Source organism: Streptomyces sp. NPDC056296, from assembly GCF_042268605.1.
In the GTDB taxonomy this organism is placed as follows: domain Bacteria; phylum Actinomycetota; class Actinomycetes; order Streptomycetales; family Streptomycetaceae; genus Streptomyces.
Genome location: NZ_JBHJRX010000007.1, coordinates 1 through 115,343 on the forward strand (window position 1 = coordinate 1; position 115,343 = coordinate 115,343).

Below are 115,343 nucleotides of genomic sequence, written 5' to 3' on the forward strand. Positions count from 1 at the left end.
CCGTCGCCCTCGTCTTCTCCCAGCTCTTCGGCCGGGACTTCGGCATCGTCAACTGGGCCCTGGAAGGCATCGGAGTCATCGACGACCCGGTCGACTGGACGGCGGACACATGGAGTTCGCATCTCGCCATCAGCTTCATGGTGATGTGGCGGTGGACCGGCTACAACGCGCTCATCTTCCTGGCCGCCATGCAGGCGGTGCCGCGCGACCTGTACGAGTCCGCCCAGATCGACGGTGCCTCCCGCTTCCTGACGTTCCGCAAGGTCACCCTCCCGGCGATCCGGCCGACCATCGTCTTCACCGTGGTGATCTCCACCATCGGCGGCCTCCAACTCTTCGCCGAACCCTTCCTGTTCGACCAGCAGGGCAACGCCGAAGGCGGGGCCGAGCACCAGTTCCAGACGCTCACGCTGATGCTCTACAAGTACGGCTTCATCAACAACGACGCCGGTTACGCGTCAGCCGTCTCCTGGGTGCTCTTCCTGGTCATCGCGGTCGTCGCGGCGGTGAACTTCCTGCTCGCACGCCGTGCCGAGCGCCGCTGACACCCGACCGACGCCCCCTTCGCCCACAGAGGAACCGACATGGCCGTCACCGCACCCACCCGGCCTCCCGCCGCTCGCGAGGAGCGCAAGCGCTTGGGGCTCCGCACCGTCCCGCGCCGCGGACCCGGAAGGCTCGACAAGGCGGGCCCCTTCGCCTACGCCCTGCTCGCGGCGATCACCGCCGCGTCCGTCTTCCCGCTGTACTGGAGTTTCGTCGTCGCCTCGCACGACGACAACTCCGTCCTCGCCGGATCGACACCTCCACTGGTCCCCGGCGGGCACCTGATCGAGAACATCCAGCGCGTCTTCGAACTCTCCGCCTTCTGGCAGGCTCTCGGAAACTCGCTGATCGTGGCCTCCACCACAGCCGTGTCCAACGTGCTGCTGTCCTCACTCGCGGGTTTCGCCTTCGCCAAACTCCGCTTCCGAGGGCGCAACCCGCTGCTCGTCTGCGTCGTGATCACGGTGATGGTGCCCACCCAGCTCGGCATCATCCCCCTCTACATGCTCGTCACGGACATGGGCATGTACGGCAAACTCTCCGCGCTGATCGTGCCCGCGCTGGTCTCCGCCATCGGGGTGTTCTGGATGCGGCAGGCCGTCGAGGAGAACATCCCCGACGAACTCATCGAAGCCGCCCGCATGGACGGAGCCGGGCTGCTGCGCACCTACTGGCACGTCGTCGTCCCCGGTGTGCGCACCACGGCGACGGTGCTCGGCATGTTCACCTTCATGTTCGCCTGGAACGACTACTTCTGGCCGCTGATCGCCCTGCCGCCGGAGAACGGCACCGTGCAGATCGCCCTCAACCAGCTCGCCGCCGGCTACTACACGGACTACACCCTCATGCTGGCCGGCGTCGTGGTGTCGGTGCTGCCCGTTCTCGTCGTCTTCACCGTCCTGGCCCGCCGGATCGTCTCCGGTGTGATGGCCGGCGCAGTCAAGGGCTGACCGCCCCCACGTTACGGAGTCCCATGACCACCCTGCCCTCCGTCCACGACCAGGACCGGCCCGGCCGCCGGGAGCCCGCGTCCACCGACACGACGCATGCGGCGACCATCGTCAACCCGGTTCTGCCCGGATTCCACCCGGACCCCTCCATCCTGCGCGTCGGTGACGACTACTACATCGCCACCTCCACCTTCGAATGGCTACCGGGCGTCTCCGTCCACCACTCGCGCGACCTCGTCCACTGGAATCCGCTCGGCGGCGTACTGCGCGAGCAACGCCTCATCGAGCTCAGTGGCCGGCCCGACTCGGGAGGCGTCTGGGCACCCTGTCTGTCATACACCGACGGACTGTTCCACCTGGTCTACAGCGATGTCACCAACCTCTCCGGGGCCTTCAAGGACGTACACAACCGGGTCACCACCGCGCCCGCGCTGGACGGACCCTGGTCCGACCCCGCCCCCTTCCCCTCCCACGGGTTCGACCCCTCCCTCTTCCACGACGACGGGCCCGACGGCGACGGACGCAGCTGGGCCCTGTGGATGCAGTGGGACCACCGGCCCGGCCGGCATCCCTTCGCCGGAATCCTGCTCCAGGAATGGGACCGCACCGAGCGCCGCGTCACCGGCCCGGCCCACCGGATATTCGGGGGGACCCGCCTCGCGCACACGGAAGGCCCTCACCTCTACCGGCGCAACGGCTGGTACTACCTGGTGACGGCGGAGGGCGGTACCTCCTGGGGACACGCCGTCACCGTCGCGCGCTCCAGAAAGATCATCGGGCCCTACGAGGCGGACCCGACCGGCCCGCTTCTCACCTCGGCGGGTCACGAGAGACTGCCACTGCAGAAGGCCGGCCACGGCAGCCTGGTGGAGACGCCGGCCGGCGAGTGGTACCTCGCCCACCTCATGGCCCGCCCCCTCAGCCCCCTCGGACCCTGCGTACTGGGCAGGGAAACCGCACTCCAGCGCGTCGAGTGGACCCCGGACGACTGGCCCAGGCTCGGGGGAGAGCCGCTCACCGGGAACCAGGACAACGCCGTGCCGAGAACGACCGTGCCCGGCCCCCGCCTTCCGCCCGCACCGATCGTCCACTCACCCGCTCGTGACGACTTCGACGAGCCGGCCCTCGCCACGCCCTGGTCGACCCTGCGCCGGCATCCGGACCCCTCCTGGCTCAGTCTCGGCGAGCGACCGGGACACCTGCGACTGCGCGGAGGCCAGTCACTGGGCTCCACACACGGGCAGAGCCTCGTGGCCCGCAGGCAGCAGTCCCTGCGCTTCGACTTCGCCGCACACCTCACCGCCGAGGCGCGTTCCCCGCTCCAGATGGCCGGCATCGTCCACTACTACAACTCCGGCCTCTGGCACTACCTGCACCTGACATGGGACGAGGACCTGGGCCGAGTACTGCGAGTCGGCGTCTGCGCGCACGGTGAGTACTTCGAACCGACCGCGCCGGTCACCGTCCCCAGCGGTCCGCTCGAACTGCGGCTCACGGTCCGGGAGGCCCAGGGCAACTTCTGCTGGCGCGCCGGGCATGACGCCGGGCATGACGCCGCGTGGCAGCGGATCGGCCCGGACCTCGACGTCACCCGCCTCTCCGACGAGAGCGCCACGAAGGGCGATCCGGCGACCGGCCACTTCACGTCATGGGGCTTCACCGGAGCCTTCGCCGGACTGTGCGCCCAGGACCTCACCGGCGCGGGCATGACGGCCGACTTCGACTGGGCCGAGTACCGGGAAACGGCGCCCGATCCCGGTGAACGGCCATGAGTGCGGGGCGCGGGGCACACGGCGGCCGACCGTTAGTCTTCCCAGTGAGGCACAGCACCCGCCACTCGACGGAACGGACGGCACGGATGACAGCGGAGAACCCGGAGGACACCGGCAGAGTCACCCTGAGTACGATCGCGTCCGCGGCCGGCGTTTCCGTCTCCACCGTCTCCAAGGTCCTCAACGGACGCTCCGACGTGTCCACGGACACCAAGGACCGCGTCGAGTCGGTCATGGACCGACTCGGATATCAGCGCCGCCCGGCACGGCGCCGCGGAGCCGTCATCGACCTGGTCCTCAACGAACTCGACAGCCTCTGGTCGATCGAGATCATCCGTGGCGTCGACGAGGTGCTGCACGCCGCGGGTGCCAGCGTGGTCCTCTCCGCGGTGCACGGACGCAGCTCCGACACCCGCGAGTGGATCGACCAGATGGCGGCGCGTCGTAGCAACGGAGCCATTCTGGTCGTCTCCGACCTCACCCCCCAGCAGCGGCGGCGACTGACCGCCATGGACGTCCCCTTCGTCCTCGTGGACCCGGTCGGAAGCGTCGACGCGCTCGTGCCGACCGTGGGAGCCACCAACTGGGCCGGTGCGGTCAGCGCCACCGAGCACCTCATCGAACTGGGCCACACCCGCATCGCGCACCTCGCGGGACCGCGCCAGGTGCTGTGCAGCAGAGCCCGCGCAGACGGCTTCCGGGCGACGATGGAACAGGCTGAACTCCCCGTGCCGGAGGGCTGGACACCCAACGGGGAGTTCAACGACGACTCCGGGAGAAGGGAGATGACCAGACTCCTCGACCTGGCGCACCAGCAGGGACAGCAGCCGCCCACCGCGGTCTTCGCCGCCAGCGACCTCCAGGCCCTGGGCGCCTTCGAAGTCCTGCGCGCCCGCGGCTACGCCATTCCGGAGGAGGTCAGCGTCGTCGGCTTCGACGACCTGCCGGTCGCACGATGGACCCACCCCCCTCTCACCACCGTCCGACAGCCGCTTCTCGACATGGCGGCCATGGCCGCGAACACACTTCTGCGCATCATCGACGGTGAACCCGCCGAGCACCTACGCCTCGAACTGGCGACCCAGTTGATCGTCCGAGGCAGTACGGCACCGCACGCACCGCCCGCAGGGCGCGCATGACGACGCACGAAGAACGCCTCCCAGCCCTCCGGTGAGGCGTTCTTCGAACGTGGACGGCATCATGCGTGCTCTACCGTCCTCCACGTCCAGACACTGGCGGCTGGATCCGGCAATCAGCCGGTAGCAGCCGCGGCCGACGTTCTCCAGCCGCCAGTCCTGGGCCGACTGCCCGTTTCCCTCAGACCATGCGGATGTCATGGCCGGTGCGGTTGACGGGTTCTCCTTCACCAGGCGGCATCGGTGAGTGGGCCTTCCGGCCCTAGCCGGTCCGCAGAGCCAGCCAGTCGACCTCGGCGTACCCCTGGCCCTTCGCCAGACGAATGCGGTTGGCGCCTGCGTACAGAGTGAGCCGGACGGTGGCCGTGCCCAGGACGGCGTCCTGCTTCGGCGTGCTCAGCCATGCTCCGGTCGACTGATAGCGCACCGTACCGACGGCGGTCCCGTCGACGGAGACCACGTGATCCGCCTCCTGGGCCAGTCCGTTGGCGTAGCCGATGTCGACCAGGTACGAGCCCGCACGCGGGGCGTCCACGGTGAACTCGACGGAGCTGGTGCCCCGGTCGACGCCGCCGACGTAGTCGGGGAACTCGTTCCAGTGGTAGTGGCGGATCGCCGCGTCGTTCACGTCGGCCGACTCGGCCTCGTAGCGGTGTGTGTCCGGTCGTACGTCGATGTAGTCCAGCTCGGTGTAGCCGGCGCCCTTTGCGATAGGAGGTGTCGCCGTCCCGGCTCTGGTGCTGGGCGAGCAGCACCTGGGACCCGTCGGTGAGACCGACTGGGGTGTCCGGAGTGGTGGTCACGCCGAACAGGATGCCGAGCCCGGCCTTCGACAGGGGGGCGGCCATCAGAGTGGTGGTGGCGAGCACGGTCGTGGTGGGGGCGGCCTGTCCAAGGGGCATGGGTGTCGCGCTCCCCGTAGTGACAGTGGCACGGTCGGACGGGGCCGGGAAGTGCCCCCGGGCGGATCGCTCGATTCCCGACACATGCGGCGGGAAGAACAGCCGCCGGTTTCGGGACAGCGCCCTGACTGGAAGTCGCCCGAAGTCAACTGGTCCAACCAGTTGACCAGTTCGTCGACGTGCCCGATCCTGAGCCGCATGACTGATCAACCCATCCGGCGTGAGGCGGTCTCCGACCAGCTCTACTCCGTGTTGCGCGACAGAATCATCGGCGGATCACTGCCGGCCGGCAGCGCCCTGACCGCCGAACGTGATCTGGCTGCCGAGTTCGGAGTGAACCGGCACGCCGTTCGTGAAGCCGTCAAACGACTGCAGCAGGCCAGGCTCATCGAGGTCAGCCACGGAGGCCGGACCCTGGTTCTCGACTGGCGGCACACGGCCGGGCTCGATCTCGCCGTGGGCATCGCCGGGGCCGGAGACGGTCCCGCCCTGCCGGGGCTCGCACGCGACGCTCTGGAGATGCGGGCGTGCGTCGGCGCCGACGCCGCCAGGCTGTGCGCCTCGCGCCGCACCCCGCAGGCGGCCGACGCCATCGTGGAGGGTGCGGGAAACTACGCGCAGGCCGGGCCCGACCTGGCCGCGCTGGGCGCCGCGGACATCGCCTGGTGGCGCCTGATCGTCGAGGGCTCGGGCAATCTGGCCTACCTCCTGGCGTTCAACAGCCTGGTGTGCGGCACCCTCGCGGTCGCCGACGTGCCCATGGACCTGCGCACGGCCGAACTCCTCGACGTCGACTCCCACCACCGACTCGCGGCCCACATCGCCGCTCGCGAGCCGGAAGCCGCCGAGCGCCTGGCACGGGAGCTGCTCTCGCGCAGCGTTCCGGCGCCGGCGCAGAGAACGGGGCGCTGACATGATTCCCGCCGTGGTCTACGCGATACCGGCTTTCGTGCTGCTGGTGGTCGTCGAAGCGCTCTCCTACCGGTTCCTGCCCGACGACGACGAACAGGGCTACGAGATACGCGACACGGTGACCAGCATGTCGATGGGCGCCGGGAGCCAGGTCGTCGGGCTTCCGTGGAAGGCGTTCACCGTCGTCGCCTACGCCGCCCTCTACACCGCCTCGCCGTGGCAGCTGTCGTCGTCCTCGGTGTGGACGTGGGTCCTACTGTTCTTCGCGGACGACCTGGCGTACTACGTCTTCCACCGAGCCCATCACCGGATACGGGTCCTGTGGGCGGGTCACGTGGTGCACCACTCCAGCGTCCGTTTCAACCTGTCCACGGCCCTGCGGCAGAGCTGGACGCCGATGACGACCCTGCCGTTTTGGCTGCCGCTGGCACTGCTGGGGGTCCCGCCGTGGATGATCCTGCTCCAGCAGTCGATCAGCCTCGTCTACCAGTTCTTCCTGCACACCGAACGGGTGGACCGACTGTGGAAACCCGTCGAGTGGGTCTTCAACACCCCCTCCCACCACCGTGTGCACCACGGCTCCAACAACGTGTACCTGGACCGCAACTACGGCGGCATCCTGATCATCTGGGATCGGCTGTTCGGCACCTTCGAGCCGGAGGGGGAACGCGTGGTCTACGGCCTGACGAAGAACATCGCCACGTACAACCCCGTGCGGGTCGCCTTCCACGAGTACGCGGCCACCTGGCGCGACGTACGCCGCGCGCGGTGCTGGCGCGACCGGATCGGGTATCTCTTCGGGCCGCCGGGCTGGTCGCCGCGAGTGGAGGTGTGACATGCCGCCACTGATCGCGGTGTTCGCCGGGCTCGCCGCCGTCGACATCACCGCCGTCGCGGCGGGGTGGCCGGTGCTGGAGTGGCTGAGCAAGCCGCTGCTCGCTCCCGTGCTCGCCCTGCACCTGTGGTTCACGACCGGCCGGCGGCACGCCGCGGTGCTCGCGGGGCTCGGCTTCGCCGCGGCCGGTGACATCGCGCTGCTGCTGCCCGGAGCCGGAGCGTTCGCCGTCGGGCTCGGCTTCTTCCTCGGCGCGCAGATCTGCTGGACCGCGGCCTTCGTCCGCGCGGGCGCGGTAGCCCATCTGCGGTCACGCCGGTCGCTGTGCGTCGGCTACCTCGCCGCGTGGAGCGCCGCTGTCGTCGTCTTGGCGCCGGCACTCGGCCCCGGGATGGCACTCGCCCTCACGCTGTACAGCCTGGCCCTGGTGGTGATGGCGGGCACCGCCCACGCCATGGGCCGGCGGGCAGCGTGGGGCGGAACCGTGTTCGTCGCCTCCGACCTGTTGATCGGTCTCGGCGCGGCAGGGGTCGACTTCGCGGGCCGGTCGCTGCTGGTGATGCCGACCTACACGATCGCCCTGTTCCTGCTCGTGACCGCGTTCACGGCCGACGCGGCGCGGACTGTGCAGGCCGGTGGCCGTGCCGCGGTCCCGTCCAGTGCGGCCGTCCCTATCGTCTCCTCGGCCGACCGACGGGCCGGCCGGGCCGAGTGACGGACGGGCTCCGGTGCACGGACGGACCCCGGTGCCCGCTAGCGCACCGGAGCCCGTCGTGCGCACGGGTCAGCTGCCGTAGACCCGCAGCTCGTAGAGCGAGATGCCGTACGGGGTCGCGCGCGTCTGCCCGAGGATCCGGACGTAGCGACCGCTGCCGTTCACGTTCAGGGTGTCGGTGCCTCCGTCACCGGTGGCGGTGTGGTGGAGGTCGGTCCACGTGCCGAAGTCGGGGTCGCCGGAGACCTGCACCCGGTACCCCTTGGCGTAGGCGGCCTCCCAGTCGAGGACGATCCTGGAGATCGTCTTCTCCGTGCCCAGGTCGACGTTGATCCACTGGTTGTCCCGGAACGTACTGCTCCAGCGCGTGGAGCCGTTTCCGTCCACCGCCTTGTCCGGCGAGTTGCCGCCGTTCTCGCTGGACGAAGCCCAGGCACGCTTGCCCTGGGACAGCAGGGTGCCGTCGTTTCCGTCGGGGGAGGTGGTCACGGCGAGCGGGGTGGAGGCGGCGGAGGCGTTGCCGGCCTTGTCGCGGGCCTTGACGGTGTAGCTGTAGGCCGTCGAGGCCGTGAGACCTGTGTCGGTGTACGAGGTTCCCCTCACCGTCGCCACCTGGACTCCGTCCCGTAGCACGGCGTATCCGGCGACGCCGCTGCCCCCGCTGTTGTCGGTGGAAGTGTTCCATTTGAGGGCGGCGGAGGTTGCGGTCTTCCCGGTACTGGTGAGTCCCGACGGCACGCTGGGCGCTGTGGTGTCCCCGGCCTCGGTCCGCGTGGTGACGGCGACCGCGGCCGAGGCGGCCGAGACGTTGCCCGCCGCGTCCTTGGCGCGGACGGTGTAGGAGTACGCCGTACCCGGCGTCAGCCCGGCGTCGGTGAAGGTGGGAGTGGCGGCGGTGCCCACCTTGGTCGAGCCGCGGTAGACGTCGTAGCCGGATACGGCCACGTTGTCGGTGGCCGCGTCCCAGGCGAGGGTGACACTGGTGGAGGTCTTGGCGGTGGACTTGAGCCCCGTCGGGACGGAGGGGGCCTGCTCGTCGTCGGCCGGGGGCTCGCCGCCGTAGAGATCCGCCAAGCTGATGCCGGTGGTGCTGTCGGCACCGCCGAGCCTGACCTGGTGGTCGAGGCTGACGAACTTGCCGCCGCTCTGCCACAGGGTCGGCTTCAACAGCGCGTACTTCGCCTCGTCCCAGGTCTCCCAGTCGTTGAGGAGGAGACCCCCTGTGTCACCGGAGTTGGGGTTGAGGCACCAGAAGGTCTGGTGGAGGCCGTTCTCGGCGATGAGGTCGCGCAGCGCCGTCATCCACTTCTGGTTGGGACCGTTGTCGAGAAAGCCGCCCCACTCGCCGATGAGCAGTGGCGAGATGTTCTCCTTGTGCAGGTAGAGCCAGTTGGGGTCCCAGACGTCGCGTTCGAGCGTGGTGCGGTTCCAGTCGCCCTGGAACCAGGGCTGCTGGTGGACCAGCGGACCGTAGTCGTGCGGGGAATAGACGAGCTGGTCGTTGTTCCGGCCCAGGTCGACGGGGTGTTCCTTGGCGCCCCGGAGGTTTCCGCCCCACCAGTTGAAGTGGTAGTCAGCCTCGATCCTGGACGACCAGGACTTGCCGGCCTTGGGGTAGATCTCGATGCCCTCGCACAGCACCAGGACATGGGGGTTGATGGCCAGGATGCGCTTGCCCGCGGTCTCACAGGCGTACTTGAAGTTGTCCTGGTCGGTCGAGCTGTCCCACTTGGCGCGCGGACTCTCGGTGTGCTTGCCGTGCGGCTCGTTCTTGATGTCCATCGCGACGAGCGTGTCGTTGTCCTTGTAGCGGGCGGTGACCCACTCCCAGGCGGTGTAGAACTGCTCGGTGGTGATCGCACCCTTCCACCACACCGGGTAGATGTGGCCGGAGTTGTCCGCCTCGGCGCTGTGCACGTCCAGCATCACCTTGATGCCGTATCGCTCGCACAGGTCCAGCCAATGGTCGAAGACCTCCAGGGTGGTGAGGTCCTTCAGCTCCGGGTTGGCGTAGGTGTTGACGCCGCTGGGGACGGCTGCCTGGCCGTTCTTCCACTCCAGCAGCAACTGCGTGGAGATCGGCACACGGACGATGTTGATGCCGCGGTCGGCCATGGCCTTGGTGATGTCGGTGACGTTGCCGGACCACAGGCCGTGGAAGACCCGCTCGGTCGCGTTGAACCCGAACCAGTTGGTGCCGGTGAGCCAGACCTTGTTGCCGTCCTCGTCGACGATCTGGTTGCCCTCGGTGTGCAGCCAGTCCTTCCCGGTGCCGGCCGCGGTCGCCTTCGTGCGGGCCGAGACGGCCGAGGAGGCGGGTGAGGTGTTGCCCGCGGCGTCCCGAGCTCTGACGGTGTAGGCGTAGGCGGTGTCGGCGCTCAGACCGGAGTCGGTGTACGTGGTGCCGGTGACAGGAGCGGTATTGATCCTGGTGTTGCCCCGGTACACGTCGTAGCCGGTGACCCCGGTGTCGTCGGACGAAGCCGACCAGGACAGGGACACCGAGGTGGTCGTCGTGGCGGTGACCCGCACCGCACCGGGGGTCGTGGGCGCGTGTGTGTCGTCGCCACCCGAGGCGGCGTCGGTGGTGACGTTCAACGCTCCCGACGGGCTGGAGGTGTTGCCGGCCGCGTCACGTGCTCGGACGGTGTACGTGTACGCGGTCGACGCGTCCAGACCGGAGTCGGTGTAGACGGTGCCGGTGACGGGAGTGGAGTTGACCTTTGTGGTTCCCCGGTAGACGTCGTAGCTCGTCACGCCGATGTTGTCGGTGGCCGCGCTCCAGGACAGGGACACGCCGCCGGAGGTCTTTCCGGTGCTCTTCAGCCCGGTCGGCGCGGTGGGCGCCTCACGGTCACCGGCTCCGCTCTCCGGGATGACGGGGTAGGCGTTCCTGACCAGCATCTCGAACTGCTTGTCGAACCAGTGTCCGGCCAGCGGGGCGTCCGGGAGTGCGCCGGTCTTGTTGCCGCCCGCATTGGGCGCCGTGTAGGCCGGGTCGCACATCGGGTCCTGGCGCTTGCCCTCGTCGTTCGGGATGTCCTCGCTGGCACCGTCGGACTCACCCGGCGGCTTGACCCATACGAAAGCGTCGATGTGCGAGTCCGGATAGCCCTGCGGCGCGGCCTGCGGCGGGGCGCCGATGCCCGCACCCGACGTGTTGCACCACAGCCCCCGGTGGGCCCTTCGGTCGACCTTCGACTCGTTGACGTAGGTGTCGAGCACGGAGCTCGTGGACTGTGACCCGGGACGGTCGGCTCCTCCCCAGCCATTGCGCGAGGTGTCGACCAGCATGCCCGTGGAGGCGGGCCAGCCCTGGTCCACGAGCGCGTCGTGGACCGCCGCGGTGAAGTCGGACTCGTCGAACTGGGCGTTCCACTCGTAGTACTTGCCGCCCTTGACCGGCTGGCCGCTCACGGTCTTTGCCGGGTCGGGCAGGTAGGGCTCGGCGACGGGCGTGTAGTTGGAGACGTTGGTGATGAGCCCGTCGACGCTCGCCAGACCCTTCTCCGTGCCCTTCACCACGTCCGTGTACAGCTGCACGGTCTCGGTGAGGTTGTCGTCCCACCCCAGCCAGCCCGAGTGGGCGAAGTCCATGTAGGTGTAGACGTTCGGAATCGCGTGCAGTTCGTCGAGTGCGTACCGTACGGCGTCCACCTGGATGCCGCTGGCCTTCGCGGCCTGGCACTCGGGGTCACTCGCGACATTGGTCACCAGGTTGGGCAGCCCGTCCGGCTCTATCACGGTGGTGATGCGGATGCCCGCGTACTTCGGGTCGGCGAACACCTCCGTGATGGCGTCGATGTAATCGCTCTTGTACCGCTCCAGTCCTTCCTCGGTCAGCGGAAGTTCGCCGTTGGAGGCCAACGCCGCGCAGTCCCGGCCGGGCAGGTCGTAGACCACGACCGTCGCGGTGATGGGCTGCCCCGGCTTCTTCTGCCCCAGGGCGAGGTCGAGATGGTCGCGCAGACTCTTGCGCCCCGCGTTCGCCTCTCCGCCGTGGATGGCCGCGATCCGGTCCATCCACACCGCGGTGGGATACGACTTGACCGTCTCCATCTTCGCTTTGAGCGAGGAGTCGTCGGTACGGGAGATGGAGCCGTCGACCATCTCCGAGTAGTCGGGGTTGACGTAAGCGCCTGCGCCGGCGAAGGGGTTGTCGACGTGGGCCTCGGCAGCTGCGGCTGCGGCTGTCGGCGTAGTGGCCGGTGGCTCGACAGAGGCGGTAAGTACCGCTGCGGCGGCAGTGGCCGTGGCCGTGGCCGCCGCGAGGGCGGCTCCTGCGGTCCGGCGTCTTCTGTGGAATCTCACGGGGTGCCTTCCTGTGTCTTCCAGAGAGAACGGAGAGCTTGGGAGCGCTCCCACGAGACGGTGGCACGACAGGACTGCGAGGCGGAAGGCGTGTGTGTGAAACCGTCGATTCCCGAGGCGACTACCGGCAGCACGGTGCGGGTGTTTCGAGACACCGGGCGCCGCCGTGCGGCTGAATCATGGCGGTCACCGGCGCCGAGCAGCCACGTGGCTTCCAACGGCTCTGCGGCTTCGGTACGAAGCAGTTGGCGTCGCGACAGAATCGTCACCACAGGAGGCACTGCGTCGCGCACCAGCTGTGTCGACCGCAGCCAGCCAGGCACGTAGACGGACGGACGGCACCGTTCGATCGCGGCGACCAGTCGGCCGGGCAACTCGACGGCCCGTCCGTTCGCGTGACGAGTTCCGACGGAAAGCTCGCCGTTCGCTGTTGAGTCTCACCAACCGGTTGCCGGCGGGTGGTCGAGGAGCAGTAGCCAGTAGGGCCTCTCCACCGTTGCCGTGTCGTAAGACCGTTGGCTCTCGTTGGGACGCGGAGTCACTCGAAGAACTTGAGGCTCCAGCCGGTGTCGGTGTTCGCTCCGGGGACGTTGGTCCGGCTGTAGGTCGTGCTGCCCCACCAGCAGAACGTGCCGGTGTACCAGTAACGGTTCTCCCACGCGTACGGCGTCCCCTTCGGAACCGCGTGGAACATCAGCGGGAAGCGCGGGCCGGCCGGCGGGCTGGTGTTGATGTCGCCGTCCAGGAGGACGAAGCTGTGGTGGCCGGGGCCGTTGACGTGGAGAGTGGGGTCCCACCCGGGCATCATCGTGGCGCGGTTGGAGCCGAACAGGCAGCCGTTGGACTTGTACCAGTCCCATACGTGCGTCGGGTCGCCGCCGACCTTCAGCCTCAGGTCGGCGATGCAGTACTGGTCGCTCCAGCTGCCGTTGGCGGAGTACGCGATGTGCAGCTGCCCGCTGGGGTCCTTGATGGGTTCGGGTCCCTCGTTGATGAACGGGTTGCCGACCACCCGCTCCCACGGCTCGCGCGGCTGGGAGATGACGTACCGCGCGCCGGTGGGTGTGGTCGGGCTGCTCATTCGGGCGATGTAGAGGTTCTGCTCGACGTTGGTGTCGCCGGCCCAGCCGGACCAGACGAACCAGCGCTGGCCGTTGAAGGTGAACAGGGTCCCGTCGATGGCCCACTTGTCGTCCGGCAGGGCCATGCGCGTCTCGGCGGTGTACCCGTGGTCCGGAGCGGCGGAGCTGATCACGTACATCCGGTGGCCGGCCCCGCGGCCGGCCGAGAAGTAGATGTAGTAGCGGCCGCCGTCCCGCACGATCTCCGGGGCCCAGACCTCACCGAGTCCGCGGGAGTCCGACCAGACCTGCCGAGCGGGCGCCGAGGCGAGAGCGGCCGTCGACGGGGCCTGCCGCACGACGATGCCACCACCTGCCGACTGCACCGAGACATAGGTGCCACCGACCCGGATGACGCTCGGGTCCGCGGCCCGCAGGGCGGTCTGGTCAGCCTGGGCAGGCTCGGCGGACGTCAGGGACAGGCCGGCGGCGAGCACGCCGGACAGCGCGAAGGCGGCGGCGCCGGATAGACAACGAGCAAGCTTCATGGTCCCGTTTCCATGGTTGGTCTCCGCTTCGACGTCGCGCCGGCGAAGCGCCGGAGTGAGGACGACGTCCGGTCGGGATCGCGTCGGAGGAGGTTGTGGGGGCGACCCTGGCCGTCGAGTCTCTCGACTGTCATGCCGAGATTTACATCGATGAAAGAGTGTTCTCACAGCATTGCGACTAGCGCGGGACATGTCAATGAAAAGGGCGGTCCGTGGCTGGCGTCGACAACTGGCTGCGGTGCGGCGCGGAGGCCTCGAGTCGGGTGCCGGAACCTGATGGGCTGTTCGGCGATCGTCTACGACCTTGGGAGCGATTGAGGTTCGGGCGTGCTGCCTGACGGATCGGACGGTGAGTGATCAGCAGGCCGCCGGTCGGACGAGCACCAGTGCGGTGCTCGTGCGGCGTCGCGGCACCCTCTTGGCGGAACGGTCGGAGACGATGCCGGCGATGGCAAGGTGGGTTTGAGGGTTGGTCTCGCGCCGTCCGGTGAACCGCTGCGGCGGCCGCCACTGCTGGTACTCGGCATTGGTGTGCTCGACGTGGATCCGGGCCGAAGACTGGCGGCGATGCCGCTCGCGCGAGGCGATGTGCTCGCCCAGCGGGGCATCGTCCTTCGGCTTCTTCGGCGGGGCGTCTACCTGTTCGGGGAACTCGTTAGTCAGTCCGCGGTAGCCCTCGTCGACCTCGGCCTTGGCTTCGGAGTGCTGGCGGAACTGCTCGGCGATGCCCTCGTGCGCATCGCGGTCTGGTCGTGCATGCGGCCGGGACGGACCTCGCAGTTGAACAGAGTGCGGCATTGGCCGTCGCTGAAGGTGGTGGTTCTTGATCGTGTTCTGCTTCTACTTGCCGGAGATGAACGCCCTGCGGCCCGGGCGGCCCGTTTTCGGGCGGCGGACCTGGACCTCGGTACCGTCGAGCCGCAAGCAGACGCCCTCGGGATCCGCGTCGGCGAACACGTCCTCCAGTGTGCGGAGGACAATGCCGGGACGGTCGGGCACGGCGAAGCCACGGTCCGCCGGCGCAGCCCGGACCTCGCGTACCGCGTTCGAGACGATGGAGCGGGCCACCGCGTACAACTCGGCGAGCGCCGCGTGCGACAGACCAAGCCGCAGGTGCACCAGCGTGACCAGCAGCCGGTCGACGAGAACCAACCGCTGCTTCGGCCCGGCTCCCCCTGCCCGGCGCCCGTCCCCGCCGCGTCCCCGCCGCGTCCCCGCCGCGTCCCCGCCGCGTCGCCGGCGCGGCGCCGACCCGCGGGCAGCCTCCCAACGCGGGGCGAGTTCTTCGAGCGACTCGCCGAAGTGTGCGCGGGAGACCCCGGACAGGGCGGGATGGGAACGGGTCGTACGGGCCCGGGCAAGCGTCACAACTGGCCAAACCTGTACGGCCCTTCCCGCGTCACGGGCCGACCGCGATCACCGCAGCCCTCAAGGTCCCTACGACCGCGTCGGCCAGACCAACGCCTGGGCGACGATGACGTTCTCCCCGTTGAAGGTGACGGCAGGGCCCTCGTGCAGCTCGTAGCCAAGGCCCAACGCCTCGCTCACACGGTGGCAGAACGCGGCATCGTCCGGCCCGGTCAAGACCCGGTAGACGGGCAATCCGTCTGGCGGTGTACTCATGGGCGAAGGATCTCACGCAAGCCCAGGTGCCCATGAGCGGCCCAGCTCACTTGCTCCCGAGGTCGTAGGGCGTGGTCTCGCGGAAGACCGACGTTCGACGGCGTGGAGCGCCTCGGCGAGGAGGCGCCGCCGCGTACGTGGCCACCGCGCTGGACATGGCGACCTGGGGTCGCGTTCTTGGACCGGTGATGGAATTCTGCATAGCATTTCAGCCGGAGAGCCGTCACCGGCTGCCCTGTGGGGCAGCCGGGCAGCCGGGCAGCCCGGCAGAGCCGAGCGCCGTGTCCTGCCGTTCTGTCGCAGCCGATCTTCCGGGCGGACAGCGGCACTTGGCCGGTATTCCGGCGAGCGGTCGGATCACCCTCACTACGCGAATCCGGATCGACTCGGACCCCGCATCGACTTGGACGACCCGCGCAGGGCTCCCGCGACCCGCGTTCACGGCAGTACGAGAGGCAGCACGAGGGCCACTGCCCCAGCCATCACCATGCCGATGCCCATTGGCCGGACGGGTACCGCAGTGTGCCGGCGAAGCCGGAGTGGTCCACGGTCATCGGTCCTGTGTCTGGCGCACGTGGTCCATGTCCTCGCCGATGGCAGCCAGGACGCCGTCACTCGGCTCCCGACAGCAGTGCGGCGGCGAACCCCGTCAGGTGGTCGGCCAGTACGGCGGGGTCGTCGGTCATGCCGCGCTCCAGCCAGTCGATGATCACCTCGGTGACGCCTGCGACGAGAGCGAGCAGCAGCCGTTCGCGGCGGAGCCGGTCGCGGGGCCGTGGCACGGAGCGACGGACGAGCCGGCCCACCAGCTCGGCGTTCTTGCGCAGTACGCCACGGCGCCGCAGTTCCATGCGGGGGGCGTTGATGTAGATGACACGTGCGGAATCCGGGTGCTCGGCCAGCATGGTCACCAGGGCCGTCATCATCGGACGCAGTAGCGCGTCGAGGTTGTCGGGCTCCTTGGGAGCCGCGGCCGACATCCCTGCCAGCAGCCAGTCGTTCTCCTGCCGGTGCACGGAGAGCAGCAGGTCCTCGCGGTCGGTGAAGTGGTCGTAGAAGTAGCGCTTGGCCACCTTCGCGCGGGCGCAGACCTCGGCCACCGTGACGTCGTCGTACGAACGGGCGGCGAAGAGCTCCAGGGCTGCCCGGCTGATCCGTGCCCGCCTGTCAGCCGTCCGTTCCTCCCGTGACTGGCCCCCGTATGTCTCGCCCCGCGGGCGTGTGGCCCGTGCCGGCTCGATCACCCTGTTCCCCTTCTCCCACCACAGTGCCGCGTCCGCGCCACCATGGCGTGACCGTGCTCCTCCCCGTGAACTTCTCAGGTCCGACGACAGCGCTGCTCGCCTGACCGGATGCGATGACAAACAAGGACGCGAGCGTTCCAGAAAGCGTGTCGAACTACGACGCATCCCGTACTGCTTGCCGCGACACTTCCGGCAGGCGTGCGGGGGACCGGTCATGTCGTCCGCCGTCCAGTGAGGCGAAGTCCTCCGTGTCGGATCCACCCGTCGCTGTCTGGAACGTCTGCGTACCTGATCACATGGCAACCTACCACTGCTCGTGGAGGCTGCACAGAGATGTGAGCGGGGTGGGTGGGTGGACGGGTCGTGCGGACCGAGGTCACATGTCGATTACGTATTGACGTCGTGCATCAAATGGGCTGTAGGTGTGACTGAACCTCTAGGGGAACGCGTACGACTCAATCGGGAGTGCGGGCTACTCGGTAAAAGCCCTGCGTAGTGGACAGGTTGGCTGCCGACGCAATCGGGTTCGCCTGGTTCGTCGCACCGTGTCCTCGGTCTCCGCAGCACGCTCGCGGGTTGTGCGCAGGGGCTTTACAGCATCCTTGCAACGATGTAAAAACCTCCTTGCGGCGGACCGGACGAAGTCCAACGCCGGGGGAGAAGTGCTAATTCGCAACGTAGTTCAGCTCCCCAGTTCCCTTTCAGCGTCGCCCGGATCGGGGTCACCATGCAGCGCACCACTCACCGCCCTCACCTCCTCGCCCGTCCCGTGGTCGTGGCCCTGGCCGCCGCGGTGGCTCTGACCGCGACCGCCTGTGCGAAGTCGGAGGACGACGCGTCGGACAAGCCGAAGTCTTCGGCGGACGCCGCCGGTGCCGAGCAGAAGGTCGTCACGCCGAAGCCGGGCAGCAAGGGCTGCACCATCGACGCCTACGGCGCGGAGAAGATCGACCTGAAGGACGCCACCGTCGGGTTCTCCCAGTCGGAGAAGGAGGCCAACCCGTTCCGCATCGCGGAGACTCAGTCCATCAAGGACGAGGCCGAGAAGCGCGGTGTGAAGCTGTTGACGGCCAACGCCCAGTCGCAGTTCTCCAAGCAGATCAGCGACGTGCAGAACCTTCTGGCCAAGGGGGCCGACCTGCTGGTGATCGCCCCGCTCAACTCCGACGGCTGGGACCCGGTGCTGCAGGCAGCCGCGGCCAAGAAGGTGCCGATCATCACGATCGACCGCAAGATCAACGCGGAGCCCTGCAAGGACTACGTCTCCTTCATCGCCTCCGACTTCGTCGAGCAGGGCCGACGCGCCGCGGACCAGATGATCGAGGCGACGGGCGGCAAGGGCGAGGTCGCCATCCTGCTCGGCTCGGCCGGAAACAACGTCACCACCGAGCGCACCAAGGGCTTCAAGGAGCGGATCGCGGAGAAGGCCCCGGACCTGAAGGTCGTTTTCGAGCAGACCGGTGACTTCGCCCGCGAGAAGGGGCAGCAGGTCACCGAGCAGCTCATCCAGTCCAAGCCGGGCATCAAGGGGATCTACGCCGAGAACGACGAGATGGGCCTCGGCGCGGTGACCGCCCTCAAGGGCGCGGGCAAGAAGGCCGGCGACGTCAAGATCGTCACGGTGGACGGCACCCGCAACGCCGTCCAGGGCGTCGTGGACGGCTGGATCAGCGGCGTCATCGAGTCCAACCCGCGCTTCGGACCGCTGGCGTTCCAGACGCTGGACACCTTCACCAAGGGCGAGGAAGTCCCCCAGGACATCATCATCCAGGACAGCGCCTACAACGCCGACAACGCCAAGCAGGACATCGGCAAGGCCTACTGACCTCCCTGGAGGGCCCGGCTCCCACCGGGCCCTCCTTCGCTCCCTCACTCAATCTCTTCCTGGAGGCACAGGTGGCACCCCCCGCCGAGGTCCTCGCCGTCCGCGGGCTCAGCAAGACCTTCCCCGGTGTCCGGGCCCTGGACGGTGTGGACCTCACCCTGCACCCCGGTGAGGTGCACGCCCTCATCGGCGAGAACGGCGCCGGCAAGTCCACACTCATCAAGGTGTTGACCGGCGTGTACCGACCGGACGCCGGAGACATCACCTTCCAAGGGGAACAGGTCTCCTTCGGGACACCGCTGGAGGCTCAGAAGGCCGGTATCTCCACCATCTACCAAGAGGTCAACCTCATCCCGCTGCTGAGCGTGGCCCGCAACCTGTTTCTCGGCCGCGAACCCCGCAACCGCCTCGGCCTGCTGGACTCCGCCCGCATGAACCGGGAGGCCGAGGAAACGCTGCGGACCTTCGGTGTCCGGGTGGACGTGCGGCAGTCGCTGCGCACCCTCGGTGTCGGCGCCCAGCAGATGGTCGCCCTGGCCCGTGCCGTGGCGACGGACGCCCGGATCGTCATCATGGACGAGCCGACCTCCTCGCTCGAACCGCGCGAGGTGGAGACCCTGTTCTCGGTGATCCGGCGCCTGCGCGACGCGGGCATCGCCGTCGTCTACGTCAGTCACCGCCTGGACGAGCTGTACGCCATGTGCGAGACGGTCACCGTGCTGAGGGACGGACGCCGTGTGCACCATGGCCGGCTGGCCGACCTGGACCGCCTCGACCTGGTCTCCACGATGCTCGGCCGGGAGCTGGGCGAGGTCCGCGCCGAGGGCACGACCAAGTTCACCGGCGACCACCACGCCGCCGACGCTCAGCCGGTCCTGGAGGCGAGCGACCTCACCGTGCCCCACAAGCTTCACGGCGTCTCGGTCAGTATCCGCCCCGGCGAGGTCGTCGGTCTCGGTGGGCTGCTCGGTTCCGGACGCACCGAGACGGCGAAGGCCATCTCCGGTGCGCTGCCGCTCCGTTCCGGCCGCGTCATGGTCGCCGGGGCCCCGCTGCGTGGCGGTTCCACGCCGGGTGCCATCCGGGCGGGGATCAGCCTGTTGCCCGAGGACCGCAAGAGCGAGGGCATCGTCCCGGGTCTGTCGGTCCGCGAGAACATCGCGCTGGCCGCCCTGCCCCGGCTCTCCCGCTTCGGTCTGGTCTCCGAGGCACGCGTGGACAGCATCGTCGACACCTTCATGGAACGGCTGCGCATCAAGGCGTCCTCGCCGCACCAGAAGGTCGGCGAACTGTCCGGCGGCAACCAGCAGAAGGTGCTCCTCGCCCGCTGGCTGGCCATGAACCCCAAGGTGCTGCTCCTGGACGAGCCGACCCGCGGCATCGACGTCGGCGCCAAGGCCGAGGTCCAGAAACTCGTGGACGAACTGGCCGGGGACGGCCTGGGCGTCCTGCTCATCTCCTCCGACCTGGAGGAACTGATCGAAGGGTCCGACCGCGTGGTCGTACTGAAGGACGGTGCGGTCGTCGGCGAGCTGACCGGCGACGACGTCACCGAGGACAAGCTGATGCGCACCATCGCGGGCGGCGACCCGGCGTACGACGCGGTGAAGGAGGCGGCCACCGATGGCTGAAGCCACCCTCCGCACCACCCCGCTGGACAAGGCGCGTCTCCTGCAGTGGCTGCAGACCTACGGCGTCTACGCCGGCGTGGCCCTGCTCCTGGTCGTCAACATCGTCATCACCCCGCACTTCCTGTCCGCGGAGAACTTCCGCACCCAGGCCGTCCAGGTCGCACCCGTCATCATCGTCGCGCTGGGCATGGCCCTGGTCATCGGCACCGAGGGCGTGGACCTGTCGGTCGGCGCGGTGATGGCCCTGGCAGCCTCGGTGACGGCCCTCTACCTCGGCTACGGCCTGCTGCCGGCCCTGCTCGTGGTGGCACTGTTCGCCGCCGGTGTGGGCCTGGCCAACGGAGCACTGGTCGCCTTCATCGGCGTCCAGCCCATCGTGGCGACCCTCGCTCTCATGGTCGGCGGCCGGGGCCTGGCCCTCGTGTTGCTCCCGCAGCTGGAGGACCTGCACAACCCGGCGCTGGCCTCCCTCGGCTCCGGTGACATCGCCGGCATCCCGTACCTGATCCTGATCGCCGCCGCCCTGGCGCTGCTGGTCGCGTTCGTGGTCCGCCGCACCACCTTCGGCCGCCAGCTGCTGGCCATCGGCGACAGCCGTCCCGCCGCCCAGCTCGCGGGGCTGCCGGTGCGCCGCGTGCTGATCATCGTGTACATCGCCTGTGCGCTGCTCGCGGCGGTCGCGGGCGTGCTGGCCACCGCCCGGCTCCAGGCCAGCGACCCGACCTCGCTGGGCAACCTGATGGAACTGTCCGCCATCACCGCCGTCGTGGTCGGCGGCACCCCGCTGACCGGCGGCCGGGTCAACATCGCAGGCACCGTGGCCGGAGCGGTGCTCATCCAGTTGCTCACCGCCACCCTGATCAAGCATGATCTGCCGCCCTCGTGGACCCAGATCGCCCAGGCCATAGTGATCGTGTGCGCGGTCTACGCGGCACGGGGACGGGGGAAGCGATGAGCGCCACCAGGACGGACACGCCCGTGACCACCGCGAGCAACGAACCCACGGACGCCACCGGGCCGGTGGGCTCCGCGCGCTCCGAGCGGCTGAGCGCCCTGGTCCAGCAGCACGGCGCCCTGGCGGTGCTGGTGCTCGTCTCGATCATCGCCTCCTTCAGCTTCGACTCGTTCGCCACCGGCGACAACGTCTCGAACATGGCGACCAGTTCGGCGTTCCTCGCGATCGTCGCCCTCGGCATGACCTTCGTCATCATCACCGGCGGCATCGACCTGTCCGTCGGCTCCCTCTTCGCCCTAGGCGGCGTCCTGGCGGCCTGGGGATCCCGTCACGGCACGCTGGTGGCGCTGCTGCTGCCGCTCGTGGTCTGCGGCCTGATCGGCGTCGTCAACGGTCTGCTGGTCGCCCGCTCCCGCCTGGCACCCTTCATCGTCACGCTGGCCGCCATGCTGGGGGCGCGCGGACTGATGCTGGCCATCACGGACGAGGGCGCGAACACGTACCTGATCGGCAAGGGTTCGTTCCTCGCCGAACTCGGCCAGGGCACCACCCTGGGCATCGGTAACCCGGTGTGGATCATGCTGGCGCTGTTCGTGGCGGGTGCCGTCGTCCTGCGCCGTACCCGGTTCGGGCAGCATGTGTACGCGGTCGGCGGCAACGAGGACGCGGCCGCGCTGATGGGCGCGCCGGTGGCTCGCACCAAGATCGTCGTCTACACGCTGTCCGGGGTGCTGGCCGGACTGGCCGGCGCGCTCAACGCCGCCTGGCTCGCCTCCGGCGTGACCATCCTCGGCAACGGCATGGAACTGGACGCCATCTCCGCCGTCGTCATCGGCGGCACCCTGCTCACCGGTGGCCTCGGCTACGTCAGCGGTTCACTGGTCGGTGTCCTGCTCCTGAAGGTCATTCAGAACATCATCAACCAGATAGGATCCCTGGACTCCTCCTACCAACTCGTCGTCAGTGGCGCCTTCCTGGCCCTCGTCGTGGTCGCCCAGACCTGGCTGGGCCGCAGACGGCAACTGACGTGACCGAATCCCGGACGCGGCAGCCGTGCCTTTCACGCCCCGGCCGCCGCGTCCGGTCCAGCCGGCCGGCCGGGCCCACGACAGGAGTCGCGCCGCAAGGGGCGCGACGACACCTTGACGTGACTCGAACAGTCTGTGCAATCTCAGTGGAACGTGTTCGTTCCTGTTGCTTCAGTTGGCCCCCAACCCATCGGAGCTCCTCAGCCATGACTGCCAGAACGACCGGGCGGCTCGTCGCCAAGTCCTGTGCCTTACTGCTCGTCGGCGGCCTCGTCGCGATGCTCTCGCCCTCCGCCGCCGTCGCGGCGCCCGAGTACTCGACCTCCGAAGCCGGCAACCCCTTCGTCGACGGCTGGTACGCCGACCCCGACATAGAGGTGTACGACGGCCGCTACTGGGTTTTCCCCACGACTTCGAAGGGCTACTTCGAGCAGACCTATCTCGACGCGTTCTCCTCGACCGACCTGATCCACTGGACCAAGCACAGCAACGTCCTCACGACGGCGAACGTCTCCTGGGCGAAGTACGCGGTGTGGGCCCCGGCGCCGGTCGAACGCAACGGTAAGTACTACCTGTACTTCGCCGCCAACGACATCCAGAACAACTCCCAGCTCGGCGGCATCGGCGTGGCCGTCGCGGACCGTCCCGAGGGTCCGTACAAGGACGCCCTCGGCAAGCCGCTGATCTCGCAGTTCCACAACGGCGCCCAGCCCATCGACCAGGACGTCTTCATCGACGACGACGGTCAGGCGTACATGTACTACGGCGGCTGGCACCACGCCAACGTCGTCAAGCTCAATCCGGACATGACGAGCCTCGGCACCTTCGCCGACGGATCCACCTACAAGGAGATCACCCCGGACAACTACACCGAGGGCTCCTACATGTTCAAACGGAACGGCAAGTACTACCTGATGTGGTCCGAAGGTGCTTGGACCGGGCCGGACTACTCGGTGTCCTACGCCATGTCCGACTCGCCCACCGGCCCCTTCAGGAAGATCGACAAGGTCCTCGCCCAGGACCCGGCGGTCGCCAAGGGCTCCGGTCACAACTCCGTCGTCAACGTGCCGGGAACCGACACCTGGTACATCGTCTACCACCGCCGCCCGCTCAGCGAGACCGACGGCAACCACCGTCAACTCGCCTACGACCGAATGCACTTCAACCCGGACGGCACCATCCGGCGCATCGGGATGCAGGTGAAGGACAACTTCGCCGACGGCAACGCGCTGGGCTGGAAGACGTACGGCGGGTCCTGGTCGGCCGGCGAGGGGCGTTACCGGGTGGGTCACGACCTGGGCGGCAAGGCGCTGCTCGACACGAACTTCGCCGATTTCACGTACGAGGCCGATGTGGCGGTCACATCGGGGGGCGGGGATGCCGGCCTGACGTTCCGGGTGACCAGGCCTTCAGTCGGCTGGGACAGCTACTCCGGGTACTACGCCGGCATCAGCCCGAGCGGCAAGGTGGTGCTCGGTCGGGCGAACGACTCCTGGACGCAACTCGGGGCCACCCAGATGTCCATCACTCCGGGCTCCACCCACCGAATGCGCGTCACGGCCGTCGGCTCGTCGATCAAGGTGTTCGTCGACGACATGACGACACCGAAGATCGCTGTCACCGACGGTACCTACCGCAGCGGCGCGAACGGTGTCAGGGTCTTCGATGCCGCCGGTTCCTTCGACAACGTGGCGGTGAGTCCACCGCGGTGATCCGTGCATCACCTGCGCCCGGGCGCCCTTCTGAGGCTTCTGCCGGGGATCGACCGCGGCGCCGTGCCACCATCAGGGCGCAGCGGTCGGGCTGCCGTCGTCCGGCTTGGGGTGAGCGTTCTGCCGCGCCTCGTCCGACGACGACGGAGCGTCGATCCACTCGTGGGACCAGGCGATCACCGCGTCCAGTACCGGTTCCAGTTCCCGCCCCTTACGGGTGAGGTGGTACTCGGTGCGGGCTGGGGGACCGGGCGAGACGCGGCGGATCACGATGGATTCCGCTTCCAGCGTGCGCAGTCGCTGGGCGAGGAGTGTGTCGCTGAGCCCCGGAACGGCCTGCCGGATCTGCGTGTACTGATGGTGACCGGTGAACAGAGCCCGGAGAATCGCCCCGGTCCAGCGCGCGCCGATCAGCTCGATGGCGGCGTGGAACCGGGTGCACACCCGGTGGAGGGAGTCCACGGTCACCGCATCCGCAGTGGGCGCAGGACATGGGTCAGACGTACCAGCTCGTCGAGCATCGCCTTGGCGCCGGCCTCCATGGCCTCGTTGGCCTCGACACGGCCGTCGACGACGAACTGCTGCACGAAGGGAATGGAGACGGCCTCGGGGACGGGCGTCATCCTGAGAGCCGACACCACCTGCTTGACCATCTGCGCAGCCCTCGTCCCGGCGGAGACTCCGCCGTAGCTGACCAGACCGACCGGCTTGTGTGCCCACTCCTGGTGAAGGAAGTCCAAGGCGTTCTTGAGTTCCGCGTTGAAGCCGTAGTTGTACTCGGGCATGACGAAGACGAACGCGTCCGCCTCCGTGACCTTCGCGCTCCACGCACGGGTGTGGCCGTGTACGTATCGGCCCAGGCGCGGGTGGTTCGGCTCGTCCATGAACGGCAGGTTCACCTCCGCGAGGTCGACGAGTTCGACTTCCTCGAAGCCGCCGTGCCGTCGAGCGAACTCGTCCATCCACTTCCCGACGGGCAGGCCGACCCGTCCGGGCCGGGTGCTGGCGATCACGATCTCGAGTTTGGCCACGGCATCTCCTTCATGAGCCCGGCGATGCGGGCGGCAGGCAACTGTCGCCCGCCACTGTACTAAGGATTGCTTAGTTATCTGCCCGTGGCGTCAGCGCGCCTCCGTGGCATCGGTCACGCCCGCCCGACCCCGTTCACGCGCAGTCCCGGCGAGCGTCGAAGGCCCGTGTACATCGCCGACGCACCCCGCCTGCCCGCTGATACGACACTGCCCGTGCGGAGCAACGAAGCAGGCGTCCCCCTGCTCTTCCAGGGGCAGGTCAGGGCAGGGGACGGCGCCGCGCTGGCGGGAGCGATCGTCGAGATCTGGCACGCCGACGACGAGGGCTTCTACTCCCAGTTCGCGCCCAGCCTCCCCGAGTGGAACCTGCGGGGGACGGTCGTCGCCGACGACCAGGGCAACTACAGCATCCGCACCGTCCAGCCCGCGCCCTACCAGATCCCCACCGACGGCTCCTGCGGCAGGCTCATCCGCGCGGCCGGCTGGCATGCCTGGCGACCCGCCCACCTGCACCTGAAGGTGTCGGCCGTCGGTCACCAACTCGTCACCACCCAGCTCTACTTCAAGGACGGCAGCCACGTCGCCGACGACATCGCCTCCGCCGTCAAGCCGGAACTGATCCTCGACCCGACGCCGGTGTCGGACAGCACCGGCCGCGAGGTCACGTACGACTTCGTTCTCGACAAGGCGTGATCGACAGTGCTGTACGCGGTGAAGATGAACGTCTCCATCCCGAGCGGCCTCGCCCTGGGGCCCTCCCTGGGCACAGTCTTGTGGGAGCCGGCTCTCGCGGGGCTGAGCAAGCACTGGCGCGTACTGCGCTTCGATCTGCCCGGCCATGGTGGGACACCGGCGCGCCTGCTGCCCCACCGCGGTCCGGGAAGCGCCACGGTCGCCGACCTCGCGCGGCTGGTGCTCGTCCTGGTCGACCATCACGGCTACGACACTTTCCACTACGCGGGCATCTCACTCGGCGGTGCTATCGGTGCGCACTTGGCCGTGCACAGTCCCGATCGCGTCGCGTCTCTCGGACTCGTCTGCACCTCCGCTCGTTTCGGTACGTCTGCACAGTGGCGCGACCGTGCTCGTTCGGCGGGAGGGGACGAGATCCCTGTTGCCGACGACTCCGGCGCGCTGGTTCGCCGACCCGCGTGCATCGGACACGTTCCTCGGACGCGCCCTGCTGAGATCCGAGGCCGAGGCCGACCCGGCAGGCTATGCGGCGTGCTGCGACGCCCTCGCCGATTTCGACATGCGCGGGGACCTGCACCGGATCACCGCGCCAACCCTGGTCATCGGAGGAAGGCGCGATACTGCGACGCCGCTGGATCACGCACACCAACTGGTGGACGGAATCGCGGATGCCACGTTGCTGACGGTGGCCGCGGGACATCTCGCCGTGGAGCGTCCCTCAGCCGCCATGGCAGCGATGCGAGCACATCTCGGGCGTGCCCGGCACAGCAGCTGATCACTGGCGGAGATCACTACCCGTCATGGCGCAGTTGACTTCTGTAGTCCTCGAGAAGCCGCTGCAGCTGCTCCACCATGAACGCGTAGTAGGTCCGCATGTCGAGCAGCCGCGTCTGCTGTGCGGGCGGCAGATACCTGCCGCGCTCCTGTGCGGCCTCCGCGAGCTCCAGCAGCTGCTTCGTCTGGTCAAGTTGGTGTTGGAGACAGCCGACCCACGCGTCGGCGCGCCACTCGTACACGGCTTGGCGCACACCTGGAAGCTTGACCCGGTCGACGGTGCCGTTGGTCATGAGCAGGCGGGTCATCTCCGAGGCCGACCCCTTGCTGGCGCCCAGTGCCTGCTGCAGCTCCGAGAGGGTCATGGGGTCCGGACTGAGCATCAATATGCCCACCAGGCGTCCGGCCATGGGCGGCCACCCCATCGCCCTGCCGATCCGCAGGCCGAAGTCCTCGATCAGCTGACTGTTGTCAGCGGCTTCGCTGTCGTGGGGGGCTTGCGGCATCGACCCTCTCCCGTACGGAAAAAATTGAACGTTCACTCTTGACTGAACTTACCGAGTCCGTCAGATTAACAGACATTCGCGCCGGACTCGCCGTCGTGTGACGCTCCCGCATCCAGGGGTGAAGATATGGCAAAGCGCAGCTGGGATCTTATCGTGGTAGGCGCGGGGTCGGCAGGGGCGGTGCTCGCCGCCCGCGCGGCCGCCCGGGGGAGGCGCGTACTGCTGCTGGAGGCAGGCCCCGACTACCGGTCGGCCGAGATGCCGGAGGTGTGGCGCTCGCCGAACCCGGTGGTGGCGCTGATGGATCCGGCGGCCGCGGCGGATCTGGTCTGGACCGGTCTGAACTCCTCGCGTACCGAGAAGCAGGCGCAGATTCCGTACTGGCGGGGCCGGGGTATGGGCGGAAGCTCGTCGATCAACGGCCAGATCGCGATCCGGCCGCCGATGGAGGACTTCGAGGACTGGGCCCGGCTCGGCTGCGACGGGTGGGCCCCGCAGGACGTTCTGCCGTACTTCACCAAGCTGGAGGACGACGAGGACTTCGGCGACCAGCCCTATCACGGCCGCGGCGGCCCCACCCCCATCTACCGGACCCCCAAGGACGCCTGGGGCAACGTCGACCGTGCGCTGGCCGAATCCGCCCTCGCCGCCGGCTTCGAATGGGCCGCCGACGTCAACGCCCCCGGCGCCACCGGGGTGTCGCCGTACCCCATCAACTCCCGCGACGCGCGCCGCGTCGGCGTCAACGACGCCTACCTGGAACCCGCTCGGGCTCTGGACGGCCTCTCCATCCGCGGCGACGCCCTGGTGGACACCGTCGTCTTCGAAGGAGAACGTGCGGTCGGTGTGCGCGTGGTGGCCGACGGAGCGGTCGTCACCGAGTACGCGGACGAGGTGATCCTCAGCGCGGGCGTGATCCACTCGCCGGCGATTCTGCTGCGCTCGGGCATCGGCCCCGCCGCCCAGCTGCGGGCCCTGGGAATCGACGTCCGCCAGGACCTCCCGGTCGGACTCGGCATGCAGGACCACCCGATGGCGCTGCTCTCGACGCCGCTACGACCCGAAGCGAGGATCAAGTCCCCGCACGACCGGCACACGAACGTCTGCGTCCGCTGGTCCAGCGAGTCCGGCACACATTCGAACGACCTGCTCTTCACCTCGCTGAACCAGAACGTCCTGGCGATGGCCGCCGCCGACACCGAGACACACGCCGGTGCCTTCGGCGTCTGGCTCAACCGGACACACTCGCGCGGTGAACTCACCCTGGTCTCGACCGACCCCTTGGTCCACCCCTACGTCGTGGAGCGGATGCTCTCCGACGAACGGGATCTCGCTCGCATGAGAGAGGGCGTGCGTGCCCTCGTCGAGCTGGGCAGCAGCGCTGAGACCGCCCCGATCCTCGCGGAACCGCTCAAGGAGGCGAACCGACCTCTGTTCGAGGCCCTCGTGAACGACAGCGACCTCGACGACCACCTCCTGGCCACGGTCATCGACACCCAGCACGGCACGAGTACCTGCAGGATGGGCGCCCCCGACGCCGCGGAGACGGTCGTCGACCCCGCGTGCCGGGTGCTGGGCGTCCAGGGGCTGCGCGTCGTGGACTCCTCGGTCTTCCCCTCGGTACCCCGGGCCAACACCAACCTCGCCACCATCATGGCCGGCGAACTCATGGCCGACCGGCTCGACCACTGAACTCGCCCCAGTACGGACCAGTACAGACCAGTACGGAACAGAAACGGCAGCGAACATGAAAAGCCTGCAGCACTTCATCGGTGGCCGATGGGTGGAGCCCGCCGACGGTGACATCCTCACCGTGATCAATCCCGCCACCGAGGACGCCTTCGCGCGCTTCGGCGCGGCATCCGCACACGACGTCGACCGGGCCGTCACGGCCGCGGTCGAGGCACAACCCCGGTGGGCCGCGCTCTCCGTGGCGGAACGCGTGGACCGCATCAACGCCTGGGCCGAGACGATCGCCGAACACGCTGCCGAGCTGGCTGAACTGGAATGCCGGGAGATGGGCAAGCCGGTCGCGGTCGGCCGTTCCTTCATCGACGGATCCGTGGCCGGGCTGAAAGCAGCCGCAGCACAGGCCCTCACCTATCCGTTCGCCGAGACGGTGACCGGCCCGGACGGTGCGCGGACCGACATCGTCCGGCACCCGCTGGGCGCCACCGCGGTGATCACGCCGTGGAACTTCCCCGTCACCATGGTCCTGATCGCCCTCGGCCCGCTGCTCGCCGCCGGCAACGCCGTCGTCGTCAAACCGTCCGAGCGTTCCCCCGTATCGACCGTGCGTCTCTTCGAGCTGGCAGAGGCCGTCGGTATGCCGCCGGGCGTGTTGAACCTGGTACTGGGTGACGGACGCGCCGGAGGAGCGCTCGCGGAGCACGAGGACGTACAGCTCGTGCATTTCACCGGCTCGGTGGGCACCGGCCGGCGCGTTGGCGCCGCGGCCGGCGGCCGGCTGCACCGCTCCGTGCTCGAACTGGGCGGCAAGGACCCCGTGGTGATCGACGCCGGAGTCGATCCGGTGGCGACCGCGCAGGCCGTGGCGTTCGGCGCCTTCGTCAACACCGGCCAGATCTGCACCTCCATGGAGCGGATCTACGTCCACGAACAGATCGCGACCGAGTTCGTCGAGGCACTGGTCGCCGCGGCGCAGACCTTCACCCTCGGCGACGGCCTTGAACCCGCCACGGTGCTCGGCCCGCTCGTCGACGAGCGGCAGCGCGACATCGTACGACGGCACGTCGACGACGCGGTACAGAAGGGCGCCACCCTCCGAACCGGGGGAGTGGTGCCGCAGCGGCCCGGATACTTCTATCCGGCGACCGTGCTCACCGACGTCGACGACACCATGCTCGTCATGACCGAGGAGACGTTCGGGCCCGTCGCACCCGTCGTCGTCGTGCGCACCTTCGAGGAAGGGCTGGCGCGGGCAGCCGAGTCCCGCTACGGCCTCGCCGCCACCGTCTACACCGGCGACCCGGACCACATCGCGGCAGCCACGCGGCTGCCCGCAGGTGTCGTCTGGGTCAACCAGTGGCAGGGCGGCGGCCCGGAACGGCTGTACGAGCCCGCCCGCGACAGCGGCATGGGAGCCACCGGAGCACGCGCCGCCTACGACGCCGCCACCCGGCCCGCCGCCGTCCACATCGCCCCCACCGCCCCGGCGGCTAACCGATGAGCACCGTGAAGGACGCCGCGCAGCGGCGCGTCCGCGCGGTCGGCGACCAACTGGTCGACCTCTCGCACCGCATCCACGCCCACCCCGAACTGGCCTTCGAGGAGCACCGGGCCAGCCGGTGGGTCGCGGACGCCCTCGGCGAAGCCGGGTTCGACGTCCGGCACGGCTGCTACGGCCTGCCCACGGCGGTCGAGGCGACCATCGGCAGCGGGCCGACGCACATCGCGGTGTGCGCGGAGTACGACGCCCTGCCGGACGTCGGACACGCCTGCGGCCACAACGTGATCGCCGCCGCGGCCGTCGGCGCCGGCATCGCACTCGCCCCGCTGGTCGACGAGCTCGGACTGACCGTGCGCGTCCTGGGCACTCCGGCCGAGGAAGGGGGTGGCGGCAAGGTCCTCATGCTCGAACAGGGCGCTTTCGACGGGCTGCGCGCCGCCATGATGGTTCACCCGGCCGCGGTCGAGATGGCGGCGATGCCCGGGCTGGCGGTCACCCAGTTCGACGTGACCTACCGCGGCAAACCGGCCCACGCGGGCGCCTACCCCGAGCTCGGCGTCAACGCCGCCGACGCCATGACCCTCGCCCAGGTCGGTATCGGACCGCTGCGTCAGCAGACCACCGCCTCCGACCGGATTCACGGGATCAGCACCGAGGCCGGCGTCGCCCCGAACATCATTCCGGACGTCAGCCGCGGCCGCTGGATGGTACGCACGGACAGCCTCAGCACCCTGAATCCCCTGGCTGAGCGCGTGCACCGCTGCTTCGAGGCCGGTGCCCTGGCCACCGGCTGCGAACTGTCCACCACACCGGTGGGTCCCGACTACGCCGACCTGCGTCCCGACCAGGAACTGCTGGCACTGTGGGTGGCCAACGCCAAGGCGCTCGGGCGCTCCTTCCCGGACCTCCCGAGCAGCGTTGTGGGCGCGGCCACGGACATGGGCAATGTGTCGCACATCGTTCCCACCATCCATCCGATGCTCGGCCTGGACTGCGGTCCGGCCGTCAACCACCAGCCCGAGTTCACCGCCGCCTGCGTCACCGCCACGGCCGACCGGGCCGTACTGGACGGAGCGACCGGGATGGCCTGGACCGCCATCGACGTCGCGCACGCCGCGCTCGAGCAAGGCACCGCAGCGAGGGAGAACGGCAGATGACGGACACGCTGAGCGGTCGCCCGGGTCCGCGAGAAGAAGGATGGGCGACACGCGACGGTCGCCGTCTGCACTGGACGACCACAGGCAGCGGCGAACACACCATTGTCCTGGAGGCGGGGATCGCCGCCTCCAGCAGCGTATGGAGCCTCATCAGGGACCCTGTGGCCACCTTCACCAGAGTCGTCACCTACGACCGCGTCGGATACGGCACCGGAAAGCCCCGGGACACGACCGTCGAAGACGCCCTGCTCGACCTGGAAGCCGTACTCGAGCAGTCAGGCGCCAAGGGGCCGCTCGTCCTGGTCGGCCACAGTTGGGGCGGTGTACTCATGCGCCTGTTCACCGCCCGTCACCCGGACCGCGTCGCCGCTCTGGTACTGGTCGACGCGACCCACGAGGGCATGAGAATCATGCGCAGTGGCGCCTTCATCCTGTTGAGCCGGATCGCCGCCAAGGCGCGGGCGCGAAAGGCACGCACGGGCGCGCTGCGCAGGTCACTCGAAGCGGGGCGGGGCGAACTCGGCCGCGCGCTGAGCGCACTGCCGACGGCCCTGCGCGATGATCTGCTGGACGAGCTGAGTTCTCCGGCGATATGGCATCAGTCCGCGTACGAGCTGCGTTGCGTACCCTCGTCGCTGCGCTCCCTGCCGACGGCGAGGCCTGATGTCTCGGTGATCGCGGTGGTCGGCACGCAGGCTGTCGGCTGGGCGGAGAGGAAGGCACGAGCCTCGATACGGGCGGCCTACGAGACCTGGCTGCCCACCGTGCCGAACGGTCGCCTGCTGGAGGCATCGCGCAGCGGCCATGTGGTGCCCTTGCAAGATCCCGAGCTGCTCGTCGACACCCTGCGTGAGCTGGTCACATCGCTGTCGACGGACGAACGAGGCCCCTGACGACAGACCGCCGTGCCTGCCCCGATCGGGAACAGGCACGGCGGTGCGGAGCCGTACTGGCCGAGACACCCGTTCAGGGCGGACCGACCACTTGAGGAATCAGGGCGCCCAGGGTGCCTCCAGGACCCAGCTGCTGTCGGCGGTGAGGGCCTGCGGACGGTCGAAGACATCACCGGTGCCATTGCCAGAGGCGATGTGCACCTGCGAGGCGTAATGCCGCAGGAACGAGCCGGGGACGTTGATCGACTCGAACGTGACACCCGTGCCGCCGACTCCCGGGCGGGCGCAGAACGTGGCGTCCTGGCGGAAGAGCGCCGAGCCGTCGTCGGGCGAGTTGCGCACCCGGCTGTCGGCGTGCCGCAGGAACTGCCCCGGGTAGTTCACCGACTCGAACGAGTAGCAGGACGAGTCGGCGAGCCCGCGCCGCACGGTGTACGTCGCGTCCTGCTTGAGCAGTGCGCTGCTCCCCGCGTCGACGATCTCGGTACGGGCGAGGCTGTCGGCGTGTCGCAGGTACCGGTTGGTGTGGCCCCAGGTGGTCACCCGCAACGACCGCCGCACATCGGTGGGCAGCAGCACGGAACTGCGCCACAGAGCCGGCTCGCCGGTGTTCCAGGTGGCGTCGGCGGCGAAGGAGGCGGCTGTGTCCCATGCGTTCGGGCCGCCACTGCGGGCCAGGTACACGCTGTCCGCGTAGTGACGCAGGTAGTTGCCCGGGTAGTTGAGCGATTCGAACGAGGTGCCGCCGTCGGCGAGGCCCGGGCGGCTGCACCAGGTGGCGTCCGCAGCGAACGAGCCGCCGGTGTCCGCGTCGATGCGCACCCGGCTGTCGGCGTGGCGAAGGTAGCGGCCGGGGGAGTTGACCGACTCGAACGAGTAGCAGCGAGGGTCGGCCAGCCCGGTCACGGTGCGGAACGAGGCGTCCTGACGGGCGCCGTCGCCGGAGGCGGTGCTCAGCACGTCGGTGCGGGCCATCGAGTCGGCGTGCCGCAGGTAGCGGTCGGTGTGGCCGGCGGTGGTCACCTTGAACGACCGGACGTGCCCGAGGCTGAGGCCCGAGGCGGCGTTGAGATTGCGCGACGCGGCGATGAGCGCGCCGTGCGCCTGGCGCAGCTGGCCCGTGTCGACCTTCTGCACACGCCGGTCGTAGGTGAGAAGGCCGTTGTACTCGCCCTCGACGTCGGTGATCTCGGTGTAGACGTAGGCGGACAGGCCCTTGGTGGTCATGAGCTGCTGCACGTCACGGACCATGCCCGTGTAGCGGTCGTTGAGCTGCTCGCGGCTGTGCACCTGCTCGTAGGCGAAGAACTGGCCGTTCGGGCTGTACTCGTGGCCGGGTGTGCGCAGGCCGATGCCGCCGAACTCGCCCAGGACGGAGATGCGGGTGTCCGAGGGGCGTGGGGCGTCGGGGCCGGTGTAGACGTGCCAGTCGATCATGTCGCCGGTGCCCGGGTCACCTCGGGAGTCGCAGCAGTTGTATCCGCTGTGCGGGTTCATCAGGCGGGCCGGGTCGTAGTTCTCCAGCTCCGTGGTGATGCGCCGGGTGGCGGCGAGATCCCACTCGCCCCAGCCCTCGTTGAACGGTACGTAGGTGACGACGGCCGGGGAGAACCGGTGTTCGTCGATGATCTCTCGGGCCTCGGTCTCCAGCTGCGCGATCTGCTGAGGGGTGCGGTTGTGGTCGAACGCCGGGGTGGAAGGTATGTCCTGCCAGACCAGCAGTCCGAGCCGGTCGGCGTGGTAGTACCAGCGTGCCGGTTCGACCTTGATGTGCTTGCGCACCATGTTGAAGCCGAGGTCCTTGTGCTTCTGCAGGTCGAAGGCGAGGGCCGCGTCGGTGGGTGCGGTGTAGAGGCCGTCCGGCCAGAAGCCCTGGTCGAGGGTGCCGATCTGGAAGACGAACTCTCCGTTCAGGGTGGGGCGCATGACCCCGTTGAGCATCTTCTTGCCGACCTCGCGCATGCCGAAGTAGCTCGTGACGCCGTCGACGGCGGCGCCGGAAGCGTTGCGGAGGGTGACCCTCATGTCGTACAGGAACGGGTCGTCGGGTGACCAGCGGCGGGCGTCGGGCACCGGGACGGAGAACTCGGTGAAGCCGCCGGTGGCGCGGCCCACCACCTGGCTGCCGGACCTCGCCTCGGCCAGGACGGTGTGGCCGCTGACGTTGCCGCGGGTGAAGACGCGGACCCGGGCGGTGTTGGTCGACAGGTCCGGCCTGATGTCTACGGAGTAGATCGAGGACGCGGGGGTGGGCTCCATCCACACGGTCTGCCAGATGCCGGACGACGGTGTGTAGAAGATGCCGCTGGGGTTGTTCACCTGCTTGCCGACCGGCTGCTTCTCGCCTCGCCCGTCGGTCGGGTCGTAGACGCGCACGATCAGCTCGTTCGTACCGCCGTTGAGCTGCGGTGTGATGTCGACCTCGAAGCGGTCGTAGCCGCCCTTGTGCGTGGTGACCTGGGTGCCGTTGACCCAGACCGTGGCCTCGTAGTCCACGGCGCCGAAGTGCAGTTGCACCCGCTGGCCGTTCCAGCTCTGTGGCACGGTGAAGGTGCGCTTGTAGAACATCAGGTCCCGGTTGTCGTTGCGCATGATGCCGGACAGCGCCGACTCCACCGGGTAGGGCACGAGGATGCGCTCGGGCAGGGTCTGGCCGATCGGCGGTGCCGCGTTGCGGTTGACGTTGCCCGAGCCGTCGGTCGGCGGGTTGAGGAACTGCCACTCGCCGTTGAGCGACTGCCAGTCACCCCGCGTCATCTGCGGTCTCGGGTACTCGGGCAGGGGGTTGGTGGTGGACACCTGGTCGGTCCACGGGGTGGTCAGTGGCGGTGTCTTGGGTGTGACGGCGGCGGAGGCGGTGCCGGTGAAGAGCAGGCCTCCGGCCATCGCCAACACGACCGCCAGACAGGCGATGATGCGACGCATCAAACTCCTCCTGGGCAGGACGGCGCGAGGAGTCCCGCCCGCCGCGTGGCCGACGGCTGGTGCAGTGTGCGGGAGTCCGTGCGTGGCGAGCGGGTGAGTGGTGCGGACGCGGGTCAGAGACACCCGCACCCCGGCCCGGGCAAGAGGCCAGAGCCGAGGTGCGGGGAACGTAGCATGAAACATAGTTCAACGGAATCACTCAGGAACAATCAACAACCGCCAGGTTTACTCGACTTGATCGCCGGTCATGCTTCAGTTCCGCCTCGGTCACGTAGGCGCTCCGATGAGATCGGCCCGAGTCGCCGGCGCTACAGTGCTGCACAGGTGGCTCCCCCTGCCCTGCCTCTCACGAAGGAAGGACGGCTCCGCGATAGACGCGGTCCAGGAGACTGAACAGCGGAGCGTCGTATCGTTGCAGTTCCGAGCGGGTGTTGATGTCGTTGTGAACCCCGTCTCCGCCCGGTCGCCCCTCGTAGTTGACGCCGAAGTAGCTCTGTATGCCTTCAGCCCAGTACTCGGAGACGTTGGTGATCGCATAGGTGTGGCTCCAACGGCCCGTTGCCCTGGCCTGGTCGTAGGCCCGCTGAAGGTCGCCGGCGAAAGTACTGTCGATGTGGCGCAACGCCATGTCCGCCACCGAGTGGCCGAACTCGTGCACGAAGTTGTTCTCCCGCCCCTGGTTGTCCAGGAGATTCGCCTCCGTGCCCACCGACAGTGGCAGGGCGTCCGTGGCCCCCATGCCGGCCCAGTACCGATCGTCGAGTGAGGTCCCGTACCTGGCCCTGACCTCCGGGATCGAACTCATTCTCTCGGAGCGCGCGGTCAGTACGATCCGTACGTTCCGTCTGCGGAGCTCGTTCACCGGAAAGTAGGGGTAGGTGCGAGTGAGCGTCTCCAGTTGTCGTGCTGCCTTGAGCAAGGTCGCGTCATCGATCAAGGCGGAACCCAGTACCGCGATGGACATGCCGCTTGCCTGGTCTTTGGGCCCCTGCACGTATTTCGCATACCAACGTGTGTCCAGCTGGTACTGGTCCACGACCATCTGAGGCACGGGGCTCTGGACGATGGCGCCGGCGCCTCGATTCTGGACGGCGGCCGAGGAGAGGAAGGGGCCGTCCGATGCGTGACCGGCTTCCGGTGGAACGGTCAGCACGAGCGCTGCTGCCGCGACGGCCAGACATTGGCACACCCAGAGGCGTCGGACGGACGCACCTTTTCCCTGCTTCGACCGGCGGGTGTCCAGTTGCACGGTGGGGACCATTCCATGCCTCACTTCTTCGTCGCGAAGGAAACGGAACTTTGCTGGTGGGTTCCGGGGCGGCGCGAAGGCGGGTCCGAAACCGACCTGGTCGCCGCCGGCCCTAGGCAGGAAAAGCTTGGCCGCGCCACGTTGGAACGTCGTCCGGGAGAGCCATGAGCAGCGCCCGTTGATCATGAGGCCCAGGGTGGAGCGCTCCTGATGTTGAACTTCGCACGTTTGTGGCGGGGCTGGAAGCCTCCTGCGCCGAAGAGCCGGTTCCCGAGTGAACTACCGGTAGGCGTGTGGGGTGGTTTCGAGACGTGCGGAGTCGAGTGGCCCTGCAGCACGGGAGCCACGCCCGCGACCACGTCACCATCAGCCAGGGCCGCAAGTTCACGGAGGCACGGTCCGAAGAGGGCAGCGGCGGGCACGTCAACACCAGGGCTGTCTCAAGGAACAGATTTAGGACACCGAACATGTGGGCACGCAGCCGTAATCCGGCGACGTGGAAGCATGTGCCCCGCGAGTGATGGTGGCGGGGCTTGGGCAGGGCAGCCCGTGCCGGGTCAGTTCCGCCTCCTGTCTGCCCGCCGAGTCCAGTCTGCCCGACGGCAGGACGACGTAGTGGACCACCCATCGATCGAGCTACCTGCGGTAACTGCGTGCCGTGCGCGTGCCGTCGTAGAGGACGAAATTGCGTTCGAGGTCGGCCTGGCGGTTCCAGCAGCGCGCGAGGTAGGCGCACTCGGGGAGCGCCGAGGACTCCCTGTGACTGCCGTCCGGTACGACTTCGAGCCTCCCGTTCTGGCGTACGTTGACGCGCTCTGGCCCGAAGAGGGAAGAGCCGCGAGGTCAGTTCGACGACGGCGAGCGGCGCGCCGCCGAGGACGTATGCGGTGGCGCGTCGTTTTGTGAGCCACCAGGCCCCGGCGACGATCCCGATGAACAGCCCGGCCGCCTGACTGGCCGTGGTCGCCAGAGCCACCAGCAGCGCGACCAGCACGATAATCGCGCAGCGATACGACCATCGGGGCGCGACGGGACGTACGGCGCCGCTGCCGAAGACGACCACCAGCGCCGCGAGACCGAACATGGTGCCCAACGCGAACGTCGCCCGGCCCGACACCGCGTCGCAGGTCAGGGCGACCGCCGGAGATCGCGCCGGCCCGCACGACAGCCGCGCGGCCGTAGCCGTCGAGGAAGAACGTGCCGCTGAAGCATCCCCGGGTCATTGCTGCGGCCAACCCCACGTAGACGAGTGAGCGGACTGCGGCGTCGAGCCCGTGGTGGCCGTCGACCATGGCTACGGTCCCGTCACACCTGCAGCCTCGAGCGCTGCGCCCGTTGGAGGCGGGCGGTGCGGCGCGGATTCCGGTCCGGGCGGGGACGGCACCGATGGCGTACGTGAAGATCGCGGTCGCCACCACGGCGACTGCCGCCAGGTGCCAGTGGGCGGGGAACGACGCGGCGGTGGCCGCCGTGCCGGCCAGGCCTCTGATGACGGTTCCCAGGCTGACGCATCCGTGCAGCGTGGGCAGAACGGCCGAAGAAGTACAACGAGTACAAGCAGCAGGACTCCGAGCACCTGCTGGAGACCACCGGCAAGGAACTGCGCAAGCTCATGAGCTGGGTCGACGAAGAGGCGTTGACCCTACTGCCGGGGGCCGGAGCGACCCAGCCCCGGCCCCTTCGTGCGTCGCGCACGACAAGTCAGTCGAGAACCTCGATGGAGCGTGACGGGCACAGGTCGGCCGCCCGATGTACCTCTTCACGCAGTTCGGCCGGCGGTTCATCCTGAAGGACGATCACCAGCCCGTCGTCGTCCTGATCGAAGACGTCGGGGCTGAGCATCGCGCACTGACCGGAGCCCACGCACCGGTCGTTAACCGCGTTGACACGCATGGTGGATATCCGATTCAGCTCGGCCGTCACCAGGTGACGGGCAACTCGTAGACGCCGTAGACCATGGCGTCGTCCTTGAAACGGAGGCTGTCCGCGGGCACGGCCAGCCGGAGACCGGGGATGCGGCGAAGCAGCGTGCCGTACACGATCTCCAGCTCCGCGCGGGCCAGGTTTGCCCCGATGCACTGGTGGATCCCGTAACCGAACGCGAGGTGACTGCGTGCCTCCTTGCGGTGGAAGTCCAGTGTGCCGGGGTCGGAGAAGATCCGCTCGTCGTGGTTGGCGGCGTTGTTCAGCGCGAGGATGCCCTCGCCGGCGTGGATGGTGACTCCGCCCACCTCGATGTCCTCCACCGAGACCCGGGCGGTGCCGGAGTCCGAGATGGAGAAGACCCTCAGCAGCTCCTCGACGGCGTTGGGCAGCAGCGTCGGGTCGGACCGCAACTCGGCCATATGGTCCGGATGTTCCAGCAGTGCCAGTACGCCGAGTGCGATCATGTTGGCGGTGGTCTCGTGACCGCCGACCAGCATCATCCTCGCCATGGTCACCACATCCGCGTGGTCGGCGACCTGCTCTGCGGCGTTCTTCTCCAGGAAGCGGCTGATCAGGTCGTCTCCCGGCTCACTCTCCTTCTGGGTGACGAGCTTGTCGAGGTACATGTCCAGCGACTGCACGGCAGCGCCGTACTCCTCGGGGCTGAGGTCGTGGTTCATCATCGCCGCCGACCAGCCCTCGAACTCGGCGTGATCCTCGTACGGGACGCCGAGCAGCTCGCAGATCGTCAGGGACGGCACCGGCAGGGCGAGCGCGGCGACCAGGTCCGCCGTGTCGCCCGAGGCCAGCATGGCGTCGATGCGCTCGTCGACGATCTCCTGGATGCGCGGACGCATCTCCTTCACCCGGCGGGCGGTGAATTCCGGAATGAGCATGCGCCGTTGTGCGGTGTGGTCCGGCGGATCCATGGACAGCATCATCAGCCGGGCGTGGGCCAGCATCTCGTCGGAGATGTGGAACTGGTGCGGGTAGCCAGGGCGCTTGAGGTTGGAACTCACCCGCGGGTCACCGAGCACCTGACGGACGTCTTCGTGCCGTGTGACCAGCCATGTCGGTTTGCCGTTCACCTTCAGCGCGGCGCGGGAGACGGGACTCTCCTCGCGCATCCTGGCGTACTCGCTCGGCTCACTGAACGGGCAGGTGCGCCGCATGGGGAATTGGGGAAGCTGCGTCGGGTTTTCGGGCGCCGCGTCGGCGGGCTGGGTCATGAGTGCCTCTCGAAGGGTTCGGTGAACGAAGGGCGCCCGACCAGGGGGGACTTCACCATGTGACGGGCAGCTCGTACAGGCCGTAGACGATGGCGTCGTCCTTGAAACGCAGTTCGTCGGCGGGCGCGGCCAGTCGCAGCGTCGGTATGCGCCGCAGCAGTGTCGAGTAGACGACGTCGAGTTCCATACGTGCCAGGTTCTGGCCGATGCACTGGTGGACGCCGTAGCCGAAGGCCACGTGGCTGCGGGCCTCGCGGCGGATGTCGAACCGGTCGGCGTCGGGGAAGACCCGCTCGTCGTGGTTGGCGGCGTTGTTCAGCGGCAGGATGCCGTCGCCGGCCCGGATGGTGACGTCGGCCAGCTCGATGTCCTCCATGGCCACGCGGGCCGTGCCGGCGTCGGAAATGGAGAAGAGGCGCAGCAGCTCCTCCACGGCCCCCTGCATGAGCTCCGGCTCCGCACGCACGGCGTCGAGCTGTTCGGGATGCTCGAGCAGAGCCATGACGCCCAGCGCGATCATGTTCGCGGTGGTCTCATGACCGGTCACCAGCATCAGCTTGGACATGCTGACGATGTCCGAGTGCTCTACCGCCGGAGTCTCCCGGTTGAACGCGATCAGCCGGCTGATCATGTCGTCGCCGGGATCGCTCTCCTTCTCGGTGACCAACCCGTCGACGTAGCTGTCGAGCTCGTAGTGGGCCAGGCCCCTTTCCTCGTCGCTCACGTCGTGGTTCATGATGGCCCAGGCCCACTTCTCGAAGCGCGGGTGATCCTCGTAGGGGACGCCGAGCAATTCGCAGATGACCAAGGAGGGCACCGGCAACGCGAGGGCCGTGACAAGGTCCACCGGCGTCGAACCGCCCTTGGCGAGCATGACGTCGATCTGTTGGTCCACGATCTCCTGGACCCGGGCACGCAGCTCCCGCATCCGTCGCACACTGAACTCCGGAGCCAGCATGCGACGCTGCACGGTATGGTCCGGCGGGTCCATGGAGAGGAAGGTGAGCGGCACCGACTGGAGGGTCTCCTCGGGTACCGGCACCTGGAGCGGATAGCCCGGCAGCTTCAGGTTCGCGCTCACTCGTGAGTCGCCCAGCAGCTTCTTGTACAGGTCGTGCCGGGTGATCAGCCAAGTCCGTTTGCCGTTCACCCGCAGACGGGCCTGAGAGACAGGTTCGGCCTTGCGCAGCTCGGCGTAGTCGGCAGGAGGGCTGTAGGGGCAGGCTCGTCGCATCGGGAACTCCGGCAGAGCGTCCTCATGGGCCGCTTCGGCAGGTGCACTCATGAAAGTCCTGTTCGCACGGTCGGAAACGGGACGCCGACGCCGGAGAAGGGCCACCAGCTCCGCGCCCGTAGGTCGAGGCCGGCGTTGCTCCGCACGCTAGGCAGCGGCCGTCATGGACGCCCACCCCTAACCGCCCCTAGAAGCCTGAGCATCGGCGCCGGGCGTGGCGGCCGTCACGTCTGCCCCCACTAGGGGCGGTTAGGGGGCTGGTGTGGTCGAGGCGGAGGCTAGCGTCGGCTGCGGAGCACAGCGGGGGGCACGGTGCGCCCGACGTCTCACGCCCCCAGCTCCGGCCGGCGGTCCTCTCCGGACGCCGCCGTCTTCCCCAGCCCCAGGAGAGGTGATCAACGTGTGCCCGGAACCCAGCACGCCGGGTCTCGTCCCGAGTGTCAAGGGCACCGTACCCTTCGGGGACCACCGGACCTGGTACCGGCTGACCGGTGAGACAGGCGGACCACGTCCGGTGATCGTCGTCGTGCACGGCGGCCCCGGTAGCACGCACGACTATCTGCTGCCGCTCACCCGCCTCGCCGAGGACGGCTGGCCCGTCCTCCACTACGACCAGCTGGGCAATGGAGGCTCCACCCATCTCCCCGCAAAAGGGGCGGAGTTCTGGACCGTCGACCTCTTCCTCGACGAGCTCGACAACCTTCTCGCGGAACTGGGTGTCAGCCACGACTACGTCCTGTTCGGGCAGTCCTGGGGCGGCCCGCTGTGCGCACGGCACGCCATGCGACGTCCACCCGGGCTGCGCGGTCTGGTCGTCGCCAACGCACCTGCCTCCTACCCCGTGTGGCTGGAGGAGATGGCCCGGCTGCGAGCGGAACTGCCGCCGGATGTGCAGGAGACCCTGCTGCGGCACGAGGCCGCCGGTACCTACGACACCGATGACTACCTGGCGGCCATGAAGGTCTTCTACGACCGCCACGTGTGCCGGCTCACCCCCTGGCCCCGTGACTTCCTCTCCTCCTTCATGGAGATCTACAACGACCCGACGGTCTACTACGCCATGAACGGCCCCAACGAGTTCCATGTGATCGGTTCGTTGAAGGAGTGGTCGATCGTCGAGGAACTCGACACCGTGCGCACACCCACACTCGTCCTCAGTGGCCGTCACGACGAGGCCACCCCCACCGTCGTACGGCCCTACTACGAACGCATACCCGGAGCCCGCTGGGAGATCTTCGAGAACTCCAGCCACCTGCCCCATCTCGAGGAACCCGAACGGTTCTTCGAGGTCATGACCGACTTCCTCACCGGCCTGTGACGTACCAACCGAAAGGAGGCGGGACACCGCCATGGCGTACGCCACCGCTCTGGTCTTCCCCGGCATGGGACCCGTCCCGTTCTCCGAGGTCGGCCGGTTCATGGTCGCCAACCCGCACGCCCGGGAACTGGTCGCCATCGCCGACGAAGCCCTCGGCTACTCCCTCGTGGACGCCTTCCGCACTGCCGAGGGTGACTACTCGGAAGCCGCCCAGGTCGCCTTCCTCGTGAACTGCCTGGCCAGCGCCTACTGGGCACGCGAGCATCTCGACGTGTCCCCGGACATCGTGGCCGGGCCGAGCTTCGGGGAGAAGGCGGCCATCGCCTACACCGGCGCCCTCGGCCTGCCTGACGCCGTCCGTCTCACAGCTGAGATCGCGCGCTGCCTGGAGACCTACTTCGCCTCCTCTCACCAGGACATCGTCACGCTCTCCTTCGTCCGCGCGCCGCGCGAGGAGCTGGATCCGATCCTGTCCGAACTCGACGAGGCGGGGGAGTGGTACGAGATCTCCTGCTACATCGACGACGGCTTCTGGATGGTGTCCCTGGCCGAGCGGCGTGTGGAGTGGCTGCTGGAGCGACTGCGCGGGATCGGCAGCCTGCCCCTCTACAGCATGCGTCCTCCCATGCACGCGTCCCTGTTCGCACCGCTGCGCGCCATGGCGGAGCGCGAGGTCGTCTCCCGCTACACCTTCTCCGACCCGGCGCTGCCGGTCGTCGCCGATCAGGACGGCAGGCTGCTGCACACGGGCGAGGAGCTGCGCACCATGCTCCTCGACAGCTTCGACCACCCCATGAACTGGCCGAGCGTCACCACGGCTCTGGAGGACGCGGGCGTCGGACGTCTGTGTGTCGCCGGGCCCGACAGTCTCTTCGGCCGAGTACCTCGCACCGTCCGCACCTTCCAGGTCATCACCGCGCATCCCCGCCTGGCGTTGACACCACGGCGCGACGCGCGCCCCGTCTGACCCGCCGATCCGCAGGAGGCACACCCATGTGGGACGACCAGTTCGAAGAGATACTCCGCACCTTCCTGCCGTTCCTGCCGCCCCAGGAGCCGCTTGCCGCCGACGAGGAGCTGAAGGACCTCGGCCTGGACTCCCTGGGCACCGTCCAGTTGCTCGGGACGCTGGAGGAGACGTATCAGATCCGTTTCCGGGACAGCGCTCTGACCATGGACACCTTCCGCACCGCGGGCGTGCTGTGGAAGACCGTCGAGAGCATGCTCCAGCGCAGCGCGAGCTGACGGGACGGACACCGTGGACCCCACCGTCGACGGCACGCTGTCCGGACGGTTCCTGCGCGGCCTGGCCCGGTCACCCGACCGGACCGCCCTGCGGGCCGCAGGCGTCGCTCTCACCTACCGCGAGTTGCACGAGCGCGCGCTCGTGCTCGCCGGCTCGCTGCTGGCCCACTTCCCCGGCCCGCCGCCCGCCGTGGGCGTGCTCGGGGGCAAGGGGCCATCGGCGTACACGGCGCTGTTGGCCGGTCTCTACAGCGGTGCCACCGTCGTCCCCCTGCAACCGGCGTTTCCCGCCGCCCGAACCCGGCAGATGATCGAGGCGGCCGGTGTGGGCGCCCTGCTCGCCGCCGACGAGACACTGCCCGCCCTCACCGCTCTGCACGAACAGGGCGTCACGCTGCCCACGCTGTACGCCGCGGGAGAACAGCCACATCCGTCAGTGCCCGTCGACGCGGACCGGGCGCTGAAGGCACCCATGCCCGCGCGCCCGGCGGACGTCGCGTACGTGCTGTTCACCTCCGGCTCCACCGGCCGTCCCAAGGGCGTGCCCGTCACCCACGCCAACACCGCGCACTACTTCGCCCTGCTCGACGAGCGTTACGACTTCGGCCCGCGGGACGTGTTCTCACAGACCTTCGACCTCAACTTCGACTGCGCGTTCTTCGACCTCTTCTGCGCCTGGGGTGCCGGGGCGACGCTGGTGCCCGTGCCGGCGCACGCCTACGCGCACCTCCCTCGGTTCGTGGCCGAGCAGGGCCTGACCGTGTGGTTCTCCACGCCCAGCGCCATCACCCTGGTACGGCGTACCGGTGGACTGCGTCGGGCGGCGATGCCGACCCTGCGCTGGAGCTTCTTCGCGGGGGAGGCGCTCAGCTGCCCGGATGCCGAGGACTGGGCGGCCTCCGCTCCGGGCACGACGCTGGAGAACCTGTACGGACCGACCGAACTGACCATCACGGTCTCGGCGTACCGATGGCGGCCCGGTCGGCGCCACCTGCACGACATGGTGCCGATCGGCACCGTGCACGCCGGACACGCCACACTGCTGGTGGACCAGGACGGCGCGCCGAGCACGACCGGAGAGGGCGAACTGTGCGTCGCCGGGCCCCAGCTGACATCCGGCTACCTCGACCCGGCCGACGACGCGGGACGGTTCCTCGACCGGGACGGACAGCGCTTCTACCGCACCGGTGACCGGGTCCGCCACACCGACGAGGACGGCCTGCTCTATCTCGGCCGGCAGGACGCCCAGGTCCAGGTGCACGGCGTGCGCGTGGAACTGGCCGAGGTCGACGCCGCGGTGCGCACCTGCCCGGGCGTCGAGAACGCGGTGACGGTGGCGGTGCCCGTCGACGGCACGGTGGAACTCGCCGTCTTCCACACCGGCGACCCCGTTACGCCCGTCCGGCTCGCCCGCCATCTGCGCGAGTTGCTGCCCGCCGCCGTAGTTCCCCGCGCCTACCACCATCTGGACGCGCTTCCGCTCAATCCCAATCGCAAGACCGACCGCAGGAATCTCACCTCCCGTGCCACCACCCTGAAGCAGCAGCCCGCTGGGTCCGGGAACGGGACCGAAGGACGGCAGGAGTCGTCGTGACCGCTGGACCGAAGGCGCAGGCCCGCACCGAGGCACTGGTGCACGACCTGCTCGACGAGGCCACCGCCGACCACCCCCACGGGACGGCGGTCGCCGACGCGACCGGAAGCTGGACCTATCTGGAGCTCACGCGGTGGAGCCACGCCGTGGACGCCTGGCTCCAGGCACAGGGTGTCGGACACGGCGACCGGCTCCTCGTGCAAGTGCCCAGCGATCGTGAACTGGTGGCACTGCTGTACGGCACCGCCCGCCGCGGTGCGGTCCTCGTCCCGGTCAACACCGGCATGAAGGACTATCACCTGCGCGCGGTCGTCGAGAACTGCGAACCCTCGTTGATCATCGTCACCGATCCCGCCGCGGCCCGCGTCTCCTCGGTGGCGCCGGCGGTGCCCGTACTGGGTCTGAGCGAGGCCTGGCGGGGTGTCGCCGAGCTGCGCGAGAAGGACGCCCGCGGAGACGGGCATGCCGTGGAGTACGACGACATCGCCGTCCTCGTGTACACCTCGGGCTCCACCGCGGCGCCCAAAGCCGTAGTGTGCCCTCACGGCCGTATGGTCTTCGCGACCGAGGCGATCAACCTCGAACTCGGTTACCGCTCCGACGACGTGGTGTTCTGCCGTTTCCCCATCTCCTGGGACTACGGCCTCTACAAAGTCCTCCTGACCGCGGTCGGCCGCAGCAAGCTCGTCCTCGCCGACGGTGAGTCCGACCTCGTACTGCTGCGCCGCATCCGCGAGACCGGTGCCACCATCGTGCCCATCGTGCCGTCCCTGGCCGCCATGATCTGCGCGCTCGCCGAACGCGAACCGCGGGCCGGCTCGAGCGTGCGCATGTTCACCAATACCGGCGCCGCCCTGCCGAAAGTCACCGCGGACGCACTGCGCGCCGCGTTCCCCGGGGCGGACGTGGTCATCCAGTTCGGACAGACGGAGTGCAAGCGCGTCTCCGTACTGCCCCCCGCCCACCAGGACGCCCGGCCCGACTCGGTCGGCCGCCCGCTCCCCGGCACCCGGGCCTTCGCCGTCGATGACACCGGGCATCGGCTGCCGCCCTGGCAGACCGGCGAGATCGTCGTCGAGGGACCGCATGTGATGCCGGGATACTGGCGCGCACCGCAGGAGACCGCACGTGTCTTCCGGCTCACCCCCTTCGGCGGACTCCGCCTGCACACCGGTGACTTCGGGCACGTCGACGAGGACGGCTTCCTGTACTACGAGGGCCGCCGGGACGACATGTTCAAGCACAAGGGCGTACGCATGAGCACCACCGAGATCGAGGCCGCCGCCGCCGACGTTCCCGGCGTCAAGGCGGCGGCCGTGCTGCCGCCCGCCGACGGCCGGGACCTCACGGTGTTCGCGGTGGGCGACATCGACCCGCACGCACTGCTCAGGGAACTGTCCCTGCGACTGGAGCCCGCCAAAGTACCCGGCGTCTGCCGCGTCCTGGACGAGCTCCCCCTGACCGCACACGGCAAGCACGACCGCAAGCAGCTCATCCGCATCCTGGAAGGAACGACGCCGTGACCGGCACCGCCGAACTCGCCGAACGCTTCGGCACGCCCTCCTACGTCTACGACCTGGACAGGATCGCGACGGCGCGGGACGACCTGTTCGCCGCCCTGCCCGACGAAGTGGCCGTGTTCTACGCCGCGAAGGCCAACCCGCACCCGGAGATCCTGCGCCAGATGCGTACCGGCACCGGCCGCGTCTGCGGCGCCGAGATCAGCTCCGTAGGTGAACTCGACGCCGTGTTCCAGGCCGGCTACGAGGGCACCGATGTGCTCTACACCGGTCCCGGGAAGACCACCGAGGAACTGACCGAGGCAATGTCCAGCGGCGTACGGACCTTCTCCGTGGAATCACCCGGTGACCTGCGACGCGTCGGCGAGACGGCAATGCTGCTCGGCGTCACCGCCGAATGTCTGCTTCGCGTCAACAACGCCACGGGAGCGGCAGCGACCAGCATTCGGATGACCGGCGTGCCCTCCCAGTTCGGATTCGATGCCGAGACCCTGTCGGAACACGCGGCCGATCTGCGCGAGGTGCCCGGCACCGTCCTGGCCGGACTGCACTTCTTCCCGCTGAGCAACGCCAAGGACGAAGCGAGCCTCATCGCCGAGTTCCGGCACACCATCGCCACCGCCGCCGCGCTCCAGCAGACGCTCGGTGTGACGTTCCGCTTCATCGACCTCGGCGGCGGCTTCGCCGCACCGTACGCGGTACGGGGAGAACGTCCCGTCTACGGCACACTGCGCGACGCCCTGGCCACGTCGCTCGACGAGCACTTCCCCGGCTGGCGCGACGGAGCCCCGCGCATCGCCTGCGAGTCGGGCCGCTACCTGGTCGCCGACAGCGGTGTGCTCCTCACCCGCGTCGTCAACGTCAAGGACAGCCGTGGCACCCGCTACGTCGTCCTCGACGCCGGCATCAACACCTTCGGCGGCATGTCCGGCCTCGGCCGCATCATGCCGGTCTCCGTCGAGCCCCAGGAGTCCCTGGCGTCGGACGGCGCCCCGACCCACCTCGCCGGACCCCTTTGCACCCCGGGAGACCTGCTGGGACGCAACGTGCCACTGGCCGACCCGACACCGGGAGACCTGCTGACCGTCCCCAACGCCGGGGCCTACGGCCCCACCGCCAGTCTCCTGATGTTCCTGGGCAGGCCCGCCCCGACGGAGATCGTCGTCCGCGGCGACGACGTCGTCTCCGCCTCCCGCATCCAGCACCTGCGAACCTACGAACACGGACAGGCCCCGCGATGAGTGACACCCCCTTCCGCGCCCCCGGCTCCGCCGAGCAGCCCGTCATCGTGGCCGGCGGCATCTCCGACTCCCACACCTGGAACCTCGTCTACCTCCAGCTCCTGATCGAGGAGCACGGCCGCCGCGTGATCAACCTCGGCCCCTGCGTGCCCGAGGACCTGCTCATCGAGCAGGCCCTGACACAGGACCCCGTACTGATCGTGGTCAGCAGTGTCAACGGGCACGGCTACCACGACGGCATGCGCAGCATCACGCGGCTGCGCGAGCAGCCCGGGCTCACCGCGGTGCCCGCCGTCATCGGCGGCAAACTCGGTATCGCCGGACCCTGCGACGACCAGGAGGCGGCCGCCCTGCGCGCGGCCGGCTACGACGCGGTGTTCGACGACACCAGCGAGGGCATCGCCACCTTCCGGCTCCTGCTCGACTCCCTGCCCCAGCGGACCCTGGTGTGACCGGTGCGGGGTTCGGCGCCTTCGTGCGCCGCGCCCACGACGCCGGTCGCCTGGTCGTCCAGCCACGGATGGGAATGAGCCACCCGGACCGTATGCGGGCCGGGCTGCTGGCCACCCGGGCAGCCGACGCGACGACCGTGGGCACCCTCACCCTGGACAGCTACACCCGGGTCGGAGATCTGGAGTCCGCTCAACTCGCCGTCCTGGAGGGCGCCGACCTGAACGGCTACCCGCTGGCGAGCCATGAGCCGGCCACGACCCGCAGGGTCCTCGAAGGCATCCACGATCCCGGCTTCCCGGTGCAGGTCCGGCACGGCTCGGCGGCACCGCAGCACATCTTCCGGTCCCTCGCCGCCGTGGGGCTCGACGCGTCCGAGGGCGGGCCCGTCTCCTACTGTCTCCCCTACGGCAGGGTCTCTCTGCGCGACTCCGTCGCCCACTGGGCCCAGTCCTGCGAGCTGTTCGCCGAGCTGTGCGACGCCGGCTCGGAGCCGCACCTGGAGACCTTCGGCGGATGCGTGCTCGGCCAGCTTTGCCCGCCCGGACTGCTCGTGGCGGTCAGCGTCCTCGAGGCGATCTTCTTCCGACGGCACGGGATACGAAGTATCTCCGTGAGCTATGCCCAGCAGACCAACGCGCGTCAGGACAGGGAAGCAATCGCGGCGTTGCGCAGTCTGTGCGCGCAATTCCTCGCCGGTATCGAATGGCACGTAGTCGTCTACGCCTATATGGGATTGTTCCCGGAGACCGAGGACGGCGCCTCTTTTCTGCTCGCACAGGCCGCCGAACTGGCCGTCGCCAGCGACTCGGAGCGCCTGATCGTGAAAACCGTCGCGGAATCCCGGCGCATTCCGACGGTCGCGGAGAACGTCGCCGCGCTGGAACACGCGGCCAAGATCGCCGCGCGCACCGAACGGTACCCGCTGGAGGGAAGCGCGACGGAGGTCTACGCGGAGGCATACACGCTGGTCGACGCCGTACTGAACTTGGACGAGGACCTCGGTGCCGCGCTGCTGGCGGCGTTCGCCGAGGGCAGGCTGGACGTTCCCTACTGCCTGCATCCGGACAATGCCGGACTGACCAGAAGCTATATCGCAGCGGACGGCCGACTGTGCTGGGCCGACGTCGGGAAGATGCCGCTCAACCAGGTCGCCGAAGTGCGCCCGGTACGCACTGTCACATCGGCAGAGCTTCTCAACTCTCTTTCCTATGTGAGGCGGTACTACGACGGTCACGCCTCCTCGGCGGCGGGGGAGCCGCTGGAACGCCCCTAGGGGTGCGTACGGGTGTGACTCGTCGAGGGGTGTCAATACGGTGAGTAAAAAGTGGCAAACGGTGTCGGTCGAAAGTGGAGAGGCGTGGATGAACGGGCCCGGATCCGAAACAGCCCTGGCGCGACTGCTTGCCACGGCCGTGCCGTCGCAAGCGCGCAGACTGGTGACGGAGCTGGTGCGCACCGCCGTCGCGGAGGCGATCGAGGCGGCCCGCCCCGGCACCACCCACACACTGGACCCTTCTGTACCACTGGCCGAACAAGGGCTGGACTCACTCGCGGCGGTGGACCTGCACCGTCGTCTGACCGCGCGCACCGGACTCGACCTTCCGGTCGGCCTCGCGTACGACTGCCCCACCGTGCACGCCCTGACCGACCGGTTGCTGGGCGGAGGAGCGACCGCCGGCGACGACGTTCCGTCCGGGCCGGCGGGTGACGGCCCGGACGACGACCCCGTGGCGATCGTCGGCATCGGCTGCCGCTTCCCCGGGGGGATCGGGACACCGGACGACCTGTGGCAGCTGCTCACCGACGGCGGCGAGGTGCTGTCGGGCTTTCCCCGGGACCGGGGCTGGGACCTGAAGGGACTCTTTCACGAAGACCCCGAGGTACCGGGCAGCAGCTACGCCCGCGCCGGCGGCTTCCTTGACACGGCCACCGAATTCGACGCCGACTTCTTCGGTATCAGCCCGCGCGAGGCACTCGCCATGGACCCGCAGCAGCGGCTGGTACTGGAGACCTCGTGGCTGGCGCTGGAGGACGCGGGCATCGACCCCACGGCTCTGCGTCGTACCCAGACCGGCATGTACTTCGGGGCCGAGGTACAGGAGTACGGGCCGCGGTTGCACGACGCGCCGGACGGACTCGACGCCCATCTGCTGGCGGGCAACGCCGCCAGTGTCATATCCGGTCGCGTCGCCTACGTCCTGGGCACCGAGGGGCCGGCGGTCACCGTGGACACGGCGTGTTCCGCGTCGCTGGTCGCGGTCCACCTGGCGTGCCGCTCGCTGCGGCAGGGTGAGTCGTCACTGGCGCTGGCCGGCGGGGTGGCGGTCATGGGCGGTCCCGGTGTCTTCACCGCGTTCAGCAGGCAGCGCGGTCTGTCGCCGGACGGCCGCTGCAAGGCGTTCGCCGCGTCCGCCGACGGTACGGGCTTCGCCGAGGGCGTCGGCGTTCTCGTCCTGGAGCGGCTCTCGGAGGCCCGCCGCAACGGCCACCGGGTGCTGGCCCTGGTGCGGGCATCCGCGGTCAATCAGGACGGCGCCTCCAACGGCCTCACCGCCCCCAACGGCGCCTCTCAGCAACGCCTGATACGCCGGGCACTGGCCGAGGCCGCGCTCACCGCCGCCGACATAGACGTGATCGAGGCGCACGGCACGGGAACCCGTCTCGGAGACCCCATCGAGGCGACCGCGCTGCTGGCCACCTACGGGCAGGGCCGCGATCCGGCCCAGCCCCTGCTGCTGGGTTCGGTCAAGTCCAACCTGGGGCACACCCAGGCGGCCGCGGGCGTGGCCGGCGTGATCAAGTCGGTCCTCGCCATGCGGCACGGCCACGTGCCCGCGACCCTGCACGTCGACACGCCCACGCCGCACGTCGACTGGTCCTCGCGAACCGTCGAACTGGTCACCGAGCCCAGGCCGTGGCCCGACACCGGACGCCCGCGCCGGGCCGGGGTGTCGTCGTTCGGCGTGAGCGGCACCAACGCGCACATCATCCTCGAACAGCCCGACCCCGAGGACCACGCCGAGCGTCCGGACGCCCTCACGCCCACCGCCGACGTTCCCGCGTCCCCCGCCCCGGCCCCGCCCGCCCCGCTCCTCTTCCCGCTCACCGCACGCGGTGACGCCGCCCTGCGGGCACGCGCCGCCGATCTGCTGCCGCTCGTGGACACCACGGAACCCGCGGACCTCGCGCACTCCCTGGCCACCACCCGCGCCACCCTCCCGCACCGGGCCGTGCTCGTCGCCGCCGACCGTGCCGAGCTGCGCGACGCCCTCACCGCCGTGGCCTCGGGGGCCACCCCCGTGACCGGGCCGGCGGGAGGCGAACTCGGTTACCTCTTCACGGGGCAGGGCAGCCAGCGCGCCCGGATGGGCCGGGAACTCGCCGCCGCCGAACCTGCGTTCGCCACCGCTCTCGACGAGATCTGCGCCCACTTCGACCTCCAGCTGCCCCGGCCCCTCAAGAGCGTCCTCTTCGCCGAGCCGGGCACCCCCGAGGCGGAGCTGCTGCATCACACCGAATACGCGCAGCCCGCGCTGTTCGCCGTCGAAGTCGCCCTCCACCGGCTCCTGAACAGCTGGGGCATGACACCCGACCACCTCGCGGGACACTCCGTCGGGGAGATCGCCGCCGCCCACGTCGCCGGTGTTCTCACCCTGCAGGACGCCACGATCCTCGTCGCCGCACGCGGTCGCCTCATGCAGCGACTTCCCGAGGGCGGCGCCATGATCGCCGTCCGCGCGGCCGAGGACGAGGTCGCCGCGCTGCTCACCCCGCTGACCGGCATCGCGGCGGTCAACGGCCCCGCCTCCGTCGTGGTCTCCGGCGACCGCGACGAGGTCGAGCGCATCGCCGGGCAACTGGCCGCGCGCGGACACGACACCAAGCACCTGCGGGTCAGCCACGCCTTCCACTCACCTCTGATGGACCCGATGCTGGTCGAGTTCCGCAGGGTCGCGCGGGTGCTGGACTACGCGGAGCCCACGCTGCCCGTGGTCTCCACCGTCACCGGCGACCTCGTCGGCCGTGAACTGTGCGACCCCGAGTACTGGGTCGAACACGTCCGGGCCCCTGTCCGCTTCCACGACGCGGTCCGCCGGCTGGCCGACATCGGGGCGCGCACCTTCGTGGAGCTCGGCCCCGACGCGGTGCTGGCGGCGATGGGCCCGGACTGCACAGACGCGCCCGGCGCCGCCTTCGTGCCGACACTGCGGCGCGAGCGTCCCGAGCCACGCGAGGCCGCCGCCGCACTCGCGACGGCGCACGCGCGCGGCGTCCCCGTCGACTGGTCACGCCACTTCGCCGGTGTGGACACCCGCCGGGTCGAGCTGCCCGGCTACCCGTTCCAGCGCCGCCGCTTCTGGCTGGAGCCGGGCACCCCCACCGACGCGACCGCTCTGGGCCAGGTCGCCGCCGGACACCCCCTGCTGGCGGCCGTGGTGGCGGTCGGCGCCGAGGGCGTCGTCCTCACCGGCCGCCTCTCCACCCGCACCCACCCGTGGCTCGCCGACCACGTCATCTCGGGCCGGGTCATGGTGCCCGGTACCGCCTTCGTCGAACTCGCCCTGCGAGCCGGCGACCACGTCGGCACCACCGTCCTGGAGGAACTCACCCTCGGCGTCCCGCTGGTGCTCGCACCGGACGAGGACACCGCCGTCCAGGTCGCCGTGGGGGAGCCCGACGACGCCAACCGCCGCAGCGTCACCGTCCACTCCCGTGTCGCCGACGACGCTCCCTGGACGCAGCACGCGGCCGGAGTGCTCGCCGACGTCCCCGCCTCCGCGATCGCCGACGGGCCGGGGGCCTGGCCGCCGCCGGACGCCGAGCCGCTGGACGTGTCGCGGGCCTACGCGGACCTCGCCGACCAGGGATATGCCTACGGCCCCGTGTTCCAAGGTCTGCGCGCCGCCTGGCGCGACCGCGACCACGTCTACGCCGAGGTGGCGCTGCCCGAGGACACCGCCGCCGACGCCGGGCGCTTCGGACTCCACCCGGCGCTGCTGGACGCCGCGCTGCACGCCGCCGACATCGGCGCCCCGCCGCGCTCCGAGGTTCTGCTGCCCTTCGCCTGGACCGGTGTCCGCCTGCACGCCACCGGCGCTTCCGCCCTGCGAGTACGGATCAGCCGTACCGGCGGTGACACTCTCGCCCTGCATCTCGCCGACGTCACCGGAACGCCGGTCGCCGACATCGACGCCATGACGTCCGTGCCCGTACCGGACGGCGATGTCCTGTACGCGGTGCGGTGGTCGCCGTATCCCCGGCCGACGGCCACCGCACCGCTGCGCACCGCCGTTCTGGACGCCGGGGTCGACGCCTCGACCGACGCCTCGACCGACAACTTGCCCGACGGCCCGGCCGGCGACGCCCTGGCACATGCCGTGGACGCGCTGTTCGACGGACGTGCCCCCGATGCCGTGATGCACCGCCCGCCAGGCTCCCCGAGCGCGGACGCCGACGACGCGCGGGCGCGCGTCCTGCAGGTCCTGCGTCTGCTGCACATCTGGCAGTCCGACGAACGGTCGGCCGGGACCCCTCTCGTCGTCGTCACCGCGCCCGCCGACCCCGCCGGTGCGGCCGTGCGTGGGCTCGTCCGCTCGGCCCAGGCGGAGAACCCGGGCCGTTACGTACTCGTCGAGCACGACACTCTGCCCACCGAGGCGGAACTGCGCCAGGTGCTCACCACGGGAGAGCCGGAACTCTCCCTGGACGAGGGCCGGTTCAGTGTGCCCCGGTTGATGGCCGAGCCGCAGGCCGAACCCCGGTCCGCCGCCGACTGGGGAACCGTCCTGATCACCGGGGGCACCGGTGGGATCGGTGCCCTGCTCGCCCGCCATCTGGTGCGCGCCCACGGCGTACGCCGACTGGTGCTCGTCGGCCGCCGCGGTCACGCGCCCGAACTGGACGCCGAACTGACCGCGCTGGGCGCCGAGGTCACCGTCGAGGCCCGCGACATCGGCGACCGGGAGGCGCTGCGCACTCTCCTGGCCCGGCACCCCGTCGACTCCGTCGTGCACGCCGGGGGCACGGTACGCGACGGCATCGTGGAGAGCCTCACCGACGACATGGTGGACGAGGTCTTCCACGCCAAGGCGACGGGCGCCTGGAACCTGCACGAACTGACCCTTGGACGCGAGCTGTCCCACTTCGTAATGTTCTCCTCGCTCGCCGCCGTCCTCGACGGCCCCGGCCAGGGAAACTACGCCGCGGCCAACGCCTACCTGGACGCCCTCGCGGCGCACCGCGCCGCCCTGGGACTGCCCGCCACCGCCCTCGCCTGGAGTCTGTGGGACACCGGTACCGGCATGGGCGCCGCGCTGGACGCCGCCGCACGGGAACGTGTGGCCGCGGCCGGCATACCGGGGCTCTCCGCCGACCACTCTCTGCGCCTCTTCGACGCGGCCGTCCGCTCGGCCGCACCTCACCTTGTGCCGGTCGAGATCGACGCCACCGCCGTGCGCCGCCGGTCCGACGGCATTCCGCCACTGCTCCAAGCCCTCGTCCGCCCGGTCACCCGCCGCACCGCCACCTCTGCCGCGTCCAACGCTTTGTCCCAGCAGGACGCGGGATGGTCGGGCCTCGCCGTCGCCGACCGGGAACGCGCTCTGCTGGAGTTGGTGAGGAGCGAGGTGGCCGCAGTACTGCGGCACGACACCCCGTCCGCCATCGACCCGACGCGTGCGTTCACCGAACTCGGCTTCGACTCCCTGGCCGCCGTGGAACTGCGCAACCGCCTCAACACGGCCACCGGGCTGCGACTGCCCGCCACACTCGTCTTCGACCACCCCACCTCGCGCGCCCTCGCCGACCACATACGCGCGGGTCTCTTCGGATCCGCGGAGCCGACCGCCGAACCGGCGCCGGTCCGCCCGGCCGACGAGGACGATCCGATCGTCATCGTCGGCATGGGCTGCCGCTACCCCGGCGGCGTACGCTCCCCCGAGGACCTGTGGCGCCTGGTCGCGGAGGGCGTCGACGCGGTCGGCGACTTCCCCTCCGACCGGGGCTGGGACACCGAGCACCTCTACGACCCCGAGCCCGGCACACCCGGCCGCACCTACACCCGAGAGGGAGCCTTCCTCTACGAGGCGGCTGACTTCGACGCCGGCTTCTTCGGCATCGGACCGCGCGAGGCCACCGCCATGGACCCGCAGCAGCGCCTGCTCCTGGAGGTCTCCTGGGAGGCACTGGAGCGCTCCGCCATCGACCCGGCCGCGCTACGCGGCTCGCGCACCGGTGTCTTCGCGGGCGTCATGTACCACGACTACGGCACCTGGCTGACCGACGTTCCCGACGAGCTCGCCGCCTATCTCGGCAACGGCAGCCTCGGCAGCGTCGTCTCCGGCCGCGTCGCCTACGCCCTGGGGCTGGAGGGGCCGGCCGTCACCGTCGACACCGCCTGCTCCTCCTCGCTGGTCACCCTGCACCTGGCCGCTCAGGCACTCCGGCAGCGCGAGTGCGACCTCGCCCTGGTCGGCGGCGTCACCGTCATGTCGACCCCGGACACCTTCGTCGACTTCGCCCGGCAACGCGGACTGGCAGCCGACGGCCGCTGCAAGTCCTTCGCCGCCGCAGCCGACGGCACGGGCTGGGGCGAGGGCGTCGGCATGCTGGTGGTCGAACGTCTCTCCGATGCTCTGCGGGCCGGGCACCGGGTCCTCGCCACCGTACGCGGCTCGGCAGTCAACTCCGACGGCGCCTCCAACGGCCTGACCGCCCCGAACGGCCCCTCCCAGCAACGCGTCATCCACGCCGCCCTGGCCGCCGCCGGGCTCACCACCGCCGACGTCGACGCCGTCGAGGCACATGGCACCGGAACCACGCTCGGCGACCCGATCGAGGCCCAGGCCCTGCTGGCCACCTACGGGCAGCGGCAGCCCGACGACGAACCGCTGTGGCTCGGCTCGATCAAGTCGAACATGGGACACACGCAGGCCGCGGCCGGTGTCGCCGGTGTCATCAAGATGGTGATGGCGATGCGGCACGGCCGGCTGCCGCGCACCCTGCACGTCGACGCGCCCTCGCATCAGGTCGACTGGACGGCGGGCGCGGTCCGGCTCCTCGCCGACGAGCGCACCTGGCCGGCGGCTCCGGACCGTCCACGCCGCGCCGGCGTTTCCTCATTCGGTATCAGCGGCACCAACGCCCACGTCATCCTGGAGGAGTTCGCGCAGGCCGAGCCGGAGACCGGAACGCCGGATCCGGCGGGTGCTCCGCCCCTGTTCGCTCTGCCGGTCTCCGCCCGCTCGCCCGAGGCACTGCGCGGGCAGGCGACCCGCCTGCGAGAACTGTCCGGCGCAACGCCCCAGGATCTCGGCTTCGCCCTGGCCACCACCCGTGGCGCCCATCCGCACCGCGCCGTCGTCCTCGCCGCCGACGCGCAGCGGGCCGACGCAGCGCTGGACGCCCTCGCCCGCGGCCACGAGGCCCCAGGGCTCGTCATCACAGGAGAGGCTACCGACGGCACCCTCGCCTACCTGTTCTCCGGGCAGGGCGCCCAGCGCCCCGGCATGGGCCGTGACTGGTACGACACCTACCCCGTCTACGCGGAGCACTTCGACCGCGTCGCCGGCCTCTTCGACAAGCACCTGGAACGACCGCTCGCCGAAGTGGTCCTCGGCGACCACCCAGACGTGCTGGAGCGCACCGCCTACACCCAGGCAGCGCTCTTCACCACCCAGGTCGCCCTCTACCGGCTGCTGGAGTCCTTCGGGCTCAGGCCGGCGTGGCTCGCCGGTCACTCCGTCGGCGAGTTCGCCGCCGCACACGTCGCCGGCGTGTGGTCACTGGCCGACGCCGTCACAGCCGTGGCGGCGCGAGGCCGGCTCATGCAGGCCCTGCCGTCGGGCGGCGCGATGATCGCCGTACAGGCTACGGAGGAGGAGGTCGCACCGCTGCTGGACGAGCGGTGCGGCATCGCCGCCGTCAACGGGCCGCGCGCCGTGGTCGTCTCCGGCGACGAGGACGCCGTCGCCGCCGTCGCCGCGCACTTCACCACCACCCGGCGCCTGAACGTCTCGCACGCCTTCCACTCACCGCGCATGGAGCCGATGCTCGACGAGTTCCACCAGATCATGGCGGACGTCGAGACCGCGGAACCGGCCCTGCCGATCGTCTCCACCCTCACCGGCGTGCAGGCGACGGCGTCCGAACTCGGCTCCGCCGACTACTGGGTGCGGCACGTCCGCGGGACGGTCCGCTTCGCCGACGCGGTCGAGACGCTGGCCGCGCAGGGAGTGGACACCTTCCTCGAACTGGGCGCCACGCCCGCGCTGACGGCCATGGGACCCGACTGCCTGCCCGACGCGGAGGGGGCCGCCTTCATCCCCACGGGCCGCAAGGACACCGCGCAGATCCCGGGCCTGCTCACCGCGCTGGCCGCCGTGCACACCCGCGGCTCGGACGTCGACTGGTCGGTGTGCTACGGCAGTTACGCCGGCCGACCCACCGACCTGCCCACCTACGCCTTCGAACACCGCCGCTACTGGCTGCCCACGGCGGCCCCGAGGGGCGATGCCGCAGGCCACGGTCTCGCGACCCTCGACCATCCGATCGTCAGCGCGCGTCTGGATCTCCCGGGCGACGCGGGGCACCTGCTCACCGGACGGATCTCCACCGCGACGCACCCGGTGCTCACCCAGCACGCCGTGTTCGGCACGGTGCTCTTGCCGGGGGCCGCCCTGGTCGACCTGGCCCTGTACGCAGGCCGGCTGACCGGCCGCCCGGCCCTGGAGGAACTCACTCTCCAAGCCCCCCTGGCCATACCCGAGGACCGCGCCGTACGCCTCCAGGTCCTCGCCCGGCCCGACGGCACGGTGGAGATCCACTCCAAGACCGAGGACGCCCCCGAGGACGAGAGCTGGACCCGGAACGCCATCGGGACGCTCACCGCCTCCGTCATCGCTGCGCCCGCCCCGGCAGGCACCTGGCCGCCGCCGGGTTCCAAGCCACTCGACATCGGCGCTCTCTATCCTCGGCTCCACGACCAGGGCTACGACTATGGTCCCCTCCACCGCGGCGTACGGGCCGCCTGGCAGCACGGCGACACCGTCCTCGCCGAGCTCGAACTGCCCGCCGACGCCCGGCAGGACGTCGCCCGCCACACCCTGCATCCCGCGTTGCTGGACTCAGCCCTGCACGCCACGTCACTGGCCGACGGCGAGCCCGGCGAGGACGGCGCGACGGGCACCGTCGACCTGCCGTTCTCCTGGTCCGCGGTCGCCGTGCACGCGCCGGCCTCCCTGACCGCCCGGGTGCGGGTCACCCGGGGGGAGGAGGGCACCCGCCTCGACCTGACCGACACCGACGGCAGGCCTCTCGCCACCGTCGAGTCCTACGTCACCCGGCCCGTCGCCGCCGACCGGCTCACCGGACGGCGGCGCTCCCTGTACGTGGTCGACAGCGAACCGCTCCCGGAGGCGGCCGGGCGCCCCGACCGCCTCACCTGGGCCGTGCTCGGCCCCGAGGACCTCGGGCTCCGAGCGCGCGCCTACCCCGACCTCACCGCGATCACCCACCCGGAGCCCGACGTCGTCATCCTCCCGGTGAACGCCCCCCGCACCGATGACGATCAGGTGCTCGCCACCGTGCGTGCCGCGGTCAACACGACCCTGGCAACCGTCCAGGAATGGCTCCGTGACGAGCGCTGGGCCGGGTCGACGCTGGTGGTGCTCACTGGAGACACCCTCGCCCACTCCGCCGTGCACGGCCTGGTGCGGGCCGCCCAGGCCGAGGATCCCGGCCGCATCGTGCTCGTGCGACCGAACGGAGCAAAGGCCGCGGTGCCCGATCGCGCCGCACTCGCGGCCGTTCTCGACTCCGGGGAGCCGGAGGTCCTGTGGCGGGACGGCCGGGCCCATGCCCTACGCCTGGTACGCGCCGGTGAGGCGACGCTCCCGGACGCCGGCCGCCCCTGGGGAACCGTCCTCATCACCGGCGGCACCGGCGAACTCGGCTCCCTGCTCGCCCGGCACCTCGTCACACGGCACGGCGTCACCCGCCTGGTCCTCGCCGGGCGCCGCGGCCCCGACGCGCCCGGTGCCCCGGAACTGGGCCGGGACCTGGCCGCTCTGGGCGCCCACGCCGACATCGTCGCCTGCGACGTCGCGGACCGTGCGGCGCTCGCCGAACTGCTCGCCGCCCACCCCGTCGACAGTGTCGTGCACACAGCGGGCGTCCTGGACGACGGCACGGTTGCCTCGCTCAACCCCGAGCGCGTCGACACCGTGCTGCGGCCCAAGGCGGACGCCGCCTGGCACCTCCATCAGCTCACCCTCGCACGCGAGCTGTCCCACTTCGTGCTGTTCTCCTCCGCCGCAGGCACCATCGACGCCTCCGGCCAGGGAAACTACGCCGCAGCCAACGTCTTCCTGGACGCCCTGGCCGCCCACCGTCACGCCCGCGGCCTGCCGGCCACCTCCCTCGCCTGGGGCCTGTGGGACGGCGCGGGCATGGGCGCGGGCCTCGACGACGGCGACGTGCGCCGCGTCGCCCGCTCCGGCATCGGAGCATTCGACCCGGACGAGGGACTGGAACTCTTCGACGCCGCGCTGGTCTCCGACCACCCCGCCCTGGTCCCTGTCCGGCTGGACACCACCGCGCTGCGCCGCCGCGGTGAAGACGTGCCGACGGTACTGCGCACCCTGGCGGGTATCACCGCCGGAGGCGGCCAGAACCACCACACCCGCACCCTCGGCGAGCAGCTGGCCGGGCTGCCCGCGGCCGACCACGAGCACACCGTACTCACCGCGGTGCGCACCGAGGTGGCCACCGTCCTGGGCCATGACGGCCCCTCGGCCGTCGAGCCTCGTCGCGCCTTCACCGAACTGGGCTTCGACTCACTCGCGGCCGTGGAACTGCGCAACCGGCTGAACGCGATCAGCGGCCTGCGCCTCCCGTCCACCCTCGTCTTCGACTACGCCACGCCCATGGCCCTCGCGGGCCACCTGCTCGAACGGCTCGCACCCGCCACAGGTCCGGACATCGTCGACGCGTCGGCCGACGACGAGGTGAGCGCCCTCATCTCCAGAATCCCCGTCGCCCGGATCCGCGACGCCGGGATCCTCGACGAACTGCTCAAACTGACCGAGCCCGTGTCCGCCACGACAGCCTCCGAGCAGGTCATGGACATCAAATCCATGGCCGTCGCCGACCTCGTGCGGGCGGCCATGAACCGCAGCAGTCCCGAATGACCTCGCCCGGTGCCGGACGACGAGTCGCGTCCGGCACCGTCCGCCGCCACTACCGGGGCACCCCCATCACCTCATCAGCGCCGCCGAGTCAGCAGGGAGCGACACCGACCGTGGACACATCCGTCGAGCAGATCGTCGAGGCGCTGCGCGAGGCATTGCTCGAGAACGAGCGGCTGCGCCGGCACAACGACCGGATCACCGAGGCGGCGCACGAACCCGTCGCCGTCGTCGCCATGAGCTGCCGCTATCCCGGCGGCGTCAGCACGCCCGAACAGCTCTGGCACCTCGTCGACGCCGGCGTGGACGCCGTGGGCGACTTCCCCGAGGACCGTGACTGGGACACCGACGCCATCTACGACCCCGACCCCGACGCTCCCGGCCGCACACACGTACGCGAGGGCGGGTTCCTCTACGACGCCCCGCAGTTCGATCCGGGCTTCTTCGGTATCAGCCCGCGTGAGGCCGTCGCCATGGACCCGCAGCAGCGTCTGCTGCTGGAGACCGCGTGGGAGGCGTGCGAGCGGGCGGGCATCGACCCGCACACCCTGCGCGGCAGCCGCACCGGCATCTACGCGGGTGTCATGTATCACGACTACGGCAGCTGGCTCACCGAGGTGCCGGAGGGCGTCGAGGGCTACCTGGGCAACGGCAACCTCGGCAGCGTCGCCTCCGGCCGCGTCTCCTACACGCTCGGCCTGGAGGGGCCCGCCGTCACCATCGACACCGCCTGCTCCTCCTCGTTGGTCGCCCTCCACCTGGCCGTGCAGGCCCTGCGCACCGGTGAGTGCACCCTCGCCCTGGCCGGCGGGGTGACCGTGATGTCCACCCCTGACACCTTCATCGACTTCTCCCGGCAGCGGGGTCTCGCCCAGGACGGTCGCTGCAAATCCTTCGCGGAGGGCGCGGACGGAACGGGCTGGGGCGAGGGCGCCGGCCTCCTGCTCCTTGAACGGCTGAGCGACGCCCGCCGCAACGGTCACCGCGTGCTGGCCGTCGTGCGCGGTACCGCCGTGAACCAGGACGGCGCGTCCAACGGTTTGACCGCCCCCAACGGGCCCTCCCAACAGCGCGTCATCCACGCCGCGCTCGCCGACGCCGGCCTGGAGCCCAGGCAGGTGCAGGCCGTGGAGGCCCACGGCACCGGCACCCCGCTCGGCGACCCGATCGAAGCCCAGGCGCTGCTGGCCGCCTATGGCCAAGACCGCGGGGAGCCCCTGTGGCTGGGCTCGGTGAAGTCCAACATCGGGCATACCCAGGCCGCCGCCGGTGTCGCAGGCGTCATCAAGATGGTGATGGCCATGCGACACGGCCGGCTCCCCATGACCCTGCACGCCGAACGGCCCACCACTCAGGTCGACTGGGAGTCCGGTGCCGTCGAACTGCTCGGCGAGCCGCGCGACTGGCCCGCCACCGACGAGCCCCGCCGAGCCGCCGTGTCCTCCTTCGGCATCAGCGGCACGAACGCCCACGTCATCATGGAGGAGGCGGCACCCGACCCCGAGGCGCGCACCGACGCCCCGGTCTGGGACCGGCCGCTGCCGCTGGTGCTGTCCGCCCGCGACGACGCCGCACTGTCCGCACAGGCCCGCCGCATCCTGGAACACCTGGAACACGCGGAACTTCTGGAATCCGGCACCGAGCCCGGGCCCGACGTCGCCCACACGCTGGCCACCACCCGCGCTGCCCTGGACCGCCGGGCCGTCGCCGTCGCCTCCGACCTGCCCGCACTCACCGCCCACCTCACCGCTCTGGCCGAGGGCGGCCCGGCCGCCCTCCTGACCCACGGCGCACCGGCCGCGGAGTCCCGGGTGGCGTTCGTCTTCCCCGGCCAGGGCTCCCAGTGGGCCGGCATGGCGGCCGACCTGCTCGACAGCTCACCGGTGTTCGCCGCCACCATGGCCGACTGCGCCGAGGCTCTCGCTCCCTTCACCGACTGGGACCTGGTCGACACCCTCCGGGCCCGCCGACCACTGGAGCGGGTGGACGTCGTCCAGCCCGCCCTGTGGGCCATCATGGTGTCCCTGGCGGCGGTATGGCGCGCACACGGTGTGCACCCTGCCGCCGTCATCGGCCACTCCCAGGGGGAGATCGCCGCAGCCTGCGTGGCGGGTGCGCTGACCCTGTCCGACGGAGCCCGCGTGGTGGCCCTGCGCAGTCGGGCCATCGCCGAGGGCCTGTCCGGCCGCGGCGGCATGATGTCGGTGGCGCTGCCGGAGTCCCGGGCACGCGAACTCGCCACCGCCTACGACGGACGGGTCGCCGTGGCCGCGGTCAACGGCACGTCCTCGGTCGTGCTCTCCGGGGACGCCGACGCCCTCGACGCCCTGCGCGAAACCGTCGTGGCCGACGGCGGACGCGCCAAGCGGCTGCCGGTGGACTACGCCTCGCACAGCGCCCACGTCGAGTCGCTGCGTGAGCGCCTGCACGCGGACCTCAAGGACGTACGCGCCCGCGCGGCCGACGTGCCATTCTACTCCACCGTCACCGGCGGCCTGCTGGACACCACCACGCTGGACGCCGGCTACTGGTACACCAACCTGCGGCAGAGCGTGCTCTTCGAGCCTGCCACCCGGTCCCTGTTGAACGCCGGCTACGGCGTGTTCGTCGAATGCAGCCCTCATCCGGTGCTGCTGAACAGCGTCGAGGAGACCGCCGAGGCGGCCGACACGACCATCACCGGCGTGGGCTCCCTGCGCCGGGACGACGGAGGCGCCGACCGGCTGCTCACCTCGTTGGGCGAGGCGTTCGTGGCGGGCCTCCCGGTCGACTGGTCGGAGGCCTTCTCGGGGATACCGGTCCGGGCCGCCGACCTGCCCACGTACCCCTTCCAACGGGAGCGCTACTGGCTCGGCCGGTCCGCCGCCACCGGTGACCTGACCGCCGCGGGCCTGGAGAGTGCGGGTCACCCCTTGCTGGGTGCGGCCGTGCCGGTCGCGGAGGGCGGCACCCTGTTCACGGGCCGTCTCTCCACGACCACCACGCCCTGGCTCCTCGACCACGCCGTCTCCGGCACCACCCTGCTGCCCGGCACCGCGCTGGTGGAGCTGGCGCTGAGCGCCGGTCACGGACTCGGTTGCGGGCACGTCGGTGAACTCACCCTGCACGCGCCTGTGGTGGTGCCCGAGCGGGGTGCCATTCAGCTCCAACTGCTCGTGGCCGCCACCGACGAGGCCGGGCACCGTGCGGTGACCGTTCACTCCCGCTCCGAAGGCGCGGACGACGACAGCTGGACATTGCACGCTTCGGGGCTGCTCGCCCCGCAGACCACCGTCCCCGACTTCGACCTCGCGGCCTGGCCGCCGCGGGGAGCCGAGCCCGTCCCGACGGACGAGGCCTACGCCGAACTGTCCGGCCTCGGCTACGACTACGGGCCCGTCTTCCAGGGCCTGCGCGCGGCCTGGCGGCGCGGAGACGAGACGTACGCCGAGGTGGAACTGCCGGCCGAAGCAGAAGACTTCGCCCTCCATCCGGCGCTGTTCGACGCCGCCCTGCACGCCGACGGCCTGGTGGCGGACGGCGAGTCCACGGCTCGGCTGCCGTTCGTCTTCACGGGTGTGTCGCTGTACGCGGCCGGGGCCACCGCCCTGCGCGTGCGCATCCGAGGAGGCGACACACTGTCGCTGGAGCTGGCCGATCCCACCGGCACTCCGGTGGCGGCCGTCCAGGCCCTGGTCTCCCGGCCCGTCGACCCGGGCACACTGGGCTCGCGGGGTGGGGGAGAGGACCTGTACCGCTTGGACTGGCCGGTGCTGCCCGTCCCGGAGAGCTCCACTCCCGAGCACGCCGTACTGGACGAACGGGGCGTGCACACTCTGGACACAGTCCCGGCCTGGGTGGTTCTGCCCATCACGGGGGGCGACGATCCGCTGCGCGGGGTGCGCGCGCAGACCGAGCGGGTGCTGGCCGTCGTTCAGGAGTGGCTGGCGGACGACCGTACGGAAGAGGCGCGGCTGGTCGTGCTCACCCAGGGCGCGATCGCCACCGACGGGGAGGATGTCACCGACCTGCCGGGCGGAGCCGTCTGGGGTCTGGTCCGCGCAGCCCAGCGCGAGCACCCCGGGCGCTTCGTCCTCGTGGACGCCGCCCCGGACGGAGCGGACACCGACCGGATCGCCGCCGCGGTGCGAGCCGCCGCGGGCAGCGGCGAACCGGAACTGGCCCTGCGCGACGGCGCCGTCCACACGCCCCGCCTGACGCACGCATCGGCCAGGGGAACGGCCGCCTCGTTCGACCCCGACGGCACGGTGCTGATCACCGGCGGCACCGGTGTGCTCGGTGCCGTGGTCGCCCGGCACCTGGCCACCGAGCACGGCGTGGGCCGCCTGGTCCTCGCCGGGCGCAGCGGTGTCGCGGCGGACGACTTCGACGACCTCCGGGCGCAGGGTACGGAGGTGGTCGTCGCCCGCTGCGACGCCGCCGATCGCGAGGACCTGGCCGCGCTGCTGGCGCAGACACCCGACGCACACCCCCTGACCGCGGTCATCCATCTCGCCGGGGTCCTGGACGACGGTCTGGTCACCGACCAGACACCCGAGCGCCTGGACGCCGTCCTGCGTCCCAAGGCGGACGCCGCGTGGAACCTGCACGAACTGACCGGCGGCCTCGAGCTCGCGGCCTTCGTGCTCTTCTCGTCGGCCGCGGGCACCGTCGACGGCGCGGGCCAGTCCGGGTACGCCGCCGCCAACGCATTCCTCGACGCCCTGGCCGGTCACCGTGCCGCACAGGGCCTGCCGGCGCTCTCCCTCGCCTGGGGCTTCTGGGAACAGCGCACCGGCATGACCGCGCACCTCACGGACGCCGAGGTGGAGCGCATGGCACGCGCCGGTGTCCGTCCGCTGCCCACAGTGGAGGCGCTGCGTCTGCTGGACGCCGCACTCGCCACCGACGCGTCGTTCCTGCTGCCCGTCGGCCTGGACCGGCGGGCCCTGCGAGGCAGCGACGGCCTTCCCCCGGTCCTGCGCGGCCTCGTGCCCACGCCCGCCCGGCGCACGGCCGCGACCCGCGCCACCGTCTCCTCCGTCACCGACCGGCTGGCCGCCCTGAACCCCGGTGAACGGGACACCGCCCTGATGGAGCTGGTGCGCACGAACGTCGCGGCCGTCCTCGGACACGACGCCGACATGACGCTGGACCCGCGTCGCTCCTTCCGCGAGGCCGGCTTCGACTCGTTGACGGCCGTCGAACTGCGCAATCGTCTCGGCACCGCCGTGGGCCTGCGCCTTCCCGCGACCCTCGTCTTCGACCATCCGGACGCCGACGCCCTGGTGAGGTACCTGCGGGCGGAGCTCTTCGGACCGGACGCCGAGGAGACCGCGACAGCCGCGGCGACGACGTCCACGGTCGTCCAGCAGACGGACGAGCCCGTGGCCATCGTCGGCATGGCGTGCCGCTACCCGGGCGGTGTCCGCACGCCCGAGGACTTCTGGCGCCTGCTCGCCGACGGCCGCGAGGGCATCGGCGACTTCCCCGACGACCGGGGCTGGGACCTCGACGGCCTCTACGACCCCGAACCCGGCAAGCCCGGCCACTGCAGTACCCGCGCGGGCGGATTCCTCTACGACGCCGCCGACTTCGACCACGACTTCTTCGGTATCGGTCCCCGCGAAGCCCTCGCCATGGACCCGCAGCAGCGGCTGCTGCTGGAGATCTCCTGGGAGGCGCTGGAACGCGCCGGAATCGACCCGCACGCCGTACGCGGCACCCGCGCGGGAGTCTTCGCCGGCATCATGTACCACGACTACGGCAGCCGGCTGCGCGACGTCCCCGAGGCCGTCCGTGACTACCTCGGGAACGGAAGCCTGGGCAGCGTCGCCTCGGGCCGGGTCGCCTACACCCTGGGGCTGGAAGGGCCCACGCTCAGCGTGGACACGGCGTGCTCGTCGTCCCTGGTGGCCCTGCACCTCGCCGCGCAGGCGCTGCGTCAGGGGGAGTGCACGCTCGCGCTGGCGGGCGGAGTGTCCGTCATGTCGACCCCCGACACCTTCGTGGACTTCAGCAGGCAGCGCAATCTCGCCGCGGACGGCCGCGCCAAGTCCTTCGCGGACGGGGCGGACGGCACGGCGCTGTCGGAGGGCGCCGGAATGCTGGTGTTGGAGCGGTTGTCGGATGCGCGTCGGTTGGGGCATCGGGTGTTGGCGGTGGTGCGGGGTTCGGCGGTGAATCAGGATGGTGCGTCGAATGGGTTGACGGCGCCGAATGGTCCGTCGCAGCGGCGGGTGATTGGTCAGGCGTTGGCGGCTGCGGGGGTGTTGGCGTCTGAGGTGGATGTGGTGGAGGGGCATGGTACGGGGACGGCGTTGGGTGATCCGATTGAGGCGCAGGCGTTGTTGGGGGTGTATGGGCAGGGGCGTGGGGTGCCGTTGTGGTTGGGGTCGGTGAAGTCGAATGTGGGGCATACGCAGGCGGCTGCGGGTGTGGCGGGTGTGATGAAGATGGTGTTGGCGTTGGGGGAGGGGTGGTTGCCGCGGACGTTGCATGTGGGGGTGGGGTCGCGGAAGGTGGACTGGGGTGTGGGGCGGGTGGAGTTGTTGTCTCAGGGGCGGTCGTGGGTGCGGGGTGAGCGGGTGCGTCGGGCGGGGGTGTCGTCGTTCGGGATCAGTGGGACGAACGCGCACGTGATTCTGGAGGAGGCACCGGCCGACGACATCGACACCGACCCTCAGCACGGACCAGATGATTCAGGTCCTGTGCTGCCCCTCGTCCTCTCCGCAGCCACCCCGCAGGCGCTGGCCGCCCAGGCCGAGCGGCTGCGTACGGTGGCCGACCGGCGGATCACCGACCTCGCCCACTCCCTGCTCACCGGGCGCGCCGCCCTCACTCACCGGGCCGCCGTCGTCGCCCGCGACCAGGACGAACTCCTCGCCGCGCTGTCCACGCTGTCCGAAGGCGGCACCGCCGAGAGCGTCGTACGGGGCCGGCCGGTAGCCGGCCGCACTGCGTTCCTGTTCAGCGGGCAGGGCGCTCAGCTCCCCGGGATGGGGCGCGGCCTGTACGACGCCCATCCCGTTTTCCGGCATGCCATGGACGAGGTGTGCGCGGCGCTGGACGCCCACCTCGACCGCCCGCTGCGCGAGGTGATGTGGGCGCAGCCCGGCACCGACGACGCGAAGTCGCTCGACGACACCCTCTACACGCAGAGCGCCCTCTTCGCCGTCGAGACCGCTCTGTACCGGCTGCTGACCGCCTGCGGCCTCCGCCCGGACCGGCTCGCCGGGCACTCCGTCGGAGAGCTCACGGCAGCCCACGTGGCCGGCGTCTGGGACCTCGCCGACGCGGCCCGCCTGGTGACCGCCCGCGGCCGTCTCATGCGGGGCCTGCCCGCCGGAGGGGCCATGCTCGCGCTGGACGCGACGGAGGACGAGGTGCTGCCTCACCTCGGGCCCGACGTGTCCCTGGCAGCCGTCAACGGCCCGACGGCCGTGGTCGTCTCCGGCGCAGGGGCCGCGGTGGACGCCGTCGCCGCGGCCTTCCCAGGACGTCGACGCAAGGCCCTGCGGGTCAGCCACGCCTTCCACTCGCCGCTGATGGACCCCATGCTGGCCGAGTTCGAGAAGACGGCCCGCGAACTGCGGTACAGCCCGCCCACCCTCTCCGTGATCTCCAACGTCACCGGCACGCACGCCACGGAGGACGACCTGTGCTCGCCCGAGTACTGGGTGCGGCACGTCCGCGAGACGGTCCGGTTCGGCGACGCGGTCCGGACCCTGGAGACGGACGGCGTGCGCACCTTCCTCGAACTGGGTCCCGACGCGGTCCTGACCGCCATGGGCGCACACGCCGTCACCGACTCGGAGCGGTCGGCGTTCGTACCGGTGCTGCGCCGGGGCCGCGACGAGCAGGTGACCTTCGCCGCCCTCCTCGGCACCGCCCATGTCCGCGGCCTGAGCGTCGACTTCGGCCGGCTCATCGTCGGCACCGGCGTGAGCCGCGTCGACCTGCCGACCTACCCGTTCCAGCGGCAACGACTGTGGCTGACGGACGGCCCGGGCGCGGCCACCGACGCCGGCGCGCTGGGCCAGTCACCGGTCCGGCACCCCCTGCTCGGCGCCGCCCTCGGGCTGGCGGGTGCGGACACCGTCGCGCTCACGGGCCGGCTCTCCCTGGCCACCCACCCGTGGCTCGCCGACCACGCCGTCGCGGGAGTCGTCCTGGTCCCCGGCAGTGCCTTCGTGGAACTCGCCCTGGAGGCCGGGACCCACGCCCAGTGCCCGCACGTCGAGGAACTCACCCTGGAGCGGCCCCTGGTGCTGCCCCGCCACGGCTTCGTCCAGCTCCAGGTGGCTGTCGCGGGGCCCGATCCCGCCGGGCGCAGGCGGCTGACGCTGCATGCCCGCGTCGAGGGCACGGACGCGTGGACACAGCACGCGGCCGGCGTCCTCGCACCGCGGACCCCGCTCGAACCGGCACCGCTGACGGCCTGGCCACCGGCCGGCGCCGTCCCCGTCGACGTGAGCGGCACCTACGACGACCTCGCGGCACAGGGCTACGACTACGGTCCGTTGTTCCGCTGCCTGACCGCCGCATGGCGCGTCGGCGACCAGGTCTGCGCCGAACTCGTACTGCCGCGCGAGGACGCGGCCGACGGGTACGGACTGCACCCCGCGTTGCTCGACTCGGCCCTGCACACCATCACCCTGCTCGACGGCCAGGATCCGACGGTCATGACACTCCCCTTCGCCTGGGAGGGCGTCACCCTGTACGCCACCGGGGCCACGACCGTGCGGCTGCGACTGGCTCCGCAGGGCGCCGACCACATGACCGTGAGCCTGCACGACGCCACCGGCGCACCGGTCGCCCAGGCCGCGTCGCTGCGCCTGCGCCAGGTCTCGGCCGAGCAGCTGAACGCCGCCTCGTCCGAACCCGGCGACCTGTTCGCGCTGCGCTGGAAGCCCCTGCCCGTGTCCGCGGACGGCCCAGTGCACGAGATTCACACCCTGACGATGGAGAGCGATCCGGCGGAGGATCTGCCCGTACGCGCGCGTCAGACGGCCGTGCGGGCTCTCACCGAGCTGCAGAAGCACCTCGCCGGCCCGCCCGACGCGGCTCCGTTGGTGATCGTCACCCGATCCGCGGTCACCGTCGGAGCCGACGGGCCGCCGGATCCGGCCCAGGCCGTGATCTGGGGGCTGGTGCGATCCGCCGCGGTCGAGCACCCCGGCCGCTTCGTCCTGGCCGACACCGACGACGATCCCGCCTCCGCAGCTCTCCTGCCCGCCGCCGTCGCGACCGGCGCACCGGAGCTGGCTCTGCGCGGCGGCGTGGTCCACACCCCGGAACTCGCGCGGACCGACGGATCGGGCAACGCGTCCGGGATCCCGTTCGACCCGGATGGCACCGTCCTCATCACCGGCGGCACCGGCAGCCTCGGCCGCCGACTCGCCCGGCACCTGGCCGAACGCCACGGCGCCCGCCACCTGCTCCTGGTCGGACGCACCGGACGGACCCGGGAACCGGAGCGGGACGACGACTCCATCGCTCCCGGCGCCCAGGTGACGATCGCCGCCTGCGACACCACGGACCGGGCCGCGTTGGCCGAACTCCTGGCCACCGTCCCGAAGGCGCATCCGCTCACCGCCGTCGTGCACGCGGCCGGTGTCCTGGACGACGGGCTGCTCACCGACCTCACCGCGGCCCGCACGGGGGACGTGATGCGCCCGAAGACCGACGCGGCGTGGAATCTGCACGAACTGACCCGTGACCAGCGCCTGGACGCCTTCGTGCTCTTCTCCTCCGCCGCTGCCACCCTGGGGGCGGCCGGGCAGGCCAACTACGCGGCGGGCAACGCCTTCATGGACGCTCTCGCGGAGCTGCGGACGACCGAGGGCCTGCCCGCCCTGTCACTGGGCTGGGGCCTGTGGGACACCGGCGAGGGCATGGCGGCCGGCCTCGACGAGACCGGGATGCGCCGGCTGGCCCGTGACGGCATCCTTCCGCTGTCCGTCGACCGCGCACTGTCCTTGTTCGACCGGGCGATGAACACGGACGGTCCGCTCCTGCTTCCGGTACGCGTGCAGGTCACCGACGAAGCTCCCGCACTGGTCCGGGCCCTTGCAGGCGCACCGGCCCGTCGTGTGGCGGGCGCCGCCGGTCCCTCGCCCAAGACCGAGGAGTCGCTGCTTCGTCGGCTGTCCCGGATCGGAGCCGCCGACGGCCGACAGCTGCTGGTGGCCACGGTGTGCCGCCACGTGGCCGATGTCCTCGGGCACGGATCCGGCACCGTCATCGACGCCGAACGCTCCCTCGGGGACCTCGGCGTGGACTCGCTCGCCGCTCTGGAGCTGCGCAACCGGCTCGCCGACGAGACCGGGCTTCGGCTGTCGAGCACGCTCACCTTCGACTACCCCACCTCCGACGCCCTCGCGCAGCACCTGTTCGACGAACTGGGAGGAGGCGCTGTCGACGAGGACCTCGTGGACATCGAGGCCGAGGTGGTGCGTCTGGAGGAGATACTGAGCGCCGCCCTGGAGTCCGCTGGGCTCGACGAGGAGCGGCATGCCCGGGTCGCGGCCCGTCTGCGGGTCCTCAACGCCCGCTGGGACGGCTCGGCGCAGTGGCAGACCGACGAGAAGCATGCCGCCGGCGACAAGGGGCTGGAATCGGCCACGGCCGATGAGCTGTTCGGCATCCTCGACGGCGAACTGGGCACTTTCGACTGAGTCCGCCGTAGGAACGCCGCCCGGCGAGAGCACTGGACGCCGGGCGGCGTTCGTCGTGGGGTTCAGCCCGCCGTGGAGTGTGTGGCGGCCCAGTGGTCGGACAGCTTGGGAATGCGCTGTTCGAGCACCTTCGACGGCAGGTCGGACCGGCTCGCCACGTTGAGCTTGCGGTAGACCCGGGTGAGGTGCTGTTCCACCGTGCTGATCGTGACGTGCAGCCGGCCGCTGATCTCCCGGTTCGTGTAGCCCAGGGCCGCCAGCCCGGCGACCCGGCACTCCGCGTCGCTGAGGATGGCGGGACCGCTCCCGTCCTCGGATCCCTCGGACTGCGCGGGATCCTCCAGCAGGTGTGCGTCCACCGGTGACTCGACGTGGCACGTCCGCGCCTCCTCGGCCGCCTGGCGGGCGATGAGCCGGGCGCGGGAGTACTGCCCCAGTTCGAAGTAGGCGGCGGACAGGTCGGCGTAGGCCTGGGCCAGCGTGTGGTGGTCGCCGCAGCGCGTGAGGAGGTCGACCGCCTCACGCAGCAGTGAGGCCCTGCGGTGCGGCTTGCTGGTGGCAGCCAGCCGGCACAACGCCATCGCCCTGGCCCGGGAACTGTGCCCGCCCGGCAGGCGCAGCTGCTCCTCGGCCCACTCCCGGGCCGTCCGGGTCTTGCCGATCCGCAGGTTGGCCAACGCGAGGTCGGACCGCCAGGGAATGCCCTTCTGCAGGCTGGAGTTGCCGCTCCGCATCAGCCGGCTGCATGTCTCGAAATCGTTCAGGGCGGCGAAGGGCTGGTCGGCGACGAGGTAGTAGTGTCCTCGGGCCCGCAGGTACTGGATGCCGAAGACCGTGCCGAACATGCGCTCCGGAACGTCCCGGTTGAGCAGCGTATCGACCTCGTGGTGGGAGCCCATGGCGGTGTGCGCGAAGATCGCTGTGGACAGCGGGAGCCCGACGAGTACCCCCCAGCTCCGTTCGTGCAGGCTGCCGAGTGCCGAGCTGGCCGCCTCGGCTGCCGTGGCCATGTCACCCCGGAGCAGCGCGATCTCCGCCCGCACGCTGCCGAGCAGCGCCTGCCACGTCGTGGCCCGGCGTTCCACCGCGCGCTTCAACAGCGTGTCGCAGGCCGCGGCGGCGGTCGCGGGCCGGTCGGCGTGAGCGATCGCGAGCAGGGCCATCGCGACCAGCTCCAGGTTGAGATGGTCGAGTTGATGGCCCTGGAGGGCTTGGGCGACCGCCGCGGCGGACTCGTCCGTGGCGGTGCCGCCGACCAGGACGGCCAGGTGGGCGGCGAGCGCGCCGCGCCCGTCCGTGGAAGTGAGCCGACGCGGATCCGTGCCGGCCGACTGCGCGCTTCTGGCGGGCAGCGCGATGCCGTAGAACCACTGCCGTACGAACTCGACTTCGGTGAGGAGGCGGGTGTCACCCGGGGAGCGTGCGGGGACCAGCGTCGCCACGGCCTCCGCGGCCAGTTCGGTGTCGCCCTTCCAGAGCATGTGCCGTAACACGGTGGCGGTGTCGCGCATGCTCAGTTCACCGTCCAGCGCCGCTTGGCGCAGCGGTTCCAGATGGGCCCCGGCCGCGGCCGGGTTGGTGCGCCACTGCGCCCTGGCGAGCGTGGCCGACAGTGCGTTGCGCTGACCCTCGTCGGTGCAGTCGTGCAGCAGCAGGTGCAGATAACCGCTGCACAACTCCACGTCGTCCGCCGCCAGTGCCTGCTCGGCGGCGGCTCGTAGGACGTCCGGCCCCCATGGGCGAGGGATCCGCCCCGATGCGCGCACGTGACGGCCGATGTCGTCGGCGGGGGCGCCGCCGCGGTACAGCAGGTCGGCGATGCGGCCGTGCAGCTCTGCCCGCGCGTCGGGGTCCATGTCCTCGATCACCGCGGTCACGGCGGTCGGGTGCCGGAAGGCGTGACCGTTCAGCAATCCGACCGAGTTGAGGGCTTCCACGGCCTGCTCCGCACCAATGGGCGTAGTGTCGGCGAGTTCGGCGATCTGGACGATCGACGCGTGGACCGAGAGAGCGGCGAGGGTACGGATCACACGCACCTGACTCGGCTCGCCGCGGCGAACGAGGGAGAGCACCGCCTGCCGGTAGCCGACGCTGCCGGCCGGACGGTCGATCTCCGAGCTGAGGCGCGTGCTGTCGTCCAGCAGGGCGTGGAGCAACAGAGGGCTGCCCCCGCTCGCCCGGTGGAAGGCTCGACAGACCTCGGCCGAACCGGGAGCGTTCGTCTGAGCGGCGATCAGTTCACCCACGCCTCGCTCCGACAGTGGAGCGAGGCGGGCCCGGTAGTGCGGCTGGCGAATCAACTCGGTGTAGGCGGCCGAGCGTGCGGTGTCGAGCTGGCCGCATGTGGCGCACACCACGAGCACCGGTCGGAAGCGGCTCGCCCGGAGGAGGGCGACGACGGCCTGCAACGAGTCCGTGTCCATGAACTGGGCGTCGTCCACGGCCAGTACCAGGGGGCGCTCGTCCTCGACGAACGGCAGGAGCGCTTCTGTCGTCTCCCGCGCTCCCACCTTCTGTTGCCCGGTGTCGGGTGTCGTACGGAGCGCCTCGCCGTTGTGCGACAGCTGTCGCACCAGACTCATCGGCCGGTCCCGCTCGGTCTGGAGTGCCGTGCCCTGCAGTACGCGTGCTCCCACTATGGCCGAGCCGGCCAGGAATTCGTGCAGGAGTTGCGTCTTCCCCGCGCCGGGTCCGCCTGTGATGATCACCAGCCGGCCGTTTCCGCGAGCGCACTCGGTATAGGCTTCGTTAAGTGTAAGCAATTCTTTGGAACGGTCGAAAAGGCGCATGGTGGTAATTTCCCCTTGTGTCCAATGACGCCCACAGGTATGCACCGGTCTGGGTGGCTTCTTTTGCCGTTCGGGACCGACTCGGGTCCCCCCGTTTACTATTCTTTTGCGACGCGTTGACTTTCGCCGAATGGGCGCAGCGTAATTCTGTTCGCGTTCGGTCGGAAATTGTGAATTGAATGAATCGTAGCAGGCAGGTGGGGCTTTAAGGTTGCCACAAAGTGAAGATCGTCTCGATCGGGCGGCCGGGAGCCGTGGTCGGAGAATTTACTGGCAAGTAAAGAATGAGAACGGACCGCACCCGGCGTGAATCCGGTCACATATCCCGCTTCCGATGCCCGTTCGGGCGTGCCGTGGCCCCCCACATGGTTTGTCCCGCCCCCACCCCGCCTCCTGGGGGCCGTAGGGGTACCAGGCCCTGTCGCACGCTGCCTAGCCTCCGTGAACGGAGAGGGAAGCGGACCGGGATCCCGTCCGGAGACAGTCCGCGTGACCGAGGCCCACTTTCGATCCCGATCGGACGGCTTGGTGAACAACGAAGAGCAGCTACTCGGCTACCTCAGGCGGACGACGGCGGACCTGCGGGAGACGCGACGTCGCCTGCGCGAGAACGAACAGCGCGCGCACGCTCCCGTCGCCATCGTCGGCGTCGGCTGCCGCTATCCGGGCGGCGTGACCTCACCCGAGGAGCTGTGGGACCTGGTGGCGACGGGTACCGACGCGGTCTCGGACTTCCCCGACGACCGGGGCTGGGACGTGGACGCACTGTACGACCCCGACCCGGCACGACCGGGAACCACCTATGCCCGCACCGGCGGCTTCCTGTACGACGCCGCCGACTTCGACTACGACTTCTTCGGCATCAGCCCGCGCGAGGCTCTTGCCATGGACCCGCAGCAGCGGCTGCTGCTCGAGTGCTCCTTCGAGGCGTTCGAGCGCGCCGGCATCGTGCCGGCCTCGCTGCGCGGCAGCCGTACCGGTGTCTTCACCGGGATCATGTACAACGACTACGCCGCCCGCCTCGACACCGTCCCCGAGGATCTGGACGGCTACCTCGCCAACGGCAGCGCGGCGAGCATCGCGTCCGGGCGCGTCGCCTACACCTTCGGCCTCGAGGGCCCGGCCGTCACCGTCGACACGGCGTGCTCCTCCTCCTTGGTGGCCCTGCACTGGGCGGTGCGCGCCCTGCAGTCTGACGAATGCTCGCTCGCCCTGGCCGGCGGGGTCACCGTGATGTCCACCCCCGAGACCTTCGTCGACTTCAGCCGCCAGCGTGGCCTCGCCCCCGACGGCCGCTGCAAGGCCTTCGCCGCCTCCGCGGACGGCACGGGCTGGGGAGAGGGCGTAGGCATGCTCCTGGTGGAGCGCTTGGCCGACGCACAACGAAACGGCCATCCGGTGCTCGCCGTCGTCCGCGGCAGCGCCGTCAACTCCGACGGCGCCAGCAGTCGGCTCACCGCGCCCAACGGGCCCTCGCAACAGCGGGTCATCCGCCAGGCCCTGGCCGGTGCCGGACTCTCCCCGGCGGACGTTGACGTGGTCGAGGCCCACGGCACCGGTACGTCCCTCGGCGACCCGATCGAGGCGCAGGCGCTGCTGGCGACCTACGGACGCGAACGCCCCGCCGGACGGCCGCTGCTCCTGGGGTCGGTCAAGTCCAACCTGGGGCACACCCAGGCCGCCGCGGGCGTCGCCGGGGTCATCAAGATGGCGATGGCCATGCGCCACGGAGAGGTGCCCCCCACACTGCACGTCGACGCTCCCACGGACCAGGTGGACTGGGACACAGGAGCCGTCGAACTGGTCCTGAAGCGCGGCGAGTGGCCAGGAACCGGACGCCCCCGCCGCGCCGCCGTCTCCTCCTTCGGCATCAGCGGTACCAACGCCCATGTCGTACTGGAACAGGCGCCCGTCGAGGCGCGACCGGAGGCGAACACCACCGCGCAGGCCTCACCCTCGCAGGGCGCGAAAGAGAGCGAGCCCCCGGCCGGCGTCTCCACCGTCACACCCGTGCCCTGGATCGTCGCGGGCCGCACACCGGAGGCAGTGGCAGGACAGATCACGCGGCTGCGCGACCACCTCGCCGGACGCGAGGACGCGGGCCCGGCCGACATCGGACTGTCCTTGGCCACCACCCGCTCCTCCTTCGAGCACCGAGCCGTCGCCGTGGGCCACAGCGTGGGCGAACTGCTGGACGCGCTCGTGACCTCGAACCCGGTCACCGCCGTCGGAGGCGGGACCGGCTTCCTGTTCACGGGCCAGGGATCGCAGCGTCCCGGCATGGGCCTCGGTCTCTACCACGCTTACCCGGCCTTCGCGGAGGCCTTCGACGCGGTGTGCGAACTGGTCGATCCCAAGGTGGAGTTGCCCCTCAGCGAGGTGATCGACCGTGAGGCCGGACTGCTGACGCGGACCGACTACGCGCAGATCGCCATCTTCGCCACCGAGGTGTCCCTGTACCGTCTGCTGGAGTCCTGGGGGGCCGTCCCCGACTATCTGGCCGGCCACTCGGTCGGTGAACTGGCCGCAGCGCATGTCGCCGGGGTGCTGTCCCTGTCCGATGCCGTGGCTCTGGTCCTGGCCCGCGGTGGCCTGATGGCCGAGTTGCCCGAGGGTGGAGCCATGGCCGCGCTGCGGGCTACCGAGGAGGACGTCGCCCCGTATCTGGACGACAAGGTCGCCCTCGCCGCCGTCAACGGGCCGCGCTCGGTGGTGATTTCGGGGACCGGGGAAGCCGTCGACGCGCTCGCCGCCCGCTTCGACCGGAGCAAGCGGCTGAAAGTGTCCCACGCCTTCCACTCACCGCTGATGGACCCCATGCTGGAGGCCTTCGGCGAGGTCGCCGCCCAGTGCGTGCTCCACCCGCCGCGCATCCCGATCGTCTCCAGTCTCACCGGAGCCCTCGCCGACCCGGACCACCTCGCCACTCCCGGCTACTGGGTGGACCACGTCCGCAGCCCCGTCCGCTTCGACCGCGCCCTCGCCACCTTGCACGACCTGGGTGTGCGAAGGTTTTTCGAAGTGGGACCGGACAGGGCGTTGACCTCCTTGGCAGGGAAGTGCCTTCCCCCGGACACGGTCTGCGTCGCCGGTCTGCGCCGCGACGGCGACGAACCGCGTGACCTCGTCGCCTCGGTGGCCCGACTGCACACGGCCGGTGCCCCCGTCGACTGGGGTGCGTTCTACGCTCCACACGGCGCCCGGCCCACCGATCTGCCCACGTACGCCTTCCAGCGGACCCGACTGTGGCTGGAGGCGACACCCGCGGGCACCGGTGACGCCGAACGGTTCGGGCAGAGCGCCACCGGCCATCCGCTGCTCTCCGCCGCGACCGAACTGCCCGGGAACGGGGGCGCGGTCCTCACGGGGCGGCTGTCCTCGACCTCCCAGCCCTGGCTCCGCGACCACAGCGTCCACGGCACCGTTCTCCTGCCCGGCACCGCCTTCGTCGAAATGGCTCTGCAGGCCGCGGAACGGACCGGCTGCGCCTCGGTCGGAGAACTGACACTGCACGCTCCCCTCACCCTCCCCGAGGACGGCGCCGTAGCCGTACAGGTCACCGTCGACGGCGAACAGGACGGGGTCCGCGCGCTGACCGTCTTCTCCCGTCGCACCGACGCCCCCGACGCCCCGTGGACCCGCAACGCCGACGGCTTCCTGACCCTCGCCGCCGACGACGGGGCGCCTGCCGTCGAGCAGTCCGACCCTTGGCCTCCCCCCGACGCCGAGGCCGTAGACCTGGCGGGCGTCTACACGGAACTCGCCGGCACGGGATACGGATACGGCGAGACCTTCCAGGGGTTGCGTGCCATGTGGCGCCGCGGCGACGAGGTGTATGCCGAGGCGGCCCTGCCGGACGGGGCACGTGCCACCGCCGGTGCCTTCGGCGTCCATCCGGCGCTCCTCGACGCCGTCCTGCACGTGAACCTGCTGAACCTGCCGGACGGACAGGCCGTCCTGCCGTTCGCCTGGAGCGGTGTCACCCTGCACCGGTTGGGCGCCGACCGCCTGCGCCTGCGGCTGTCACCGGCCGGTACCGACGCGGTACGCCTCGACCTGGCGGACGGTGACGGCCTACCGGTCGCCACGGTCCGCGCTCTCGTCGCGAGGCCCGTCTCGGCCGATCAACTCGCCGCCGACGACGCGGACCCGCTGTACAGGGTCGACCTCGTCCCGGCCCCCGGGCCGGCGAACCCGCCCGACCCCGACGTGGCCGTGTGCGGCGCCGACACCGGTCTCGACGCCCCGCACTACCCCGATCTCGCCGCGCTCGCCGACGCGGGTGTCGTGACGGACCCGGTCCTGCTGGCCGTACCGCCCGCGCCCGGCACCGGCCCGGGGCTGCCGGACCAGGCACGGGACCTGGTCGGCGCCACCCTGGATTCCCTGCGCGCGTGGCTGGCCGACGAGCGGTGGGCCGGTCACCGGCTCGCCGTACTGCTGCGCCGCGATCATCTCGCCCACGCCCCGCTGTTCGGCCTGGTGCGTGCCGCGGCGGCCGAGAACCCCGGCCGCTTTCTGCTGATCGGCAGCGACGGCAGCGTATCTCCGGACGCCGCCCTCGCGGCCGCCCTCGTCTCGGAAGAACCGGAGATGGCCGTGCGCGACGGCGAGGTGCGGGTACCGCGCCTGACGCGAGTCGAGTCCGCCGAGCCCCCCACCTGGGACCCGGAGGGCACCGTTCTGATCACCGGGGGGACGGGCGGACTGGGTGCGCTGATCGCTCGTCACCTGGTCACCGAGCACGGCGTTCGCCGCCTGCTCCTGGTCGGACGCCGCGGCGCGGACGCCCCCGGCGCCACCGAGCTGCGCGACGACCTCACCGCACGCGGTGCCGACGTGGTCCTGGACCGATGCGACGTCGCCGACCGCGCCGATCTCGCCGCATTGCTCGACCGGCACACGGTGCGGGCCGTGGTGCACGCCGCCGGTGTCGTCGACAACGGTGTCCTGGCCGGCCTCGACGCCGGCAAGGTCGCACGGGTCCTGCGGCCGAAGGTGGACGCGGCCTGGCACCTGCACGACCTGACCCGCGAGACAGACCTGTCGGCGTTCGTCCTGCTGTCCTCCACCGCAGGACTGCTCGTCGGCGGCGGACAGGCCAACTACGCGGCGGCCAACACCTTCCTGGACGGTCTCGCCGCCCACCGCCACGCCCTCGGCCTGCCCGCGGTCTCCCTGGCGTACGGCCTGTGGTCGTCCGGGGCGGGCATGAGCGGCGCCGTCGACGCCGCCGACCTGGAGCGACTGCGCAGGCTCGGTCTGCCGCCGCTGACCCCCGCCCAGGGGCTGCGCATGTTCGACGCCGGCGTCGGCGGTGAGGACGCCGTCGTGGTCCCCGTCCGGCTGGACGCCGCCGCGGTCCGGGCGCGGCCGGACGGCGTACCCGCGCTGCTGTGCGGCCTGGTCCGCCCCGCCGTCCGCAGGGACGGTGCCGCGACGCCCGGCGGTACTTCGGGCAGCTCCTGGCGTGAGCGGCTGGCGGCGCTGTCCGACACCGAACGGGACCGTGCCCTGCTGGAGTTGATCCGCACCCACACCGCAGCCGTGCTCGGCCATCCGACGCCGCAGGCCGTGGACCCCGGGCGCGCCTTCCACGAGATGGGCTTCGACTCGCTCGCCGCCGTCGAACTGCGCAACCTCCTCGCGGGCGCCACCGGCCTCACCCTGCCGGCGACGCTCGTCTTCGACCAACCCTCACCCCGCACACTCGCCGCCCATCTCAAGTCCGAACTCGTGCCCGGACCGGCCGACCTCGCCCGGTCCGTCCTGGCCGACGTGGACCGACTGGAGAAAACGCTGCTCGTCCTTCCCGACCTGGACGGCAGCCACACCCGCGTCAGGGCACGCCTGGAGGCACTCCTACGCGGCTGGCAGGACGACTCGGGCCGCGCCATCGCGCCCGAGGACCCGCAGGACGTCGAGAAGGCCAGCGACGAAGAACTCTTCGCGAGGATCGACAACGAACTGGGAGCCCTGTGATGGAAGCCCCGGCCACGGCTGAGAAGCTCCGTGACTACCTCAAGCGAGCCACTACGGAGCTGGAGCGCACTCGCCGCCGCGTGCGGGAGCTCGAGGAGCGCGACCACGAGCCCGTCGCGATCATCGGCATGGGCTGCCGCTACCCCGGTGGGATACGGACACCCGAAGACCTGTGGCGCGTCGTCGACGAGGGCGTCGACGTCGTCTCCGACTTCCCCACCGACCGGGGCTGGGACATCGACGCCATCTACGACCCCGAGCCCGGAGCCCCGGGCCGGACCTACGTCCGCCACGGCGGCTTCCTGTACGACGCCGCCGAGTGCGACCCCGCCTTCTTCGGCATCAGCCCCAAGGACGCGCCCGGCACGGACCCGCAGCAGCGACTGCTGCTGGAGGTCAGCTGGGAGGCCTTCGAACGGGCCGGCATCGATCCCACCGCGATGCGAGGCACCCCGACCGGTGTCTTCGCGGGCCTGATGCACCACGACTACGTCGGCGGCACCATCTCCGGAAGCATCCTGTCGGGCCGCATCGCCTACACCCTCGGTCTGGAGGGTCCCGCCATCACCATGGACACCGCGTGCTCCTCCTCCCTGGTCGCGCTGCACGCGGCGGTCCAGTCCCTGCGCAGGGGCGAGTGCTCCCTGGCGCTGGCGGGCGGTGCCGCCGTCATGGCCAGCCCCGAGATGTTCATCGAGTTCAGCGAGCGCCGGGCCCTGTCGCCCGACGGCCGCTGCCACTCCTTCTCCGACGACGCCGCCGGCGCCGCCTGGGCCGAGGGAGCGGGCATGCTGCTGGTGGAGCGGCTGTCGGACGCGCGCCGCAACGGGCACCAGGTGCTCGCCGTGGTCCGCGGCAGTGCCATCAATCAGGACGGTGCCTCGAACGGGCTCACCGCCCCCAGCGGACCGGCCCAGATCCGTGTCATACGTCAGGCCCTCGCCGACGCGCAACTGGCCCCGCACCACATCGACGCGGTGGAGGCGCACGGCACCGGCACCACCCTCGGCGACCCCATCGAGGCCCAGGCCGTCATCGCCGCCTACGGACAGGACCGTACCGAGGGACGACCGTTGCTGCTGGGATCGATCAAGTCCAACATGGGCCATGCCCAGGCCGCCGCCGGAGTCGGCGCCGTCATCAAGATGGTCATGGCCCTGCGCCACGGAACCCTGCCCAGAACGCTGCACGCCAAGACTGCCACCACCGCCGTCGACTGGGCGGCCGGCGACGTCGAACTGCTCACCGAGCCGCGCCCCTGGGGCGGCGACGGGCGCCCCCGCCGTGCCGGCGTCTCCTCGTTCGGCATCTCGGGCACCAACGCGCACACCATCATCGAGGAGGCGCCGCCGCCCGCCGAGGCAGACGACGGTGCGCAGTCCCGGGCCGCCCTCCCCGTCGTGCCGTGGCTGCTCTCGGGCAAGGGCGCCGACGCGGTACAGCGGCAGGCGCGGCGACTGCTCGCCGTCGCCGACGGCCTCGACCCGTACGACGTCGGATACTCCCTGACCACCACCCGCTCCCAGTTCACCCACCGCGCAGCCGTCACCGGACGCGACCGCGACGAACTGCTGGCCGCCCTGCGCGAAGTCGCCGACGGCACCCGCGCGCCGGTCGTCGCTCCCGAACCCGGACGCCTCGCCGTGCTCTTCTCCGGACAGGGCTCGCAACGCCCCGGCATGGGCCGCGTCCTGCGTGACAACTTCCCGGTGTTCGCCGCCGCCTTCGACGAGACGTGCGCCGCGTTCGACCACCATCTCGACCGGCCGCTGCGCGACGTGATGCTCGACGAGGACGCCGGGCACGAGGAAACCGGGCACGAGGACGCCGGGGACGCGGCCGCGCCACTGCACCGGACCATGTACACCCAGGCGGCCCTGTTCACCTTCGAGACCGCCCTCTACCGGCTGCTGGAACACTGGGGGGTGCGCGCCGATCTGCTCAGCGGGCACTCCATCGGCGAGATCGTCGCCGCTCACGTCGCCGGTGTACTGGACCTCAAGGACGCGGTCGCCCTGGTCGCCGCCCGGGGCCGGCTCATGCAGGACCTGCCGCCCGGCGGCGCCATGGTGTCCCTGCTGGCCACCGAGGCCGAGGTCACCGGACTCCTCACCGACGGCGTCGACATCGCCGCCGTCAACGGTGAACGCTCGGTAGTGGTGTCCGGCGACGAGGAGGCGGTCCTGGCCGTCGCCGCGAAGGTCCACAAGAGCACGCGGCTGAAGGTCTCGCACGCCTTCCACTCGGGACGCATGGACCCGATGCTCGCGCCCTTCCGCGAGGTGCTGGAGGGTCTCACCTTCCACGAACCCGCGCTGCCGGTGGTCTCCAACGTCACCGGACGCGTCGCCGACGACCTCACCTCGGTGGACTACTGGGTGCGGCACGTGCGCGAGGCCGTCCGCTTCCACGACGGGCTGCTCACCCTCGCCGCCGAGGGCGCCACCCGCTTCCTGGAGGTCGGCCCCGATTCGGTACTCAGCAACATGGCGCAGGACGTCGCCGCCGAGGCCATCGGTACCCAGCGGCGCGACCGCCCGGAGGACACCGCACTCGTCGATGCCCTGTGCCGGCTCCACCTGAGCGGCAGCGGCCCCGACTGGAGGACCGTCTTCGCCGGTGGCAGGTCCGTCGACCTGCCCACCTACCCCTTCCGCCGCGACCGGCACTGGGAGGACGCACCCATCCTTCAGGCCGAGCGCTCGGCGGCAGCCCGCGCGGACGGCGACGCCGGTGACCCCTTCTGGGACCTGGTGCGCGAACAGGACGTGTCCGCCGTCGCCGCCACCCTCGACCTGGACGACGAGAACTCCGTGGCAGCCGTCGTCCCCGCCCTCGCGGCCTGGCACGGCCGGCGCCGGGCACACGCCGCCGCGGACGCACTGCGCCACCGCGTCACCTGGGAACCGCTCGCGCCCGCCGCCACCCCGGCACTCGGCGGCAGCTGGCTCGTCATCGTCCCCCAATCCACCGCTACCGATCCCTGGACCGGCCAGGTCGTCGGCGCTCTCGCCGACCACGGTCTGAGCATCGACACACTGACGGTGCCGGACACCGCCGATCGCGCCGAGTTGGCCGGCGCGCTCACCGGCCGCACCGGCGTCGACGGTGTGCTCTCCCTGCTGGCTCCCGCGACACCACTGACGACGACCGCCGCCCTGGTACAGGCACTCGGAGATGTCGGCGCTGACGCCCCCCTGTGGTGCGCCACCCGCGACGCCGTGTCCCGGGAGACGGCCGACGAGGTCACCGGTTACGCCCAGGCGGGTGTGTGGGGCCTCGGCCGGGTCGCCGCTCTGGAGCATCCCGACCGCTGGGGCGGACTGATCGACCTGCCCGCCGATATCGGTCCGCGCACGGCGGCCCGGCTGGCCGAACTGCTCGCGGACGCCGGGGGCGAGGACCAGATCGTGGTCCGCGAGTCAGGCGCCCACGGACGGCGGCTGGAGCACGCCCCGGCCCGGGCGGGTGCGCCGTGGAAGCCGTCCGGCACCGTGCTGGTCACCGGGGCCACCGGCGCCGTCGGCGGGGCCGTCGCCCGCTGGCTCGCCGCCGAGGGCGCCGACCACCTCCTGCTCACCTCACGCCGGGGCACCGAGGCCCCCGGAGCCGTGGAACTGGCTCGCGACATCACCGGCACCGGCACCGCCGTCACCCTGGCCGCCTGCGACGTCGCCGACCGCTCCGCGCTGGCCGAACTGCTCGACTCCGTACCGGCGGAGCACCCCCTGACCGCGGTCGTCCACCTCGCGGGGGTCCTCGACGACGGCGTCCTGGACGCCCTCACCCCCGACCGGTTCGCCCACGTCCTGGCGCCCAAGGCCGAAGCCGCCCACCACCTGCACGAGTTGACCAAGGACCACGACCTCTCCGCCTTCGTGCTGTTCTCGTCCCTCACCGCGACCGTCGGCGGGGCCGGGCAGGCCAACTACGCGGCCGCCAACGCCTACCTGGACGCTCTGGCCGAGCACCGGCACGCGGCGGGCCTGCCCGCCACCTCGGTGGCCTGGGGGCCATGGGGTGGCGACGGCATGGCCGCACACGGCACGGTGCGCTCGGCGGCCCGTGCGATGGGCATGACGCTCCTCGATCCGGTCCTCGCGCTGACGGCGCTGCGCAGGGCGCTGGACGGCGGTGACACCACCGTCACCGTCGCAGACGTCGACTGGTCCGTCTTCGCGCCGGCCTTCGCCGCCAGTCGCCGCAGTGCCCTGCTGACCACACTGCCCGAGGCGACGCGCAACACAAGTGGGCCGGAAGCGGCGAACGCCGCCCACGGATTCACTCAGAAGATCGCCGGTCTGACCGGTGGAGAGCGCGAGCGCGCACTGCTGGACCTGGTCTGCGGGCAGGCCGCCGGTGTCCTCGGCTACGCCGACGCTTCAGCCGTCGAGCCGACCACCGCCTTCCGCGACCTCGGCTTCGACTCGCTCACCTCGGTCGACCTGCGCAACCGGCTCAGCAGTGCCGCCGAGGTGCCGCTGCCCGCCACGCTCATCTTCGACTACGCCACACCCGCGGCCCTCGCCAAACACCTCGGTACCGAACTCGCCGGAGGGGACCTCACCGTGGACGCCCTCTCCGCCGAACTGGACCGCTTCGCCACCCGCTTGGCCGGCCTGACCGCAGACGACATCGAGCAGGGCCGGGTCACCACCCGGCTCCAGAACCTGCTCAACGACCTGAACAAGACCGTCGGCCAAGACGCCGACCTCGTCACCGGACGCCTCCAGGAAGCCTCCGCCGACGACGTCTTCGCCTTCATCGACAACGAACTCGGCTCGGCGTGACCCCGCACTCCCGCGACACCTGGGCCCACCCGCAGTCCACCTCTTCGCACAGGAGTGGCGACATCCGATGACCAACGACGAAAAGCTGCTCTCCTACCTCAAGCGGGTCTCCGCCGATCTGCACCAGACCCGCCAGAGGCTGCGCGAGGTGGAAAGCCAGGACCAGGAACCCATCGCCATCGTCGGAATGAGCTGCCGCTTCCCCGGCGGTGTCACCAGCCCCGAGGAGTTCTGGCGGCTCGTCCACGACGGCACCGACGCGATCGGGGACTTCCCCGACGACCGCGGCTGGGACATCGACGCGCTGTACGACCCCGACCCGGACGCCACCGGCAGGACGTACTCCACCCGAGGCGGCTTCCTGCGCGACGCGGCGGGATTCGAACCCGACTTCTTCGGCATCAGCCCGCGGGAGGCCGTCGCGATGGACCCCCAGCAGCGCCTGCTGCTGGAAGTGTCGTGGGAGGCGCTGGAACACGCCCGTATCGCCCCCGACTCGGTGCACGGCGACCGGGTCGGGGTGTTCGCCGGCACCAATGGACAGGACTACCGGGACCTGCTGGCCAGGATGGAACAGGACAGCGAGGCCGCCCTCGGAACGGGCGCCCTGGCCGCCGTGATCTCCGGCCGGATCTCCTACACCCTCGGTCTCGAGGGTCCGGCGGTCACCGTCGACACCGCCTGCTCCTCCGCGCTCGTCGCCGTCCACCTGGCCGTACAGGCCCTGCGAGGCAGGGAGTGCACCCTCGCCCTGGCGGGCGGCGCCACGGTCATGGCCACCCCCAACTCCTTCGTCGCCTTCAGCCGCCAACGCGGCCTCGCCCGGGACGGCCGCTGCAAGTCCTTCGCGGACTCCGCCGACGGCACCGGCTGGAGCGAGGGCGCGGGCATGCTGCTCCTGGAGCGGTTGAGCGACGCACGTCGCAACGGTCACGAGGTGCTCGCCGTCGTCCGGGGCTCCGCCGTCAACCAGGACGGCGCCTCCAACGGTCTGACGGCACCCAACGGGCCCTCCCAGCAGCGGGTCGTCCGGGCCGCGCTGGCCGGCGCACGCCTCGCCCCGGCCGACGTCGACCTGCTGGAGGCGCACGGCACCGGCACGACGCTCGGGGATCCGATCGAGGCACAGGCCCTGCTGGCGACCTACGGTCAGGACCGGCCCGAGGACGCCCCGCTGTGGCTGGGGTCGGTGAAGTCCAACATCGGGCACACGCAGGCCGCCGCGGGAGTCGCGGGGATCATCAAGGCCGTCATGGCCATGCGGCACGGCGTCCTGCCGCGGACGCTGCACGCCGACGATCCGTCGACGAAGATCGACTGGAGCCGCGGCCAGGTCCGCCTGCTCACCGAGAACCGTCCCTGGCCCGACCACGGACGCCCGCGTCGTGCCGCGGTCTCCTCCTTCGGCGCCAGCGGGACCAACGCGCACACCATCCTCGAAGAGCCTCCGACCGAGGACGCGCCCCTGGAGGATCCCGCGCCGCGCACGGCGCCGCCCCTGGTGCCCTGGGTGCTTTCCGGCCGAACGGAAGAGGCCCTGCGCGAGCAGGCCGCCCGCCTGGTATCGGCCGCCGCGGACGCGGACCCGGTGGACGTGGCCCACTCCCTCGCGATCTCCCGCGCCGCCCACGCCTACCGTGCCGTCGTCCTCGGCGCCGACCGCGACGCGCTGCTCGCCGCCGTGACACGGGTCGCCGACGACGGACGAGCGACCGCGCTGGGCCGTGTACGAAGGGGCCAGACCGCCTTCCTCTTCACCGGCCAGGGCTCCCAGCGCCCCGGCATGGGCCGCGGGCTGTACGAGCACTTCCCGGTGTTCACCCGCGAGTTCGACCGGATCTGCGACCTGTTCGGCGACGACCTGCGGGGACTGGTCCTCGGCGACGACCCCGAACCGCTCAACCGGACAGAGCGCACCCAGAGCGCGCTGTTCGCCTTCGAGGTCGCCCTCTACCGGCTGGTGGAGTCCTGGGGCCTCACCCCCGACTACCTCACGGGACACTCCATCGGCGAGATCGCCGCGGCACACGTGGCGGGCGTGCTCGACCTGACGGACGCCTGCACCCTGGTCTCCGCGCGTGGACGCCTCATGCAGGCGCTGCCCGAAGGCGGTGCCATGATCGCCCTGCGTGCCACCGAGGACGAGGTCCGGCCCCTGCTCACCGACCGTGTCGGCATCGCCGCCGTCAACGGGCCGCACTCCGTGGTGATCTCCGGTGACGCCGCCGAGGCCGAGAGCATCGCCGCCCGCTTCACCAAGTCCCGCCGGCTGAAGGTGTCGCACGCCTTCCACTCGCCGCTGATGGAACCCATGCTGGACGAGTTCCGCGCCGTGGCCCGGTCCCTGGCATTTAACCCGGCCGCCATCCCAGTGGTCTCCCATGTCACCGGCGCGCTCGCCGGCCAGGACATCGCGGGCCCCGACTACTGGGTGCGGCATGTGCGCGAGGCCGTCCGATTCCACGACGGTATCCGCACCCTCTCCCGGGAAGGGGTCACCCGCTTCCTGGAGATCGGCCCCGACGCGGTGCTGACCGCCATGGCCCGCGAATGTCTGAGCGCCGACGAGGACAGCGGTCGGGACCTTGTCCTCACGGCCGCCACCCGCCGGGACCGGGACGAATCCGAAACCCTGCTCACCGCCCTGGCCCAGCTGTGGGTGGGTGGCGCGGGCCCGCGCTGGGAAACGCTGTTCACCGGCGCCGGCGTGGTCGACCTGCCCTTGACGGCCTTCCAGCGCGAACGCTTCTGGCCCGAAACAGCGGCGCTCGTCGGGGATGTCGGTTCGGCCGGGCTGGACTCCGCCGACCACCCGCTGCTGGGCGCCGCCACGGTGCTTGCCGGATCGGAAGGAGCGGTACTCACCGGGCGTCTGTCCGTGCGCACCCACCCTTGGCTGGCCGACCACGTCGTCGGCGGCGCGGTGGTGGTGCCCGGCACCGCCATGGTGGAGATCGCGGTACGAGCCGGCGACCAGGTCGGCTGCAGCCGGCTGGAGGAACTGGCTCTGGAGATCCCGCTGGTGCTGCCACCCGACGAGGGTGTCCGCGTCCAGGTCGCCGTCGGCGCGTTCGACGCGGCAGGAGTCCGCACGGTCCAGATCTACGCGCGCGCCGAAGGGGCCGGGGCCGACGCGGCGTGGACCCTGCACGCCTCGGGCCTGCTCGCCGATGGCCCGGCGGCCTCCGGCGCCCGGCTGGAGGAATGGCCGCCGCCCCAGGCGGAGGAACTGGATCTCACCGGCCTGTACGAGCGGCACGCGGTCGCGGGACTCGCCTACGGGCCCGCCTTCCGCGCACTGACCGGAGCCTGGCGGGACGGCGACGACCTCTTCGCCGAGGTGCGCCTGCCGGAGCGCCAGGCCACCGACGCGCCGCGGTTCGGCCTGCATCCCGCCGCGTTCGACGCGGTCCTGCACGCGCTGGCCCTGCTCGGCGACGGCTCCGGCGACGACACCGCCCGGCTGCCGTTCATGTTCGCGGGAGTCACGCTGCACGCCGTGGGCGCCTCGGTCCTGCGGGCCCGCATGACGGCCACCGACGACCACACCTTCGCCGTCGACCTGGCCGACGCCTCCGGCGCACCCGTCGCCACCGTCACCTCGCTGGCCTCCCGGCCACTGACCGGGCTGCGGCGCGAGCACGACGCGACCACCGATGCACTGTTCGCCGTCGACTGGCAGCCGCTGGTGCTGGAGACCGACGCCCCCGACGTCGGCCACCGACTGTTGCGGATCGAGCCCGGCGACAACGGCGACACCGTGCGCGCGGCGCTGCACACGGCGCTCGCCGCCCTCCAGGACGACGACCCCCGTCCGCTGGCCGTCGTCACCGGCGGCGCCGTCTCCGTCGCGGGGGAGGACGTGCCGGACCTGGCCGGTGCGGCGGTGTGGGGCCTGGTGCGCACCGCACAGTCGGAGAACCCCGGCCGCTGTGTGCTCGTCGACCTCGACGAGACCGACCCGCACGGCGACAAGGCCCTGGCCGCCGTCCTGGCCACCGGCGAACCCCAGGTCGCGGTCCGTTCCGGCACCGCGCACGCGGCCCGGCTGACGCGCGCCGGCCTTCCCGACGACGCGACAGCGCTCTCCCTCGACCGCGACGGCACCGTGCTGCTGACCGGCGCCACCGGGGGACTCGGCCCCGTACTCGCCCGGCACCTCATCACCACGCACGGGGTGCGCCACCTGGCGCTGGTCAGCCGCGGCGGCGCCTCCGACGAACTGGTCGCCGAACTCGCCGCGCTCGGCGCGACCGTGACCGCGCACGCCTGCGATGTCGCCGACCGAGCCGCCCTCTCCGCTGTCGTCGAGGCAGTCGCGCGGCAACGTCCACTCACCGCGGTCGTGCACGCCGCCGGTGTCCTCGACGACGGCGTGGTCTCCTCGCTCACGCCGGAGCGGATGGACGCCGTACTCGCCCCGAAGGCGCTCGGCGCACTTCACCTGCATGAGCTGACCCGCGAACACGACCTGTCGGCATTCGTCCTGTTCTCGTCCGTCGCCGGTACCGTCGGCGCCCCGGGCCAGGGCAACTACGCCGCCGCCAACGCGCTCCTGGACGCCCTCGCCACCCACCGCCACGTACACGGTTCGCCCTCCCTGGCCCTCGCCTGGGGGCCGTGGATCCCGGCCGGCGGCATGACCGGCGCCCTCGACGACGCCGACCTCGCCCGCATGTCCCGCGGCGGCATGACGCCCCTCGCACCCGACGAGGGCACCGCGCTGTTCGACCGAGCGCTCCGCGCCGGGCGTCCCTCACTGGCACCGGTACGGCTGAACACCTCCGCGCTGCGCGCGCAGGGCACCGGCCTCGCCCCGATCCTGCGCACCCTGGTCGGAGGCCACACCACCCGCCGCGAGGCGGCCACCCAGGAGGCGGGATCCACTTTCGCCGACCGCATGGCCACCCTCGGCGAAAGGGAGCGGGCCGAGGCCCTGCTGCACACCGTCCGCACCCACGTGGCCGTCGTCCTCGGACACACCGGACCGGACACCGTGGACAGCGACCGGGCCTTCAAGGAACTCGGCTTCGACTCGCTCGCCGCGATCGAACTGCGCAACTCCCTGTCCGCCGAGACGGGCCGGCGCCTCCCCGCCACCCTGGTCTTCGACCACCCCTCGCCCACCGCGCTCGCCACGTACCTCGGCACCCTGATCGCCGGTTCCGGTTCCGGGACCGCGGCGCGCCGGACCCGCGGTACAGCTCCAAGCCGCACCGACGAGCCGCTGGCGATCGTGGGCATGGCCTGCCGCTATCCGGGCGGCGTCCGCTCGCCGGGGGACCTGTGGCGCGTGGTCGCCGACGGCACCGACGCGATCGCCCCGTTCCCCGCCAACCGAGGCTGGGACGTGGACCGTGTCGTCGACCCCTCGGGGCAGCGGCCCGACACGTCGTACGTGGGCGAGGGCGGATTCCTCTACGAGGCGGGCGAGTTCGACGCCGCGTTCTTCGGCATCAGCCCCAAGGAGGCGCTGGTGACCGACCCCCAACAGCGGCTGCTGCTGGAGACTTCCTGGGAGGCCCTGGAGAACGCGGGAATCGATCCCCTCACCCTCAAGGGCAGCCCGACCGGTGTGTTCGCGGGAGTCCAGTACCACGACTACTTCGGCAGTTTCGGCTCCGGCAGCATCATCTCCGGCCGCGTCGCCTACACCCTCGGCCTGGAAGGGCCCTCACTGTCCGTCGACACTGCCTGCTCCTCCTCGCTGGTGGCGCTGCACCTGGCCGCACAGTCGCTGCGCCAGGGCGAGTCCTCCCTCGCGCTCGTCGGCGGCGTCGCCGTCATGGCCACTCCGGAGACCTTCGTCGAATTCAGCCGCCAGGGCGCGCTCGCCCCCGACGCCCGCACCCGCGCCTTCGCGGACGCCGCCGGCGGCACGGTGTGGGGCGAGGGCGTGGGCGTCCTGGTGGTCGAGCGCCTCGCCGACGCCCGCCGCAACGGTCATCCCGTCCTCGCCGTCGTGCGCGGCACCGCCGTCAACCAGGACGGCGCTTCCAACGGTCTGACCGCGCCGCACGGCCCCTCGCAGGAACGCGTCATCCGCCAGGCTCTGGAGAACGCCCGCCTCACCACCGCCGACGTCGACGTGGTGGAGGCGCACGGTACCGGCACCACGCTCGGGGATCCGATCGAGGCACAGGCCCTGCTCGCCACCTACGGGCAGGACCGGCCCGAGGACGCCCCGCTGTGGCTGGGCTCGGTGAAGTCCAACATCGGGCACACCCAGGCCGCGGCCGGTGTCGCCGGCGTCATCAAGATGGTCATGTCGATGCGCCACGAAACCCTGCCGAGGACGCTGCACGTCGACCTGCCGTCCACCAAGGTGGACTGGGACGCCGGACAGGTGCGCCTGCTGACGGAGGAACGCCCCTGGCCGGACACGGGGCGGCCGCACCGGGCCGGGGTGTCCTCGTTCGGGATCAGCGGCACCAACGCCCACGTCATCCTCGAACAGGCTCCGTCCGGCCCCGCCGGGTCCGAGTCCGGGTCCGAGCCCGACACGTCCCAGGGCCTGGTCGTACCGTGGCTGCTGACGGCGAAGTCGCCCGCCGCCCTGGCCGGTCAGGCCGCCGCGCTGCTCGACCATCTCGACACCCATCCCGGCATCGACCCGTCCGACGTCGGCTGGTCGCTCGCGACCACCCGCGCCCGCTTCCCCCACCGGGCCGCCCTCACCGGCGACGACCCCGCCGAACTCCGCCACGCCTTGCATCAGTTGGTCATCGGTGGCACAGCCCGTAATCTCACTGAGGGCAGTGCCACCCGCAGTGCCCGGCCCGTCCTGGTCTTCCCCGGCCAGGGCACCCAGTGGTCCGGCATGGCCACCGAACTGCTGGACCAGTCACCGGTGTTCGCGGCCCGTATGGCCGAGTGCGCCGCTGCCCTGGAACCACACACCGACTGGGACTTCCACACGGAGCTGAGTGGCGCACTCGACCGGGTAGACGTCGTCCAACCGCTCCTGTGGGCGGTCATGGTGTCGCTCGCCCACACGTGGAGCAGCTACGGTATCGGTCCGGCCGCCGTCATCGGCCACTCCCAGGGGGAGATCGCCGCGGCGTGCGCAGTGGGCGCGCTGTCCTTGCAGGACGGCGCCCGGGTGGTCGCGCTGCGATCCCAGGCCATCGCCGAACTCCTCTCCGGCTCCGGCGGCATGATGTCCGTCGGCGAGGGCGCCGAAGCGGTCCGCGAGCGGATCGCCGCGTGGGACGGCCGACTGTCGGTCGCCGCCGTCAACGGCACCGCCTCCACCGTCGTCTCCGGCGACTCCGACGCCCTCGACGAACTGCGCGCCCTGCTGCGCGACGAGAAGGTCCGCGCCAAGCGGCTGCCGGTGGACTACGCCTCCCACAGTGCCCACGTCGAGTCGCTCCGCGATCGGCTCGCCGAGGTCCTGGAAGGCATCGCACCACGCCGCGTCGAGGTGCCGTTCTACTCCACCGTCACCGGCACCCTGATCGACACCTCCGACCTCGGTGCCGACTACTGGTACACCAACCTGCGCGGCACGGTTCTCTTCGAGCAGGCGGTGCGGGCGGCCGTCGCCGACGGCCACACCCTCTTCGTGGAGTCCAGCCCCCATCCCGTACTGACCGTCGGCATCCAGGAGACCTACGACGCGGTGGCCGCGGTCGGCTCGCTGCGCCGGGACGAGGGCGGCCGCGACCGGATGCTCGTCGCCCTGGGTGAGGCCGCGGTCCACGGCGCCGAACCGGACTGGTCCGCCGTCGCCGAAGGCCGCCGAACGCGTCAAGTCCCCCTGCCGTCCTACGCCTTCCAACGCGAGTGGTACTGGCTCGACAGCACGGCCACCGGCGCCGACGTCACGTCCGCCGGTCTCGCGGCCACCGACCACTCCCTGCTCGGCGCCGCGATGGTGCGGGCCGACAGCGGTGAGGCGGTACTCACCGGCCGGCTCTCGGCGGGAACCCATGCCTGGCTGACCGACCACCGGGTCGGCGGCCGGCTGCTCTTCCCGGGCACCGGGCACCTGGAACTCGCGCTGCGAGCCGGCTCCGAGGTCGGCCACGGCGACGTGGGCGAACTGACGCTGCACGCACCGCTGGTCGTGCCCGATCACGGTGCCGTCCAGGTTCAGGCGGTCGTCGGCCCGCCCGGGGAGACGACCCGCTCGCTCACCATCTGGTCCCGAGTCGAGAGCGCCGACCAGGAACTGCCGTGGACCCGGCACGCGGACGGTCTGCTCGCCCCCACCGGCAGCCTCTCGGCAACCGTCGTCGAACCGCTCACCCCTTGGCCTCCGCAGGGCGCCGAGCCCATCGCCCTCGACGGGCTTTACGAGGAACTCGGCGGCCTCGGTCTCGACTACGGCCCCTCGTTCCAGGGCCTGCGGGCCGCCTGGCGGGCGGAGGACGGCGTCTACGCCGAGGTCGCCACCCCGGCCCCCGTCGACGGCTTCGACCTGCACCCCGCCCTCTCCGACGCCGCTCTGCACACCGTCGGCCTCGCCGACCCGACCGCCGACCAGGCACTGCTGCCCTTCGCCTGGTCCGGAGTACGGCTGCACGCCACCGGCGCCACCGCGCTGCGGGTGCGGATCCGGACCACCGGCCAGGGCACGGTCTCACTCACCCTCGCCGATCCCACGGGAGCCCCGGTCGCCACGGTCGACTCCCTCACCCTGCGTCCACTGCGCACCGACGTGCTGGACGCCGCCGCACGGCCGGCCGGCGCCGGTGCGCTGCACCGAATCGACTGGGTGCCGGCGTCGGCACCGGACACCGCCCAAGGCTCGGGGAGCGTGCAGGTGCTCCGTGCGCCGACGGGTGTCACCGCCGCCGAGGCGCGAGCGGCCGTCGGCACCGTCCTGGACGATCTGCGTGCTCGGCTCACCGACGAGCGGGACGCCGACCACCCGCTCGTCGTCATCACAGGCACCGACCCGGCCGGCGCCGCGGTCGGCGGTCTGGTCCGCTCGGCCCAGTCGGAGAACCCCGACCGCGTCGTCCTGATCGAGACCGAGCCCGGTACGACACCCGACCCCGACCGCCTCGCGGAGGCACTCGCCACGGGCGAACCACACCTCGCCCTGCGCGTGGGCGGCTGGTACGTGCCGCGCCTGGCCCGTATGGCGGCCCCCGAGCCGGTGCCGGACCGGCCCGCCGCGCCCGCTCCCGAGCTGGGGACGGGCACCGTCCTGCTGACCGGCGCGACCGGCGCCCTCGGCGGTGTTGTCGCGCGGCACCTCGCCGGCGAGCGGGGCGTCCGCCATCTCATGCTGCTGAGCCGGAGCGGTGCCTCCGACGAACTGGTCGCCGAGCTGACCGGACTCGGCACCGAGGTCACCAGCGTCGCCTGCGACGTCTCCGACCGGGAAGCGCTCGCCGCGGCCCTGACGGCGATACCCGCACAGCGGCCGCTGACCGCCGTGCTCCACGCGGCCGGTGTCCTGGCCGACGGAGTGCTCGACTCCCTCACTGCCGAACGCGTCGACACGGTCTTCCGTCCGAAGGCCGACGCGGCCTGGTACCTGCACGAACTCACCGCGGACCTCGGCCTGTCGGCGTTCGTCCTGTTCTCCTCCTCCGCGGCGGCCCTCGGCTCGCCCGGCCAGGGCAACTACGCGGCCGCCAACGCCTACCTCGACGCACTCGCCGCGCACCGCAGGAGCCTCGGCCTGCCGGCCCACTCCCTGGCCTGGGGCCTGTGGGACCGTTCGGGCGGCATGACCGGCTCCCTCGACGACACCGACCGGGCGCGCATCGCCCGCGGCGGTGTCGCTCCGCTCGAAACCGGGGAAGGGCTTGCCCTGTTCGACGCGGCTCTGCGCGAAGACGAGCCCGTCGTCCTGCCGCTGCGACTCGACACCGCAGCGCTGCGTGCCGGCACGGACATGATGGCCCCGCTGTTCCGCGGTCTGGTGCCCGTCCGCCGGGCGACCGCCGCGGGCGCAGCGACCGCGGGCAAGGACTCGCTTCGGGACCGGCTCGCCGGACTTCTGGAGCAGGAACGCGAGCCGTTCCTCACCGACCTGGTGCGGGGCCGCGTCGCCACCCTCCTCGGCTACCGTTCGGCCCAGGACGTCGGCCGCAACCTGGCCTTCCGGGAACTGGGATTCGATTCACTGGCAGCGGTCGAGCTGCGGAACGGCCTGGCCGCCGCGACCGGGCTGAGGCTGCCCGCCACGCTGGTCTTCGACCACCCGACCCCGGCCGAACTCGCCCGCTACCTGCTCGACGAGCTGACCGGCACCCTCGACCGCCCCGCACCGGTGGCCACGGCCCGCAGCGCGACCGACGAACCCATCGCCATCGTCGGCATGGCCTGCCGCTTCCCCGGCGACATCGCCTCCCCGGAGCAGTTGTGGCGGTTGGTCGCCGAAGGCCGCGACGCCTTCGGTGACTTCCCCACCGACCGCGGCTGGGACATCGACACGCTCCACGACCCGACCCTGGACCGACCCGGTACCACCTACACCCGGCACGGTGCCTTCCTGCACAACGCCGCCGACTTCGATCCCGCCTTCTTCGGCATGGACGAGGAGGAGGCGCTGGTGACCGATCCCCAGCAGCGCCTGCTGCTGGAGACCTCCTGGGAGGCCCTGGAACGGGCGTCGATCGACCCCGCCTCCCTGCGCGGGTCCGACACCGGCGTCTTCGCCGGCGTCATGTATCACGACTACTTCGCCAGCTTCGGCTCCGGCAGCGTCGTGTCCGGCCGGGTCGCCTACACCCTCGGTCTGGAGGGACCGACCCTGTCCGTCGACACCGCCTGCTCCTCGTCACTGGTGGCGCTGCACCTGGCAGCACAGGCGCTGCGCCAGGGCGACTGCTCCCTCGCCCTGGCAGGGGGAGTGTCCGTGATGGCCACTCCGGGCACCTTCGTGGAGTTCAGCAGGCAGCGGGGTCTGTCCCGCGACGGCCGCTGCAGGCCCTTCGCGGACGCCGCCGACGGCACGGGCTTCGGCGAGGGCGCCGGCGTCCTGCTGCTGGAGCGGCTCGGCGACGCACGGCGCAACGGCCGTACGATTCTGGCCGTCCTGCGCGGCACCGCGGTCAACCAGGACGGCGCCTCGAACGGCATCACGGCGCCCAACGGCCCCGCCCAGCAACGCGTCATCCGCCGCGCCCTGGAGACCGCCGGTGTCAACGCGGCGGACGTCGACGTCGTGGAGGCGCACGGCACCGGCACGACCCTCGGCGACCCCATCGAGGCACAGGCACTGATCGCCACCTACGGCGCGGAGCACTCCGACGAACGCCCGCTGTGGCTGGGGTCGGTCAAGTCCAATCTGGGCCACACCCAGGCCGCCGCCGGAGTGGCCGGAGTCATCAAGATGGTGCAGGCGATCCGCAACGAGACGCTGCCCGCCAGCCTCGGAATCGACACGCCCTCCCGTCACGTGGAGTGGGAGGAGGGCCACGTACGTCTGCTGACCGAGTCCCAGCCGTGGCCCGACGCGGGACGGCCGCGCCGTGCGGGCATCTCCTCCTTCGGCATTTCCGGGACCAACGCCCACGTCATCCTCGAAGCCGCCCCGGCCGAACCGACGGCGCACCCGCGGACACCCGCGCCCCACCCGACGGCCGCCGTGCCCTGGCTGCTCTCCGGGCACACGGAACAGGCGCTGCGCGCCCAGGCCGCCCGGCTGCTGGACCACCTCACCGACGCACCGGACTCCGACGCACGAGAGGTCGCCGGTGCCCTCTTCCACTCCCGCACGGCACTCGCGCACCGCGCCGCCGTAGTGGGACACACCCGGGAGACCCTGACCGAGGGACTGCGCACCCTGTCGCAGGGCCGCACACCGCCCTCGGGCGCGACCGGCACGGCCACCGACGGCAAGCTCGCCCTGCTCTTCTCCGGCCAGGGCTCCCAGACGCCCGGAATGGGCGCCGGACTCGCCGCCGCGTTCCCGGCCTTCGCGGACGCCTACGAAGAGGTGAGCGCGCACCTGAACCCGCTCCTTGACCGGCCCCTGGCCGATGTGCTCGACTCCGCGGAACTGCTCGAACGCACCGAGTACACCCAGCCGGCCCTCTTCGCCTTCGAGGTCGCCCTGTACCGGCTGCTCGAGTCGTTCGGCGTCCGGCCCGACCTGCTGGCCGGTCACTCCGTCGGCGAGTTCGCCGCCGCCCACGTGGCCGGCGTGCTCGGTCTCCAGGACGCGTGCCGGCTCGTCGCCGCACGGGGACGGCTGATGCAGGCCCTCCCCGAGGGCGGCGCCATGGTGGCCGTACGCGCAGGAGAGGACGAGGTCGCGCCCCTGCTCGGCGACGGGGTCGCGATCGCCGCCGTCAACGGACCCGCCTCCGTGGTGATCTCCGGTCCCGCCGGCCCGGTCCGCGCGCTTGCGGCCGGGTTCGAACGCAGCAAGGAACTGGCCGTCAGCCACGCCTTCCACTCGGTCCTCATGGAACCGATGCTGGAGGAATTCCGCGCGCTTGCCGAGTCCCTGTCGTACGGCTCCCTGCGCATCCCGCTGGTGTCGACCCTCACCGGCGCCCAGGCCGCCCCGGACGAGTTGTCCACTCCCGAGTACTGGGTGCGCCACGCCCGCGAGGCCGTTCGTTTCGCCGATGCCGTCACGGCGCTGCACGACGCGGGCGCGAGGCACTTCGCCGAGGTCGGCCCCGGCAGCGCGCTCACCAGCGCGGCCGGTGACTGCCTGCCCGAACACATCGCCGCCGTTCCGCTCCAGCGCCGGGACCGCGAGGAGACCGAGTCCCTGATCTCCGGACTCGCCACGCTGCACGTGCACGGCGCCCATGTCGACTGGACCGACCTGCTGCCCCACCGCGACGGCGCCGAGTTGCCCACCTACGCCTTCCAGCGAGGGCGCTTCTGGATGACCGGCGACCCGAGCGCGACCGGACCCACCGCCGATCACCCGCTGCTGGGCATCGCCGTCGAACGGGCCGACGCCGACGCGAGCCTTTACACCGCGCGGCTCTCGCTGGCCGCGCAGCCCTGGCTCGCCGACCACAGTGTCGGCGGCGTACCCCTTCTGCCGGGGACGGCGTTCGTCGAGATGGCCCTCGCCGCTGGGGCCCGCCAGGACTGCCCTGTCGTGGACGAACTGACCGTTGCCGAACCGCTGGCGCTGCCGGAGCACGGCACCGTCCGGCTCCAGTGCACGGTCGGCGAGCCGGACAGCACCGGAGCACGCGACTTCCGCGTGTACTCCGCGCACTCCGACGGCGACCCCTGGACCACCCACGCGACGGGCACACTCCGCCCGGTGGACCCGGCTCCGACGCCCGCGTACGACCTGACGTCCTGGCCGCCTCCCGGAGCCGAACCGGTCGGCCTGGACGACGTGTACGAACGGCTCGGCGCGCTCGGCGCCGAGTACGGGCCGCACTTCCAGGGCCTGCGGGCCGCCTGGCGCTCGGGCGACGAGGTGTACGCCGAGGTGTCCACGCAGCCCGACGGCGCTCCGTTCGCCCTGCATCCCGCACTGTTCGACTCCGCGCTGCACGCCATCGGCCTGCGTGAAGGTGCCGCCGAGCGGATGGCGCTGCCGTTCGCCTGGAGCGGTGTGGAGCTGCACCGCGCCGGCGCGACGGTCCTGCGGGTGCGGATCGCGCCGCTCGGCTCGGGCGCCGTGCGGATCGACACCGCCGACGCCACCGGCCGGCCCGTGGCCCGGGTCGCGTCACTGGCCCTGCGGGAGGTCGATCCCGCCCGGATCGCCGCGGCCGCGGCCGGCGGTCACGACGACCTGTTCACCCTCGACTGGGTGCCCGTAGCGATGCCGGCCGTCCCGCAGGCCGACCGCTGGACCGTCCTGGGCCCCGGCCACGAGGCCCTGGCCACCACCCTGGCGGGCGAGGTCGCGGAGGTTCTCGCCGCCGCCGACCTGGACGAGGCCGCCGCCCAGAAACCGGCCACCCTCGTCGTCCCGCACGCGGGTGGCGAGGGCCCCGAGCGGATCCGGGCGGCGACACGGCGGCTGCTCGCCGTCGTGCAGGACTGGCTGGCGGACGAACGGTTCGCCGACACCGGTCTCGTCGTCGTCACCCACGGTGCCGTCGGCCCCGGCTCCGGGGATGTCATCGACCCGGGCGCGGCCACCGCGTGGGGCCTCCTGCGTTCGGCTCAGTCCGAGCATCCCGAGCGGATCGTGCTCGCCGACCTCGACGACGACGACGCCTCGCGCCGGCTGCTGCCGTCCGCCGTCGCCTCCGGCGAACCCCAACTGCTGCTGCGCGAGGGCGCGGCGAACGCCCCACGCCTCATGCGGGCACCGCGTCTGGAAACGACGGACCCGGTCGACTGGTCGGGCGGCGTCCTCGTCACGGGCGGCACCGGCGCGCTCGGCCGCCTGACGGCTCGGCACCTGATCACCACGCACTCCGTCACGCGGCTGGTCCTGCTCAGCCGCAGCGGAGCCGAAGCACCCGGCGCAAGTGAGCTGTGCGAGGAACTGACCGCCCTGGGTGCGCGGGTGACGCTCGCCGCCGGGGACGCTTCCGACCGCGCCGTCCTCGCCCGTGTCCTGGACGAGCACCCGGTCACCGCCGTGGTCCACACGGCCGGAGTTCTCGCCGACGCCGTCATCACCTCCCTCACACCAGAGCAACTGGACAGGGCGCTGCGACCCAAACTGGACGCCGCGCTGCACCTGCACGACCTCAGCGCGGACCGGCCCTTGACGGCGCTCGTGCTGTTCTCGTCCGCGGCGGGCCTGCTCGGCAGCCCGGGCCAGGCCGCCTACGCCGCGGGCAACGCCTTCCTCGACGCCCTCGCCGCGCACCGCCGGTCCATGGGACTGGCCGCCGTCTCCCTCGCCTGGGGCGCCTGGGCGGGCAGCGGCGGAATGGCCGACCGGCTGGGCGACACCGATGCCCGCCGCATGACCTCCGGTGGGGTACTGCCCCTCGACGCGGAAGCGGCACTGGACCTGTTCGACGCCGCGGTGGGACGTGCGGAGCCGGTGCTGCTGCCCGCTCGCCTCGAACTGAACGTCCCGAGGGACGCCGCTCGGGTCGCGCCGCTACTGCGCGGCCTGGTCCGTGTGCCGCGCCGCACGGTGGCGACCGGGTCGGCCGCCTCGGCCGCGCTCCGTGGAGAACTGGCCGCATCGACACCCGAGAAGCGGACCGCGAGGCTGCTGGACCTGGTGCGCGACGAGGCCGGGCACGTCCTCGGGACCGAGGAGTTCGAGGCAGACCTGCCCTTCAAGGACCTCGGGTTCGACTCACTGACGGCGGTCGAGTTCCGCAACCGGCTCAACGAGGCCACCGGCTTGAGGCTGTCCGCCACGCTGGTCTTCGACCACCCCAGTCCCGCCGCCCTCACCGACCATCTGGCAGCCGAACTGGCCCCGTCGGTGAACGACGGTTCCCGCACGCAGGACGGCGGCGTCCGCGCGGCCCTGGCATCCATTCCGCTGGAGAAGCTCCGGGAGTCGGGACTGCTGGACAGCCTGCTGGAACTCGCCGGCGGACGACCCGCGCCGGACGAGGTGGGCAACGCTGCGCCCGGCCGCCCTTCGATCGACGCGATGGACGCGATGGACGCCGAGAGTCTGATCAACCTGGCGCTCGACGGTTTCGTCGGCGACGACGACGCTCTGTGACAAGGAAGATAATGATGGCCGAGTCCGAGAAGCCGGACACCAGGATCGTCGAGGCGCTGCGCGCCTCGATGAAGGAGATCGAGCGGCTGCGCGAACGCAACGGAGCCCTCACCGCCGCCGCCCGGGAACCGATCGCGATCGTCGGCATGGCGTGCCGCTACCCGGGCGGAGTCCGCTCGCCCGAGGACCTGTGGCGCCTGGTCGCCGACGAACGCGAGGGGATCGGCGTCTTCCCCGACGACCGCGGGTGGGACCCGGACCTGTACGACGCGCATCCGGGTGTTCCCGGCCGTTCCTACACCCGTGAAGGCGGCTTCCTCTACGACGCGGGTGACTTCGACGCCTCGTTCTTCGGCATCGGTCCCCATGAGGCGTTGGTCATGGACCCGCAGCAGCGGCTGCTGCTTGAGGGGTCGTGGGAGGCGCTGGAGAACGCGGGCATCGACCCTCTGTCGCTGCGCGGCAGCCGCACCGGTGTCTACGCCGGTGTGATGTACCACGACTATTTCGGCAGCTTCGGCTCCGGCAGTGTGGTCTCGGGCCGGGTCGCCTACTCCCTCGGTCTGGAGGGACCGGCGCTCACCATCGACACGGCCTGCTCGTCGTCCCTGGTGGCCCTGCACCTCGCCGCGCACGCCCTGCGTCAGGGCGAGTGCACCCTCGCGCTGGCGGGCGGAGTGACCGTGATGGCCTCACCGGGAACCTTCGTCGAGTTCAGCCGGCAGGGAGCGCTCTCCCCGGACGGCCGGTGCCGGTCCTTCTCCGACGACGCCAACGGCACCGGGTTCTCCGAAGGACTGGGTGTGCTGGTGTTGGAGCGGTTGTCGGATGCGCGTCGGTTGGGGCATCGGGTGTTGGCGGTGGTGCGGGGTTCGGCGGTGAATCAGGATGGTGCGTCGAATGGGTTGACGGCGCCGAATGGTCCGTCGCAGCGGCGGGTGATTGGTCAGGCGTTGGCGGCTGCGGGGGTGTTGGCGTCTGAGGTGGATGTGGTGGAGGGGCATGGTACGGGGACGGCGTTGGGTGATCCGATTGAGGCGCAGGCGTTGTTGGGGGTGTATGGGCAGGGGCGTGGGGTGCCGTTGTGGTTGGGGTCGGTGAAGTCGAATGTGGGGCATACGCAGGCGGCTGCGGGTGTGGCGGGTGTGATGAAGATGGTGTTGGCGTTGGGGGAGGGGTGGTTGCCGCGGACGTTGCATGTGGGGGTGGGGTCGCGGAAGGTGGACTGGGGTGTGGGGCGGGTGGAGTTGTTGTCTCAGGGGCGGTCGTGGGTGCGGGGTGAGCGGGTGCGTCGGGCGGGGGTGTCGTCGTTCGGGATCAGTGGGACGAACGCGCATGTGATTCTGGAGGAGGCACCGGCCGAGGACACCCACACCGAGCCCGAAACCGAACCCGATGCGGCCGGTGTGGTCCTGCCCTTGTCCGCCCGGTCCGCGACCGCCCTCGCGGCCCAGGCCGAGCGGCTGCGGACATTCCTCGTGGACCGCCCCGAGCTGCCGCTGCCTGCCGTCGCCCGAGCCCTGGGCACGCGCCGCGCCGCGCTCACGCACCGGGCGGCCGTCGTCGCGAGCGACCGGCGACAGGTCCTGGCCGGCTTGAGCGCTCTGACCGAGGACGCACCGTCCGCCACGGTACTCACAGGCCGGGCCCGCACCGGCGGACGCACCGCCTTCCTGTTCACGGGGCAGGGCGCGCAGCGCCTGGGCATGGGCCTCGAACTACGCGCTCACTACCCGGTGTTCGCCGAGGCCTTCGACGAGATCGCCGCTCACCTGAAGGTGGACCTGGTGGGTGTCCTCGCCGGGGACGACGAAGAGGCCGTGCAACGGACCGAGTACGCCCAGACCGCCCTGTTCACCTACGAGGTGGCGCTGTTCCGGCTGCTGGACTCGTTCGGTGTCCGTCCCGACGTGCTGACAGGTCACTCCGTCGGTGAGATCGCCGCCGCCCATGTCGCCGGCGTGCTGGACCTGCCCGACGCGTGCGCCCTCGTCGCCGCCCGCGGCCGGCTCATGCAGGCACTGCCCGAGGGCGGTGCGATGGTCGCCGTACAGGCGAGCGAGGACGAGGCGCGGCCCCTGCTGAACGACCGGGTCGAGCTGGCCGCGGTCAACGGACCGGAGGCGGTGGTGCTGTCCGGGGAGCGGGCGGCGGTCCTGGCCGCCGCGGCGAACTTCGCGAAGACCAAGCGGCTGCGTGTCTCGCACGCGTTCCACTCCTTCCTGATGAACGACATGCTCGACGACTTCCAGGCCGTCGCCGAGCGGCTCACCTACCACGAGCCGCGCATCGACCTGGTGTCCGCCCTTTCCGGAGGCCCCGCCACCGCGGAGCAGTTGCGGGACCCGCGGTACTGGGTGCGGCACGTCCGCCGGACGGTGCGCTTCGCAGACGCCGTCGCCTGCCTCGCCGAAGCCGGAACCACCCGCTTCGTCGAAGTCGGCCCCGACGCCGTTCTGACCGCCCTAGCCCGGGACACCGTCGGCGAGAGCGGGACCCTCTTCGTCGCTCTCGGCCGGCGCCACGTCGCCGAACCGACGGCCCTTCTCTCCGGCCTCGGCCGACTGCACACCGACGGCCTGCCGTTGGACTGGCCGGCGCTCTTCCCCGGTACGGCCCGCGCCGAACTGCCCACCTACGCGTTCCGGCACGAGCGCTACTGGCTGAACACCGACGTCCCCATGACCATGGATCCGACCGTCGGCCACCAGGCCACCCCACCCCTCGAAGGCGGACAGACGCAGGCCCTGCGACAACGGCTGACGGCGGCCTCCCCCGAGCGGCGTGAGGCCCTGCTGACCGACCTCGTACGAGCCCGAACCGCCGCGACCCTCGGACACGACGGGCCGGAAGCCGTCGAAGCCGAGGCTCCTTTCCTCGAGATCGGCATGGACTCGGTGTCCGCCTCCGAACTGCGCAGTGCCCTCGGCGACGCCCTGGGCCTCACCGTCACCGCCGGCGCCGTCTTCGACCACCGCACGCCCGCCGCGCTCGCCGCCCATCTGCGCGAGATGCTCGATGAGGGCGCTGATGCGCGGCCCACGGCCGCAGAGGACATCGAGTCCGTCGGCGGCCTGGTGCGGCGAGCGGCCGCCGACGGGGTGTGGGAGCGAGCCATCACCCTTCTGCACAGCGCCGCGGACATCCTGCCGGCCTTTTCCTCGGTGGCCGAGTTCGGTCAGGTCCGGGACCCCGTCCGTCTGTCCTCCGGGACCGCGGGACCGAGGCTCTTCTGCCTGCCCTCACCGATGGCTCTGGGCGGTGCCCACCAGTACGCCCGCTTCGCCCGGCACTTCCACGGACGGCGCGACGTCCTCGTGCCGGACGTGCCCGGCTTCGTACCGGGCGAACCGCTGCCCAGCTCCGTGGACGCGGTCGTGGAGGTCGTGGTCGAAGGGATCCGCCGCGCCCGCGGGGACGGACAACCCTACGTCCTCCTCGGGTACTCCTCCGGCGGACAGTTCGCCCACGCGGTGGCGGAAGTGATGGAGAAGGCCGGGGAGCCCGCTTCCGGCGTAGTCCTGCTGGACACCTACCTGCTGACCGAACAGGGCACCGAGGAGCTCCGGCGCGAGATGTTCAACGGCATGCTGGACCGTGAGTCGTCGGTGGGAGGGTTCGGCACCGCGCGTCTCGCCGCGATGAGCCGCTACAGCGAGCTGATCCTGCACTGCCTGCCGGGTGGGTTGACGGCCCCGGTGCTCTTCGTCCGGCCCGAGGACCCCTTCGCGCCCGGCCTCGTCGACTGGCGGGCGGGTTGGCAGGGCGCCCACGAACTCGCCGAGGTGCCCGGTACCCACTTCACGATTCTGGAGGATCACGCGGCCACGACCGCCCAGGCCGTCGAGGACTGGCTCTCCGCAATCGAGACGGATTGAGGACGGATTGAGGAAAGAGGCGCGGGGCTTGTGCGCCGCCCCGCGTACTCTTCACCAGCTCGCCTCACGGAAATGCGACATCCAGGCCTCGATGTCACAGCGAATGATGTCGGGATCGATATTCAGTCGAACCGCGATTTCCTCCGCCGCCGACTCCGTGTGCCAATTGCTGCGCTGCAGGGCAAGCCACATCGTCGTACCGCGCGGACCGCATCGGTGGTGCTTACCGGTCCGGGGTGAGAACAACTGCAGGTACCCGTCGGGCTGGACGCTCGCGATCAGCCCCAAATCATGTCCCATATCGTCCCGTCCCGTCCGTGCCGTATGGCAATGCCCCTCGTCCGTGAGGACGTCGACTGTCCTGGCCACAGAGAATCCCATCGCTCGTCCTTTCGGCGTACGCCCCGACGTTACCCGGTTCCCCGGCTTATGGGCACTGGCCGTGACCCCACCTTTCGAGGGGGTGAAAGATCCGGGCGGGGTGGTGCCAAGTACCCCTGCCCTACGGAAGTTTTCTCGCCCCGTCGGCTCCGTCAAGTAGAGAAATCTCTACCTTCAATCGGCGAGTTAAGGCCAGTGCGCGGCGTGTTCGACCGTCCTAATCTGATCCGCAGAAACCGCGTAGGAACGCGACACCTCATAGGGGAGCCCGAGTGCAAACATCACACGCCCTTCAGACGACGGAGGCGGTACGGCTGGATGCCGTGTCGAAGACATACGGAGGCGCGGACAGCAGCGTGATCGCGCTCCGGGAATTCTCGATGGGCTTCGCCGGCGCCACCTTCACCGCGGTGATGGGTCCGTCCGGATCCGGCAAGAGCACCTTCCTGCACTGCGCCGCGGGCCTCGTCCGGCCCACCTCGGGCACGGTCACCGTGGGCGGCACCGACCTCGCCGGCCTGGACGATACCCAGCTGACCGAGCTGCGCCGTGACCGGATCGGCTTCATCTTCCAGTCGTTCAACCTGCTCCCTGCCCTGACGGTGCGACAGAACATCACGCTGCCGCTGCAACTCGGCGGCCAGCGGCCCGACAAGGACCTCATCCGCACCGTGGTGCACCGTGTCGGCCTGGGCGACCGCCTCGGCCATCTCCCCTCCGAGCTGTCCGGCGGTCAGCAGCAGCGGGTCGCCATCGCGCGTGCCCTGGTCACTCGCCCGGCCGTGGTCTTCGCCGACGAGCCCACCGGTGCCCTCGACACCCGTACCGCGGCTTCGGTGCTCGGCCTCCTGCGGGAGTCCGTCGACACGGCCGGTCGGACCCTGGTCATGGTCACCCACGACCCGGTGGCCGCCTCCTACGCGGACCGGGTGGTCTTCCTCGCCGACGGCAGCTTCGCGGGCGAGCTGTTCCGTCCGACGGCCGACGCGGTCGCCGCGCGGATGACCCGGCTCGGTGCCTGGGACGACGAGACGACGCGGCAGACGACGCCGGCGACCTCCGGAGGGCTGCACTGATGTGGCGACTCGCCCTGCGCACCCTGAAGTTCCGGCGCGCCAGCTTCGTCGCGACCTTCCTCGCCATGTTCCTCGGTGCCGCGATCGTCATCGGCTGCGGCGGTCTCATGGAGACCGGTGTGAGGATGGCCGCGGAGCCGCAGCGCCTCGACGGTGCCCCCATCGTGGTCACCGGTGAACAGACCTACGACGGGGCCGCGCTCTCCGAGCGTCACCGCATCGATCCGGACCTCCTCGGCGAGGTCACCCGGACCGAAGGCGTCAGCGAGGCGGTCGCGGACGTGTCCTTCCCCGCCACCGTCCTGGGGGACGGCAAGCCGTTGACCGATGAGGACGCCTCCTTCGGGCAGGGCTGGGCCAGTGCCCGGCTCACCCCCTATACCCTCGCCGCCGGTGGATCCCCCGCCACCGGCGGCGAGGTTGTCCTCGACGCCGAACTCGCCGACCGTGCGGGCGTTCGCGCCGGATCGTCGGTCGACATCGTCGTCAACGGCGCCACGGAGCGCTTCAGGGTCAGCGGAATCGCCGAACAAGGCGGCGACCGCAACTCCGACGCGGCGGTGTTCTTCAGCGACAGCACGGCCCGCAGCCTGGCCGGCGGGAAGATCGACTCCATCGGCGTCCTGCCGGATGGCCGAGCCGGCACCGCCGCGGTCGCCGACGCGGTCCGGTCCGCCGTCGGAGAACGGGCCGAGGTGCTCACCGGCGAGCAGCGGGGCCTGGCAGAACTGCCGGGCACCCTCGCCAGCCAGCGCACCGTCGTGATCCTCGCGGCGATCTTCGGCTCGTCCGTCGTGCTGATCGTGATGTTCGGCGTCGCCTCCACCCTCGGGCTCTCACTGCAGCAGCGTGCCCGCGAGATGGCCCTGCTGCGTGCCGTGGGCTCCACCCCCCGGCAGCTGCGCCGCATGATCCTGAGCGAGACGGCGGTGCTGTCCGCAGCCTCGGTGCTGCTGGCCCTCTGGCCGGGCTACCTGCTGGGCCGGATGCTGTTCGCCGTGCTCACGTCGAGCGGTGTCGTGTCGTCGGAGATCGTGTACCACGCGGGCTGGATGCCCATGGCCGTCGGCGCCGTCGTCACGGTACTCGCCGCGGCCGGCGCAACCCGGTTCGCCGGCCGCCGTGCGGCCCGCACCGAGCCGGTCGCCGCCCTGGCCGAAGGCGCCGTGGCCACCCAGTGGTTCAGCCGAACCCGCCTGCTGATCGCGCTGTTCTTCCTCGCCAACGGCCTCGGCCTCGCGATCGCCACCGCCACGGTGATGGAGGACGGCCCCACCCTCGCCAGCACCGCGGGACCCGCCTCGGTCCTGTTCTGCATCGGCCTCGCGCTGCTCGCCCCCGGCATCACCAAGGTGATGGTCGCCCTGCTGCGACCGCCGGTGCGCGCCTTCTCCGGCATCCCCGGACAGCTGGCCCTGCGCAACGCGAGTACCGCCGGCGTCCGGATGGCGGGTGCCGTCGCCCCCATCCTGCTGCTCGTGGGCATCGCCACAGGCACCCTGTACATGCAGTCGACCGAGAACGAGGTGTCCAGGAGCTCCTACGACCAGAACGTCCTGGCCGACTACGTCCTCGACTCCTCCACCGGTGGATTCGCCCCCGGAGTGGTCGACAGGGTCCGCGATACGCCCGGGGTGAGCGCGGCCTCCGAGTTCGTCACCAGTCGCGGCTTCGTCGACGCGCCGGACGGGCGGGTCGATGCCGAACTCCGGGGGGTGTCCGCCGACGGGGTACGGCAGATCCTCGACCTGCGCCCTGTGGCGGGTTCGCTGGGCGACCTGCGCGACGACACCGTCGCGCTCTCCGACAAGAAGGCGGAGGAGTACGGGGTGAGCGTCGGCGACCGGCTCCCGATGCACCTCGGCGACGGCACCGCGGTACGCCCCACGGTGGTCGCCCTCTACGCCGACAACCCCAAGCAGCCGTATCTGACCCTGCCCTCGAAGACACTCGCCCCGCACACCGGCGACGAGCTCGCGGACCAGATCCTGGTGCGTTCGGACGCGGGTGCATCGGAGCGAGTCCAGACCGAGCTGGCCTCGCTGGCTCGGACACTGCCCGGGACCGAGCTGGACGACGCGTCCTCATTGGCCGGCCGGAACAACCAGATCCAGCAGATCCTGATCGCGGCCAACTACACCATCGTTGCCATGATCGTCGGGTACGCCGCCATCACCGTCGTCAACACGCTCGTCGCCGTCACCCGCAAACGGCGCGCCGAGTTCGGCCTTCAGCAGCTCACCGGCGCCACACGTCGCCAAGTACTCGACATGCTGACCGTCGAGGGCGTGCTCATCGCGGTCATCGCCACCGTCCTCGGCACGCTCGCCTCGGCGACCACCATCGTGCCCTACAGCATGGTGAAGGCCGACTCCTACCTGCCCTCCGGATCCATCGGCATCTATCTCGCCATCGTCGGCGGTTCCCTGGCCCTGGTCTTCGGCGCCACCCTGCTGCCCGCCATGCGGGGCATGCGCACCCCCGCCATCGAGACGGTGAAGGCCGCGTGAGTCACATCAGTGCCGGGCCGCCCTCGACATCCCCCGCCGAGGGCGGCCCTCTCTCCACCTTCGTCCTGGCCTTCACCCAGGGACGGCAGCCTGTACGGGACCGGCTCCGCCACACCGCTGTGCAGACGATGATCGGGGCTCTGATCGCCTCCGGAGCCCTGGCCTCGGTCGCCCTGCTCGTCACCACCACATACTTCGTCATCCTCTGCGTCATCGGGATCGGCTTCCTCACCCTGCCGTACCTGACCACCGCGGTGCGGTGGGTCTGCGACCTCAACCGGCGCGCCGCGGGCCTCTGCGGTGTCCCGGTGGAACGGCCCTACCAGCCCGAACCGGAGGAGATCGAACGCGACATCGTCGGGTGGATGCGTCGCTGCAAGTGGATCCTGGCGGATCCCGCGACCTGGCGGGACCTGCTGTGGTTGCTTGTGAACAGCGTCGTGGGCACCGTCCTCGGCTTCATTCCCTGCGCGATGCTGTACTACGCGGGTGAGGGCCTCGCACTGGCCGGCGGACTGTGGCAGCCGTTCGCCGCCGACGGCGAGGGCAGGTGGTATCTGCTGATTGAGGTCGACAGCTGGGCCGCTGCCCTCCCCGTGGCCCTCGCCGCGGTGGCGGTACTCGCGGCGTGGCTGTACCTCACGCCCTGGGTGCTGCGCGCTCACGCCCATCTCGCCCAGCTCCTGCTGGGGCCCACCGAACGCGCCCGCCTTGCCTCCCGGGTACGGCACCTGGCGGAGACCCGGTCCGGGGTGCTCGACATCCAGGCCGCGGAACTACGCCGTATCGAGCGCGACCTGCACGACGGCGCACAGGCGAGGCTGATCGGTCTCGGACTGCAACTCGGTGCGGTGGAAAGGCAACTGGATCCGGATAACGCCGAGGCGAGGCGACTGCTGAGGGAAGCTCGCGACTCCTCGGTGCAGGCGCTGCGTGAACTGCGCGACCTGGTCCGCGGCATTCACCCACCCGTCCTCGCGGAGCGCGGTCTCGCCGACGCCCTGCGAGCGCTCGGGCTGGCCTCCCCGCTGCCCGTCACGGTGGTCGCGGACCTGTACGGCCCCTTGCCCGATCCAGTGGAGAGCTCCTTCTACTTCTCGGTGTCGGAACTGCTCGCCAACGCGCTCAAGCACGCCGAGGCGGGTCGGATCGAGGTGGTCGCCTGGTACACCGACGGCATCCTGCACGGGCGTGTCACCGACGACGGCCACGGAGGCGCGAGCATTTCGGCCGGGACCGGCCTGGCAGGCATCCGCCGCCGACTGGCATCCTTCGACGGGACCTTGGAGATCAACAGTCCCCCGGGCGGTCCCACCGTGATCAAGATGGAGTTGCCGTGCGCGTTGTCCTCGCCGAAGACCTCTTCCTCCTGAGGCAGGGAATCATCCAACTGCTCGAGGCGTACGACTGTCAGGTGGTCGCCGCCGTGGACAACGGAGCGGACCTGAGGGACGCCATCACCCTGCACAGCCCCGATCTGGCCGTGGTGGACGTGCGGCTGCCGCCCACGTTCACCACTGAAGGTCTGGAGGCGGCCCTGCGCGCTCGCCGCGACCGGCCCGGGCTGCCCATCCTCGTCCTCTCCCAGCACGTCGAGCAGATGTACGCCCGCGAACTGCTCGCGGACGGCACCGGCGGGATCGGCTATCTCCTCAAGGACAGCGTCCTCGACGACGTGCAGTTCATCGAAGCCGTCCGCCGGGTCGCGGCCGGCGGTACGGCGATGGACCCCGCCGTGGTCGCCCAGCTGATGACCTCCAACGCCCGGGATCAGCCACTCGCGGCGCTGAGCGCCCGTGAGCGCGAGGTGCTGGAGCTCATGGCCGAGGGGTGCTCCAACACCGCCATCGCACAACGGCTCACCGTCACCGAAGGAGCCGCTGCGAAACACATCTCAGGCATCTTCACCAAGCTGATGCTGCCCCCGTCCAGCGACAGCAATCGCCGGGTCCTGGCAGTGCTCGCCTATCTCAACGCCTGAGCGGGTGGCCCTCTGAGCTGGTGGGGGTGGTAGGGGTGTCCCTCGGGGGTCGGGGTCGGTGAGACTTCTCAGGCATGCTGCTCCGCGCGGCATGAGGAGCCGCCTCTACGAAGGGAACGCCCGCCCCATGACCATGCTCGCCGAACGGGACCGCCTGTGGATCCGCCGGTACCACCCCCGTCCGGACGCCGCCGTCAGGGTGGTGTGTCTGCCACACGCGGGCGGCTCCGCAAGCTTCTACCGGCAGCTGTCCGCGGGTCTGTCCGAGGACATGGACGTCCTGGCCGTGCAGTACCCCGGGCGTCAGGACCGGCGTGCGGAGCCCTGCGTAGCGACCATCGGAGAACTCGCCGACGAGGTGACCTCCGTGCTCCTGTCCTGGACGGATCGCCCGATGGTCCTCTTCGGGCACAGCATGGGCGCGACCCTGGGCTTCGAGATCGCGCGGCGGCTGGAACGCGATCACGATGTCGTGCCCCGCGCCCTGTTCGCCTCGGCGCGCCGCGCTCCCGCCACGCAGCGAGTGGAGACGGTCCATCTCCGTGACGACGACGGGGTCATCGCCGAGATGAGGCAGCTGAGCGGCACGGACGCCGCCATCCTCGACGACGAGGAGCTGATCCGGATGGCCCTGCCGGCCATCCGTGCCGACTACCGCGCGGTCGAGACCTACGTCTACGAGCCCGGCCCCAAGCTGCGCTGCCCCGTGTGGAGTCTCGTGGGCGAGAGCGACCCCAAAGTGCGGATCGAAGAGGCGCGTGCCTGGTCGGAGCAGACCGAGGGCAGCTTCGACTTCCGTGTCTTCGGCGGAGGACATTTCTACCTGACGGAGCATCAGTCGGAGATACTCCGCCTGGTCCGCGAGGCGGCCTCCGGGGCGGAGGTCTAGAGCCAGCGCTTGTGCTTGAAAATGCCCCAGAGGCATACTCCGAGGCCGACCATGAGCGCGACCGCGAAGGGGTATCCGAAGGTCCAGTGCAACTCGGGCATGTGGTCGAAGTTCATGCCGTACGTGGACGCCACCAATGTCGGTGTGAAAAGGATGGCAGCCCAGGAGGAGATCTTCTTGACCTCCTCCCCCTGCTCCATGGTCTCGTAGGCGAGCCGGCGACTCTCCTCGCCCTGGGCGAGGCTCGCGCTGGACATGCGGCGCATCGCTTCGTTCTGCTCGAGGGAGACGAGTGTGGCGTGCACGGTGAGGGCGCTGTCCAGCATGGTCCGCATCGTCGCGACGCGTTCGGTCACACGAATCGTGTGGTCGAGCACATTGCGCAACTGATTCTCCACCTCGCTCCGGGTGCCGTACTTCGTCGTCCCACGGAGCAGGGCGTTGAGCATGGTGCCGAGGGGGTTGATGGCGTGCTGGAAACCGATCACCTGGGACAGCAACTGGTAGATGCGTTTGGAGAGGTTCGGATCGACGTCTCCTGAGAACAGCTGTGTCTCGACCTCGTCGACATCCTCTTCGAGCCCGGCCACGACGGGAGCGTATCCATCGACGACATCGTCGAAGATCGAGGTGAGGACGGCCTCCGGACCCGTGGCCAGGAACTCCGGGTCCGCCTCCAGCCGTTGTCTGACCATCGCGAGGTCGGGTCGCTGGGCGTGCCGGACGGTCACGGCGAATCCGCGCCCGGTGAAGACATGGATCTCACCGAACTCGACCTGCTCCCTCTCGTCGTCGTACCACGCCGGGCGGAGCACGGCGAAGAGAGTGTCACCGTAGCGTTCGAGCTTGGCCCGCTGATGGCCCTTCTGCGCGTCCTCCACCGCGAGTGGGTGCAGATCGAATTCCTCCGCCACGGAGGCGAGCTCCGGGGTGCTGGGGAGGTACAGCCCGATCCAGGCCATGCCGTCGGACTGTTCGAGTGCCTGATAGGTGCGGTGGAGAGTGGGCGGGCTCGCCACCCGGACGCCGTCGACGTAAATGCCGTTGTCAACGAGTGTCATTGCCCTCCTTCTGGGCGGCCGTCCCGGCGGACCGCGCCTTGCCGCGCACGCCGCCGACCGCCGATTATGCCGATCGGCGTCGACTGTGACAGTCCGACGCGCGCACGGGCCGAGCCATGGACGCCGACGCCTCACCGGACTCGGGTGGGACCGCCCCGGCCGCGAGGCAGGGCACCTCGGACAGGTGCGGCCGGGGCGGGGTATGAGGGACCTCGAATCCGAGGTTGCCGGGGATGACGGGCCGACGCCCATCCGCCGGCCCGGTGGCTGTCCAGGGACACCGGACCGGCGGACGACGATCCGAACTGGACCCCATCATCACAACCGATCCGAAAAGTGTCAACATTTACTCCGCATTGGTCTTCAGCTCCTCAGAGGCGCCGGAGGCCATGGAGCACCTTCTCCAGGAGGGCGGTATCCGGGAGCGAAGCGCCAGACCGGGCCGCGCGGGGGTGGCGCGCGGTGACCCGACCCGCGTCGCGCAGGTCGCCGAGAAGAATGCGGACCGCTGTGACCGGCAGCTTCAGCTCCGCCGAGATCTCGACCACGGCTGTCGGGTGCCGGCACAGCTCCAGGATCCGGCGGTGTTCCGACTGCATCCACCTCGCCGGCCGGCATTCGCTGACGATGAGCGTCACTACGTCGAACAACTCGCTGGGGTGACTGCGTCCTCCCAGAATTGTGAACAGTCGGTCGGGGGTCCCGGTGTCCACCGGCCCACGCATCACGACGCGGAGCTCCCGCGGGCGGAGTCCCGGGGCGCCGCACGAAGGTGCTCGCCGATCTGTTCGACCAGCTCCGCCATCTGGTGCCCGACGACGCCCGGATCCGCGCTTTCCTGGCCCAGAACCGCCAGATGCGCGCCGGTGCCGGCCCTGACGATGAACAGCTGGCCGCCTGGGTACTCGGTCATGAAGGGCCGGACGCCGCCCGAGCCGTCGCCGAACTCCACGGACGCGCCCTGGGCGAGAGCCTGAATGCCGGAACAGATGGCTGCCAGTTGATCGGCTTTGTCGAGCGATAACGCCTCGGTCCAGCACAGCTTCAGGCCGTCCCTGAACAGGACCAGAGCGTGTTGGGCCCCAGGGGCCCGCTTCAGAAGGCTCTCCAGGAGCCAGATGAGACTGTTGTCCGCGGTGCGCATAGCGGTGATGGGACGGTGGAACCGAGCTGGCGGCCACCGGTCCAGCCTCCAAACTTTCCGACTCGATTGTGCGCAGGGGCGGATGACCAGCCCACTGCAGTGGGGGGAGTGCTGCTTGATCAGACGTCGGAGCTCTTGTGGAAGGCTTCCAGGATGCGCTCGGCGGCCAGAGTGGCGGTGAGTTCACCGTCACGAACCCGGCGTTCCAGCGCGGGCGCACGGGACTGCACCTCGAAAGAGGCGTGCAGGCGGCCGAGCAGCTCCTCGCGGACCATGGTCCAGGTCCAGTCGACCTGCTGGTCCCGGCGGCGGTCGGCCAGTCGTCCGGTGGACTCCAGCAGGGTGCGATGCTGCTCAAGTCTCTCCCACACGGTGTCGAGGCCTGCCGACTCCCGTGCGCTGCAACTGAGCACCGGCGGCGTCCAGAAGGCGTCCTTGCCGTGCATCAGCCGCAGGGCACCCGCCAGTTCCCGTGCCGCGGAGCGGGCGTCCCGCTCGTGCGGGCCGTCCGCCTTGTTGACGGCGATCACGTCGGCCAGCTCCAGGACGCCCTTCTTGATGCCCTGGAGCTGGTCGCCGGTGCGGGCCAGGGTGAGCAGCAGGAAGGAGTCGACCATGTTCGCCACGGCCGTCTCGGACTGGCCGACGCCGACGGTTTCGACGAGCACGACGTCGTAGCCGGCGGCCTCCATCACGAGGATCGACTCGCGGGTGGCCTTCGCGACACCGCCGAGGGTGCCGGCCGTGGGGGAGGGGCGGACGAAGGCCGCCGGGTCGACGGCCAGCCGCTCCATGCGTGTCTTGTCCCCGAGGATCGAGCCACCGGTCCGGCTGGAGGACGGGTCGACCGCGAGGACGGCGACCCGGTGTCCCTGCTCGGTGAGCATCGTGCCGAAGGCGTCGATGAACGTCGACTTGCCCACCCCCGGCACTCCGCTGATCCCGATACGCCGCGCCTTGCCACTGTGCGGCAACAGGTCGGTCAGCAGCCGCTGTGCCAGTGAGCGGTGTTGTGGCCGGGTGGACTCGACGAGCGTGATGGCCCGTGCCACGATCGCACGCTTGCCGTCGAGCACTCCCTTGACGTAAGTGTCCAGATCGATCACCATCGCGGTCGCGGCCTCACAGAGCGTCGTGCCCGAGATCGGCGGCGAGCCGGGTCACGAGGTCGTGGGCGGCGTCCGGGATCACCGTTCCGGGCGGGAAGACGGCGGCCGCGCCCATCTCCAGCAGGGTGGGAACGTCCTGGGGCGGGATCACACCGCCCACGACGACCATGATGTCCTCGCGTCCCTCCTCGGCGAGTTGTTCGCGCAGTGCCGGTACGAGGGTGAGGTGGCCGGCGGCCAGCGAGGAGACGCCGACGATGTGCGCGTCCGCCTCGACGGCCTGGCGGGCCACTTCGGCGGGCGTCTGGAACAGTGGGCCGACATCCACGTCGAAGCCGAGGTCGGCGAAGGCGGTGGCGATCACCTTCTGACCGCGGTCGTGGCCGTCCTGGCCCATCTTGGCGACCAGGATGCGGGGACGGCGGCCCTCAGCCTTGGCGAATCGGTCCACGAGGGTGCGGGTACGGTCCACGGACGGTGACTCGCCTGCTTCGTTGCGATACACACCGGAGATGGTACGGATCTGGCTCGCGTGCCGCCCGTACACCTTCTCCAGGGCGTCTGAGATCTCCCCGACGGTCGCCTTCGCGCGGGCCGCGTCGACCGCGAGTTCCAGCAGGTTGCCCTCGCCCTCGGCGGCACGTGTGAGCGCCGCCAGTGCGTCCTGGCAGGCCGACTCGTCGCGCTCGTCCCGCAGGCGTCGCAGCTTGGCGATCTGCTGGGAGCGCACCGAGGAGTTGTCGACCTTGAGCACGTCGATCCGCTCGTCGGTCTCGACGCGGTACTTGTTGACGCCGATGACCGGCTGCCGGCCCGAGTCGATGCGGGCCTGTGTGCGGGCCGCCGCCTCCTCGACCCGCAGCTTGGGTATGCCCGCGTCGATCGCCTGGGCCATGCCGCCCGCCTGTTCCACCTCTTGGATGTGCTGCCAGGCGCGGCGGGCGAGGTCGTACGTCAGACGCTCGACGTAGGCACTGCCGCCCCACGGATCGATCACTCGCGTCGTCCCGGACTCCTGCTGGAGCAGCAACTGCGTGTTGCGGGCGATGCGGGCGGAGAAGTCGGTGGGGAGCGCGAGCGCCTCGTCGAGAGCGTTGGTGTGCAAGGACTGGGTGTGTCCCTGCGTGGCGGCCATCGCCTCCACACACGTGCGCGTGACGTTGTTGAACACGTCCTGCGCGGTCAGCGACCAGCCCGAGGTCTGGGAATGCGTGCGCAGCGACAGTGACTTGGAGTTCTTCGGGTCGAACTGCTTGACCAGCTTCGCCCACAGCAGGCGAGCCGCACGCAGCTTGGCGACCTCCATGAAGAAGTTCATCCCGATCGCCCAGAAGAAGGACAGCCGGGGCGCGAAGGCGTCGACGTCCAGGCCCGCCTCCCGCCCGGCCCGGATGTACTCCACGCCGTCCGCGAGGGTGTAGGCCAGCTCGAGGTCGGCGGTCGCTCCGGCTTCCTGGATGTGATACCCGGAGATCGAGA

59 protein-coding genes and 3 pseudogenes (1 of these 62 running past the window's edge) are annotated in these 115,343 nt (G+C 70.8%); 38 read left to right on the forward strand and 24 right to left on the reverse strand.

Annotation, left to right across the window (positions count from 1 at the left end):
* The 4 genes from ACFCZF_RS06805 to ACFCZF_RS06820 all read left to right on the forward strand — a co-directional run.
* Positions 1–545, forward strand: a 545-nt coding sequence (locus tag ACFCZF_RS06805) for a carbohydrate ABC transporter permease (RefSeq protein ID WP_376670752.1), incomplete at its 5' end; no start/stop codon positions are given.
* 39 nt (positions 546–584) lie between these two features.
* The gene (locus ACFCZF_RS06810; protein WP_376670753.1) at positions 585–1,496 is read left to right on the forward strand and encodes a carbohydrate ABC transporter permease; all 912 of its coding nucleotides are present in this window, start codon (positions 585–587) and stop codon (positions 1,494–1,496) included.
* Between the two features lie 23 nt (positions 1,497–1,519).
* Positions 1,520–3,268, forward strand: a complete 1,749-nt coding sequence (locus ACFCZF_RS06815) for a glycoside hydrolase family 43 protein (protein WP_376670754.1) — start codon at positions 1,520–1,522, stop codon at positions 3,266–3,268.
* 86 nt (positions 3,269–3,354) lie between these two features.
* Positions 3,355–4,407 carry a LacI family DNA-binding transcriptional regulator gene (locus tag ACFCZF_RS06820; RefSeq protein ID WP_376670755.1) on the forward strand — a complete coding sequence of 351 codons (1,053 nt, stop codon included), beginning with the start codon at positions 3,355–3,357 and terminating at the stop codon, positions 4,405–4,407.
* A gap of 259 nt (positions 4,408–4,666) precedes the next feature.
* Here ACFCZF_RS06820 and ACFCZF_RS06825 read toward each other — a convergent pair whose 3' ends face one another.
* Positions 4,667–5,116 (reverse strand): CBM35 domain-containing protein, encoded by a 450-nt coding sequence (locus tag ACFCZF_RS06825; RefSeq protein ID WP_376670849.1) that lies wholly within the window; start codon positions 5,114–5,116, stop codon positions 4,667–4,669.
* A gap of 388 nt (positions 5,117–5,504) precedes the next feature.
* Between ACFCZF_RS06825 and ACFCZF_RS06830 the strand changes: the two genes are divergently transcribed.
* From ACFCZF_RS06830 to ACFCZF_RS06840, 3 genes are read left to right on the forward strand one after another with little or no spacing between them, the layout of a single operon-like run.
* Positions 5,505–6,218 carry a FadR/GntR family transcriptional regulator gene (locus tag ACFCZF_RS06830; RefSeq protein ID WP_376670756.1) on the forward strand — a complete coding sequence of 238 codons (714 nt, stop codon included), beginning with the start codon at positions 5,505–5,507 and terminating at the stop codon, positions 6,216–6,218.
* A 1-nt stretch (position 6,219) separates the two neighbouring features.
* On the forward strand, positions 6,220–7,053 hold the full coding sequence (locus tag ACFCZF_RS06835; RefSeq protein ID WP_376670757.1) for a sterol desaturase family protein: 834 nt from the start codon (positions 6,220–6,222) through the stop codon (positions 7,051–7,053).
* 1 nt (position 7,054) lies between these two features.
* Positions 7,055–7,768 (forward strand): lysoplasmalogenase, encoded by a 714-nt coding sequence (locus tag ACFCZF_RS06840; protein ID WP_376670758.1) that lies wholly within the window; start codon positions 7,055–7,057, stop codon positions 7,766–7,768.
* A gap of 69 nt (positions 7,769–7,837) precedes the next feature.
* Here ACFCZF_RS06840 and ACFCZF_RS06845 read toward each other — a convergent pair whose 3' ends face one another.
* The 6 genes from ACFCZF_RS06845 to ACFCZF_RS06870 form a co-directional block, all read right to left on the reverse strand.
* Positions 7,838–12,079 carry a glycoside hydrolase family 6 protein gene (locus ACFCZF_RS06845; RefSeq protein ID WP_376670759.1) on the reverse strand — a complete coding sequence of 1,414 codons (4,242 nt, stop codon included), beginning with the start codon at positions 12,077–12,079 and terminating at the stop codon, positions 7,838–7,840.
* Between the two features lie 538 nt (positions 12,080–12,617).
* Positions 12,618–13,688: a glycoside hydrolase family 43 protein gene (locus ACFCZF_RS06850; RefSeq protein ID WP_376670760.1), complete on the reverse strand. Its 1,071-nt coding sequence runs from the start codon at positions 13,686–13,688 to the stop codon at positions 12,618–12,620.
* 357 nt (positions 13,689–14,045) lie between these two features.
* Positions 14,046–14,486: a transposase gene (locus tag ACFCZF_RS06855; RefSeq protein WP_376670761.1), complete on the reverse strand. Its 441-nt coding sequence runs from the start codon at positions 14,484–14,486 to the stop codon at positions 14,046–14,048.
* A 42-nt stretch (positions 14,487–14,528) separates the two neighbouring features.
* A complete protein-coding gene (locus ACFCZF_RS06860; RefSeq protein WP_376670762.1) occupies positions 14,529–15,056 on the reverse strand; it encodes a transposase family protein in 528 nt (175 codons plus the stop codon).
* Between the two features lie 69 nt (positions 15,057–15,125).
* Positions 15,126–15,311 carry a DUF1737 domain-containing protein gene (locus tag ACFCZF_RS06865; protein ID WP_376670763.1) on the reverse strand — a complete coding sequence of 62 codons (186 nt, stop codon included), beginning with the start codon at positions 15,309–15,311 and terminating at the stop codon, positions 15,126–15,128.
* 611 nt (positions 15,312–15,922) lie between these two features.
* Positions 15,923–16,555 (reverse strand): TetR/AcrR family transcriptional regulator, encoded by a 633-nt coding sequence (locus ACFCZF_RS06870; protein WP_376670764.1) that lies wholly within the window; start codon positions 16,553–16,555, stop codon positions 15,923–15,925.
* Positions 16,556–17,282: 727 nt separating this feature from the next.
* On the opposite strand from ACFCZF_RS06870, the gene ACFCZF_RS06875 reads away from it, so the two are divergent.
* The 5 genes from ACFCZF_RS06875 (at position 17,283) to ACFCZF_RS06895 (ending at position 23,706) form a co-directional block, all read left to right on the forward strand.
* Entirely contained in the window at positions 17,283–18,380 is a 1,098-nt protein-coding gene (locus ACFCZF_RS06875; RefSeq protein WP_375916437.1) for an ABC transporter substrate-binding protein, read from the forward strand.
* A 71-nt stretch (positions 18,381–18,451) separates the two neighbouring features.
* Positions 18,452–20,011, forward strand: a complete 1,560-nt coding sequence (locus tag ACFCZF_RS06880) for a sugar ABC transporter ATP-binding protein (protein ID WP_375916434.1) — start codon at positions 18,452–18,454, stop codon at positions 20,009–20,011.
* A complete protein-coding gene (locus tag ACFCZF_RS06885; RefSeq protein WP_375916431.1) occupies positions 20,004–20,966 on the forward strand; it encodes an ABC transporter permease in 963 nt (320 codons plus the stop codon). Before ACFCZF_RS06880 ends, ACFCZF_RS06885 begins: the two co-directional genes overlap by 8 nt.
* Positions 20,963–21,997 (forward strand): ABC transporter permease, encoded by a 1,035-nt coding sequence (locus ACFCZF_RS06890; protein WP_375916428.1) that lies wholly within the window; start codon positions 20,963–20,965, stop codon positions 21,995–21,997. The genes ACFCZF_RS06885 and ACFCZF_RS06890 overlap by 4 nt, the downstream gene beginning before the upstream one ends.
* A 203-nt stretch (positions 21,998–22,200) precedes the next feature.
* On the forward strand, positions 22,201–23,706 hold the full coding sequence (locus ACFCZF_RS06895) for a family 43 glycosylhydrolase (RefSeq protein ID WP_376670765.1): 1,506 nt from the start codon (positions 22,201–22,203) through the stop codon (positions 23,704–23,706).
* 72 nt (positions 23,707–23,778) lie between these two features.
* Here ACFCZF_RS06895 and ACFCZF_RS06900 read toward each other — a convergent pair whose 3' ends face one another.
* Both ACFCZF_RS06900 and ACFCZF_RS06905 read right to left on the reverse strand, forming a co-directional pair.
* Positions 23,779–24,174 carry a winged helix-turn-helix transcriptional regulator gene (locus ACFCZF_RS06900; protein ID WP_375916422.1) on the reverse strand — a complete coding sequence of 132 codons (396 nt, stop codon included), beginning with the start codon at positions 24,172–24,174 and terminating at the stop codon, positions 23,779–23,781.
* Positions 24,171–24,737, reverse strand: coding sequence for an NADPH-dependent FMN reductase (locus tag ACFCZF_RS06905; protein ID WP_376670766.1), 567 nt, complete (start codon positions 24,735–24,737; stop codon positions 24,171–24,173). The genes ACFCZF_RS06900 and ACFCZF_RS06905 overlap by 4 nt, the downstream gene beginning before the upstream one ends.
* A 213-nt stretch (positions 24,738–24,950) precedes the next feature.
* On the opposite strand from ACFCZF_RS06905, the gene ACFCZF_RS06910 reads away from it, so the two are divergent.
* From ACFCZF_RS06910 to ACFCZF_RS06920, 3 genes and pseudogenes are all read left to right on the forward strand, one after another.
* Positions 24,951–25,430 carry a hypothetical protein gene (locus ACFCZF_RS06910; protein ID WP_376670767.1) on the forward strand — a complete coding sequence of 160 codons (480 nt, stop codon included), beginning with the start codon at positions 24,951–24,953 and terminating at the stop codon, positions 25,428–25,430.
* Positions 25,431–25,454: 24 nt separating this feature from the next.
* Positions 25,455–25,763: pseudogene (locus ACFCZF_RS06915) on the forward strand (alpha/beta fold hydrolase); the annotation flags it as partial.
* An 88-nt stretch (positions 25,764–25,851) separates the two neighbouring features.
* Positions 25,852–26,205: an alpha/beta hydrolase gene (locus tag ACFCZF_RS06920; RefSeq protein ID WP_376670768.1), complete on the forward strand. Its 354-nt coding sequence runs from the start codon at positions 25,852–25,854 to the stop codon at positions 26,203–26,205.
* A gap of 16 nt (positions 26,206–26,221) precedes the next feature.
* On the opposite strand, the gene ACFCZF_RS06925 is transcribed toward ACFCZF_RS06920, so the two are convergent.
* Entirely contained in the window at positions 26,222–26,710 is a 489-nt protein-coding gene (locus tag ACFCZF_RS06925) for a GbsR/MarR family transcriptional regulator (RefSeq protein ID WP_376670769.1), read from the reverse strand.
* A 126-nt stretch (positions 26,711–26,836) separates the two neighbouring features.
* Here ACFCZF_RS06925 and ACFCZF_RS06930 point away from each other — a divergent pair, with 126 nt between their 5' ends.
* From ACFCZF_RS06930 to ACFCZF_RS06945, 4 genes are read left to right on the forward strand one after another with little or no spacing between them, the layout of a single operon-like run.
* Positions 26,837–28,402, forward strand: coding sequence for a GMC family oxidoreductase (locus tag ACFCZF_RS06930; protein ID WP_376670770.1), 1,566 nt, complete (start codon positions 26,837–26,839; stop codon positions 28,400–28,402).
* Positions 28,403–28,457: 55 nt separating this feature from the next.
* Positions 28,458–29,900, forward strand: coding sequence for an aldehyde dehydrogenase family protein (locus ACFCZF_RS06935; protein WP_376670771.1), 1,443 nt, complete (start codon positions 28,458–28,460; stop codon positions 29,898–29,900).
* Entirely contained in the window at positions 29,897–31,057 is a 1,161-nt protein-coding gene (locus ACFCZF_RS06940) for a M20 family metallopeptidase (RefSeq protein ID WP_376670772.1), read from the forward strand. The genes ACFCZF_RS06935 and ACFCZF_RS06940 overlap by 4 nt, the downstream gene beginning before the upstream one ends.
* Complete coding sequence (locus tag ACFCZF_RS06945) at positions 31,054–31,950, forward strand: alpha/beta fold hydrolase (protein WP_376670773.1); 897 nt, start codon at positions 31,054–31,056, stop codon at positions 31,948–31,950. Before ACFCZF_RS06940 ends, ACFCZF_RS06945 begins: the two co-directional genes overlap by 4 nt.
* A 99-nt stretch (positions 31,951–32,049) precedes the next feature.
* Here the strand turns inward: ACFCZF_RS06945 and ACFCZF_RS06950 are convergent, their stop codons facing one another.
* The 7 genes and pseudogenes from ACFCZF_RS06950 to ACFCZF_RS06980 all read right to left on the reverse strand — a co-directional run bounded on the left by ACFCZF_RS06950 (position 32,050) and on the right by ACFCZF_RS06980 (position 40,564).
* Complete coding sequence (locus tag ACFCZF_RS06950; protein WP_376670850.1) at positions 32,050–32,529, reverse strand: AbfB domain-containing protein; 480 nt, start codon at positions 32,527–32,529, stop codon at positions 32,050–32,052.
* Between the two features lie 18 nt (positions 32,530–32,547).
* Positions 32,548–34,875: pseudogene (locus ACFCZF_RS06955) on the reverse strand (AbfB domain-containing protein); the annotation flags it as partial.
* 346 nt (positions 34,876–35,221) lie between these two features.
* A complete protein-coding gene (locus tag ACFCZF_RS06960; protein WP_376670774.1) occupies positions 35,222–36,310 on the reverse strand; it encodes a hypothetical protein in 1,089 nt (362 codons plus the stop codon).
* A gap of 953 nt (positions 36,311–37,263) precedes the next feature.
* Positions 37,264–37,674 (reverse strand): annotated as a pseudogene (locus tag ACFCZF_RS06965) (MFS transporter); the annotation flags it as partial.
* Positions 37,675–37,825: 151 nt separating this feature from the next.
* The gene (locus ACFCZF_RS06970) at positions 37,826–38,017 is read right to left on the reverse strand and encodes a ferredoxin (RefSeq protein ID WP_376670851.1); all 192 of its coding nucleotides are present in this window, start codon (positions 38,015–38,017) and stop codon (positions 37,826–37,828) included.
* A gap of 26 nt (positions 38,018–38,043) precedes the next feature.
* Positions 38,044–39,279 (reverse strand): cytochrome P450, encoded by a 1,236-nt coding sequence (locus ACFCZF_RS06975; RefSeq protein ID WP_376670775.1) that lies wholly within the window; start codon positions 39,277–39,279, stop codon positions 38,044–38,046.
* Positions 39,280–39,331: 52 nt separating this feature from the next.
* The gene (locus ACFCZF_RS06980) at positions 39,332–40,564 is read right to left on the reverse strand and encodes a cytochrome P450 (protein WP_376670776.1); all 1,233 of its coding nucleotides are present in this window, start codon (positions 40,562–40,564) and stop codon (positions 39,332–39,334) included.
* A gap of 349 nt (positions 40,565–40,913) precedes the next feature.
* Here ACFCZF_RS06980 and ACFCZF_RS06985 point away from each other — a divergent pair, with 349 nt between their 5' ends.
* The 10 genes from ACFCZF_RS06985 (at position 40,914) to ACFCZF_RS07030 (ending at position 70,727) form a co-directional block, all read left to right on the forward strand.
* Positions 40,914–41,831: a proline iminopeptidase-family hydrolase gene (locus ACFCZF_RS06985; protein WP_376670852.1), complete on the forward strand. Its 918-nt coding sequence runs from the start codon at positions 40,914–40,916 to the stop codon at positions 41,829–41,831.
* 31 nt (positions 41,832–41,862) lie between these two features.
* Complete coding sequence (locus ACFCZF_RS06990; protein ID WP_376670777.1) at positions 41,863–42,798, forward strand: ACP S-malonyltransferase; 936 nt, start codon at positions 41,863–41,865, stop codon at positions 42,796–42,798.
* A gap of 26 nt (positions 42,799–42,824) precedes the next feature.
* The gene (locus ACFCZF_RS06995; protein WP_376670778.1) at positions 42,825–43,076 is read left to right on the forward strand and encodes a phosphopantetheine-binding protein; all 252 of its coding nucleotides are present in this window, start codon (positions 42,825–42,827) and stop codon (positions 43,074–43,076) included.
* A 13-nt stretch (positions 43,077–43,089) separates the two neighbouring features.
* A complete protein-coding gene (locus ACFCZF_RS07000; RefSeq protein WP_376670779.1) occupies positions 43,090–44,670 on the forward strand; it encodes an amino acid adenylation domain-containing protein in 1,581 nt (526 codons plus the stop codon).
* Positions 44,667–46,193 (forward strand): AMP-binding protein, encoded by a 1,527-nt coding sequence (locus ACFCZF_RS07005; RefSeq protein WP_376670780.1) that lies wholly within the window; start codon positions 44,667–44,669, stop codon positions 46,191–46,193. Before ACFCZF_RS07000 ends, ACFCZF_RS07005 begins: the two co-directional genes overlap by 4 nt.
* Complete coding sequence (locus tag ACFCZF_RS07010; RefSeq protein ID WP_376670781.1) at positions 46,190–47,431, forward strand: type III PLP-dependent enzyme; 1,242 nt, start codon at positions 46,190–46,192, stop codon at positions 47,429–47,431. The genes ACFCZF_RS07005 and ACFCZF_RS07010 overlap by 4 nt, the downstream gene beginning before the upstream one ends.
* Positions 47,428–47,883, forward strand: a complete 456-nt coding sequence (locus ACFCZF_RS07015; protein WP_376670782.1) for a cobalamin B12-binding domain-containing protein — start codon at positions 47,428–47,430, stop codon at positions 47,881–47,883. The genes ACFCZF_RS07010 and ACFCZF_RS07015 overlap by 4 nt, the downstream gene beginning before the upstream one ends.
* Positions 47,880–49,157 (forward strand): methylaspartate mutase, encoded by a 1,278-nt coding sequence (locus ACFCZF_RS07020; protein ID WP_376670783.1) that lies wholly within the window; start codon positions 47,880–47,882, stop codon positions 49,155–49,157. Before ACFCZF_RS07015 ends, ACFCZF_RS07020 begins: the two co-directional genes overlap by 4 nt.
* Positions 49,158–49,245: 88 nt before the next feature.
* On the forward strand, positions 49,246–60,072 hold the full coding sequence (locus ACFCZF_RS07025; protein ID WP_376670784.1) for an SDR family NAD(P)-dependent oxidoreductase: 10,827 nt from the start codon (positions 49,246–49,248) through the stop codon (positions 60,070–60,072).
* Positions 60,073–60,182: 110 nt separating this feature from the next.
* Complete coding sequence (locus ACFCZF_RS07030) at positions 60,183–70,727, forward strand: SDR family NAD(P)-dependent oxidoreductase (RefSeq protein WP_376670785.1); 10,545 nt, start codon at positions 60,183–60,185, stop codon at positions 70,725–70,727.
* A gap of 62 nt (positions 70,728–70,789) precedes the next feature.
* On the opposite strand, the gene ACFCZF_RS07035 is transcribed toward ACFCZF_RS07030, so the two are convergent.
* The gene (locus ACFCZF_RS07035) at positions 70,790–73,516 is read right to left on the reverse strand and encodes an AAA family ATPase (RefSeq protein WP_376670786.1); all 2,727 of its coding nucleotides are present in this window, start codon (positions 73,514–73,516) and stop codon (positions 70,790–70,792) included.
* 528 nt (positions 73,517–74,044) lie between these two features.
* Between ACFCZF_RS07035 and ACFCZF_RS07040 the strand changes: the two genes are divergently transcribed.
* From ACFCZF_RS07040 to ACFCZF_RS07055, 4 genes are all read left to right on the forward strand, one after another.
* Positions 74,045–79,498 carry an SDR family NAD(P)-dependent oxidoreductase gene (locus ACFCZF_RS07040; RefSeq protein WP_376670787.1) on the forward strand — a complete coding sequence of 1,818 codons (5,454 nt, stop codon included), beginning with the start codon at positions 74,045–74,047 and terminating at the stop codon, positions 79,496–79,498.
* Positions 79,498–84,288 (forward strand): type I polyketide synthase, encoded by a 4,791-nt coding sequence (locus ACFCZF_RS07045; RefSeq protein WP_376670788.1) that lies wholly within the window; start codon positions 79,498–79,500, stop codon positions 84,286–84,288. The genes ACFCZF_RS07040 and ACFCZF_RS07045 overlap by 1 nt, the downstream gene beginning before the upstream one ends.
* Positions 84,289–84,355: 67 nt before the next feature.
* Positions 84,356–99,835 (forward strand): SDR family NAD(P)-dependent oxidoreductase, encoded by a 15,480-nt coding sequence (locus ACFCZF_RS07050; protein ID WP_376670789.1) that lies wholly within the window; start codon positions 84,356–84,358, stop codon positions 99,833–99,835.
* A 14-nt stretch (positions 99,836–99,849) separates the two neighbouring features.
* Positions 99,850–103,713 (forward strand): type I polyketide synthase, encoded by a 3,864-nt coding sequence (locus tag ACFCZF_RS07055; RefSeq protein WP_376670853.1) that lies wholly within the window; start codon positions 99,850–99,852, stop codon positions 103,711–103,713.
* 51 nt (positions 103,714–103,764) lie between these two features.
* Here ACFCZF_RS07055 and ACFCZF_RS07060 read toward each other — a convergent pair whose 3' ends face one another.
* Positions 103,765–104,094 carry a hypothetical protein gene (locus ACFCZF_RS07060; protein ID WP_376670790.1) on the reverse strand — a complete coding sequence of 110 codons (330 nt, stop codon included), beginning with the start codon at positions 104,092–104,094 and terminating at the stop codon, positions 103,765–103,767.
* A gap of 272 nt (positions 104,095–104,366) precedes the next feature.
* On the opposite strand from ACFCZF_RS07060, the gene ACFCZF_RS07065 reads away from it, so the two are divergent.
* From ACFCZF_RS07065 to ACFCZF_RS07085, 5 genes are all read left to right on the forward strand, one after another.
* Complete coding sequence (locus tag ACFCZF_RS07065; RefSeq protein ID WP_376670791.1) at positions 104,367–105,170, forward strand: ABC transporter ATP-binding protein; 804 nt, start codon at positions 104,367–104,369, stop codon at positions 105,168–105,170.
* Positions 105,170–107,680, forward strand: a complete 2,511-nt coding sequence (locus ACFCZF_RS07070; protein WP_376670792.1) for an FtsX-like permease family protein — start codon at positions 105,170–105,172, stop codon at positions 107,678–107,680. The genes ACFCZF_RS07065 and ACFCZF_RS07070 overlap by 1 nt, the downstream gene beginning before the upstream one ends.
* Positions 107,681–107,808: 128 nt before the next feature.
* Positions 107,809–109,053 (forward strand): sensor histidine kinase, encoded by a 1,245-nt coding sequence (locus tag ACFCZF_RS07075; RefSeq protein WP_376670854.1) that lies wholly within the window; start codon positions 107,809–107,811, stop codon positions 109,051–109,053.
* Positions 109,017–109,661, forward strand: coding sequence for a response regulator (locus tag ACFCZF_RS07080; RefSeq protein WP_376351174.1), 645 nt, complete (start codon positions 109,017–109,019; stop codon positions 109,659–109,661). The genes ACFCZF_RS07075 and ACFCZF_RS07080 overlap by 37 nt, the downstream gene beginning before the upstream one ends.
* 127 nt (positions 109,662–109,788) lie before the next feature.
* Positions 109,789–110,550, forward strand: coding sequence for a thioesterase II family protein (locus ACFCZF_RS07085; RefSeq protein ID WP_376670793.1), 762 nt, complete (start codon positions 109,789–109,791; stop codon positions 110,548–110,550).
* On the opposite strand, the gene ACFCZF_RS07090 is transcribed toward ACFCZF_RS07085, so the two are convergent.
* The 5 genes from ACFCZF_RS07090 to scpA form a co-directional block, all read right to left on the reverse strand.
* Positions 110,547–111,611 carry a magnesium and cobalt transport protein CorA gene (locus ACFCZF_RS07090; protein ID WP_376670794.1) on the reverse strand — a complete coding sequence of 355 codons (1,065 nt, stop codon included), beginning with the start codon at positions 111,609–111,611 and terminating at the stop codon, positions 110,547–110,549. The two genes, ACFCZF_RS07085 and ACFCZF_RS07090, sit on opposite strands and share 4 nt — an antisense overlap.
* 371 nt (positions 111,612–111,982) lie before the next feature.
* On the reverse strand, positions 111,983–112,339 hold the full coding sequence (locus ACFCZF_RS07095) for a DUF742 domain-containing protein (protein WP_376670795.1): 357 nt from the start codon (positions 112,337–112,339) through the stop codon (positions 111,983–111,985).
* On the reverse strand, positions 112,336–112,755 hold the full coding sequence (locus ACFCZF_RS07100) for a roadblock/LC7 domain-containing protein (RefSeq protein WP_376670796.1): 420 nt from the start codon (positions 112,753–112,755) through the stop codon (positions 112,336–112,338). The genes ACFCZF_RS07095 and ACFCZF_RS07100 overlap by 4 nt, the downstream gene beginning before the upstream one ends.
* A 119-nt stretch (positions 112,756–112,874) precedes the next feature.
* Positions 112,875–113,864, reverse strand: a complete 990-nt coding sequence (gene meaB, locus ACFCZF_RS07105) for a methylmalonyl Co-A mutase-associated GTPase MeaB (protein WP_376670797.1) — start codon at positions 113,862–113,864, stop codon at positions 112,875–112,877.
* 13 nt (positions 113,865–113,877) lie between these two features.
* Positions 113,878–115,343, reverse strand: partial view of a methylmalonyl-CoA mutase gene (gene scpA / locus ACFCZF_RS07110; RefSeq protein ID WP_376670798.1) — the 3' portion only. Its footprint extends 712 nt past the window's final position; 1,466 of the gene's 2,178 nt are visible here — the last part of the coding sequence; its start codon lies off the right edge, out of view — the gene reads right to left on this strand; its stop codon occupies positions 113,878–113,880.

Bases quoted from the DNA above. Each gene is read 5' to 3' on its own strand.
- ACFCZF_RS06810 (WP_376670753.1), top strand. From the start codon at position 585: ATGGCCGTCACCGCACCCACCCGGCCTCCCGCCGCTCGCGAGGAGCGC.
- ACFCZF_RS06815 (WP_376670754.1), top strand. From the start codon at position 1,520: ATGACCACCCTGCCCTCCGTCCACGACCAGGACCGGCCCGGCCGCCGG.
- ACFCZF_RS06820 (WP_376670755.1), top strand. From the start codon at position 3,355: ATGACAGCGGAGAACCCGGAGGACACCGGCAGAGTCACCCTGAGTACG.
- ACFCZF_RS06830 (WP_376670756.1), top strand. From the start codon at position 5,505: ATGACTGATCAACCCATCCGGCGTGAGGCGGTCTCCGACCAGCTCTAC.
- ACFCZF_RS06835 (WP_376670757.1), top strand. From the start codon at position 6,220: ATGATTCCCGCCGTGGTCTACGCGATACCGGCTTTCGTGCTGCTGGTG.
- ACFCZF_RS06840 (WP_376670758.1), top strand. From the start codon at position 7,055: ATGCCGCCACTGATCGCGGTGTTCGCCGGGCTCGCCGCCGTCGACATC.
- ACFCZF_RS06850 (WP_376670760.1), bottom strand. From the start codon at position 13,688: ATGAAGCTTGCTCGTTGTCTATCCGGCGCCGCCGCCTTCGCGCTGTCC.
- ACFCZF_RS06855 (WP_376670761.1), bottom strand. From the start codon at position 14,486: ATGCCGCACTCTGTTCAACTGCGAGGTCCGTCCCGGCCGCATGCACGA.
- ACFCZF_RS06865 (WP_376670763.1), bottom strand. From the start codon at position 15,311: ATGAGTACACCGCCAGACGGATTGCCCGTCTACCGGGTCTTGACCGGG.
- ACFCZF_RS06875 (WP_375916437.1), top strand. From the start codon at position 17,283: ATGCAGCGCACCACTCACCGCCCTCACCTCCTCGCCCGTCCCGTGGTC.
- ACFCZF_RS06885 (WP_375916431.1), top strand. From the start codon at position 20,004: ATGGCTGAAGCCACCCTCCGCACCACCCCGCTGGACAAGGCGCGTCTC.
- ACFCZF_RS06890 (WP_375916428.1), top strand. From the start codon at position 20,963: ATGAGCGCCACCAGGACGGACACGCCCGTGACCACCGCGAGCAACGAA.
- ACFCZF_RS06895 (WP_376670765.1), top strand. From the start codon at position 22,201: ATGACTGCCAGAACGACCGGGCGGCTCGTCGCCAAGTCCTGTGCCTTA.
- ACFCZF_RS06925 (WP_376670769.1), bottom strand. From the start codon at position 26,710: ATGCCGCAAGCCCCCCACGACAGCGAAGCCGCTGACAACAGTCAGCTG.
- ACFCZF_RS06930 (WP_376670770.1), top strand. From the start codon at position 26,837: ATGGCAAAGCGCAGCTGGGATCTTATCGTGGTAGGCGCGGGGTCGGCA.
- ACFCZF_RS06935 (WP_376670771.1), top strand. From the start codon at position 28,458: ATGAAAAGCCTGCAGCACTTCATCGGTGGCCGATGGGTGGAGCCCGCC.
- ACFCZF_RS06940 (WP_376670772.1), top strand. From the start codon at position 29,897: ATGAGCACCGTGAAGGACGCCGCGCAGCGGCGCGTCCGCGCGGTCGGC.
- ACFCZF_RS06945 (WP_376670773.1), top strand. From the start codon at position 31,054: ATGACGGACACGCTGAGCGGTCGCCCGGGTCCGCGAGAAGAAGGATGG.
- ACFCZF_RS06960 (WP_376670774.1), bottom strand. From the start codon at position 36,310: ATGATCAACGGGCGCTGCTCATGGCTCTCCCGGACGACGTTCCAACGT.
- ACFCZF_RS06970 (WP_376670851.1), bottom strand. From the start codon at position 38,017: ATGCGTGTCAACGCGGTTAACGACCGGTGCGTGGGCTCCGGTCAGTGC.
- ACFCZF_RS06975 (WP_376670775.1), bottom strand. From the start codon at position 39,279: ATGACCCAGCCCGCCGACGCGGCGCCCGAAAACCCGACGCAGCTTCCC.
- ACFCZF_RS06980 (WP_376670776.1), bottom strand. From the start codon at position 40,564: ATGAGTGCACCTGCCGAAGCGGCCCATGAGGACGCTCTGCCGGAGTTC.
- ACFCZF_RS06990 (WP_376670777.1), top strand. From the start codon at position 41,863: ATGGCGTACGCCACCGCTCTGGTCTTCCCCGGCATGGGACCCGTCCCG.
- ACFCZF_RS06995 (WP_376670778.1), top strand. From the start codon at position 42,825: ATGTGGGACGACCAGTTCGAAGAGATACTCCGCACCTTCCTGCCGTTC.
- ACFCZF_RS07015 (WP_376670782.1), top strand. From the start codon at position 47,428: ATGAGTGACACCCCCTTCCGCGCCCCCGGCTCCGCCGAGCAGCCCGTC.
- ACFCZF_RS07025 (WP_376670784.1), top strand. From the start codon at position 49,246: ATGAACGGGCCCGGATCCGAAACAGCCCTGGCGCGACTGCTTGCCACG.
- ACFCZF_RS07035 (WP_376670786.1), bottom strand. From the start codon at position 73,516: ATGCGCCTTTTCGACCGTTCCAAAGAATTGCTTACACTTAACGAAGCC.
- ACFCZF_RS07045 (WP_376670788.1), top strand. From the start codon at position 79,498: ATGGAAGCCCCGGCCACGGCTGAGAAGCTCCGTGACTACCTCAAGCGA.
- ACFCZF_RS07050 (WP_376670789.1), top strand. From the start codon at position 84,356: ATGACCAACGACGAAAAGCTGCTCTCCTACCTCAAGCGGGTCTCCGCC.
- ACFCZF_RS07055 (WP_376670853.1), top strand. From the start codon at position 99,850: ATGGCCGAGTCCGAGAAGCCGGACACCAGGATCGTCGAGGCGCTGCGC.
- ACFCZF_RS07060 (WP_376670790.1), bottom strand. From the start codon at position 104,094: ATGGGATTCTCTGTGGCCAGGACAGTCGACGTCCTCACGGACGAGGGG.
- ACFCZF_RS07070 (WP_376670792.1), top strand. From the start codon at position 105,170: ATGTGGCGACTCGCCCTGCGCACCCTGAAGTTCCGGCGCGCCAGCTTC.
- ACFCZF_RS07075 (WP_376670854.1), top strand. From the start codon at position 107,809: ATGATCGGGGCTCTGATCGCCTCCGGAGCCCTGGCCTCGGTCGCCCTG.
- ACFCZF_RS07085 (WP_376670793.1), top strand. From the start codon at position 109,789: ATGACCATGCTCGCCGAACGGGACCGCCTGTGGATCCGCCGGTACCAC.
- ACFCZF_RS07090 (WP_376670794.1), bottom strand. From the start codon at position 111,611: ATGACACTCGTTGACAACGGCATTTACGTCGACGGCGTCCGGGTGGCG.
- ACFCZF_RS07100 (WP_376670796.1), bottom strand. From the start codon at position 112,755: ATGCGCACCGCGGACAACAGTCTCATCTGGCTCCTGGAGAGCCTTCTG.
- meaB (WP_376670797.1), bottom strand. From the start codon at position 113,864: ATGGTGATCGATCTGGACACTTACGTCAAGGGAGTGCTCGACGGCAAG.